This window comes from Pseudomonas sp. Arb-4-2C (assembly GCF_055755015.1).
The window spans coordinates 287,268-402,500 of the sequence record NZ_CM146899.1 but is presented as its reverse complement, the minus strand read 5'-3'; the positions used below and the strand labels follow the sequence as shown (position 1 = coordinate 402,500).

General features: G+C 61.6%; 100 protein-coding genes and 1 pseudogene (1 of these 101 cut by a window edge). 60 read left to right on the top strand and 41 right to left on the bottom strand.

Annotation, left to right across the window (positions count from 1 at the left end):
• Positions 1–28: 28 nt before the first annotated feature.
• Entirely contained in the window at positions 29–1,378 is a 1,350-nt protein-coding gene (gene aptA, locus AC0J41_RS01740; RefSeq protein WP_025111698.1) for an omega-aminotransferase AptA, read from the bottom strand.
• 138 nt (positions 1,379–1,516) lie between these two features.
• Here aptA and AC0J41_RS01735 point away from each other — a divergent pair, with 138 nt between their 5' ends.
• The 7 genes from AC0J41_RS01735 to AC0J41_RS01705 all read left to right on the top strand — a co-directional run bounded on the left by AC0J41_RS01735 (position 1,517) and on the right by AC0J41_RS01705 (position 9,419).
• Positions 1,517–2,437: a LysR family transcriptional regulator gene (locus tag AC0J41_RS01735; protein WP_007968115.1), complete on the top strand. Its 921-nt coding sequence runs from the start codon at positions 1,517–1,519 to the stop codon at positions 2,435–2,437.
• A gap of 120 nt (positions 2,438–2,557) precedes the next feature.
• Positions 2,558–3,946, top strand: coding sequence for a uracil-xanthine permease family protein (locus tag AC0J41_RS01730; protein WP_473014404.1), 1,389 nt, complete (start codon positions 2,558–2,560; stop codon positions 3,944–3,946).
• Positions 3,947–4,033: 87 nt separating this feature from the next.
• A complete protein-coding gene (locus AC0J41_RS01725; RefSeq protein ID WP_025111700.1) occupies positions 4,034–4,684 on the top strand; it encodes a TetR/AcrR family transcriptional regulator in 651 nt (216 codons plus the stop codon).
• An 8-nt stretch (positions 4,685–4,692) separates the two neighbouring features.
• Positions 4,693–5,274, top strand: coding sequence for an IMPACT family protein (locus AC0J41_RS01720; protein ID WP_473014403.1), 582 nt, complete (start codon positions 4,693–4,695; stop codon positions 5,272–5,274).
• Between the two features lie 538 nt (positions 5,275–5,812).
• Entirely contained in the window at positions 5,813–7,372 is a 1,560-nt protein-coding gene (locus tag AC0J41_RS01715) for an ABC transporter ATP-binding protein (RefSeq protein ID WP_473014402.1), read from the top strand.
• Positions 7,373–7,386: 14 nt separating this feature from the next.
• The gene (locus AC0J41_RS01710) at positions 7,387–8,493 is read left to right on the top strand and encodes an ABC transporter permease (RefSeq protein WP_473014401.1); all 1,107 of its coding nucleotides are present in this window, start codon (positions 7,387–7,389) and stop codon (positions 8,491–8,493) included.
• Positions 8,493–9,419 (top strand): ABC transporter permease, encoded by a 927-nt coding sequence (locus AC0J41_RS01705; RefSeq protein WP_473014400.1) that lies wholly within the window; start codon positions 8,493–8,495, stop codon positions 9,417–9,419. Before AC0J41_RS01710 ends, AC0J41_RS01705 begins: the two co-directional genes overlap by 1 nt.
• Positions 9,420–9,488: 69 nt before the next feature.
• Here the strand turns inward: AC0J41_RS01705 and AC0J41_RS01700 are convergent, their stop codons facing one another.
• Complete coding sequence (locus AC0J41_RS01700; protein WP_473015962.1) at positions 9,489–9,902, bottom strand: hypothetical protein; 414 nt, start codon at positions 9,900–9,902, stop codon at positions 9,489–9,491.
• A gap of 82 nt (positions 9,903–9,984) precedes the next feature.
• Here AC0J41_RS01700 and AC0J41_RS01695 point away from each other — a divergent pair, with 82 nt between their 5' ends.
• The 3 genes from AC0J41_RS01695 (at position 9,985) to AC0J41_RS01685 (ending at position 12,661) form a co-directional block, all read left to right on the top strand.
• Positions 9,985–10,341: a MerR family transcriptional regulator gene (locus AC0J41_RS01695; RefSeq protein WP_025111706.1), complete on the top strand. Its 357-nt coding sequence runs from the start codon at positions 9,985–9,987 to the stop codon at positions 10,339–10,341.
• A 17-nt stretch (positions 10,342–10,358) separates the two neighbouring features.
• On the top strand, positions 10,359–11,045 hold the full coding sequence (locus tag AC0J41_RS01690; RefSeq protein ID WP_473014399.1) for an SDR family oxidoreductase: 687 nt from the start codon (positions 10,359–10,361) through the stop codon (positions 11,043–11,045).
• Positions 11,046–11,302: 257 nt separating this feature from the next.
• Positions 11,303–12,661 carry an 8-oxoguanine deaminase gene (locus tag AC0J41_RS01685; RefSeq protein WP_025111708.1) on the top strand — a complete coding sequence of 453 codons (1,359 nt, stop codon included), beginning with the start codon at positions 11,303–11,305 and terminating at the stop codon, positions 12,659–12,661.
• Between the two features lie 126 nt (positions 12,662–12,787).
• On the opposite strand, the gene AC0J41_RS01680 is transcribed toward AC0J41_RS01685, so the two are convergent.
• On the bottom strand, positions 12,788–13,879 hold the full coding sequence (locus AC0J41_RS01680; protein ID WP_473014398.1) for a calcium:cation antiporter: 1,092 nt from the start codon (positions 13,877–13,879) through the stop codon (positions 12,788–12,790).
• A gap of 286 nt (positions 13,880–14,165) precedes the next feature.
• Here AC0J41_RS01680 and AC0J41_RS01675 point away from each other — a divergent pair, with 286 nt between their 5' ends.
• The 3 genes from AC0J41_RS01675 (at position 14,166) to AC0J41_RS01665 (ending at position 17,381) form a co-directional block, all read left to right on the top strand.
• Entirely contained in the window at positions 14,166–15,239 is a 1,074-nt protein-coding gene (locus AC0J41_RS01675; protein ID WP_473014397.1) for a BMP family ABC transporter substrate-binding protein, read from the top strand.
• Between the two features lie 142 nt (positions 15,240–15,381).
• Positions 15,382–16,347 (top strand): 2-oxoglutarate and iron-dependent oxygenase domain-containing protein, encoded by a 966-nt coding sequence (locus tag AC0J41_RS01670; protein WP_473014396.1) that lies wholly within the window; start codon positions 15,382–15,384, stop codon positions 16,345–16,347.
• 80 nt (positions 16,348–16,427) lie between these two features.
• The gene (locus AC0J41_RS01665; protein WP_473014395.1) at positions 16,428–17,381 is read left to right on the top strand and encodes an adenosine deaminase; all 954 of its coding nucleotides are present in this window, start codon (positions 16,428–16,430) and stop codon (positions 17,379–17,381) included.
• Positions 17,382–17,501: 120 nt separating this feature from the next.
• On the opposite strand, the gene AC0J41_RS01660 is transcribed toward AC0J41_RS01665, so the two are convergent.
• The 3 genes from AC0J41_RS01660 to AC0J41_RS01650 form a co-directional block, all read right to left on the bottom strand.
• Positions 17,502–18,884 (bottom strand): MFS transporter, encoded by a 1,383-nt coding sequence (locus tag AC0J41_RS01660; protein ID WP_473014394.1) that lies wholly within the window; start codon positions 18,882–18,884, stop codon positions 17,502–17,504.
• A gap of 130 nt (positions 18,885–19,014) precedes the next feature.
• Entirely contained in the window at positions 19,015–19,746 is a 732-nt protein-coding gene (locus tag AC0J41_RS01655; RefSeq protein WP_473014393.1) for an ArsR/SmtB family transcription factor, read from the bottom strand.
• Between the two features lie 316 nt (positions 19,747–20,062).
• Positions 20,063–20,992 (bottom strand): LysR family transcriptional regulator, encoded by a 930-nt coding sequence (locus tag AC0J41_RS01650; RefSeq protein WP_025111715.1) that lies wholly within the window; start codon positions 20,990–20,992, stop codon positions 20,063–20,065.
• A gap of 120 nt (positions 20,993–21,112) precedes the next feature.
• Here AC0J41_RS01650 and AC0J41_RS01645 point away from each other — a divergent pair, with 120 nt between their 5' ends.
• The 3 genes from AC0J41_RS01645 (at position 21,113) to AC0J41_RS01635 (ending at position 22,779) form a co-directional block, all read left to right on the top strand.
• Entirely contained in the window at positions 21,113–21,406 is a 294-nt protein-coding gene (locus AC0J41_RS01645; RefSeq protein WP_473014392.1) for a putative quinol monooxygenase, read from the top strand.
• Between the two features lie 32 nt (positions 21,407–21,438).
• Positions 21,439–22,452 (top strand): zinc-binding alcohol dehydrogenase family protein, encoded by a 1,014-nt coding sequence (locus tag AC0J41_RS01640; protein ID WP_473014391.1) that lies wholly within the window; start codon positions 21,439–21,441, stop codon positions 22,450–22,452.
• Positions 22,453–22,605: 153 nt separating this feature from the next.
• Positions 22,606–22,779, top strand: a complete 174-nt coding sequence (locus tag AC0J41_RS01635) for a hypothetical protein (RefSeq protein ID WP_007914687.1) — start codon at positions 22,606–22,608, stop codon at positions 22,777–22,779.
• A 5-nt stretch (positions 22,780–22,784) separates the two neighbouring features.
• On the opposite strand, the gene AC0J41_RS01630 is transcribed toward AC0J41_RS01635, so the two are convergent.
• Complete coding sequence (locus AC0J41_RS01630; RefSeq protein WP_473014390.1) at positions 22,785–23,987, bottom strand: multidrug effflux MFS transporter; 1,203 nt, start codon at positions 23,985–23,987, stop codon at positions 22,785–22,787.
• Between the two features lie 90 nt (positions 23,988–24,077).
• A complete protein-coding gene (locus AC0J41_RS01625) occupies positions 24,078–24,275 on the bottom strand; it encodes a cation transporter (protein ID WP_025111719.1) in 198 nt (65 codons plus the stop codon).
• A 148-nt stretch (positions 24,276–24,423) separates the two neighbouring features.
• On the opposite strand from AC0J41_RS01625, the gene AC0J41_RS01620 reads away from it, so the two are divergent.
• From AC0J41_RS01620 to cueR, 3 genes are all read left to right on the top strand, one after another.
• On the top strand, positions 24,424–24,807 hold the full coding sequence (locus AC0J41_RS01620) for a hypothetical protein (protein ID WP_025111720.1): 384 nt from the start codon (positions 24,424–24,426) through the stop codon (positions 24,805–24,807).
• A 195-nt stretch (positions 24,808–25,002) separates the two neighbouring features.
• Positions 25,003–27,396, top strand: a complete 2,394-nt coding sequence (locus AC0J41_RS01615) for a heavy metal translocating P-type ATPase (RefSeq protein ID WP_473014389.1) — start codon at positions 25,003–25,005, stop codon at positions 27,394–27,396.
• On the top strand, positions 27,393–27,806 hold the full coding sequence (cueR, locus tag AC0J41_RS01610) for a Cu(I)-responsive transcriptional regulator (protein ID WP_025111722.1): 414 nt from the start codon (positions 27,393–27,395) through the stop codon (positions 27,804–27,806). Before AC0J41_RS01615 ends, cueR begins: the two co-directional genes overlap by 4 nt.
• On the opposite strand, the gene AC0J41_RS01605 is transcribed toward cueR, so the two are convergent.
• The 3 genes from AC0J41_RS01605 to AC0J41_RS01595 form a co-directional block, all read right to left on the bottom strand.
• Positions 27,760–28,962 carry an MFS transporter gene (locus AC0J41_RS01605; RefSeq protein ID WP_473014388.1) on the bottom strand — a complete coding sequence of 401 codons (1,203 nt, stop codon included), beginning with the start codon at positions 28,960–28,962 and terminating at the stop codon, positions 27,760–27,762. The two genes, cueR and AC0J41_RS01605, sit on opposite strands and share 47 nt — an antisense overlap.
• Positions 28,963–29,190: 228 nt before the next feature.
• Positions 29,191–30,087, bottom strand: coding sequence for a PA4780 family RIO1-like protein kinase (locus tag AC0J41_RS01600; RefSeq protein WP_473014387.1), 897 nt, complete (start codon positions 30,085–30,087; stop codon positions 29,191–29,193).
• A 318-nt stretch (positions 30,088–30,405) separates the two neighbouring features.
• Positions 30,406–31,683 (bottom strand): acetyl-CoA C-acetyltransferase, encoded by a 1,278-nt coding sequence (locus tag AC0J41_RS01595; protein WP_473014386.1) that lies wholly within the window; start codon positions 31,681–31,683, stop codon positions 30,406–30,408.
• 249 nt (positions 31,684–31,932) lie between these two features.
• On the opposite strand from AC0J41_RS01595, the gene AC0J41_RS01590 reads away from it, so the two are divergent.
• The 4 genes from AC0J41_RS01590 to AC0J41_RS01575 all read left to right on the top strand — a co-directional run bounded on the left by AC0J41_RS01590 (position 31,933) and on the right by AC0J41_RS01575 (position 37,927).
• Complete coding sequence (locus AC0J41_RS01590) at positions 31,933–33,285, top strand: 3-oxoacyl-ACP reductase (protein WP_473014385.1); 1,353 nt, start codon at positions 31,933–31,935, stop codon at positions 33,283–33,285.
• 2 nt (positions 33,286–33,287) lie between these two features.
• On the top strand, positions 33,288–34,142 hold the full coding sequence (locus AC0J41_RS01585; RefSeq protein ID WP_473014384.1) for a MaoC family dehydratase: 855 nt from the start codon (positions 33,288–33,290) through the stop codon (positions 34,140–34,142).
• A 326-nt stretch (positions 34,143–34,468) separates the two neighbouring features.
• Positions 34,469–36,121 (top strand): collagen-like triple helix repeat-containing protein, encoded by a 1,653-nt coding sequence (locus tag AC0J41_RS01580; protein WP_473014383.1) that lies wholly within the window; start codon positions 34,469–34,471, stop codon positions 36,119–36,121.
• Positions 36,122–36,256: 135 nt separating this feature from the next.
• The gene (locus tag AC0J41_RS01575; protein WP_025111729.1) at positions 36,257–37,927 is read left to right on the top strand and encodes a ShlB/FhaC/HecB family hemolysin secretion/activation protein; all 1,671 of its coding nucleotides are present in this window, start codon (positions 36,257–36,259) and stop codon (positions 37,925–37,927) included.
• A gap of 67 nt (positions 37,928–37,994) precedes the next feature.
• Here the strand turns inward: AC0J41_RS01575 and AC0J41_RS01570 are convergent, their stop codons facing one another.
• The 8 genes from AC0J41_RS01570 to cpaB are packed head-to-tail and all read right to left on the bottom strand — an operon-like array spanning position 37,995 to position 45,451.
• Positions 37,995–38,267, bottom strand: a complete 273-nt coding sequence (locus AC0J41_RS01570) for a DUF3613 domain-containing protein (RefSeq protein ID WP_025111730.1) — start codon at positions 38,265–38,267, stop codon at positions 37,995–37,997.
• 17 nt (positions 38,268–38,284) lie between these two features.
• Positions 38,285–39,007: a tetratricopeptide repeat protein gene (locus AC0J41_RS01565; protein WP_025111731.1), complete on the bottom strand. Its 723-nt coding sequence runs from the start codon at positions 39,005–39,007 to the stop codon at positions 38,285–38,287.
• A gap of 23 nt (positions 39,008–39,030) precedes the next feature.
• Entirely contained in the window at positions 39,031–39,915 is an 885-nt protein-coding gene (locus AC0J41_RS01560; RefSeq protein ID WP_025111732.1) for a type II secretion system F family protein, read from the bottom strand.
• 1 nt (position 39,916) lies between these two features.
• Positions 39,917–40,801 carry a type II secretion system F family protein gene (locus AC0J41_RS01555; protein WP_025111733.1) on the bottom strand — a complete coding sequence of 295 codons (885 nt, stop codon included), beginning with the start codon at positions 40,799–40,801 and terminating at the stop codon, positions 39,917–39,919.
• 18 nt (positions 40,802–40,819) lie between these two features.
• On the bottom strand, positions 40,820–42,088 hold the full coding sequence (locus AC0J41_RS01550; RefSeq protein WP_025111734.1) for a CpaF family protein: 1,269 nt from the start codon (positions 42,086–42,088) through the stop codon (positions 40,820–40,822).
• A complete protein-coding gene (locus AC0J41_RS01545; protein WP_025111735.1) occupies positions 42,085–43,278 on the bottom strand; it encodes a CpaE/TadZ family protein in 1,194 nt (397 codons plus the stop codon). The genes AC0J41_RS01550 and AC0J41_RS01545 overlap by 4 nt, the downstream gene beginning before the upstream one ends.
• Positions 43,275–44,498, bottom strand: a complete 1,224-nt coding sequence (locus AC0J41_RS01540; protein WP_025111736.1) for a type II and III secretion system protein family protein — start codon at positions 44,496–44,498, stop codon at positions 43,275–43,277. Before AC0J41_RS01540 ends, AC0J41_RS01545 begins: the two co-directional genes overlap by 4 nt.
• A gap of 20 nt (positions 44,499–44,518) precedes the next feature.
• The gene (gene cpaB / locus AC0J41_RS01535) at positions 44,519–45,451 is read right to left on the bottom strand and encodes a Flp pilus assembly protein CpaB (protein WP_473014382.1); all 933 of its coding nucleotides are present in this window, start codon (positions 45,449–45,451) and stop codon (positions 44,519–44,521) included.
• Positions 45,452–45,786: 335 nt separating this feature from the next.
• Here cpaB and AC0J41_RS01530 point away from each other — a divergent pair, with 335 nt between their 5' ends.
• The 3 genes from AC0J41_RS01530 (at position 45,787) to AC0J41_RS01520 (ending at position 46,800) form a co-directional block, all read left to right on the top strand.
• Positions 45,787–45,993: a Flp family type IVb pilin gene (locus AC0J41_RS01530; protein WP_025111738.1), complete on the top strand. Its 207-nt coding sequence runs from the start codon at positions 45,787–45,789 to the stop codon at positions 45,991–45,993.
• 120 nt (positions 45,994–46,113) lie between these two features.
• Complete coding sequence (locus AC0J41_RS01525) at positions 46,114–46,326, top strand: Flp family type IVb pilin (RefSeq protein ID WP_473014381.1); 213 nt, start codon at positions 46,114–46,116, stop codon at positions 46,324–46,326.
• Positions 46,327–46,392: 66 nt separating this feature from the next.
• A complete protein-coding gene (locus AC0J41_RS01520; RefSeq protein WP_025111740.1) occupies positions 46,393–46,800 on the top strand; it encodes a response regulator in 408 nt (135 codons plus the stop codon).
• A gap of 60 nt (positions 46,801–46,860) precedes the next feature.
• Here AC0J41_RS01520 and AC0J41_RS01515 read toward each other — a convergent pair whose 3' ends face one another.
• Positions 46,861–47,646 carry a response regulator transcription factor gene (locus tag AC0J41_RS01515; RefSeq protein WP_025111741.1) on the bottom strand — a complete coding sequence of 262 codons (786 nt, stop codon included), beginning with the start codon at positions 47,644–47,646 and terminating at the stop codon, positions 46,861–46,863.
• A gap of 118 nt (positions 47,647–47,764) precedes the next feature.
• Complete coding sequence (locus tag AC0J41_RS01510) at positions 47,765–48,235, bottom strand: A24 family peptidase (RefSeq protein ID WP_473014380.1); 471 nt, start codon at positions 48,233–48,235, stop codon at positions 47,765–47,767.
• 75 nt (positions 48,236–48,310) lie between these two features.
• Here AC0J41_RS01510 and AC0J41_RS01505 point away from each other — a divergent pair, with 75 nt between their 5' ends.
• Together AC0J41_RS01505 and AC0J41_RS01500 are read left to right on the top strand one after the other, a co-directional pair.
• The gene (locus tag AC0J41_RS01505) at positions 48,311–48,754 is read left to right on the top strand and encodes a TadE/TadG family type IV pilus assembly protein (protein ID WP_025111743.1); all 444 of its coding nucleotides are present in this window, start codon (positions 48,311–48,313) and stop codon (positions 48,752–48,754) included.
• The gene (locus AC0J41_RS01500) at positions 48,751–51,498 is read left to right on the top strand and encodes a PAS domain-containing protein (protein WP_473014379.1); all 2,748 of its coding nucleotides are present in this window, start codon (positions 48,751–48,753) and stop codon (positions 51,496–51,498) included. Before AC0J41_RS01505 ends, AC0J41_RS01500 begins: the two co-directional genes overlap by 4 nt.
• Here AC0J41_RS01500 and AC0J41_RS01495 read toward each other — a convergent pair.
• From AC0J41_RS01495 to AC0J41_RS01475, 5 genes are all read right to left on the bottom strand, one after another.
• Entirely contained in the window at positions 51,495–53,492 is a 1,998-nt protein-coding gene (locus tag AC0J41_RS01495; RefSeq protein WP_025111745.1) for a pilus assembly protein TadG-related protein, read from the bottom strand. The two genes, AC0J41_RS01500 and AC0J41_RS01495, sit on opposite strands and share 4 nt — an antisense overlap.
• A 265-nt stretch (positions 53,493–53,757) precedes the next feature.
• Positions 53,758–54,315 (bottom strand): DUF4136 domain-containing protein, encoded by a 558-nt coding sequence (locus tag AC0J41_RS01490; protein ID WP_025111746.1) that lies wholly within the window; start codon positions 54,313–54,315, stop codon positions 53,758–53,760.
• A 51-nt stretch (positions 54,316–54,366) separates the two neighbouring features.
• Positions 54,367–54,975 (bottom strand): DUF4136 domain-containing protein, encoded by a 609-nt coding sequence (locus AC0J41_RS01485; RefSeq protein ID WP_473014378.1) that lies wholly within the window; start codon positions 54,973–54,975, stop codon positions 54,367–54,369.
• Positions 54,976–54,987: 12 nt separating this feature from the next.
• Positions 54,988–55,737 (bottom strand): methyltransferase, encoded by a 750-nt coding sequence (locus tag AC0J41_RS01480; protein ID WP_473014377.1) that lies wholly within the window; start codon positions 55,735–55,737, stop codon positions 54,988–54,990.
• Positions 55,737–56,039, bottom strand: a complete 303-nt coding sequence (locus tag AC0J41_RS01475; RefSeq protein WP_262159173.1) for a MazG-like family protein — start codon at positions 56,037–56,039, stop codon at positions 55,737–55,739. The genes AC0J41_RS01480 and AC0J41_RS01475 overlap by 1 nt, the downstream gene beginning before the upstream one ends.
• Positions 56,040–56,285: 246 nt before the next feature.
• Between AC0J41_RS01475 and AC0J41_RS01470 the strand changes: the two genes are divergently transcribed.
• Entirely contained in the window at positions 56,286–56,579 is a 294-nt protein-coding gene (locus AC0J41_RS01470) for a hypothetical protein (protein ID WP_007963021.1), read from the top strand.
• A gap of 162 nt (positions 56,580–56,741) precedes the next feature.
• On the top strand, positions 56,742–58,091 hold the full coding sequence (locus tag AC0J41_RS01465) for an MATE family efflux transporter (protein ID WP_473014376.1): 1,350 nt from the start codon (positions 56,742–56,744) through the stop codon (positions 58,089–58,091).
• On the opposite strand, the gene AC0J41_RS01460 is transcribed toward AC0J41_RS01465, so the two are convergent.
• From AC0J41_RS01460 to AC0J41_RS01430, 7 genes are all read right to left on the bottom strand, one after another.
• Complete coding sequence (locus tag AC0J41_RS01460) at positions 58,085–58,960, bottom strand: alpha/beta hydrolase (RefSeq protein WP_473014375.1); 876 nt, start codon at positions 58,958–58,960, stop codon at positions 58,085–58,087. The genes AC0J41_RS01465 and AC0J41_RS01460 overlap by 7 nt on opposite strands.
• 12 nt (positions 58,961–58,972) lie before the next feature.
• The gene (locus AC0J41_RS01455; RefSeq protein WP_473014374.1) at positions 58,973–59,767 is read right to left on the bottom strand and encodes a DUF4123 domain-containing protein; all 795 of its coding nucleotides are present in this window, start codon (positions 59,765–59,767) and stop codon (positions 58,973–58,975) included.
• Positions 59,764–61,104: a contractile injection system protein, VgrG/Pvc8 family gene (locus AC0J41_RS01450; RefSeq protein WP_473014373.1), complete on the bottom strand. Its 1,341-nt coding sequence runs from the start codon at positions 61,102–61,104 to the stop codon at positions 59,764–59,766. Before AC0J41_RS01450 ends, AC0J41_RS01455 begins: the two co-directional genes overlap by 4 nt.
• Before the next feature lie 232 nt (positions 61,105–61,336).
• Entirely contained in the window at positions 61,337–63,250 is a 1,914-nt protein-coding gene (gene speA, locus AC0J41_RS01445; protein WP_025111754.1) for an arginine decarboxylase, read from the bottom strand.
• A gap of 217 nt (positions 63,251–63,467) precedes the next feature.
• A complete protein-coding gene (locus AC0J41_RS01440) occupies positions 63,468–63,839 on the bottom strand; it encodes a translation initiation factor Sui1 (protein WP_007914613.1) in 372 nt (123 codons plus the stop codon).
• A gap of 187 nt (positions 63,840–64,026) precedes the next feature.
• Positions 64,027–64,584 carry an NUDIX hydrolase gene (locus AC0J41_RS01435; protein WP_025111755.1) on the bottom strand — a complete coding sequence of 186 codons (558 nt, stop codon included), beginning with the start codon at positions 64,582–64,584 and terminating at the stop codon, positions 64,027–64,029.
• Positions 64,585–64,587: 3 nt separating this feature from the next.
• Positions 64,588–65,655 (bottom strand): DUF2333 family protein, encoded by a 1,068-nt coding sequence (locus AC0J41_RS01430; protein ID WP_025111756.1) that lies wholly within the window; start codon positions 65,653–65,655, stop codon positions 64,588–64,590.
• Positions 65,656–66,080: 425 nt separating this feature from the next.
• Between AC0J41_RS01430 and gcbA the strand changes: the two genes are divergently transcribed.
• The 12 genes and pseudogenes from gcbA to AC0J41_RS01370 all read left to right on the top strand — a co-directional run bounded on the left by gcbA (position 66,081) and on the right by AC0J41_RS01370 (position 82,330).
• Positions 66,081–67,751, top strand: coding sequence for a diguanylate cyclase GcbA (gene gcbA, locus AC0J41_RS01425; RefSeq protein ID WP_473014372.1), 1,671 nt, complete (start codon positions 66,081–66,083; stop codon positions 67,749–67,751).
• A gap of 1,482 nt (positions 67,752–69,233) precedes the next feature.
• Positions 69,234–69,749 (top strand): annotated as a pseudogene (locus AC0J41_RS01420) (methyl-accepting chemotaxis protein); the annotation flags it as partial.
• Between the two features lie 241 nt (positions 69,750–69,990).
• Entirely contained in the window at positions 69,991–70,443 is a 453-nt protein-coding gene (aroQ, locus tag AC0J41_RS01415) for a type II 3-dehydroquinate dehydratase (RefSeq protein WP_025111759.1), read from the top strand.
• 48 nt (positions 70,444–70,491) lie between these two features.
• Complete coding sequence (gene accB, locus AC0J41_RS01410) at positions 70,492–70,950, top strand: acetyl-CoA carboxylase biotin carboxyl carrier protein (RefSeq protein WP_473014371.1); 459 nt, start codon at positions 70,492–70,494, stop codon at positions 70,948–70,950.
• A gap of 17 nt (positions 70,951–70,967) precedes the next feature.
• Entirely contained in the window at positions 70,968–72,326 is a 1,359-nt protein-coding gene (gene accC / locus AC0J41_RS01405; protein ID WP_025111761.1) for an acetyl-CoA carboxylase biotin carboxylase subunit, read from the top strand.
• 267 nt (positions 72,327–72,593) lie between these two features.
• Entirely contained in the window at positions 72,594–73,472 is an 879-nt protein-coding gene (prmA, locus tag AC0J41_RS01400; RefSeq protein WP_473014370.1) for a 50S ribosomal protein L11 methyltransferase, read from the top strand.
• 30 nt (positions 73,473–73,502) lie between these two features.
• The gene (locus AC0J41_RS01395) at positions 73,503–74,810 is read left to right on the top strand and encodes a DUF3426 domain-containing protein (protein WP_473014369.1); all 1,308 of its coding nucleotides are present in this window, start codon (positions 73,503–73,505) and stop codon (positions 74,808–74,810) included.
• Positions 74,811–74,995: 185 nt separating this feature from the next.
• Positions 74,996–76,006 carry a tRNA dihydrouridine synthase DusB gene (gene dusB, locus AC0J41_RS01390; RefSeq protein ID WP_025111764.1) on the top strand — a complete coding sequence of 337 codons (1,011 nt, stop codon included), beginning with the start codon at positions 74,996–74,998 and terminating at the stop codon, positions 76,004–76,006.
• Positions 76,003–76,323, top strand: a complete 321-nt coding sequence (fis, locus tag AC0J41_RS01385) for a DNA-binding transcriptional regulator Fis (protein WP_002555375.1) — start codon at positions 76,003–76,005, stop codon at positions 76,321–76,323. Before dusB ends, fis begins: the two co-directional genes overlap by 4 nt.
• 82 nt (positions 76,324–76,405) lie before the next feature.
• Positions 76,406–78,013, top strand: a complete 1,608-nt coding sequence (purH, locus tag AC0J41_RS01380; protein WP_473014368.1) for a bifunctional phosphoribosylaminoimidazolecarboxamide formyltransferase/IMP cyclohydrolase — start codon at positions 76,406–76,408, stop codon at positions 78,011–78,013.
• 147 nt (positions 78,014–78,160) lie between these two features.
• A complete protein-coding gene (gene purD, locus AC0J41_RS01375; protein ID WP_025111766.1) occupies positions 78,161–79,456 on the top strand; it encodes a phosphoribosylamine--glycine ligase in 1,296 nt (431 codons plus the stop codon).
• 99 nt (positions 79,457–79,555) lie between these two features.
• A complete protein-coding gene (locus tag AC0J41_RS01370; protein WP_473014367.1) occupies positions 79,556–82,330 on the top strand; it encodes a hybrid sensor histidine kinase/response regulator in 2,775 nt (924 codons plus the stop codon).
• Between the two features lie 30 nt (positions 82,331–82,360).
• Here the strand turns inward: AC0J41_RS01370 and AC0J41_RS01365 are convergent, their stop codons facing one another.
• Together AC0J41_RS01365 and AC0J41_RS01360 are read right to left on the bottom strand one after the other, a co-directional pair.
• Positions 82,361–83,071, bottom strand: coding sequence for a hypothetical protein (locus tag AC0J41_RS01365; protein WP_473014366.1), 711 nt, complete (start codon positions 83,069–83,071; stop codon positions 82,361–82,363).
• A gap of 54 nt (positions 83,072–83,125) precedes the next feature.
• Positions 83,126–83,917 carry a hypothetical protein gene (locus AC0J41_RS01360; RefSeq protein WP_473014365.1) on the bottom strand — a complete coding sequence of 264 codons (792 nt, stop codon included), beginning with the start codon at positions 83,915–83,917 and terminating at the stop codon, positions 83,126–83,128.
• A 256-nt stretch (positions 83,918–84,173) separates the two neighbouring features.
• On the opposite strand from AC0J41_RS01360, the gene AC0J41_RS01355 reads away from it, so the two are divergent.
• The gene (locus AC0J41_RS01355) at positions 84,174–84,770 is read left to right on the top strand and encodes a MarC family protein (RefSeq protein ID WP_025111770.1); all 597 of its coding nucleotides are present in this window, start codon (positions 84,174–84,176) and stop codon (positions 84,768–84,770) included.
• A gap of 91 nt (positions 84,771–84,861) precedes the next feature.
• Here AC0J41_RS01355 and AC0J41_RS01350 read toward each other — a convergent pair whose 3' ends face one another.
• From AC0J41_RS01350 to AC0J41_RS01325, 6 genes are all read right to left on the bottom strand, one after another.
• Entirely contained in the window at positions 84,862–91,974 is a 7,113-nt protein-coding gene (locus AC0J41_RS01350) for a TcdA/TcdB pore-forming domain-containing protein (RefSeq protein ID WP_473014364.1), read from the bottom strand.
• 467 nt (positions 91,975–92,441) lie between these two features.
• Entirely contained in the window at positions 92,442–94,142 is a 1,701-nt protein-coding gene (cobJ, locus tag AC0J41_RS01345; RefSeq protein WP_473014363.1) for a precorrin-3B C(17)-methyltransferase, read from the bottom strand.
• Positions 94,142–94,873 (bottom strand): precorrin-2 C(20)-methyltransferase, encoded by a 732-nt coding sequence (locus tag AC0J41_RS01340; RefSeq protein ID WP_473014362.1) that lies wholly within the window; start codon positions 94,871–94,873, stop codon positions 94,142–94,144. Before AC0J41_RS01340 ends, cobJ begins: the two co-directional genes overlap by 1 nt.
• Positions 94,873–95,499 carry a precorrin-8X methylmutase gene (locus AC0J41_RS01335; protein WP_473014361.1) on the bottom strand — a complete coding sequence of 209 codons (627 nt, stop codon included), beginning with the start codon at positions 95,497–95,499 and terminating at the stop codon, positions 94,873–94,875. The genes AC0J41_RS01340 and AC0J41_RS01335 overlap by 1 nt, the downstream gene beginning before the upstream one ends.
• Positions 95,492–96,790 (bottom strand): precorrin-3B synthase, encoded by a 1,299-nt coding sequence (cobG, locus tag AC0J41_RS01330; protein ID WP_473014360.1) that lies wholly within the window; start codon positions 96,788–96,790, stop codon positions 95,492–95,494. The genes AC0J41_RS01335 and cobG overlap by 8 nt, the downstream gene beginning before the upstream one ends.
• Positions 96,791–96,936: 146 nt before the next feature.
• Entirely contained in the window at positions 96,937–97,593 is a 657-nt protein-coding gene (locus AC0J41_RS01325) for a hypothetical protein (protein WP_473014359.1), read from the bottom strand.
• A gap of 232 nt (positions 97,594–97,825) precedes the next feature.
• Between AC0J41_RS01325 and cbiE the strand changes: the two genes are divergently transcribed.
• The 17 genes from cbiE to urtC form a co-directional block, all read left to right on the top strand.
• Positions 97,826–99,037: a precorrin-6y C5,15-methyltransferase (decarboxylating) subunit CbiE gene (gene cbiE / locus AC0J41_RS01320; RefSeq protein ID WP_473014358.1), complete on the top strand. Its 1,212-nt coding sequence runs from the start codon at positions 97,826–97,828 to the stop codon at positions 99,035–99,037.
• Positions 99,030–100,127: a cobalt-precorrin-5B (C(1))-methyltransferase gene (locus tag AC0J41_RS01315; protein ID WP_473014357.1), complete on the top strand. Its 1,098-nt coding sequence runs from the start codon at positions 99,030–99,032 to the stop codon at positions 100,125–100,127. Before cbiE ends, AC0J41_RS01315 begins: the two co-directional genes overlap by 8 nt.
• On the top strand, positions 100,124–100,849 hold the full coding sequence (locus AC0J41_RS01310) for a cobalt-precorrin-6A reductase (RefSeq protein ID WP_473014356.1): 726 nt from the start codon (positions 100,124–100,126) through the stop codon (positions 100,847–100,849). Before AC0J41_RS01315 ends, AC0J41_RS01310 begins: the two co-directional genes overlap by 4 nt.
• Before the next feature lie 56 nt (positions 100,850–100,905).
• Entirely contained in the window at positions 100,906–101,241 is a 336-nt protein-coding gene (locus AC0J41_RS01305) for a type II toxin-antitoxin system RelE/ParE family toxin (RefSeq protein ID WP_025111780.1), read from the top strand.
• 3 nt (positions 101,242–101,244) lie between these two features.
• The gene (locus AC0J41_RS01300; protein ID WP_025111781.1) at positions 101,245–101,568 is read left to right on the top strand and encodes a helix-turn-helix domain-containing transcriptional regulator; all 324 of its coding nucleotides are present in this window, start codon (positions 101,245–101,247) and stop codon (positions 101,566–101,568) included.
• Positions 101,569–101,680: 112 nt separating this feature from the next.
• A complete protein-coding gene (locus AC0J41_RS01295) occupies positions 101,681–102,079 on the top strand; it encodes a DUF2946 domain-containing protein (RefSeq protein ID WP_025111782.1) in 399 nt (132 codons plus the stop codon).
• 48 nt (positions 102,080–102,127) lie between these two features.
• A complete protein-coding gene (locus tag AC0J41_RS01290) occupies positions 102,128–102,607 on the top strand; it encodes a copper chaperone PCu(A)C (protein WP_473014355.1) in 480 nt (159 codons plus the stop codon).
• Positions 102,608–102,628: 21 nt separating this feature from the next.
• The gene (locus AC0J41_RS01285) at positions 102,629–103,075 is read left to right on the top strand and encodes a DUF2946 domain-containing protein (RefSeq protein WP_473014354.1); all 447 of its coding nucleotides are present in this window, start codon (positions 102,629–102,631) and stop codon (positions 103,073–103,075) included.
• 85 nt (positions 103,076–103,160) lie between these two features.
• A complete protein-coding gene (locus tag AC0J41_RS01280; RefSeq protein ID WP_473014353.1) occupies positions 103,161–105,281 on the top strand; it encodes a TonB-dependent copper receptor in 2,121 nt (706 codons plus the stop codon).
• A gap of 176 nt (positions 105,282–105,457) precedes the next feature.
• Entirely contained in the window at positions 105,458–106,837 is a 1,380-nt protein-coding gene (locus AC0J41_RS01275) for a PepSY-associated TM helix domain-containing protein (RefSeq protein WP_025111786.1), read from the top strand.
• Positions 106,838–106,987: 150 nt separating this feature from the next.
• Positions 106,988–109,111, top strand: a complete 2,124-nt coding sequence (locus AC0J41_RS01270) for a TonB-dependent receptor (protein ID WP_473014352.1) — start codon at positions 106,988–106,990, stop codon at positions 109,109–109,111.
• A gap of 114 nt (positions 109,112–109,225) precedes the next feature.
• Positions 109,226–110,014, top strand: coding sequence for an ABC transporter ATP-binding protein (locus AC0J41_RS01265; RefSeq protein WP_473014351.1), 789 nt, complete (start codon positions 109,226–109,228; stop codon positions 110,012–110,014).
• Complete coding sequence (locus AC0J41_RS01260; RefSeq protein WP_473014350.1) at positions 110,011–110,958, top strand: ABC transporter substrate-binding protein; 948 nt, start codon at positions 110,011–110,013, stop codon at positions 110,956–110,958. The genes AC0J41_RS01265 and AC0J41_RS01260 overlap by 4 nt, the downstream gene beginning before the upstream one ends.
• A complete protein-coding gene (locus AC0J41_RS01255; protein ID WP_473014349.1) occupies positions 110,955–111,965 on the top strand; it encodes a FecCD family ABC transporter permease in 1,011 nt (336 codons plus the stop codon). Before AC0J41_RS01260 ends, AC0J41_RS01255 begins: the two co-directional genes overlap by 4 nt.
• Positions 111,966–112,222: 257 nt before the next feature.
• Entirely contained in the window at positions 112,223–113,488 is a 1,266-nt protein-coding gene (gene urtA / locus AC0J41_RS01250) for an urea ABC transporter substrate-binding protein (protein ID WP_025111791.1), read from the top strand.
• 165 nt (positions 113,489–113,653) lie between these two features.
• A complete protein-coding gene (urtB, locus tag AC0J41_RS01245; RefSeq protein ID WP_473014348.1) occupies positions 113,654–115,156 on the top strand; it encodes an urea ABC transporter permease subunit UrtB in 1,503 nt (500 codons plus the stop codon).
• Positions 115,156–115,233, top strand: the start of a protein-coding gene (gene urtC, locus AC0J41_RS01240; protein WP_473014347.1) for an urea ABC transporter permease subunit UrtC. 1,002 nt of this gene lie beyond the right edge of the window; 78 of the gene's 1,080 nt are visible here — the first part of the coding sequence; it begins with the start codon at positions 115,156–115,158; its stop codon lies beyond the right edge, outside the window. The genes urtB and urtC overlap by 1 nt, the downstream gene beginning before the upstream one ends.

The following is a 115,233-nucleotide window of genomic DNA, read 5'->3' as shown; positions in this document are numbered from 1 at the left end:
TATTCGCAGGTATATATAGAGGGGAAAATCAGTCGAGCTTGTTCAGCACTTCGCCAACCGCATCGAACAGACGATCAAGGTCTTGCGGCTTGCTGTTGAAGGTTGGGCCGAACTGCAGGGTGTCGCCGCCGAAGCGTACGTAGAACCCGGCTTTCCACAGGGCCATACCGGCCTCGAATGGACGCACGATGGCGTCGCCGTCACGGGCCGCGATCTGGATCGCACCGGCCAGGCCGTAGTTACGGATGTCGATGACGTTCTTCGAACCTTTCAGGCCGTGCAGGGCATTTTCGAAATGCGGTGCGACGTCGGCGACGCTCTGCACCAGGTTTTCCTTTTGCAGCAGATCGAGTGCCGCAAGACCTGCGGCGCAAGCCACCGGGTGCGCCGAGTAGGTGTAGCCGTGCGGGAATTCAACTGCGTATTCAGGCGTCGCCTGATTCATGAAGGTCTGGTAGATCTCGGAGCTGGCAATCACCGCGCCCATCGGGATCGCGCCGTTGGTGACTTGCTTGGCGATGCACATCAGGTCCGGCGTCACGCCGAATGTGGTTGCGCCGAACATGGTACCGGTACGACCGAAACCCGTGATCACTTCGTCGAAGACCAGCAGGATGTTGTGCTGATCGCAAATTTCGCGCAGACGCTTCAGATAACCCTGTGGTGGAACCAGTACGCCAGCGGAGCCAGCCAAAGGCTCAACGAAGACCGCCGCGATGTTCGAGGCGTCGTGCAGTTCGATCAGTTTGAGCAGCTCATCGGCCAAGGCGATACCGCCCTGCTCCGGCATGCCACGGGAGAATGCATTGCTGGCCAGCAGGGTGTGCGGCAGGTGATCGACGTCCATCATCGACTGACCGAACAGTTTGCGGTTGCCGTTGACGCCGCCGAGGCTGGTGCCGGCGATGTTCACGCCGTGGTAGCCACGGGCACGGCCGATCATTTTGGTTTTGGTCGACTGGCCTTTCAGGCGCCAGTAGGCACGGACCATTTTCACCGCGGTGTCGGCGCACTCGGAGCCGGAGTCGGTGAAGAACACGTGGTTCAGGTTGCCCGGGGTCAGATCAGTGATCTTTTCCGCCAGCTGGAACGACAGCGGGTGACCGTACTGGAAGCCCGGCGAATAATCGAGGGTGCCCAATTGTCTGGAGACCGCTTCCTGGATTTCCTTGCGGGTGTGCCCGGCGCCACAGGTCCACAGACCGGACAGCGAGTCGTACACCTTGCGCCCCTTGTCGTCGATCAGCCAACTGCCTTCGGCGCCGACGATCAGGCGCGGGTCGCGCTGGAAATTACGGTTGGCGGTGTAGGGCATCCAGTGCGCGTCCAGCTTCAGTTGGCTGGCCAGTGGCGACGACGCGTTTTCAGGCATGTTCATCGGGCAAAACCTCGCAGGGCATAAGCATCAGGGAGATAGAAAGCGTTGTTGCAGCTAAATTGCCACGCGGATAAAGTCGGTGAAATCCAACTTTTCTAACCTTCAGTTAGATCCCTGCTAAACAATGAGAACAACAACATGAGCAGCCGCCGCCCCGATCCGCTGGCCCAGGTCAGTGACTTTGATATTCGCTTGCTGCGGATTTTTCGCAGCGTGGTGGAATGCGGCGGCTTCTCGGCCGCGGAAACCGTGCTCGGCATCGGACGCTCGGCGATCAGCCAGCAGATGAGCGATCTGGAACAGCGCCTCGGCCTGCGCTTGTGCCAGCGCGGCCGTGCCGGGTTCTCGCTGACCGAAGAGGGCCGCGAGGTTTATCAGTCGGCACTGCAACTATTAAGTGCGCTGGAGAGTTTTCGCACCGAGGTCAATGGCCTGCACCAGCACTTGCGCGGTGAATTGATCATCGGCCTGACTGACAACCTCGTCACCCTGCCGCACATGCGCATCACCCATGCTCTCGCCCAGTTGAAGGAGCGCGGGCCGGACGTGCAGATCCAGATCCGCATGATCGCCCCCAATGAAGTCGAACAAGGCGTGCTCGACGGCCGCCTGCATGTCGGCGTGGTGCCGCAGGCCAGTGCGCTGTCGGGACTGGAATATCAGCCGTTGTACAGCGAGCGTTCGCTGCTTTATTGCGCGGTCGGTCATCCGCTGTTCTATGTCGATGACAAGCAACTGGATGACGAACGCCTTAATAGTCAGGACGCGATTGCCCCGACCTTTCGTTTGCCGGCGGAGATTCAGGCGCATTACCAGGCGCTCAATTGCACGGCCAGTGCATCTGACCGTGAGGGCATGGCGTTTTTGATTTTGACCGGGCGCTACATCGGTTACCTGCCGGATCACTACGCCAGCCTGTGGGTGCAGCAAGGTCGATTGCGTGCACTGAAGTCGACAACACGGTTCTATGACCTGAGCCTCGCATCGGTCACGCGCAAGGGCCGGCGCCCCCATTTGGTGCTGGAAAGCTTTCTCGAAAGCCTGGCAGCAACGCGCTGAATTCCAGCAGAGGCCCGACCATGCTGGGCCTGAGTAAATGAATCAAACAATAACCTGAGCAAGTGGACAGCTTTTTGCAGTGCAGGATCAACCCGATCCTTCAACAAGAAGCCCACGCCCATGCAGCCAGATTCCGCACCGTCCAGCGACCTGATCTACGGCCTCGACGACCGCCCCAAACCGCCGGCCGCGATCCTCGCCGCCCTGCAACACGTGCTCGCCAGTTTCGTCGGCATCATCACCCCGCCGCTGGTGATCGGCTCGGCCCTCGGACTGAACGCACACCTGCCCTATCTGATCAGCATGGCGCTGATGGTCTCCGGGGTCGGCACGTTTATTCAGGCGCGCCGCCCGTTCGGTATCGGCGCCGGGATGATCTGTTTGCAGGGCACCAGTTTTGCCTTTCTCGGGACCGTGCTGTCGGCCGGATTTCTGGTCAAGCAGCGCGGGGGCAGTCCGCAGGACATTCTGGCGATGATCTTCGGCGTGTGCTTTTTCGGGGCCTTGGTGCAGATCGTCCTCAGCCGTTTCATCGGCCAGTTGCGCAGAGTCGTCACGCCACTGGTCACCGGGATCGTCATTACCCTGATCGGCATCAGCCTGATCAAGGTCGGCATCACTGATCTGGGTGGCGGCTTCAATGCGCCGGACTTCGGCGCACCAGGCAATCTGGCGCTGGGGTTGATGGTGTTGCTGACGATCATCCTGCTCAATCGCTCGAACACGCCGAGGGTGCGGCTGTCGGCAATCATTATCGGACTGCTGCTCGGCAGCCTGACCGCATGGTTCAGCGGCAAACTGGTTCCGCAGGCATTGCCCGACCTGCCGCTGGTCAGTCTTCCGACACCGTTCAGGTTCGGTTTCAGCTTCGACTGGACTGCGTTCCTGCCCGTCGCGCTGATTTATCTGATCAGCACCATCGAAACCGTCGGCGATCTCACCGCCAATTGCATGATCGCCCGCCAGCCCATCAACGGCCCTTCTTATATAAGCCGTTTGCGCGGCGGTGTACTCGGTGACGGTGTGAGCTGCATGATCGCTGCCACCTTCAGCGCCTTCCCCAACACCACGTTTGCGCAGAACAACGGCGTGATCCAGTTGACCGGCGTCGCCAGTCGCTACGTTGGTTTGTACATCGGCGCGATCCTGTTTTGTCTCGGCCTGTTTCCCATGATCGGCGCGGTACTGCAGCAGATCCCGAAACCGGTACTCGGCGGCGCCACGCTGGTGATGTTCGGCAGCGTCGCGGCGGCCGGGGTACGGATTCTGGCGCAGTCGCCACTGGACCGGCGCAGCATGCTGATCATCGCCACCTCGCTGGGTGTCGGCCTGGGCATCGCCGCGCAACCGAACCTGTTGCACCTGCTGCCGAAGCTGGTGCAGAACCTGTTCGACTCGGCGATCACCAGCGGCGGGCTGACCGCGATCATCCTCTGCCTGTTGCTGCCGGAAGCGCGAACCACGGCCGTCGAGTCCGCCGCATCGATGAACAAGATCGAACAGGCGTAACGGTTTTATTGCATCAGGACTTGTCGGATGCCTGTGGGTGCGCTATCAACGCAACTGGTTGCACCCACAGACAAACCGGAAGTGCCTATGACCTTTGAAGTCCCTGCTCACGGCGGCAAACCCGCCAGCCGCATTCGTCAGAAGAACGAAGAGACCATCCTCAAAGCCGCCGAAGACGAATTCGCCCGTCACGGTTACAAAGGCACCAGCATGAACACCATCGCTCAGAATGCCGGGTTGCCCAAGGCGAACCTGCATTACTACTTCACCAACAAGCTTGGGTTGTACGTGGCGGTGCTGAGCAACATCATCGAACTGTGGGACAGCACCTTCAACACCCTGACCGCCGAAGACGATCCGGCCGAAGCGCTGACTCGCTACATTCGCGCCAAGATGGAATTCTCCCGTCGCCAGCCACAGGCCTCGCGCATTTTCGCCATGGAAGTGATCAGCGGTGGCGAATGCCTGACTGAATACTTCAACCAGGATTACCGCGCCTGGTTCCAGGGCCGTGCGGCTGTGTTTCAGGCGTGGATCAACGCAGGCAAAATGGACCCGGTGGATCCGGTGCATCTGATTTTCCTGCTATGGGGCAGCACCCAGCATTACGCCGACTTCGCCACGCAGATCTGCCGGGTCAGCGGGCGCAGCAAGTTGACCAAGCAAGACATGGAAGATGCCGGCAACAACCTGATCCGCATCATCCTCAAAGGCTGCGGCCTCACCCCCTGCGTATAAGACGTTTTATGCCTTTCACCCTCAGCGGTTTTTGCGAGTACCGCGAAGAGATTCGCAAAAGCCGCTTTATCACCTTCGCCGCGCCGATCAGCAGCCCCGCCGACGCGCAGGCATTCTTCGAGCAACACAGCGACTTGAACGCCTCGCACAACTGCTGGGCGTGGAAGCTCGGTGATCAATACCGCAGCAATGACGATGGCGAACCGGGCGGTACCGCCGGACGGCCGATTCTGGCGGCGATCGAGGCGCAGGATTGCGACCAGGTCGCGGTGATGGTGATCCGCTGGTATGGCGGCATTCAACTGGGCACCGGTGGTTTGGCCCGAGCCTATGGCGGCGGCGCCAACAAGTGCCTGCAAAATGCGGAAAAAATCGAGTTGATCAGCCGGGTGCCGCTGCGCTGTGCCTGCGGCTTTGCCGAGTTGCCACTGGTGAAACTGCGAGTGGCGGATCTGGGTGGTTTGGTGGTTGAGGAAAGCTTCACCGCCAACGGCGTCGAACTGCAGCTGGCAGTCGGCGCGGCGCAGATCGATTTGTTGCAGAGCCAACTGGCCGATCTGAGTCGCGGACGCATTCTGCTGCAGCGCTGACAACCTGCAATCTTTTGGGGCGCCTGGCAAAGGGCTTATTCCAATAACTTGCCCACATCTGCTGTGCACCCGACTGTGGATAACCTGAGCACATCCTGCTGTAACCCTTCTGTCACGTGGCTTTGCGCGATTTGCTCACTTTTCGTCCAATCCACATGAAAAAAGATTAATCCCACGTAAAAACAAACAGTTAGCGCTGTTTATCACCATTAGAAGATAACCGGTCATTGCTTATGCCCGGCTTTTCGGCTTGCGCACAAATACTGTGGAACAACCTGTGGATAACCCGTTCATGGCTGGCGCAGTCGCAGGTTCTGCATAGCTTCGCCCCGACTGCTCGTTTTTTAACCAGTTTGTCACGGTGCAAAAGTGGAGCCTGATCAACGGCTTTGCTCTGAATTGGTGCCCGCCTGCCCAGCGTTTTTCTGCGCGATGCTCTACCTCAGGCGCGCGGCAACCGCCATGGCGAGTGTTCCTGACTCAATGGCCAGGAAATTGCTTTATCCACAGGTACACCGCCAAGCCAGACGAGCCTGTCATGCACACCCTTTCTACGAGCACCGGTCCCATCCCGCGCCTGCAACTGCGCCACATCAGCAAACGCTACCCCGGTTGTCTGGCCAATGACGCCATCGACCTGAGCATCGCCCCCGGAGAAATCCACGCCCTGCTCGGCGAGAACGGCGCGGGGAAAAGTACCCTGATGAAGATCATCTATGGCGTCACCCAGGCCGATGCGGGCGAAATGCTCTGGCAGGGCCGGCGGGTGAATATCCGCAACCCGGCGCAGGCCAGGCAGTTGGGGATCGGCATGGTGTTCCAGCACTTTTCGCTGTTCGAAACCCTCAGCGTGGCGCAGAACATTGCCCTGGCGATGGGCGCCCAGGCCGGCACGCCGAAACAACTGGAGCCGAAAATTCGTGACGTGTCGCGCCGCTACGGCATGGCGCTGGAGCCGGAGCGACTTGTCCACAGCCTGTCGATCGGCGAACGGCAGCGGGTGGAAATCATTCGCTGCCTGATGCAGGACATCCGCCTGCTGATCCTCGACGAGCCGACCTCGGTGCTCACCCCGCAAGAGGCGGACGAGTTGTTCATCACCCTGCGTCGACTGGCGGCCGAGGGCTGCAGCATTCTGTTCATCAGCCACAAACTCGGTGAAGTGCGCGCGTTGTGCCACAGCGCCACGGTGCTGCGTGGCGGACGGGTGGCCGGGCATTGCGTGCCGGTTGAACGCTCGGACCAGCAATTGGCGCAACTGATGGTCGGCGAAGCGGCGGCATTGATTGGCGAGTACCCGAAGGTCAGCGGTGGCGCGGCGTTTTTGCAGGTCAGCGGCTTGAGTTGGCACAACCCCGATCCGTTCGGCTGTTCGCTGGCCGAGATCAACCTGCAGGTGCGCAGCGGGGAAATCGTCGGCATCGCCGGGGTCGCGGGCAATGGCCAGGACGAATTGCTCGCCCTGCTCAGTGGTGAACAACGCCTGCCGCGCGACAACGCTTCAACGATTACTTTTGCTGATCAAGCGGTCGCTGATTTACGCCCGGATGCGCGGCGCAAACTCGGGCTGGCGTTTGTTCCGGCCGAGCGTCTGGGGCATGGCGCGGTGCCGGAATTGAGCCTCGCCGACAACGCCCTGCTCACGGCTTTTCAACAAGGACTGGTGAGCAACGGCTTGATCGAACGCAGCAAAGTCGAAGCCCTCGCCCAACAGATCATTCAGCGCTTTGGCGTGAAAACCCCAAACACGCAAACCGCCGCGCGCAGTCTCTCCGGGGGCAACCTGCAGAAATTCATCCTCGGCCGGGAAATCCTCCAGCAACCGAAACTGCTGATCGCCGCGCACCCGACCTGGGGCGTGGACGTTGGCGCGGCGGCGACCATTCACCGTGCGCTGATTGCCTTGCGCGATGCCGGCGCGGCGATCCTGGTGATTTCCGAAGACCTCGACGAACTGTTCCAGATCAGCGACCGCCTCGGCGCCTTGTGCGCCGGGCGACTGTCACCGCTGCAAAACACCACCGACACCCTGCTGAGCGACGTCGGCGGCTGGATGGCCGGGCAATTCAACGACACGCCTTCATCGGCCACGCTCTGACGGAGTTTCCCCCCATGCTGCTTTCCCTCGAACCCCGTGGCCGACAATCGCGCCTGATGCTGTGGTGCTCGCCGTTGCTGGCGGCGCTGCTGACACTGGGCTGTGGCTCGCTGCTGTTCATTGCCCTCGGCCATGATCCGCTGCAAACCTTGCACACCCTGTTGATTGCGCCGATCAGCGACTTGTATGGCGTCTCCGAATTACTGGTCAAGGCACTGCCGATTCTGCTCTGCGCACTCGGTCTGGCCGTGGCTTATCAAGCGCGGATCTGGAACATCGGCGCCGAAGGTCAATTGCTGCTCGGTGCGCTTGCCGGCAGTGCATTGGCGGTGAACATCATCGACCTGCAAAGTCGCTGGGCGCTGGTACTGATTCTGCTCACCGGCACTTTCGCCGGTGCCGCCTGGGCCGGACTGACGGCGTGGTTGCGCACGCGCTTCAACGCCAATGAAATCCTCACCAGCATCATGCTCAATTACATCGCGCTGAACCTGTTGCTGTTCTGCGTGCACGGCCCGTTGAAGGATCCGGCCGGCTACAACTTCCCCGAGTCGGCAATGTTCGGTGACGCCAGTCGTTTGCCGCTGTTGATGGAAGATGGCCGGGTACACGCCGGGGTGTATTTCGCATTGCTGGCGCTGGTCGCGGTGTGGGTGTTGTTGCAGAAAAGCTTTATCGGTTTCCAGATCAAAGTGCTCGGGCTGGACAAGCGCGCGGCGGGGTTCGTCGGCTTTCGCGAGAAGCGTCTGATCTGGCTCGCGCTGTTGATCAGCGGCGGTTTGGCCGGGCTCGCCGGGGTCTGCGAAGTGACCGGGCCGATCGGCCAACTGGTGCCGCAGGTGTCACCGGGTTACGGCTACGCAGCGATCACCGTGGCGTTCCTCGGCCGGCTCAATCCGCTCGGAATCCTGTTTTCCAGCCTGCTGATGGCGCTGCTGTACATCGGCGGCGAGAGTGCGCAAATGACGCTCAATCTGCCACAAGCCATCACCCAACTGTTTCAGGGAATGATGCTGTTTTTCCTGCTCGCCTGCGATGTGCTGATTCTCTATCGGCCACGTCTGAAACTGCGCTGGGCACGGCGCACCTCGACCACCGCCGTAACCGCCGGAGCGCTGTGATGGATATCGATCTGTTGAGCAATATTTTCTACGCCATGGTGCGTTGCGGCACGCCGCTGCTGTTGGTCGCGCTGGGGGAGTTGATCTGCGAGAAGAGCGGTGTGCTCAACCTCGGCCAGGAAGGGATGATGCTGTTTGGCGCGGTGATCGGTTTTATCGTCGCCCTCAACAGCGGCAACCTGTGGCTCGGCGTGTTGCTGGCGATGCTAGCGGGGATGCTGTTGTCCTCGCTGTTTGCCTTGGTGGCGCTGGTGTTCAACGCCAATCAGGTCGCGACCGGGCTGGCGCTGACGATCTTCGGTGTGGGCCTGTCGACCTTTGTCGGCGCAGCGTGGGTCGGCAAGCCGCTGGCCGGATTCGAGCCGTTGGCGATTCCGTACTTGAGCGAAATTCCGCTGATCGGGCGGATGCTGTTCGCTCAGGATCTGCTGGTGTACCTGTCGTTCGCCCTGTTTGCGCTGGTGGCGTGGGTGATCATCAAGAGTCGTGTCGGGCTGATCATTCAGGCGGTTGGCGAGAACCCGGATGCGGCCAGTGCGATGGGGTTGCCGGTGCTGATCGTGCGTACCCTGGCGGTGCTGTTCGGTGGGGCGATGGCCGGGCTGGCCGGGGCGTATCTGTCGCTGGCGTACACGCCGATGTGGGCCGAAAACATGACCGCCGGGCGCGGCTGGATTGCGCTGGCGCTGGTGGTGTTTGCCAGTTGGCGGGTGTGGCGCCTGCTGCTCGGGGCGTATCTGTTTGGCCTCGCCAGCATCCTGCACCTGGTGGCGCAGGGGTTGGGGCTGGCGATTCCTTCGAGTCTGCTGGCGATGCTGCCGTATGTGGCGACGATTGTGGTGTTGGTGCTGTTGTCGCGGGATGCGATCCGGACTCGGCTGTATGCGCCGGTGTCGTTGGGGCAGCCGTGGCAGTCAGGGCATTAAAGCGGTGACCCTGTTGGCCTCTTCGCGAGCAAGCCCGCTCCCACAGTGTCCGTGTCCTCGTCAAAGACACTAAACCTGTGGGAGCGGGCTTGCTCGCGAAGGCGTCCGAACAGGCAACACCTGAGCAATGCCCCACGCCAGTTCAAGGACCAGAAAACCCACCAGCAATGAACTGGCGCCATGGGCCAAGGCGTACCCCTGCCAGGCCGCAAACAGAAACCGCGCCACCGCGTCATAGCGCCCATGCACCGGTTGCGGATCACGAATCCGCAGCACCGCCCACACGCAAACCACCGAACCCAAAAGATTCGCCATCAACATATGCACAGGCTGAAACGTCGGCAGTTCACCTGGCAAATTCAGCGCTGTCAAAAAACCATGCAACGCGACAAAACTCCACGGCGTGGCAAACGCGCCCGTGACGATCAGGTCATACCAGGCACTGCCGCGCACCACATTGCGATACTGGTTCGAAGTCCACATCATCCTTGCTCCAAAAATTGAGGAGCAACCACGGTAAAGCCTGGAGTATGCTCCAGGGTCAAGACCTCTTTTGAGACCCAGCATGCGCATCGGTGAATTAGCCCAGGCCAGCGCCGTCAGCCGCGATACCTTGCGTTTCTACGAGCAGCGCGGGTTGATCGCGGCGCAGCGCAGTGCCAACGGTTATCGCGACTACCCGCCGGAAATGCTGCAACTGGTGCTCTACATCAAGACCGCGCAGCGTCTGGGTTTTACCCTCGGCGAAATCGGCAACAGCGTCGCCGCGTTGTGGAACGCGCCCGAACCGGACCATGCCGTGGCACAACTGCTGCGCGACAAACTGCAATTGATCGAAACCCGCATGAGCGAGCTCGATGTGTTGCGACGAGAGTTGCAACAACGGCTCGGTCAGGCGTGTCCATTGAATCCTGAACCCTGACTTTCAAGGAACCCATCATGCCCCAGGCAAAACATGCACTGATCATCGGCGCTTCCCGTGGCTTGGGCCTCGGGTTGGTGAAAACCCTGCTGGCCGATGGCTGGCAAGTGACCGCCACCGTGCGCAACCCGCAGAAGGCTGAGGCGCTGCAAGCGCTGGGCAAGGTGCGCATCGAGAAACTCGACATGGACGATCAGCAGGCGGTGATCGCCCTGAGCCAACAGCTCAAGGGCGAAACCTTCGACCTGCTGTTCGTCAACGCCGGGGTCAAAGGTCCGGAGGTGCAGACGCCGGGCGGCGCGACACTGGCTGAAGTCGGCCAACTGTTCTTCACCAACGCCGTGGCACCGATCAATCTGGCGCAACGCTTTGTCGGGCAGATCCGCGACGGCAGCGGCGTGCTGGCGTTCATGAGTTCCGGGCTGGGCAGCGTGACCGTACCTGACGCACCGGAGCTGGCGCTGTACAAGGCAAGCAAGGCCGCGCTGAACTCGATGACCAACAGCTTCGTCACGCAATTGGGCGAGCAGAAACTCACTGTGCTATCGCTGCATCCGGGCTGGGTAAAGACCGACATGGGGGGTGAAGGTGCCGACCTTGATGTAGACACCAGCACCCGCGGGCTGGTTGATCAGGTGAATGCCTATACCGGCAAGGGCGGACATCACTTCATCAACTACAAGGGCGAAACCATTCCCTGGTAAGCACCGAGGATGCAAATGTGGGAGCGGGCTTGCTCGCGAATGCGGTGTGTCTGCGCCAGGTGTTCCAACTGAAACGACGCTTTCGCGAGCAAGCCCGCTGCCACGACGGGATTGTGTGTTGTCCTGTCGGGTCGGGCTTGCCCGATGCAGCAATTTGTTTGACACTGCGCACCTCGTCCTCGCGGCGACCCTGGATCAGCAGACAGGGCATCACTGAGCTGGCAACCCTGAACCCAACTTTCAGAGGAGCCGGCAAAATGCCCGCGACCCGTACCTGGTTAAAAAATCCCCTCGCCATTTTCACAGCCAACGCGCTTGATGCCCGTGGCGGCCTGGTGCTGCAAGACGGCGTCATCGTCGAAGTTCTCGCGGCCGGTCAGCAACCGTCCACGCCGTGCAATGAAGTGTTCGATGCCCGCGAGCATGTGATCCTGCCGGGCCTGATCAACACCCATCACCATTTCTATCAAACCCTGACTCGCGCCTGGGCGCCGGTGGTCAATCAGCCGTTGTTCCCATGGCTGAAAACCCTGTACCCGGTGTGGGCGCGGCTGACACCGGAAAAACTCGCCCTCGCCACCAAGGTCGCGCTGGCTGAACTGCTGCTCTCCGGTTGCACCACCGCAGCTGACCACCATTATCTGTTCCCGGACGGCCTGGAAAATGCCATCGACGTGCAAGTCGACACCGTGCGTGAACTGGGCATGCGCGCCATGCTCACCCGCGGCTCGATGAGCCTCGGCGAGAAGGACGGTGGCCTGCCGCCGCAGCAGACCGTGCAAGAAGGTCAGGTGATTCTCGACGACAGTCAGCGCCTGATACACGAGTACCACGAGCGTGGTGACGGTGCGCAGATTCAGATCGCGCTGGCACCGTGCTCGCCGTTTTCGGTGACCCCGGAAATCATGTCGGCCAGCGCCGAACTGGCGAACAAACTAGACGTGCGCCTGCACACGCACCTGGCGGAAACCCTCGACGAAGAAGATTTCTGCCTGCAGCGCTTCGGCCTGCGCACCGTCGATTATCTGGACAGCGTCGGCTGGCTCGGCCCGCGCACCTGGCTGGCCCACGGCATCCATTTCAACCCGGACGAAATCGCCCGCCTCGGCCAGGCCGGCACCGGTATCTGCCATTGCCCGAGCTCGAACATGCGCCTGGCGTCCGGCATCTGCCCGAGCATCGATCTGACCGATGCCGGCGCGTTGTTCGGTCTGGGCGTGGACGGTTCAGCCTCCAACGACGCATCGAACATGATCCTCGAAGCGCGGCAGGCGCTGTATATCCAGCGCCTGCGTTACGGCGCCGAGAAAATCACTCCTGAGCGCGTGCTGGGTTGGGCAACCAAGGGCTCGGCGAGCCTGTTGGGGCGTACCGACATCGGCGAACTGGCGGTGGGCAAACAGGCGGATCTGGCGTTGTTCAAACTGGATGAACTGCGTTTCTCCGGCAGCCACGATCCGGTTTCGGCGTTGCTGCTGTGCGGCGCCGATAGGGCGGATCGGGTGATGATTGGCGGCAAGTGGCGTGTGGTTGATGGTCAGGTTGAAGGGCTGGATCTCAAAGGCCTGATTGCCGATCACAGCCAGGCGGCTCGCCAGTTGATCGCCGGCACCTGATACACCGCTGATCAAACCTGTGGGAGCGGGCTTGCTCGCGAAGGCGTCTTGTCAGTCAACATTTGAGCTGGTTGACACTCCGCTTTCGCGAGCAAGCCCGCTCCCACATCTGGTTTTGTGGTGGGCTCAAAGACCGAGCAGGGAGAGCATGATGAACGTCGCAAACAGTACAAAGTGGGTCATGCCTTCGATGGCATTGGTCTCGCCGTCATTCAGGTTGATCGCACTGACGATCAGCGTGATGAAAATCATCACCGTCTGCACCGGGGTCATCGCCATTTGAAACGGCTGGCCAGTGTACAGCGCCATCGCTTCCATCACCGGCACGGTCAGAATCACCGTCGACAGTGACGCGCCCATGGCAATGTTGACCACCGACTGCATACGGTTGGCCAACGCAGCCCGCAACGCCGTCAAAATCTCCGGCGCCGCCGAAATCGCCGCCACCAGAATCGCCGTGATCACCGGCGGTGCGCCCGTGCCTTCCAGGCCCAGATCGAGGGTCTTGGACATCACTTCGGCCAGTGCGCCGATCACCACCACCCCAAACACCAGAACGCCGATCGACCACGCCAGGCTCAGCGGTTTTGGTTCATCCTCGACAGGTTCTTTCTTGCGGCGTTTGTCCGGGTAGCTGTAGCTGAAAAAGTAGCTGTGCGGGCCAACCTGCATCCGCAGGAACAACGCATAAAGCACCACCATCGCGCCGATGGTGAACGCCGAATAGACCTTCCAGTTGGCCGCCGGAATGAACTCCGGCACCACCATCGAAACACCCATGGCGGTGAGGATCATCACGCTGTAACTGCGCGCCGAATCGTCGTTGTACGACTGCTCGCCATGCTTGAGCCCGCCCATCAACGCGGCGAGGCCGAGGATGCCGTTGATATCGAGCATCACCGCCGAATAAATCGTGTCACGCACCAGCGTGGCCGACGCTTCGTTGCTCATCATGATCGCCAGGATCACCACTTCCACCAGCACCGCCGCGAGGGTCAGGATCATCGTGCCGTAAGGGTCACCGACTTTTTCCGCGAGCAGTTCGGCCTGATGGGCGACACGCATCGAGGCGGCGACAATGAAGGCGATCAGCACCAGGCCAGAGATCAACGCGACAATCTGGCCGCTGTGCAACATCCAGTGTTCCAGCGGATAAGCGACGCACGCGGCAATCACCGCCAGCAGCAGAAAGCTTTCTTGCTTGAGGATCGTGAGCATGGCGGGCCTTTTGCCGAGAGGTTCGAATGAGCTACTGACTGCGGCGTGGCGCTAACGTTTCGTTACACCTTAGCGCACCAGTGGATGGCAGTTGATTTCAGCCATGCACTTTTATCGTTCCTGCCGGCTTCTTCGCGAGCAAGCCCGCTCCCACATTGGAATGCGATCTCCTGTGGGAGCGGGCTTGCTCGCGAAGGCTGCGACTCGGTTTCGACTTGTTTGTTGTCCTGTTGGTCAGCAATTTGCATTGCCCCCGACCACCCACAACAAAATGGAGTTCGAATTCATGCAAATACGCCCGCTGCACAAACTGCTGTGCGCCGTCATCGGTCTGGGGATCAGCCTGAGCGCCAGCGCTGCCGATCCGCTGAAGGTCGGTTTCGTCTACATCGGCCCGATCGGCGACCACGGCTGGACGTATCAGCATGAACAGGGGCGCAAGGCACTGGTGGAAAAATTCGGCAATCAGATCACCACCAATTACGTCGAGAACGTGGCCGAAGGCGCCGACGCCGAGCGGGTGATCCGCAACATGGCCAAGGACAACTACGACCTGATCTTCACCACGTCCTTCGGCTACATGAACCCGACCCTGAAAGTCGCCAAGCAGTTTCCCAAGGTGACCTTCGAGCACGCCACCGGCTACAAGCAGGACAAGAACCTCGGCACCTACCTGGCCCGCACCTATGAAGGTCGTTATGTCGGCGGTTTCCTCGCGGCGAAGATGACCAAGAGCAAAAAAATCGGCTACGTCGCCTCGTTCCCGATTCCGGAAGTGATCCGCGACATCAACGCCATCCAGCTGGCCCTGAACAAGTACAACCCCGGTACCGAGATCAAGGTGGTGTGGGTCAATTCGTGGTTCGACCCGGGCAAGGAAGCCGATGCTGCCAACGCGCTGATCGATCAGGGCGTGGACGTGCTGTTCCAGCATACCGACAGCCCGGCGCCGATCCAGGCGGCAGAACGGCGTGGCGTGTACGCCGTGGGTTACGCCTCGGACATGGCGCACTTCGGCCCGAAAGCGGTGCTGACCTCTATCGTCAACGACTGGGCCCCGCACTACATTCAGGCCACGCAGAGCGTGCTCGACCACACCTGGAAATCACAGGATTACTGGGGCGGGTTGAAGGAAGGCACGGTTGAATTGCCGATCAGCGACCTGGTACCGGCGCCGGTGAAAGCCGAGGCCGAACAGATCATCGCCGACATCAAGAGCGGCGCGTTGCAGCCGTTCACCGGGCCGATCAAGGATCAGGCCGGGGTCGAGAAAATCCCGGCGGGGGTGAGTGCGACGAATGCGCAACTGGCGTCGATGAACTATTACGTGGAAGGGATGAAGGCCGAGATGCCGAAGTAATCCCGGCCCCACCACCATTCCCTGTGGGAGCGGGCTTGCTCGCGAAAGCGTTACATCAGGCAACTCATGTATCAACTGATACGACGCCTTCGTGAGCAAGCCCACTCCCACAATGGATCTTCAGCGTCTTCAAGGATTGTGTATGAACAGTCTTCCAGTCATCGACATCTCACCGCTCTATAGCGACGACGAAAACGCCTGGCCCGCCGTCGCCGAACAGATCGACCGCGCCTGCCGCGAGTGGGGTTTCTTCTACATCAAGGGCCACCCGATTTGCGCGCTGCGCATCGACTCGCTGCTCGACCACGCGCAGCGCTTCTTTGCGCAACCGGCAGCAGAAAAACTCAAGATCGACATCACCCAGACCCGCCATCACCGTGGTTACGGCGCCATCGCCACCGAACAACTCGACCCGGACAAACCCAGCGATCTGAAAGAGACCTTCGACATGGGCCTGCACCTGTCGGCGGATCATCCCGACGTGCTCGCGCAAAAACCGCTGCGCGGGCCCAATCGCCATCCGGCGCAAGCAGGCTGGGAGGCGTTGATGGAGCAGCATTACCTCGACATGCAGGCGCTGGCGCAAACCCTGCTGCGGGCGATGACGATTGCCTTGGACATCGAGCGCGATTTCTTCGACTCGCGCTTCGTTGAGCCGGTCAGCGTGCTGCGCATGATCCACTACCCGCCGCGCCACACCGCCAGCAGTAACGAGCAGCAAGGTGCCGGCGCGCATACCGATTACGGCTGCATCACTTTGCTCTATCAGGACAGTGCCGGTGGTCTGCAAGTGAAGAGCGTCAACGGCGAATGGATTGACGCGCCGCCCATCGAAGGCACTTTCGTGGTCAACCTCGGCGACATGATGGCGCGCTGGAGCAACGACCGTTATCGCTCGACCCCGCATCGGGTGATCAGCCCGCTGGGGGTGGATCGCTATTCGATGCCGTTCTTCGCCGAGCCACACCCGGACACGCGCATCGAATGCCTGTCCGGATGTCAGGACGCACAGCATCCGGCGAAATATCCGGCCACCACCTGCGCCGAATTCCTGCTCTCGCGCTTCGCCGATACCTACGCCTACCGTCGCGAGCAGGAAGCCGTGTGATGGATCGCTTGGTCAGGTTTTGCCAATTGTTTCGGCGAGCATCTGTAGAATGCCGTCATTGCACCTGATGAGAAAAGAATATGTACGACTGGCTCAACGCCTTGCCCAAGGCTGAACTGCACCTGCATCTGGAAGGCTCGCTGGAGCCCGAGCTGCTGTTCGCTTTGGCCGAGCGCAACAAGATCGCCCTGCCGTGGAACGACGTCGAAACCCTGCGCAAGGCTTACGCCTTCAACAACCTGCAGGAATTCCTCGACCTGTATTACCAGGGCGCTGACGTGTTGCGCACGTCCCAGGATTTCTACGACCTGACCTGGGCCTACCTGCTGCGCTGCAAAGAGCAGAACGTGATTCACACCGAACCGTTCTTCGACCCGCAGACCCACACCGACCGTGGCATCCCGTTCGAAGTGGTGCTCAACGGCATCGCCGCCGCGCTGAAGGATGGCGAGCAGCAACTGGGGATCACCAGCGGTCTGATCCTGAGTTTCCTGCGCCACCTGAGCGAAGACGAAGCACAGAAAACCCTCGACCAGGCGCTGCCGTTCCGTGATGCGTTTGTTGCTGTGGGCCTGGATAGCTCCGAGATGGGCCATCCGCCGAGCAAGTTCCAGCGCGTGTTCGAGCGTGCCCGCCACGAGGGCTTCCTGACCGTCGCCCACGCTGGCGAAGAAGGCCCGCCGGAGTACATCTGGGAAGCCATCGACCTGCTGAAAATCCAGCGCATCGACCATGGCGTGCGCGCCATCGAAGACGAGCGCCTGATGCAGCGGATCATCGACGAACAGATCCCGCTGACCGTGTGCCCGTTGTCGAACACCAAGCTCTGCGTATTCGATCACATGTCGCAGCACAACATTCTCGACATGCTCGAGCGTGGGGTGAAGGTCACGGTGAACTCCGATGACCCGGCGTACTTCGGCGGTTACGTCACCGAGAACTTCCATGCGCTGCACGAACACCTGGGCATGACGCAAGATCAGGCCAGACGCCTGGCGCAGAACAGCCTGGATGCGCGCCTGGTAAAACCGTAAGCAACAGCGCAAAACCTCTGCAGGAGTGAGCCTGCTCGCGATGGCGGAGTGTCAGATACACATGTTTTAACTGACACTCCGCCATCACGAGCAGACTCACTCCTGCAATTGGATGGGTGTTCAGCCTGCGACCTGGGGTTCAGTCAGCTCCTCCAACGTTTTCCCCCGCGTCTCCATCCCGAACAGCCACACCACCCCCGCCGCAATCGCGAAGCACAACGCCCCCAAGGCGAACACCCCGCCCTGCCCGGTAATCGGGAATACCAAGCCGGTCACCAGCGGTCCGAGCAACGAACCGACACGACCGATCGCCGAGGCGAAGCCCGAGCCTGTGGCCCGCGCCGACGTCGGGTACAACTCCGGCGTATAGGTGTAGAGCACCGCCCACATGCCGAACAGGAAGAACTGCATCAACAGCCCGGTGCCGATCAGCAACGCGACGTTGCCGCCGAACACCGCGCTCTGGCCATAAAGAAACGCCATCACCCCACCGCCGAGCAAGGTGACAATGCACACCGGTTTACGCCCCCAGCGCTCCACCAGCCATGCCGCCATCAGAAAACCGGGAATCCCGCCCAGGGAAATCAGCACGGTGTAATACACCGACTGGGTCACGGCAAACCCAGACTGTTGCAGCAATGCACTGAGCCATGAGGTCAGTCCGTAGAAACCGAGCAAGGCGAAGAACCACAGGCTCCAGATCATCGTGGTGCGCTGGCGGTATTGCGCCGACCAGATCTGCTTGAGGGCCGAGAAGAAGTTACCCGGTGGCGTCACCGTTCGTGGCAAGCGCACAGGCTCCGGCAACGTCGCAACACCGAGCGATGCACGCACACGCTGTTCGATTGCACCCAATACCTTGTCTGCCGCGTCATGCCGCCCGGCCTGCTCCAGCCAGCGCGGCGACTCGGGGATAAAGAAACGGATCGCCAACACGAAGACCGCCGGCACTGCCAATACCAGGAAGATGTCGCGCCATCCAATCAACGGCAACAGGAAGTAAGACAACACCCCGGCTGCGACAAAACCCAGTGGCCAGAAACCGTCCATCAACGCGATATAACGCCCCCGTCGCCGGGCCGGAATCAGCTCGGACAGCATCGACTGAGCGATGGGAAACTCCATGCCCATGCCGATCCCCAGCAGAATGCGGAACAGCGTCAGGCTCTCGACCGTTTGCGCGGTCGAACACAGGTAACTGGCTACACCCCACAGAACGATGCTCCACTGGAACACCGGTTTGCGTCCGAAACGGTCGGCGAGCATGCCCGACAGCGATGCGCCCAGCACCATGCCGAAAAAACTCGAACTGGCGAGCAACCCGGCTTGTGCACTGCTCAGGCCAAACTCGCTTTTGATCGAGCCGAGCAGGAACGTCATCATGGCCAGGTCCATGGAGTCGAAAAAGAACGCCAGGGCAATGATGATGAAAATGACGCGGTGATAACCGCTGAGCGGCAGGCGCTCCAGTCGTTCTGCAGCGCTGAAGTTTCGCGTATCCATGGCCCGTCTCCCCATCCGCAATATTTGCCGATCGAGTGTGCGGGATAACGGTTCAGCGCTTTTTCTGGATGCGACCTGTTCACAGTCACAGGCGACGCCAGCGTCGAAGTGGCAGCCGGCGAAAGCTCTATTACGCCATTTCCAGCTCGGTTTCCTTGGCAAAACGATGAATTTCCCGCTGCCCGGCCGGGGTCACCTGCAAGGCACGGGAGTCTTTGGGCAGTACCAGCCAGCCGGACTGCATGAACAGCTGCAACAACGCAGCTCCCAGAGAGCCCCCCATGTGCGGACGCCGTTCGCTCCAGTCCGGGCAGGCGCACGCCACCTGAGCCTTGCGATGGGCCAGCGCCTGGATGAACACGCCCCGGCTGGCCAGCTGGTTCGACCCCTTGAGGGTTACCACGACGCGCTGCTCGGTCTGTTCGATCCAGCCCGCTTCGAGCAGACGTTGATACAGATCGGCGGCCAGCGTGCCACCCAAATGGTCATCGCAAAAACGCGCGCGCAGCAGCGATGACGGTGCGATCTGGGGATTGGTGAGCGGTGTCGAGCGCTTGAATACGTGAGGCACCTCCCGCGGTGCACTGGCGATCGTGGCACTGGCCAGGGCTTCGATGGCGGCAGCGATCTCCGGGGCAGCCAGGCGAAAAAAACGCTTGCGCCCACGGACCTCTACTTTCAACAGACCGCCGGCGGACAAACGCCCCAGATGCGCACTGGCCGACGATGGCGACAACCCTGCCAGCAGCGCCAGCTCCTCGGTCTGGCGGGCCGAGCCATCCATCAACGCCCACATCATCGCGCTGCGCTTGGGGTCGGCCAGCAGCGTGGCGATCTGGCTGATGCAAGGTGCATGTTCCATGTATTCACTCCCTGTTGAATCGTATCGTCTACTGCTCGAAGACATCTTGACCAGTAATGCGTCGTCGGCCAAGACGCGTAAAACGCCATGAACCGGAGCAACGCAGGCCAGTGATGCAGCACCCGTCAATGGAGTGCCCGCGGCGTTTGTGCACTTCTGGTCCACCCCCGGAAAAACCGGCCGGACTCTGCCTTGGCCGGTTGTCGGCGCAGGTTTGAGGCGGTCGCTAGTATAAGCGGGATGCACGCCGCTTCCTGCGCCGTGGCTGACACGAATGGTGATAGTTTCTGAGAGAAATTTCGCTAATTGCCTGCGACTAATGATCAACTTTCGGGAAATGCGGAAATTGACTACTCAATTCGGCGCATCGGCTGGCGAGCATTTCCCTTAAAAGGTTCACCGGCTTACTCAATTGCGCGCGATGGGCGCACAACAGATTCAGTGGTGCACGCTCGCAGAGCAATTCCGGCAACAACACTTTGAGGCGTCCGGCGAGGACATCCGCGCCGACATCGAGCCACGACTTGTAAGCGATGCCCGCCCCTGCCACTGCCCACAACCGCACCACATCGGCGTCATCGCTGAAGCGATCGCCGCTGACCGTCAGACCGACTTCGCGTCTGCCGTCATGAAAACTCCAATGGTCGTGAACCCGGCTGCCGAGCATGTACAGCAGGCAATTGTGCTGAGCCAGTTGTTCGAGTTGCCGCGGTTCGCCGTGGCGCGCCAGGTACGCCGGCGATGCACAGAGCACTCGGCGATTTTCCGCCGCGATGGGCAAGGCGACCAGGCTGGAATCTTCCGGCTCGCCGTAGCGCAAGGCGATGTCCACCGGCTGGCGGAACAGGTCGGCGATGCGATCACCGAGCAGCAGGCGCACGGTCAGCTTCGGGTGCTCGCGCTGAAACTCGTCGAGCCACGGCAGCAACAGGTTGCGACCGAAATCCGACGGCGCCGACAACTGCAGGATTCCGCTGACCTGATCCTGTGCACTGGACAGGTAGCGCCGCCCCTCATCCAGTTGCCCCAGGGCGGCGCGGGCGTATTCAAGAAAGCCTTCGCCCTCGGCGGTCAGGCGCAAGCTGCGCGTCGAGCGGGCCAACAGACGTGCGCCCAGTTGTTGTTCGATGCGCTTGAGCGCCGCACTGGCCACCGCAGCGGACATGTCCATGACCCGCGCCGCCGCCGACAGGCTGCCCAGATCCGCCGCGCGGACGAACAACTGCAAATCATCGAAACGCAGCATTCTCAGCCCCGATTATCAAAAAAATATTGAAAGAGACTGCTCTTTTAGCCGGTTTTATCGCGCCGAGAAATAGCCAATCATCTGCTCCATCGAATTCATCCCGCTGCTTTGGAGCCGAGCATGTCCCAGCCATTCACCGCCATCGCTACCCTGATCGCCAAACCTGGCCAGCAGGACACCCTCGAAAACGCCCTGCGCGAGCTGGTTGCACCCAGCCGCGCCGAACCAGGCTGCGGCCAATACGACCTGCACCGCGACCTGGCCGATCCACTGACCTTTTATGTGATCGAACACTGGGCCGGCGAGGAAATCCTGCTGGCGCACAACGCCAGCGCGCATTTCCTGAACTTCCAGGCGACTGCGGGGCATTGCATCGAACACTTCCAATTGAAACGCCTGGGCGCCATCGCCTGAGCCGTTCTTCTATTACTGTCACGGAGCCAATCATGAAAGCCATCGCCTATTACGCTTCCCTGCCGATCAGCGACGAAAAATCCCTGCAGGACATCGAGCTGCCAGAACCGGTCGCCGGCCCGCGCGACCTGCTGGTGGAAGTCAAAGCCATTTCGGTCAACCCGGTCGACACCAAGGTGCGACAGAACGTGGCGCCGGAAAACGGCGCGGCGAAAGTCCTCGGCTGGGACGTCGCGGGTGTGGTCAAGGCGGTCGGCAGCGAAGTGAGCCTGTTCAAGGCCGGCGATAAAGTGTTCTACGCCGGCTCCATCGCCCGCGCCGGCGGTAACAGCGAGCTGCACGTGGTCGATGAGCGGATTGTCGGCCACATGCCCAAGTCCCTCGGTTTCGCCGAAGCCGCGGCCCTGCCGTTGACCGCCATCACTGCCTGGGAACTGCTGTTCGAACGCCTGCAGGTTCGCGAAGGTAAAACAGATGAGGGACAGAGCCTGCTGATCGTCGGCGCTGCCGGTGGGGTGGGTTCGATCCTGACTCAACTGGCCAGGCAGTTGACCGGCCTGAAGGTGATCGGCACCGCTTCCCGCACGCAGACTCGCGACTGGGTGACTGAGCTGGGCGCCGATCGGGTGATCGATCATAGCCAACCGCTGAGCGAAGAACTCAAGCGCGCCGGGATCGACCACGTGACCCACGTCGCCAGCCTGACCCAGACCGATCATCACCTCGATCAACTGGTCGAGGCCCTGGCACCGCAAGGCAAACTGGCACTGATCGATGACCCGAAGTCGCTGGACGTGACCAAGCTCAAGCGCAAGAGCCTGTCGCTGCACTGGGAGTTCATGTATACCCGCTCGCTGTTCGAAACCCCGGACATGATCGAGCAGCACAAACTGCTCAACCGCGTGGCCGAACTGATTGATGCGGGGACACTGAAGACCACGGTGGGCGAGCATTTCGGCACGATCAATGCAGCGAACCTGCGTCGTGCACATGAGCTGCTGGAAAGTGGCAAAGCCAAGGGCAAAATTGTTTTAGAAAGTTTCTGAGAATCTGAAGGTCATGACCAGCGTCAGCTCCCATAAGGGCTGGCGCTGGTTTTTGCCGTCAGTCAGATGCTTGACCGTTGTCACAAATGCGATCGTATTCAGGTCTACAATCGAAACCTCTGCGATGCATCTTTTACACAAGGGAGGTCAGCAATGAAGATCCTGATAAAAGAAGTGGCAAAGTCTCAATGGCAGGTTCGTCTGGACCAGCACGCCGTGACATTTCGCAGTGAAGCCGAAGCCTTGGCCTTCACCCGCACCCTCGAAGCGCGACTCTGCGCGCCCCATCAGATTCCCGACCGCAGCCAGCAACGCGCGGCTGGCTGAGCCTTTTACGCCTCGGCCTGGGCTTGCGCCAATGCCCGGGCATTCTGCAGGCGGCGGGTGAGCATCGCGACGCTCACGACCAATAAACCGCACAGGCTGATGACCATGGCCATCGGCACGGCGGTGCCGTCGTGCAATACACCCACCAGTGCCGAAGCACCGGCGGCGACGCTGAACTGCATGCAGCCGAGCAACGCCGATGCACTGCCGGCGCGAGCGCCCTGACCATTCATTGCACAGGCGGCTGCGTTGGGGCTGATGCAGCCAAGGCTGGAGACACAGATAAACAACGGAATCAGCAGCGGCCACAAGGCTTCGGTGTGCAGGACACTCACCGCAAGCAGCGCCAGCCCGGCACACAGGTAAACCCAGACCGCCCTCGACAGCAGAAATGCCGGGCCACGCTTGGCCAGCAGTCGCGCATTGACCTGCGCCACCAGAATGAACCCCGCCGCGTTAGTGCCGAACAACCAGCCGAAATGCTCGGCCGGCACGCCGTACAGCTTGATGAAGATGAACGGTGAGCCGGCGATGTAAGCGAACATCCCGGCAATGGCGATACCACCGGTCAGGGCATGACCGAGATAGACCCGATCCTGCAGCAGGCGGCCGTACTGGCGCAGTGCACCGGACAACGACTGACGCGGCATATGTGCCGGCATGCTTTCCGGCAGGCCGAGCGCCACCGCCAGTCCAGCCAGGGCGCTGAACCCGGTGAGGACGAGGAAGATCGATTGCCAGCCCGTGGTGTTGACCAGCAAGCCGCCGAGCATTGGTGCCAGAATCGGTGCCAGGCCCATCACCAGCATCAACTGCGAAAAGACTTTCGCCGACCCCACCGCGTCGCACTTGTCGCTGACCACCGCCCGCGAAATCACCATCCCCGCACAGCCGCCCAACGCCTGGACAAAGCGCGCACCGATCAGCCATTCCAGATTAGGCGCATACGCACAGGCCAGCGACGCCAGCGTGAACAACGCCAGACCGGTGAGCAACGGAATGCGCCGGCCAAAGCGATCCGCCACCGGACCATAAGCCAGTTGGCCAATCGACAACCCGGCGAAATAGGCTGCCAGCGTCATCTGCACGTGCTTCTCATCGGTGCCGAACGCCAGCGCCATGGAAGGAAATGCAGGTAGATAGAAGTCGATCGCCAAGGGCCCGAAGGCGGTCAAGGCACCGAGAATCAGAATGGTACGGAAGTTCATCAGGCATCCAGGTTGGCAAGTCGGCAGCCCGACAGTCTAGCCGCGCCCGGACGCCTTGAACATTCCGATAGCTCGCTAACTATAAAAACATCAGGCGAGTTTGACGGCGTAGCCTTCTTCGCTGATGACCTCAATGACCTGCTCGGCACTCAGCGCACTTTCGACACCAACCTCTTTGGCCGCCAGATCGACGCGCACGCTGGCCGCCGGATCCTTCGCTTGCACGGCGTTGGTGATGGCCTTGACACAATGACCGCAGGACATGCCTTGAACGTTGAACACTTGCATGGATTGACTCCTTTGAGTGAGGTTGCCGGCAGTGTCGAGCTTGCCACCATGGCAAGGTCAAGTTCTGCAAAAAACTGCCGGGCTGGCATTCGGCGTCGCGCTCAGCCAAGCTGCGTGCATCAATGACTCAAATTCAGGAGATTCAGCCATGCGCTGGTCAGCTTTCAGCCTGTTTGGCTTGCTCAGCCTGTTCGCCGCCCTGCCCCAGGCCAACGCGACCGGCGAGGACTACGCCGTTCTGATCATCTCGCGCGAGCGCCTCGAAGTGCCGACCTCCTGCGAGATCGGCGTGTACATCCAGGATCAGTTTGCCGGGCGCCTGCTGCAGGAACAGTCCACCTCGTTCAACCTGCAACATGGCACGTTCTCCATCCGCCTGAAACTTGAGCCGAGCCAGGTGCCCGGTTGCAAACCAGGCATGCTGGCGCCGCCGGCTCAGGAGATCACGCTCAAGGCCGGGGACGTGGTGAAGTACCGGATCGCAACGTCTGCCAAAGGTTTGTACCTGCGACCTGCCGCCCTCGAATACTAAGCACAACCACAAATTGTGGGAGCGAGCCTGCTCGCGAAAGTGGTGTGTCATTCAGCGATGATAGTGACTGACACACCACTTTCGCGAGCAAGCCCGCGCCCACATTGGTTTTGTAATGAGTCAAAGATTGGCGCTTGACCTTGCCCGCATGGCAAGGTTGATCCTTGTAGGCATCTACTACAGGGAGTACGACCGATGTCCGATTCCATTACTTTCGATCTGCCGATCGCTGGCATGACCTGCGCCAGTTGCGCCGGGCGTGTCGAGCGGGCGTTGAGCAAAGTCAGCGGCGCCAGTGCCGTCAGCGTCAATCTCGCCACCGAACAGGCTCGCGTCCAGGCCCCCGGCGACAGCTTGCCGGCGTTGATGGAGGCAGTGGAACGCGCCGGTTACAGCGTGCCGCAGCAAACGATCGAACTGAACATTGAAGGCATGACCTGCGCGTCATGCGCCGGGCGTGTCGAACGCGCCCTGAACAAAGTCCCCGGGGTGAAGAACGTCAGCGTCAACCTCGCCAACGAACGCGCGCACCTCGAGCTGCTCGGTCAGGTCGATCCACAAGCGTTGCTCGACGCCGTGAGCAAGGCTGGTTACTCGGCCAGCGTCTGGCAGGCAGAACACCCACAAACCGATAACCAGCAACAGCGCCTGCAACATGAGCGCTGGGCGCTGATCTGCGCGATCGCTCTGGCATTGCCGCTGGTGTTGCCGATGTTGCTGCAACCGTTCGGCATTCACTGGATGCTCCCGGCCTGGGCGCAATTTGCCCTCGCCACGCCGGTGCAATTCATTTTCGGTGCACGGTTTTATGTGGCCGCGTGGAAAGCCGTGCGCGCCGGGGCCGGCAATATGGACTTGCTGGTGGCCCTCGGCACCAGCGCCGGTTATGGCTTGAGCCTCTACGAATGGGCCACCGCCGCCGGGCGCATGCCGCATCTGTATTTCGAAGCGTCGGCGGTGGTGATCGCCCTGGTGCTGCTCGGCAAATACCTGGAAAGCCGCGCCAAGCGCCAGACCGCCAGCGCCATCCGCGCTCTGGAAGCCTTGCGCCCGGAACGGGCGGTGCAAGTGATCGACGGCCGTGAGCAGGACGTTGCGATCAGCGCTCTGCGCCTGAACGATCAAGTCTTGGTCAAACCCGGCGAACGTTTCCCGGTCGACGGTGAAGTGCTGGAAGGCCAGAGCCACGCCGATGAAGCACTGATCAGCGGCGAAAGCCTGCCGGTGCCGAAACAACCCGGCGACAAGGTCACCGGCGGCGCGATCAACGGTGAAGGTCGTCTGTTGGTGCGCACCACCGCCCTTGGCGCAGAAAGCGTGCTGGCGCGGATCATCCGCCTGGTGGAAGACGCTCAGGCGGCGAAAGCACCGATCCAGAAACTGGTGGATAAAGTCAGCCAGGTGTTCGTGCCCACCGTGTTGCTGATTGCCCTCGCCACGCTGATTGGCTGGTGGCTGTACGGCGCGCCCATGGAAACCGCGTTGATCAATGCCGTCGCCGTGCTGGTGATCGCGTGCCCCTGTGCGCTCGGCCTCGCTACCCCGACGGCGATCATGGCCGGCACCGGGGTGGCGGCGCGTCACGGAATTCTGATCAAGGATGCCGAGGCGCTGGAACGTGCGCATGAAGTCGACAACGTAGTCTTCGACAAGACCGGTACGCTGACTTCCGGTACTCCGCGCATCGCCCATTTCAGTGCGCTGGACGGTGATGAAAATACCCTGCTGACACTGGCCGCGGCCCTGCAACGCGGCAGCGAGCATCCACTGGCCAAAGCAGTGCTGGACGCAGCCGCCGAGCGCGACCTGATTGTGCCTGATGTCAGCGACAGCCAATCGCTGACCGGGCGCGGTATCGCCGGCAATCTTCAGGGTCGGCGCCTGGCGCTGGGCAACCGGAGGTTGCTGGAAGAAAGCGGCCTGAGCGCCGGCAATCTTGCCGAGTCTGCCAAGGCCTGGGAAATCGAAGGCCGGACCTTGTCGTGGCTGATCGAACAAAGCCCGGAGCCACGCGTGCTCGGGCTGTTCGCGTTCGGAGACACACTCAAGACCGGTGCACTGCAAGCGGTGCAGCAACTGGCCGCCCGAGATATCCACAGCCATCTGCTGACGGGCGACAACCGTGGTAGCGCGAAAGTCGTCGCCCAAGCCTTGGGCATCCAGAACGTACACGCCGAAGTGCTGCCCGCCGACAAAGCCGCCACCGTCGCCGAGCTGAAGAAAACCGGCGTGGTGGCAATGGTCGGCGATGGCATCAACGACGCCCCGGCATTGGCCGCAGCGGACATCGGCATTGCCATGGGCGGCGGCACCGACGTGGCGATGCACGCGGCCGGCATCACCCTGATGCGCGGCGACCCACGGCAGGTGCCCGCGGCGCTGGAGATCAGCCGCAAGACCTACGCGAAGATTCGCCAGAACCTGTTCTGGGCGTTCGTCTACAACCTGATCGGCATTCCGTTGGCGGCGTTCGGCTTCCTCAACCCGGTGCTGGCCGGTGCAGCGATGGCACTGTCGAGCGTCAGCGTGGTGAGCAATGCGCTACTGTTGAAAACCTGGAAACCGAAGGATCTGGAGGAGCACCGATGAACATCGGCCAAGCGGCCCGGCACAGTGGCCTGAGCGCGAAGATGATCCGCTATTACGAGTCGATCGGCCTGCTCAAGGCCGCCCATCGCACCGACAGCGGCTACCGGGTTTACGGCGATGATGACCTGCACACACTGGCATTCATCAAGCGCTCGCGGGACTTGGGCTTTTCTCTGGAAGAAGTCGGCAAGCTGCTGACCCTCTGGCAGGATCGCCAACGCGCCAGCGCTGATGTGAAGGCGCTGGCACGTCAGCACATCGACGAGTTGAACCAGAAGATCCGCGAACTCGGCGAGTTGCGCGACACCCTGCAGGATTTGGTCGAGCACTGTAATGGCGACCATCGCCCCGATTGCCCGATCCTCAAGGAACTGGCGTCGGGCTGCTGCGCGCAACCCGCTCGCGCCTGAGCGCCAGCCCTTTCACCGTCAACAACGTACTGAGCGGGATGCCGTGGAACAGCAGCACCACGGCACCCGGTGTCCACCAGCCATAGAACGGCGCGGCAATCAGCATGCCGACGCCGAACCCGGTCATTTGCAGCAAGGTCAGGAAGCTGAAGATTGGCAGGCGCAGATGCTCCGGTTCGCGTTGCAGGCGCGACATCAGGCCGACCTCGGAAAAGCCGTCGCCCAACCCGGCAGGCAGGGAAAACAGCAACAGACCATAGAGGCTGTGCTGCTGGAACATCAGGATGAAGCCACAGGACATCAACGCCACACCGAAGAAAAACCGCCGCTCCAGGTGGCGGTTGTCCGAGCCTTCGAGGCGACTGGCGATCCGCGCGCCGAGCAGTTTGCCGCTGGCCCACACCGCCAGCATCAGGCCCAGCGTGGTGCTGGCCGAGTCCGGTGTCAGCAGTCTGGAAATGATCGGGAAACCGACGTTGTGCGCAGCGCTGCCCAGGGTGTCGGCCATGGTCACGGCAAGCATCGCCGCGATCACCGGGGCACTGCGCAGGCCTTGCCTGAGGGCTGACCATTCGTTGCGTTCGCTGGCCGATTGTTCGTCGATCGCTGACACGGCGAAGCGCAACGGTGCGATCAACAGCGCGGCCAGCAAATAGGTCAGTGCGTTGAGTGCGAACACCGTTTCGAAGCCGAATGCCGCCACCAGCAAACCGGAGACCAGGCTGCCACCCACCATGGCCGCCGATGACGCCGAGGTGATCCAGGCATTGGTTTTCAGCAACTGAGCTGGTTCGATCAGCCGCGGCAACTGGCTGTTGAGGCCGATGGCAAACATCGAGTTGCCAAAGCCCAGGCCGAAGGCGACTACCGGCAACAGCAACGCCTGCTGACTGACCGGCACAATCAACAGCCCGCCGAGCAGCACCGCACGCAACAGATCGAAGGCGATCAACGGCACCCGGCCACTCCAGCACCGATAGAAGCGCGTGCCGATCAGACTGGCAAAAATCCCCCCGCCGACACGGCTGGCGAGGAAGATCCCGACGCTCATGGCGCTGTTGCTCAGCAGGTAGACGTAAGTTGCCAGCGCGACCATGTTGAGGAAAGCGCCGAAGTCGGAGATCAGGCGGGCGGTGATGATCAGGCGGGCGTTCACATTCAATCCTTGAGTGTGCGAGGGCTGACAAGAGTCCCATACACATTTCAAGAACACCATAGAACCTGTGGAAGCGGGCTTGCTCGCGAAGGGGCCGTGTCAGCCGCCATCATTGCTGCCTGACACACAGCCTTCGCGAGCAAGCCCGCTCCCACAGGGGATCTGCGGTGGTTCTGGCAATGGGGGGCAGGCACAAAAAAACCGGCCGAAGCCGGTTTTTTTTAACGCTTACTGCATCCACGGTGGCGGAGGCGGTTCGTCGGACTTGCCTTTCGGCTCGTCATCCGCTGCACGGATCGCCTGCTTGCGCTCTTCATCCAGACGCGCCGCCTCGATCTCGCGCAACACGCCGCCGACGTCAGCCAGATCTTCCGGATCGTCAAATTCGCCGGTCAGTACGCTGTTGGGGTGCAAGGTGCCGGCTTCGTACAGCGCCCACATTTCTTTCGCGTAGCGGGTCTGTTTCAGCTCCGGGGCAAAGCGCCCGAAGTACGAAGCCATGTTGCCCACATCCCGCTCCAGCATGCTGAACGCGTGGTTGTTGCCCGCCGCATCCACGGCCTGCGGCAGGTCGATGATCACAGGGCCTGTCGGCGTCAGCAGCACGTTGAACTCCGAGAGGTCACCGTGCACCAGACCGGTACACAACATCAGCACGATCTGCGAGATCAGGAACGCGTGATACTCACGGGCCTGATCCGGCTCCAGCACCACGTCGTTCAGACGCGGCGCGGCATCGCCGTACTCGTCGGCCACCAGTTCCATCAGCAGCACGCCATCGAGAAAATCGTACGGCTTGGGCACTCGCACGCCGGCACCGGCCAGACGGAACAGCGCCGCGACTTCGGCGTTCTGCCAGGCATCTTCGGTCTCTTTGCGACCGAACTTGGAGCCCTTGGCCATCGCCCGGGCCTGCCGGCTGTTACGCACCTTGCGGCCTTCCTGATACTCGGCCGCCTGGCGGAAACTGCGTTTGTTCGCCTCCTTGTAGACCTTCGCGCAACGTAACTGGTTACCGCAGCGCACCACATAAACAGCTGCTTCTTTACCACTCATGAGTGGGCGCAGCACTTCGTTGACCAGACCGTCTTCGATCAGGGGTTCAATGCGTTTTGGAGTCTTCATCAGCTTTTATTGTGGGTCCTTTATTACCAAACACGCGAATGTCACTCGTTATACGGCAATCCTCGCGCTACGGGGAGGGGTTGCCGACCTGTGAACCCTGTGGATGCACACACTGTGCCGAAATAATCGACCGTTGCCGATCATAGCCGAGCACACCGTGCTTGTAGTTATCGGCCGTCGAGGGCATTTGCGACAGAATCTGACACGGCACAAATCCCCGTGGGAGCGGGCTTGCTCGCGAAGGCTGTGTGTCAGACACAATAACGGCGACTGACACGGCCCCTTCGCGAGCAAGCCCGCTCCCACAGCAAACGATGCTCAGCGTTCGATGATCGCGGTGACGCCCTGGCCGCCCGCGGCGCAGATCGAGATCAGTCCTCGGCCCTTGCCTGCCGCATCCAGCAGTTTCGCCAGGTTGGCGACGATCCGTCCGCCGGTCGCGGCAAACGGATGCCCCGCCGCCAGCGAACTGCCTTTGACGTTCAGCCGGCTGCGGTCGATCGAACCCAGCGGCGCCTCCAGCCCGAGGCGGGTCTTGCAGTATTCCGGGTCTTGCCAGGCCTTGAGCGTGCACAGCACCTGCGCGGCGAACGCTTCGTGAATTTCGTAGTAGTCGAAGTCCTGCAAGGTCAGGCCGTTGCGCGCCAGCAGACGCGGCACCACGTACACCGGGGCCATCAGCAGACCTTCGGCGCCGTTGACGAAGTCCACCGCCGCCGCTTCGCCGTCGCGCAGATACGCAAGGATCGGCAAGCCACGTTCCTTCGCCCATTCCTCACTCGCCAGCAGCACCACCGAAGCACCGTCGGTGAGCGGCGTGGAGTTGCCCGCCGTCAGCGTGCCTTTAGCGCTTTTTTCGAAGGCCGGTTTGAGCGCGGCGAGTTTTTCCAGGGTCAGGTCCGGGCGCAGATTGTTGTCGCGGGTCAGGCCGAGGAACGGCGTCATCAGGTCGTTGTGCCAGCCTTCGCTGTAGGAGGCGGCGAGTTTGTGATGGCTTTCGAGGGCCAGTTGATCCTGCTCTTCACGGGGGATGTTCCAGGTCTGCGCCATCAGCTCGCAGTGTTGCCCCATCGACAGACCGGTGCGCGGCTCGCCGTTGCGCGGGAACTCCGGGATCAGGTGTCGCGGTCGCAGTTGCAGAAAGGTCTTCAGCTTGTCGCCGGTGGTCTTGGCGCGGTTGGCCTGCAGAAGAATTTTGCGCAGGCCTTCGCTGACGCTGATGGGGGCGTCAGAGGTGGTATCGACGCCGCCGGCAATGCCGCAATCGATCTGGCCAAGGGCGATCTTGTTCGCCACCAGCAGCGCCGCTTCCAGCCCGGTGCCGCAGGCTTGCTGGATGTCATAGGCCGGGGTGGTGGGCGACAGTCGTGAGCCGAGCACGCATTCGCGGGTCAGGTTCATATCCCGTGACAATTTAAGCACCGCACCCGCGACCACTTCGCCGATGCGCAGGCCGTGCAGGTTGTAGCGTTCGATCAGGCCTTCGAGGGCAGCGGTGAGCATCACCTGATTGCTGGCAGTGGCGTACGGCCCGTTGGAACGGGCGAAAGGGATACGGTTACCACCGATGATGGCGACGCGGCGCAGCTGACTCATGAAAAGCTCCTTTTCCAAATGGTCGAAATTTGCACAATCCCCTGTGGGAGCGAGCCTGCTCGCGAAGAGGCCGGCATATTCAGGGCCTGCTGCACCGCCTTCGCGAGCAGGCTCGCTGCCACATGAACCGCATTTATCTGCAAGACCTGCTAAACCTCAGTGATCTAGCGTAGGCCTTATTGCGTGGATCGAACGATTGATTGCCGTTGGTAGTCCACACTTTGAACCCCAACTTTTGGAGAGCGTTCCATGTCTGACCGCTATATCGACTTCGCCAACTCATCCATCGGCCACCGTTTGGTCGGGGCTTTGGGCCTGCCGTCGCCGGTGCGGCTGGAACGCTGGCAGGCCGGGCGCCTGCGGCCGGTGGACGGTGCACTGCTGATCGGCGGCGGGCCGCTGGCCGAACGGGTCAATGCGTTCGCCAACCGCCTGACCGATGCGATCTACAGCTATGGCACCGAACCCTCGATGGCCACCGCGTGGATTCCGGGCCACGGCCCGAAACTCAAGGCCGTGGTGTTCGACGCCAGCGACCTGCAGCACACCGACCAGCTCAAACAACTGCGCGAATTCTTCCAGCCGCTGATGAAGAATCTCGAACACAGCGCGCATCTGGTGATTCTCGGGCGCGCCCCGGAAACCCTGCGCGATCCCTTTGCGTCCAGTGCGCAACGGGCGCTCGAAGGTTTCTCGCGCTCGCTGGCCAAGGAGCTGCGCAGTGGCGGCACGCTGCAACTGATCTATGTCGGTGACTGTGCCGAGGAACAACTGGAAGGCCCGCTGCGATTTTTTCTTTCGCCGAAAAGTGCCTTTGTCTCCGGGCAGGTGATTCGCCTGACCGCGTGCGCCACCCCAGTCACCGACTGGACCCGTCCATTGGCCGGACGCAAGGCGCTGGTCACCGGCGCAGCACGCGGCATCGGCGCATCGATTGCCGAGACCCTGGCCCGTGATGGCGCCGAGGTGATCCTGCTCGACGTACCGCCGGCCAAGACTGATCTGGAAGCCCTCGCCGCACGCCTCGGTGGCCGCGCGATCACCCTCGACATCTGCGCCGAAGACGCCGCTACGCAACTGATCGAACACCTGCCGGACGGTCTCGACATTCTGGTGCACAACGCCGGGATCACCCGCGACAAGACCCTGGCCAACATGACCCCGGAATTCTGGGACGCGGTGCTGGCGGTCAACCTCAATGCCCCGCAAGTGCTGACCAAAGCCCTGCTCGACAGCGGCACCCTGCACGACAATGCACGGGTGATTCTGCTGGCCTCGATCAGCGGCATTGCCGGCAACCGTGGGCAGACCAACTACGCGGCCAGCAAGGCCGGGTTGATCGGCCTGGCCCAGGCGTGGGCGCCCACACTGCTCGAACGCGGCATCAGCATCAACGCCGTGGCGCCGGGCTTCATCGAAACCCAGATGACCGCGCACATCCCGTTCGGTCTGCGTGAGGCCGGGCGGCGCATGAGTTCGCTGGGCCAGGGCGGCTTGCCGCAAGACGTCGCCGAAGCCGTTGCGTGGCTGGCACAACCGGGTACCGGCGCGTTCACCGGACAAGCGCTGCGGGTCTGTGGACAAAGTGTTCTGGGGGCGTAGGCATGAGCATTGAATGGCACACCCTCGACCGCGAACCGAGCTTGCCCGGGCTGTATGCGCGGGCCGCGACGCGCCGCAAGATCACCGGCACCCAACTGCCCGACAGTGGCTTGCGCTGCTGGGTCGATGTCGACGCGCAGAAACTGGCGGCCTATCGCAAGGTCTGCGGCTTTGCCGATGACGGCCTGTTGCCGCCGACCTATCCACACATCCTCGCGTTCGCCCTGCAAATGCAATTGCTCACCGCCAAGGACTTTCCGTTCCCTCTGTTGGGGCTTATTCACCTGAGCAACCGTATCCGTGTCTTGCGGCCGATGGGCGGAATCAGTCGCGCGCAAGTCAGTGTCCGGGTGCACAACCTGCAACCGCATCCCAAAGGTGCGACCTTCGATGTGCTGACCACTCTGGATGATCAACTCGGACCGCTGTGGGAAGCCGAAAGCCAGATGCTCTTTCGCGGGGTGAAGCTTGATGGTGAACCTGTCGAGCACAATTGGGAGCCCTCGCAGGTGTTGACGCAAGTGGCGCAATGGAAAGCGCCGGCCGACATCGGTCGGCAATACGCCAAAGTTTCCGGCGACTACAACCCGATCCACCTGAGCGCCGCCAGCGCCAAACTGTTCGGCTTTCCCACCGCGATTGCCCATGGACTGTGGAACAAGGCGCGAACCCTCGCGGCGTTGGCCGATCACTTGCCCAGGGCCAACCTTGAAGTGGCAGTGCACTTTCGCAAACCGGTGCGCTTGCCCAGTGAGGTTTCGCTGCTGGCAAGTGCGCCGGGGTCGAGTGGAGAATTACGCCTGATCGGCGCGGGGGATCTGGAGCACATGGTCGGACAGTGGCAGCCGATTGCCTGAGCCCTCGCCTCGGGTTTTCCATCCACCGGGAGCCCGGCAAGCCTGTAAATTGTGTGTATATCACTTAAGTTTTTCCGCGCCGTGCACCGCGCCCTGAAAAACACCCAGCCTTGATTTTCAAGGCTTTTTTTTGCGCGTTTATATCCTCGGTATTAGTCCTTAGGCGCTGTGCAGCGCCTTATATATAAAGGCGTTAATACCAACTTGAGAATGGCAGGAAGCGGCGGCGCGATCGAGATTGGCACCACGGACGAGGCATTACCGGCAACAGATCGGTGAGCCATCGAAAACGACGAATGTTGTTACAGGTGCAAGGAATCTCAATCATGAAAACTCAAGTGTGGTGCAAATCGGCAACAGCGCTGGCATTGATCCTCTCCCTTGGCCTGGCAGGCTGCAGCAGCGGCGGTGGCGGCCATCACAGCAGCTCCGGCAGCTCTTCGCCAGACAGTGCGGCAGCAGGCAGCGGTGGTACCAGCGGAACCGGCGGAACCGGTGGTTCGGATACCGGAACCGGAGGAACCGCCGGCACAGGCGGAACCGGTGGCACGAGTGGCACAGGAGGCACAGGAGGAACCGGAGGCACGGGCACCGCTGGCACAGGTGGTACGGGCGGTACAGGTGGCACCGGCACTGGAGGCACGGGTGGCACCGGTGGCACTGGAGGAACCGGAGGCACAGGTGGCACAGGCGGAACTGATCCGACGGGCCCGACCACTACCCCATTGGTGACCACGACCCTGGTGCAGGATGTTGGCAAAACGGTCAGCGGCGTCGGCGACGGCGTCGGCCAGGTCGGCGATTCGCTGAGCACCGTTCCGGTCGTCGGTGGCGTCGTGCAAAGCGCGGCCAACACCGCCGGCAATGTGGTCAGCACCTTGGGCAATGGCGTGGCCAACGGTATCGGCAAACTGGGCACGGTCGACAATGGCCTGGGCGTAACCGCCTCCTCGGTGGGCGGCGTGGTGACGGATGTCGGCAACGGCGTCTCGGACCTGAGCGGCAAACTGGCGACCGCCACCGGCAGCGTTCCAGTCGTCGGCGGCGTGGTCACCAAAGTCGCACCGGTGCTCGATGGCGTTGGCGAAAAAGTCACCATGCTCGGCGACACCCTGAGCCTTGCCACGACCACCGGCCCGCTCGGTTCAGTGACCAAGAGCGTCGGCAACGGCCTGGTGCCAGTGATTGCGATGGTTGAAAGCACCACCGACAAAGTAGGCGATGCGACCGGCCTCGGCGCTCCGCTCAATGGCGTGATCGGCCAGGTCGGTGGCGCAGTCAAAAGTCTCGGCGGTCAGGTTACCGGCGCTGGCAGCGGCAATGCCCTGACCAATACCGTCGGCGGCGCCCTGACCAACGTCGGCACCACGGTTGGCAAAGCCGGCGGTCTGGTCGACAACGGCACTGCTTCCGGTGGTGGCCTGGGCGGCGGGCTGGGTGGCGGGCTGGGCGGTACCGGCTTGCTGCAAACCGTTGGCGGCGCCGTGGTCAACGTCGGCAGCGGTCTGAACGCCGGCAACACCAACGGTGCAGTCAGTGCCGGTGGCGTTACCACCGCTTCGCTGGGCAACACCGTTGCTTCGCTCAACACCGCCCTCGGTGGTTCGGGCACACCGATCACTGCCACTACCTCGCCGCTGGCGACAGTCGGTGCCACGGTGGGCGCAGGGCTTAACCCGGTGACCACTGCGGTCACCAGCGTGACCCAACAAGTCGGCGCCTCGACAGGCCTGGGCGCACCGGTCGCCGGCCTCACCGGTCAGGTCGGCGGAGCGGTCAGCACAGTCGGCGCGACCATCGCGTCCACCAACAACCCGGTCACCACCGCGGTCGGTGGTGTGGTCAGCAACGTGGGCGGTACCGTCGCTGCCGTCGGAGGCCTGCTCAACGGCGGCACCAGCACCGGCGGCACCGCAACCGGTGGTCTGGGCGGTGTACTCGGTGGCCTGACTGGCGCTCTGGGAGGCAACAAACGCTAAATTGCACCTGGCCGATTCGACGGCCTCACCTACAGCGCCTACGCTTGGTTGAGGGCGGAAGACTCCCACGAGTCTTCCGCTTTTTTCTTAGGAAAAAATTCCGTCCAGCGCTGTGATCTGACCATGGAGTGTCCTATGCGCGTAATGGCATCTTTGCTGTTCCTCAGTCTCAGTTCCGCCGCCCTCGCCGACACCCTGCCCAGTTTTCTCAACAGCAACGAAACCACCCGCAACCTGCCCGTGCCGAACCTGCCGGCCGATGCCTACCGCCCGGCCGCCGCGCCACTGCAAGTCCCCGAACCTGGCGCGGCCGCCGCGCAGCCGTTGTTGATGGAGACCAAAATCAATCTGAAGACCGTGCAGATCGAAGGCGGAACGATCTACCCGCTCAACGAACTGGCCGAAGTCTACAAACCGCTGATCGGCCATCAGACCAGCCTGGCCGCTCTGATCGAAGCCACCCGCGACATCACCCGGCGCTATCAGAAGGACGGTTATCTGCTGTCCTATGCCTTCCTGCCGCAACAGCGCTTCGACGATGGTGTGGCGCGGGTGGTACTGGTCGAAGGTTATGTGCGCGATGTCCAGGTGCAGGGCGATGTCGGCCGGGTCAAGGGCCTGCTCGACGAACTGGCGGCGAAAATCCAGGCCGAGCGGCCGCTGACCCGCAAGACGTTCGAACGCTACACCACTCTGATGACCCGCATCCCCGGCGTCACCATCCAGGCGCAAGTACCACCACCCGGCACCACCGACGGCGCGACAACGCTGGTTGCCCAGGCCAGTCGCAAACCGTTCACCAGCACCATGAGCACCACCGAAGACAACCGCAACGGCACTCAGGCACTGCTGGGGGTCAGCAGCAACTCGCAGACCGCCATGGGCGAGCAGTTAACCCTCAGCGGACTGTTTCCGCCGGGGGATGATCACGAACATTACTACCGCCTGGACTACAACCAGTTCCTCAACAGTGAAGGTACGCAACTGAGCCTGTTTGCGTCGCGCTACCGGGCCGACCCGGGCACCAACGTGCTCACCAGCGACGGTTTCGAACTCAAGCCGCACAAGGAAGACGACCGTTATTCCATCGGTGTCAGCCACCCGTTCATTGCGGCATCAAACGAGTTGCTCAACGCCGGTGCGCGGCTGTATGCGGTGGATGACAAAAACCGTTATGACGTGGTCGGCTACCCGATCAGCATCGAAGAGCGCACCAACGTGCGCGCCCTCGCGTTCGAGGGCGACTGGCGCAAGACCGATGCCCGGCAACTGCGGATTCTCAGCGGTGGTCTGTACCAAGGCCTCGACAGCATGGGTGCGCACTCCAACAACCCGGCGCTGGACCTGAACTTCCTGCGTCTGCGACTCTCCGGGGTGCAGAGCGACAAGTTCTTCGACAACTGGCAAGGCGTGCTTTCGGCGGCGCTGTACTGGAGTGACGACACCCTGCCCGACAGTGAACGCGCGGTGTTTGGCGGACAGAATTTCGGCCGTGGCTACCCGGATGACCAGGCCTCGGGCGACAAGGGCTGGGGCGCGGCTTACGAGGTCAACTACAGCTTCAATCGCGACGGTAACTGGGTACGCATTCTGCAACCGTACGTGGTGCTGGACCGTTCGAAAACCTGGTTCAACAAACTGCAGGTGCAGAGCAACGACCTGTCATCGGCAGCGGTGGGCCTGCGTTTTGGCGATGCCAAGTACTACAACATTGCGCTGGAGGCGGCCAAGCCAATGTCCGATGAGGCGCTGGATACGTTCAATCGTCGGGCGCGCTACAGCATCAGTTTCAGCTATCAGCTTTAGGCCATCAGCCAGACCGTCATCGCCGGCAAGCCGGCGATGACGGTCTGGCTCGGGTGTCGCAAGCAAGCTAGTTTTTAGTCTCGATCTTGCCGCCGGCATCCGGGTCATAGAAGTCCGGAATCTCGTACTTGTACTTCTTCAACCAGCGTTGCATCGCCAGTTCCCGTTCGGCTGCCGTGGCGGTTTGCGGTTTGGGCGAAGCGGCGTGATTGCGGCTTTGCAACACCAGCCAGCCTTCGGTTTCCTGTTGCTGCGCCGAAGCCGGTCCGGCGTCGATCGCCTGAGCCGCGAGCGGCAGGCCGAGCAGGGTCAGGCAGCACACACGGTGCAAGAGGTTCATGGCGTTCTCCCTGAAAGTCACTTGATCGTCGACGGTTGTGGGTCAGCCACCACCGCCACCTGATTGCCGGCCGCCGTCGGGGCCTTGGCCGGAACCTTGAGCTTTTCCGCACGGCTCTGGGCTTCGGAGAATTGCTCCGGCGTCAGGTGCGCACGGCTGACAATTTCAGCGGCTTGCTGCCAGTTGTTCTGGTACAGCAGCAAGGTCACCAGATTCAGTGGCGCCAGTTGATCGCTCTGCTTGAGTTCAATGGCGGTGAGGAACTCGAAGCGGGCGTCTTCAAGGCGCAGCTGATTGAGGTAGACCACGCCCAGGTCGTTGCGAATCTTGTCATTGGTTGGCGCCAGACGTACCGCGCGCTGCAAGTGCGCCTGCGCCTGGCCGTTGTCGCCACGGGCCGCATAGAGCTGGCCCAGGCCATGTTCGGCATCCGCCGTCAGGCAAGTACCGAGCAGGCCACGGTACAGCGGCTCGGCTTCGTTGCGCCCGAGCAACCGATAGACCCTGGCCTTGCGCAGGCGCACTTCAGCCAGGTTGTCGGGCAGGCTTTGCAGGTTGGCCAGGCTGGCGTGCAGCTTGCCGTCGTTGGCCAGATCGTCCGCCAGGTTCAAGGCCAGTTCCTGCTCGGAATCGAGCTTGCTGCAACTGGTCGGCGCCAGCATTGCCGACCACGGCGCCTGGCCGTCGGTGGCACAGCCACCGAGCATCAACAGACTTGCCACGACAATCAGTGCTTTCATCAAACGCTCTCCATGAGCCAACGTCAGTTTGCAAACGCCCGGGTAATCGCGGTGAACCCCGGGCCGGCCAATACGATCAGCAAGGCAGGAAACAGAAACAGCATCATCACCACCGACATCTTCGCCGACATCTTCGAGATGTATTCCTGCAGTCGTGTCAGGCGTCGATCATCGAGCAATTGCTTGAGCGCCAGCAGCGATTTCATCGCCCCGCCGCCCTGCTGAATCAGTTGCTGCAGGATCACGCAGGTGTCAGTGAATTCATCGACCGCGAGCATCACCGAGGCCTTGTTCAGTTCCTGTCCCAGCTCAAGCCCCGAGTCGACCCGCGCCAGAATCAGGCGCAGTTCGCGGGTCAGTTCCGGTAGCAGTTTTTGCCCTTCCAGGCTGAGCACGCGCAAGGCTTGTTCGACCGCCATGCCGGACTCGAACAGGATGCGCAGCAGCGGAATGAACGTGGAAATCTCCACGGCGATGGTTTTCTGCCGACGCCCGGCGGCATACGCCAACAGCCGCTTGGGTAACAGGTACCCGCCACCTGCGGCGAACATGGGCACCAGCCAGCCGTTGGCCGCGTGGGGGAAAAATACTTCCTGCAGAAAGATCGCCAGTCCCAGCGCCAGCAACGGCGTGCCGATCTGGCAGGCGGCGTACAGCGAGCGCTCACTGGCGCGGCGCCAGCCGAGGCGGCTGAGCAAGGTCTGGGTTTCGCTGTCGATGCTCACCGAACGCTGGCCGAACCGGCTGCTGCCCAAGGCGCGCAGCCAATGGCCGAAACGGTTCTCGCGCACCAGATGGCCCTGCAACCGCTGGTTGACCTGGCGTACCCGGCGCCGCTCCGTCAGCAAGTGATTGACCACCAGCAACAGGGCACCGAGCAGCAGCATCAAGGCAGCGAGATAGACCATTTCAAACACTCCGCAACATGCGCCACAGCGCCAGGCAGCCGGTCACTTGCAACACCACGGCGATGATCAACATGGTCTGGCCACCGGAGTCATGCCACATACCCAACATGTAGCCGGGGTTGGTCAGCATGAAATAGCTCACCAGGATCACCGGCAGCGAACCCAGCACCCACGCCGTCATGCGCGTCTCGCCAGTGAGCGCGCGCAATTGCCGGGCGCCCTGATCTCGCTCGCGGATCAGCTTGATCAGGTTCTCCAGCAACTCGCTGGCGTTGCCGCCGTAGCGATGGTTGACCTTCAGCCCGAGAGCGAACATGCGCAGTTCGTCCTGCTCATAAAGCTCGGCAAAGTCACTGACCGCATCCGGCAGGTTGACGCCCAATTGCACGTTGCGCTGCACCCGGCCCATGGCTTTTTTCAGCGGATCGTCACTCGCCTCAATGCTGCCCATGACCGCATCACTCAAGGTGCGTCCGGACTTGAGGCTGCGCACGGTGTGGTCGAGCAGCTGCGGCAACTGCTCGATCATGCGCCTGATCCGCCGGTGGTACAGCCAGGAAATGTACAGACGCAAGACCAGTGGCGGCGCCAGCAGCATCGTCAGCAAACCGATCCAGCTCGCCAGCAGATAACCGAGAGCCATCGCCACGCCCCACAAGGTCAGCCACAGGCCGAAGCGTTCGGTGGGACGGCCCAGCCCGGCACGCAGAAACATCCGTTCAAGCCCGACCCAGGTCGGCTTTGGCGCGACCAGTTGTGGCTGTCCTGCCGCGAGGCGGTTGAGCACACGCTCGTTGCTGGTCTTGTGCACACCGTGCAGGAACAGCCAGATCGACAGCCCGAGCAGGATCAGGCAAAGCAGGATGAGAATGGCCGGTCCGATCATGATGTGCGTCCCATGCTGTCAGCCCAGGTTCGTCTCGTGCCGCAACTTGTCGCCAGCCGGGTTGACCGCTTCGCGCAGGAAGCCGAAACCGGTACGCCGATCCAGACGAAACAGGGTGTTGGTGACGTAGACGTCTTCACGAATGCCGACCACTTCCACCACCTCGCTGACGCAGCGCCGGCCGTCAGGCATGCGGGTCAGCTGGATGATCACGTCGAGGGCGGCGCAGATCATCTGGCGCAAGGTGCGCTCGGCGATGGAACGGCCGGTCAGGCCCACCAATGTCTCAAGACGCAACAACGCATCCTGCGCATTGTTGGCGTGCACGGTGCTCATCGAACCGTCGTGGCCGGTGTTCATCGCTGTCAGCACATCGACCACTTCGACGCCGCGAATCTCGCCGAGGATGATCCGGTCGGGACGCATCCGCAGGGCGTTACGAATCAGGTCGCTGGCTTTGACCTCCCCGTGACCCTCGGCATTCGGCGGACGGGTTTCCAGGCGTACCACGTGCGGGTGGCCGAGTTGCAGTTCGGCGACGTCTTCGATGGTCACCAGCCGTTCGTGCGGGTTGATCAACTGGCTGAGAATGTTCAGCAGCGTGGTCTTGCCGGTGCCGGTGCCGCCGCTGATGAGCACGTTGCAGCGCTTGCCCACCGCCTCTTGAAGGAATTCGAAAATCGCCAGATCGATGGTCTGCATCGCCATCAGGTCACTGCTCTTGAGCATGTCCTTGCGAAATTTGCGGATCGACAGGCACGGGCCGTCGAGGGCAATCGGCGGAATGATCGCGTTGACCCGACTGCCATCCGGCAGACGCGCATCGACCATCGGCGAGGACTCGTCGAGGCGGCGCCCGAGTGGCGCAAGAATTCGTTGCATGACCCGCTCGACGTGATGCGCATCGATAAAACGCAGGTCACTTTGGTGCAGCACGCCGTCGCGCTCGATGAATACCCGGTGCGGGCCGTTGACCAGAATCTCGGTCACCGACTGATCGCGCAGCAACACTTCCAGTGGACCGAAGCCGGTAAGCTCGTCGACGATCTCTTCGGCCAGCCGCTCCATCTCGTAACGGGAAATCGCCAGGTGCAGACGGGCGATGTATTCGGCAACCTTGTCGGTGACAAACTGCGCCAGCAACTGACGCGAACCTTCCAGCAGGTTTTTCCCCGACTCCTCGATGGCATCGATGATGTAGCGGTGCAGGACCAGCTTCAGGCCTTCGTGATCGGAGTTGCCGGCCGGGCCATGTTGCACCGCGCCGAACAGTTTTTCCGCGCTCATGAGGTGCCTCGCAAGCGATCGAACCAGGTGACGGCCTTGGGTTTGCTCAGTCCTTCGGAGCGTTTGGCCAGGCGCTCGCCGAGGGTGCGCAGGCTCTGCGTGAGTTTTTCCCGGGGGGCCAGTTCGAACAGGCTGACGCCCTGGTTCTTGGCGTTCAGGCGTACTTCAGCGTTGGCCGCCAGCACCGCGATCACTTCCAGGTTGAAGGTTTTGCCCAGGGTCTCGGCATCCGGTGCAACGCTGCCCAGATAGCCGTCCACCAGCAAACGCGCGTGGTCGAGTTTCATGCCTTTCTCACGCCACAGATTGAGCACAGCGAGGTTGCGGCGGCAGTTGATCACGTTCTGATCGGTGTACCACAGCAGCTTGTCGCAATGGCTGACAAACGTGCGCAAGGCTTCGCTGTCGGACTGCCCGGTGAGGTTCACGACGATGTGCTGGAAGTGCTGGCGCAAGGCGCTGAGCAGCATGTACAGCTCGGCGGCGCTGGTGCTTTCCAGCGGCTCGTCGTTGCTGGCATACGCCAGTATTCGCAGGCCCCCGTCCGTGCTGGTGAAGGCGCTGTCGATCAGGGTGGTGTCGAGCCTGCGCAAATGGCGCAAGGCATCGCCGAAGTGAAACGAACTCTCGAGCCCGAGCAGCGCCAGGCTGTCGCCACGGGGCAGGCCCAGATCCAGCAGCAGGGTTTGCTGGCCGCTTTTCTGTACCACCTGCGCCATGTGGTTGCTCAGCAGTGCGCCGTCAGAATTGCTTTGTGTGCCGTACAACACCGTGAGGCCACCGAGCTGGGTGTTGGTGGCCACCGGTGGCAGGCGTTTGTTCAAGCGGCGCACCAGCCCGGCGACTTCACTGGCCCGCGAACCGTATGCCACGAAATCCCGGGCACCGGCGCGCATGGCATTGAGCACCAGTTGATTGTCCATGCCATCGCCAAGCGCAACGATGGCGAGCATCGGCTTGGCTTCCAGCGCACCCTCGATCAATGCACTCTGCGCCACCACATGGTCACGGTCCAGGCCCACGAACACCAGGCTGGCGAAGGTGACATCCACCAGCGCCAGCAACTCATCCAGGCTTCCGGCCCCGGCACTCACTACTTGCCCCAGCGGTGCGAGAGCGCCTTGCAGCCACTCCAGATCAGTGCTGTTGCGGGTGATCGCAAGAAACGTCTGGCTCAGGTTCTGGTTCATTGGGACAACCCACTGCGCTTGTCGAAGTTACCGTTTTCAAGGAAGAACATGCGGTAGAAATTCGGGTCGTAGTTGCGCAGTTTCTCGCCCGGCAGCGACGGCAGTTGCGCATCTGCCGCGAGTGGCTGCACCAGGTGCGGAGTGACGATCATCAACAGTTCGCGCTCTTCGCGCTTGATCTGCGAGTCACGGAAAAACGCGCCAATCACCGGGATGTCGCCCAACCCCGGAAACTTGTTCACCTGCGAGGTGTTCGAGGTGCTGATCAAGCCACTGATGACAAAACTTTCGCCGTCGGCCAGCGACACGCTGGTATCGGTACGCCGTACGGTCAGGGCCGGCACCGGGGTGCCGGCGATGGTGATCGCATTGGCGTAATCCAGTTCGCTGACTTCCGGGGCGACCTTCAGCGTCACGCGGTTGCGGTCGATCACGGTCGGGGTCAGGGTCAGGCGGATGCCAAACTCCTTGTACTCGATGGTCACCGTGTCGCTGCCGGAGCTGGGCACCGGAATCGGGATTTCACCACCGGCAAGGAAACTTGCGCTCTGCCCGCTCAGCGCCACCAGGCTCGGCCGCGCCAGGGTGTAGGCGAAGCCACTGCCTTCCAGCGCATTGATGATCGCCATGGTCTTGCCGCCGATCCACGAGAAGTTGAACTGACCGTTGTCCACCGGCAACTTCGGCGTCGGTACGCCGCCGACGTTCGGCAGCGTGTTCGGTGAGCCAAACAGGAAGTTGCCGCGGACACCGATCAGCGAGGCCGTGGCTTCCTTGAGTTTGGTGCGGCTGACTTCGACGAAACGAATGTCGGTCTGCACTTGCGAGGGCAACGTCGGATCATCCGAAGGCATTCTGCTGGCGCTGGTCAATGCCGCGGTGGCGCTGCCTTTAACGAACACCATGCTCTGACGCGGCTCACTGGAGCACGAGGTCCAGACCATCAGACTGGTGGCGCCGGGAGCCACACCGGTCAGCAAAAACGAAGCGCTGCCAGTGTCATGCACATCGGCGATTTTCGGGTCGCCGATGGCCACGCGGGTGATTGCCACCGGCGACTGGATATCCTGCTGGAACCCTTCTCCGATCTCGATCACCGCCGGCATACGGCCCAGCGCCGAGCAATTGCCCGTGGCCGCGATGGCCGCGTTCATCGACAGTCCCATCAGTATCAAGGCCCGGACTACAGGTTTTACTATCGGCCTGAATCGACTCTGCATGCACGTGGATCCTTGCTCAGTCATGGGGCTTGTTGGGAAACCTGATTGCCGCGGATCACTTCCATCGGCGTGCGCGCATGGCCGCCAGTGGACGGCGCTTTCGGCGCGGCGCCCAGGGCCAGTTGCGTGAACTGAAAGAGTTGGCTGTTGGCGTTGTCCAGATGAGCCGGCGCCTGCTTTTCTCCGGCCCAGTATTTGGCCAGGCGCTGCTCCTCGCTGCTGCGCACGGCCAGGCGCAATGTGCCGACCTGGGTGGCGAGCATCATCCGGCTCAGCAATTGCTCAGGCACCGCCAGCACCACGGTGCGCGCGGCGATCCGGCGTTGATCCTGTTTGAGTTTGTCGTCTGCACTCAGGGCCGGACTGGCAGGCTGGCCGTCGTTGGTCAGCCCGTATTGTTCACCGACGCCGAGCACGCGCATGGCCGGCACGACGATCTGCGCCGATTGCTGCAGGTTGCTCGCGTCCTGGCGCAGATAGAGCAGGACGTCGACGTAGTCACCGGGAATCAGTTGCCCGGCAGCGCCGATCACCTCATCCACCGCCACGGTCAGAGCGCGCTCGTCGCTGTGGATCATCCGCGCCAGCGATCCACCGGCCTCAAAGCTTTCATCGTTGAGCCAAGTGCCGGCGCTCAGGTGCCGCCAAGGGGTACGGCCCACTGCTTGATCGACGCTGGACAGGCTGCCGCCCGGGGCACTGCGCAGCTTTTCCAGCGCCACATCGGCAGCCGTCAACGGGGTAAAAGGCGGGACATCGTGCAACAGCACGACCACCGGCTGGCGGGTCTGGTCTTCGGCGGCGGCGACGGTTTTTTCCACGACGACTGCCGGAGCGGCAGGCGCCTGGGCAACGGGCGCCGGCTGCCGACTGAGGACCAGGCCCCAGTAACCGACGATGATTGCTCCCAGCAGCAGCACTGCTGCAAGGGCCATGGTGACGCGACTGTTCATGACGGATCTCCCTTTCCTGCTGCACCGACAGCCTGTACTTCCTGATGAGAGAATTTTTCGCGATCAGGCAGCTATGAACATGCAACTATTTCGCTATTTCCAAGCTAGCTGATCCGAGCCAAAACGCCATTACTGACAGGAAAATAACTCACTAAAGTATGAGTCTTGGCCAATTAACTGTAGGGACAGGGTCGACTAACGATCCGGTTAATCCTTTGTGATTAATTCGTTCTTACAGTTGTTGACCGGGGGTTTGTTGACAATGCTCTGATAGCACGGTGAAAACATGCCGCTGTAGCGTAGGATCGGCGCCAGAGGCGCAAAGGAGTGGACGTATGATTCTCGAATATCTGTTGGCCAGAGCCCGCGTATTTCTCAAAAGCGAGGAAGGGGCATCGGCAATCGAGTACGCAATCGTGGTGGCAATGGTAGCCGTGGTCGTCGTGGTGTTTGTGACACCTGTCGGCAATAAGGTACTGGCGATTTTCAACGCAGTCCTGACCAGTCTCGGCGGCACGGCACAGGTCCGGCCTACGCCTTGATCGCTCCCCCTCCCTTCCCTTTCAGTGCCTGTGCGCGAATGAGTAATAGCGCGCCCGGGCATTGACGAGGCCCCTGAATTTCCAGCGCCCGGTCACAGGCCGGGGCAAAGGAGAATGTTCATGGCTCTTGAATATCTGCTGATGCGTGCCCGGGCGTTCCTGGCAAGTACTGAAGCGGCCTCGGCCATCGAGTATGCGATTGTGGTGGCCATGGTAGCGGTGGTGGTCGTGGTGTTCGTGACACCGGTGGGGGCCAAGGTGCTGGCGATTTTCAACAGCGTACTGCTGTCCCTCGGCGGTACTGCGCAGACAGCTCCGGTGCAGACGCCCTGATGTAAGTCGCGTCCGGCGAATGTCGCGCTACACTCGATTGCACTTTCAGCTTCTCAGGGATTGCCCATGACTGCTTCCTCATTACCCCGCCAACAGTTGCTTCTGGTTGACGATGAAGAGGACGCGTTGCTTGAGCTGGCCGAGTTACTGGAGGGCGAAGGCTTTGTCTGCCACACCGCGACATCGGTGAAACTCGCCCTGCATCACCTCACCCGGCATCCGGATATCGCCCTGGTGATCACCGATCTGCGCATGCCGGAGGAGTCTGGCATGTCGCTGATCAAACGCCTGCGCGAACACACTTCGCGCCAGCATCTGCCGGTCATCGTCACGTCCGGGCACGCCGACATGGAGGACGTCAGCGACATGCTGCGCCTGCAGGTGCTGGACCTGTTTCGCAAGCCGATCTACCACGTGCGCCTGCTGGAAACCCTGGACAATCTGTTCCCCAAACCGAAGACGCAGGCCGGGTAATTCAGGCGAAGTGTTTTTGGAAGAATTGACTGCCTGCCCGCGATGGACAGGCAATCGGGATCAGTGTGCGGTTACACGCTGACGAGCCGCCGAAGCGCTGGGGGAAAGCGCCAATGCCAACTGCGTGCGGTTGTGCATGTGGGTCAGGCGCAACACCTGCGAGACATACAGCTTCACGGTGTTTTCAGTGATGCCCAACTCACAGGCGATCTGATAGTTGGTCTGCCCTTTGCCCACCAGACGCGCCACATCCAGTTGCCGTGGCGACAACTGATTGAAGATCGCCGGGATCTCCTGTTCCGCCTCGTGAGCATCGCCGCCGAGCATATCGCTGACCACCGCCGCCGGACTGCGTCGAACCTTGTCCAGGTCCTGGTAGAGATCGTCGATGGACTCGGAAAGAAATTGCAGCTTCTGGTTCAGGTGGCCCAACTGCACATTCTTGTGCCGCTCCTGCAGGGCCGCTTCCTGACGCTTCACGCCTTCGAGCAGTTCATCCAGATCGATCGGCTTCTGGTAGTAATCGGCGATGCCTGCGCGCAGGGCCTTGATCACATCCTGTTTATCGGCGCGACCGGTGAGCATGATTGCTTCGAACACCCGATGTTTGCCGCTGATACGTTGCAGCGCCTGCACCAACTGGATGCCGTCCATGTCCGGCATATGCAGATCGCTCAGCACCAGGCCGATTTCGGCGTCTTCGCTGAAACGCTCGATCGCCTGCTGGCTGGATTCACACGGCACACAGCGGTAGCCGCTGCTTTCGAGAAACTCGCACAGCTCTTCGACGATCAGCGGTTGATCATCGACCACGAGCACCTTTACCGCAGACGTAAGCTTGTTCACGAACTACTCCATTGCTCGGGCCAAAGCTGACTTTTTCTACACTTTGGCGGTGTAACGACTTCATTTGAAAGTAGACGCACTTTCCGACTATGTACATAGGACTAGTGGCAACTGGCGACTAATGGATCCAATGGATCGAAACCAATACACCCATCAGCACGAACGGTGCAAATGGCAGCTTTTTTGACGCTCCAGGCTCTAAATATCGAAGATGTTGCCTAAGTCCTTGACTCATATGAAGCCAGACTCTTGGCGCAACGAGCAGCCACAAGAGACTGGCGACGCCAGTGCCGATAAACGCACAAAGAATGAACAAACCGTTCGTCGCAAGACCCATGGCTGTCATTAATTTCACATCCCCGGCGCCCATTCGCCCCATCAAATAGCCCGGTACGGTCAGCAGCAGGGCGATCACGCCAGCCCAGAGTCCCGCCTGCACATCGGCCCCGAGCCAGGTCGTGCCGGTCACCCACAGATAAATCAGCGCCAGCGCTCCCGCACCTAATGTCAGCACATTGGAGATACGCCGTTGACGGGCATCCTGGGTTGCGCACAGCGCTAGCCAGATCAGGAGAACTAAACTCTGCATCCGGTTAAATCCGTCCGATTTTGCTGAATGATTCTATGCTGATACTACGCAGTGCACGTCAGGGTAGACGCAGTCATGAAAACCGGCTTCGCAAAATCACAGGCAGGCGCAGTGGCGATCGAGTTCGCCCTGGTATTCGTGATTTTTTTCGCAGTGTTCTACGCGCTGGTCAGCTACAGCCTGCCGTTTCTATTGATGCAGAGCTTCAATGAGGCGACGTCCGAAGCGGTGCGCCGCAGCGTCGCGGTCGACCCCAATACTCCCGGCTATGCCTCCGTGGTGGTGAGCACCGCCAACGCCGCGTTGACCCAGCAATTGCAATGGACATCAACGCTGAACCTGGTAGTGGGCGTCGATACCTCAGCGGTGTATGACGCCACTCAGGGCACACTGACGGTCAGCGTCAACTACCCCACCAGCAAGCTCAATCAGATCATCCCGTTTCTGGTGTTGCCGGGCGTGGGCGCCGTACCCAGCCTGCCCGCCAACCTCACCGCCACGTCGAGCCTGAAATTTTGACCTCCGGCGATAATCTGTTCGGGCGCCTGCTCAAACGCGCGCCAGCACCTGCCAATGAACTGCCCGACCACCTCGGCTCTGCGCCGCTGGGTTTGCACCTGCATCTGGATAACGACGGCGGCGTATTGCAGATGGCCGGACCGTTGCGCCACCAGTTGGCGCAACAGCCGCCCCACGAATCACCGTTGCCGCTATCGGCTTATTTACTGGCGCACAGCACGTTGGCGATTGAAGGCCGCCCTCGGGACTGGCAGGGACAAATGCTTGATCTGGACTTCCCTGGCCTCAGCGATCAGACCTTGCACCTGCGCGGCTGGGTGCAGCCTTTGGCCGAGGGCTGGGTATTGCAACTGCTGGACATCGCCGACCTGCTGCAGGAACGTCAGCAATCGCGTCACCGCGAATCCTGTCAGGCCCTCGCCGGGCAGATCAGCGAACACCTGCGCGCCTGCAGCCTGGCGCGTCTGCCGGTGGTAGTCAGCGAGCAATTGCAGGCCATCGCCCAGCGCTGGCATATCCCGTGTCTGGCCATCGCCCTGCTCGACGAACAGGAACAGGGCTGGCAGATCTTCGAGCAATATCGCGCCCACGATGCGCCGCTGCTGTGGCAGGACGGCCAGCGCCTGGGCACGCCGCTCGACAGCCTCAACGGCAGTGCGCCGCAGCGTCTCGGTGCGCATCATGGTCTGTACGAGCACGCGCGGGTGGAAGCCACGTTCGGCAACGCCGATGGTTTCGCCGTGCCTTACAGCGATGATCGCGGGGTGATGGCGTGGCTGCTCTGCGGCTTCTACACCGTGGACACCGCCGCGCCGTACCTGAGCGACCGCGACTGGATGGCACTGACCAGCGCCCTCGCCGGCCCGTTGCTCAGCCGCCTGCGTGACCAGCAACATCATCAATACACCGAGCGCCTCGAATCGCTGCAAACCCTGCTCGACACCGGTTGGTGGGAAATGCTTGGCGACGACGTGCTGCTGGCACCGTCGCTGCTTGATGTGTTGCCTGCCGAGCGTGCCCGAATCTCGCAGCAGGAGTGGCTGGCGCTGATTCATCCGGCCGACCGCGAAGAACTGCGCAGCCGCCTGCACGCCCTGCAACTGCACGGCGAGGCCCTGACCCTGAACGTTCGTCTGCACCGTCCCGGCTCCGGACAGACATCGCTGTGGTATCGCGTACAGGGACAGGTTGCCGGTACCGGTGAACAGCGCCGGTTGGTCGGGTTCATGCTCGATATCAGCGACATCCAGAATCAGCAGCAACGCGCCGAAGCCGCCCATGCGCGACTGGACAACCTGATCGCCAGCTCGCCAGCGGTGATCTATGTCCAGCGCTACGTCGAAGGCGCGCTGATCCCGACTTTTTTCAGCGCCAGCCTGGAACCCCTGCTGGGCTGGACGCTGGAAGATTGCAACGCCACCGACTGGGCGCAACGCATTCATCCCGAAGACCGCGAGCTGTATTTCGCCCGCACCCGACAGCTGTTGCGCGAAGGTTCGGTGCGCGCGCGTTATCGCTTGCGCGACGCGCGCGGCGATTACCACTGGCTGCTCGACGAAGCCAAGCTGCTGCGCAATGACCTTGGCCTGCCGGTCGAAGCCGTCGGCCTGTGGCTGGACGTCACCGAAGCGACCCTCGCAGCCGAACAGGTCAAACACAGCGAAGAGCGCTATCGGATTCTGGTGGAAGACTCGCCGGCGATGATCTGCCGCTATCGCCCGGACCTGACGCTGACCTTCGGCAACCGGCCGCTGGCGACCTATCTGGAATGCACGCCGGAGCAATTGCCGGGCGTCGATCTGGGCAGCTGGATGTCCGACGAACAACGCGCAGCGTTCGTGCAACGCCTGGCGCTGCTGACCCCGGAGCAGCCAGTGAGCACCGCCGAAATCAGCCTGCAGCTGCCCGGGCGCGAACATGCGTGGTGGGTGTGGTCTGATCGCGGGGTGTTCGATGAACGCGGGCACCTGCTCGAAGTGCAGGCCGTGGGACGCGATAACACCGAGGTGCGGCGCTCGCAGCAGCAGCTCACGCAAAGCGCAAAAATGGCCACCCTCGGCGAAATGGCCACCGGCCTCGCTCACGAAATCAACCAGCCGCTGAACGTGATGCGCATGGCCATCGTCAACGTGCTCAAGCGCTTGGGTAACGGCGATGTGCAGATCGACTACCTCACCGACAAACTCAACCGCATCGACGCCCAGGTGCAGCGCGCGGCAAAAGTGGTCGATCACATGCGCGTGTTCGGTCGTCGCTCGGAGGTCGAGCAGCAACTGTTCAACCCGGCTTCGGCCATCGAAGGCACGCTGTCGTTGCTGGCCGAGGGCATGCGCGGCAAGGGCGTGGACCTGCGCATCAGCGAAACCGGTTTTAGCGTGCAGGTACGCGGTTATGTCGATCAGCTGGAACAGGTGCTGATCAACCTGATGGTCAACGCCCGCGATGCCTTGCTCAGCAAACGCGAGAAGGATTCAACGTTCAAGCCATGGATCTCGATCTATGCCGAGCGTGATGAGCACAAGGTGCGGCTGTGGGTCGAGGATAACGGCGGCGGCATCGACCCGCGCTTGCTGGAGCGGATTTTCGAACCGTTCTTCACCACCAAACCGGTGGGCGTCGGCACCGGGCTGGGCTTGTCGGTGAGTTACGGCATCATCGAAAACATGGGCGGCCATCTCAGCGTGCGCAACTCGGTGGAAGGCGCACGCTTCTGCATTGAGCTGCCAGTGGCACCGGAGGTCTAGATCACCAGATAGGCCTTGCCGGTCTGGCCGCAGGTCATGTTGGCGCCGACATCGACGTCCATCAGGTTGATGCCCAGGGCTTTGAGCAAATTGTTCAGCAGCGGATCGAGCAACGGACTGAGCAGGTTGGTAATCAGCGGTTGCAGGATGGTCGTGACATCGCTGATCAGGCTGGCCACGCCAGTCACGATGGCCCCCAGCGGGTTGCTGCCCTGCGGCTTGTAAACGATCAGATTGATCCCCGCCAGAGTGTTCGCAAGGCTATTGACGATGTTGCTCGACGGCGCTGCGGAAATCACGCTCGGCGCCAGTTTGAGGTTGGCCGGAGTGGCGAACGGCGTGCCGCTGGAATACACCAGGTCCTGAGTATTTTGCGCGACGCTGGTGTTGACCATGATCGCGATGCCGCCCGCCCCGTACTGGACGTGGGTGCTCTCGTCGCAACTGCCAATGCCGAGAATCTTGTGACAGGTGACGGTGCCGAGATCGACCAGTGGCAACGGTGTGACCGTCGGTTCGGCAAGCGAGGAAAAGGCGTTGGTCGGGTCGATCTTGCCGACCTTGAGGTCCGCGATCGAGGTGATGGTGTGAGCGGTCAGGCTTTTGGTGCCCGTGGTGCCGACCGGGCAGCTGTAGTCGGTGACGTAGCTGATCGCGCCGCCGGCATCCAGGGCAATGTCGATTTCCGGCGACGGCAACAGCTGCGGATCCAGCTGTTGGCAACCGGCGCCGAGCAGACACCCGACCGAATTGAGCGTCGCCACCAGATTCAGGCTCAACAGGGCATTGAGGGTCGGGGTCAACGTTCCAACCAGCCCCAATACCGCATTGAGCAGCCCGGTCACCCCGGACAGCACCGGCAGATTCACCGAGAGCAGCGTGCGGATCTGCGCCGTGCGCACATAAATCCGGTCCGCCCCCAACGGGTTGGCCTTGGCCCGCGCCGGGTCGCCAATCGCCGAAAACTGCGGCGGCTCGATCACCTTGACCCGTACCGTGACGTTCGCCAGCCCCAGCACGCTGATCGGCAAGGTCGCGGCCACCGCGCTTTTGCTGTTGGCCAGTTGCACCACGCCCTGAATCAATTGCAGCAGTTGCAGGTTGGCGTCCAGCCCGGCCGCCGTGGTGCCGGTCTGCAACTGCAGGATGTCGCCGAGTTTGACCGGTGCGGCGTTGATCGCCGCAACCTGCAATTGCCCCAGCGCGGTGATCACCGTGGCGGTCGCGCCGTTGAGCTGTACCACCGTCGCCGCTGCCTGAATCAGTTGGGTGACCGTCGCCTGGGTATTGAGCAGTTGCGTGTAGTTGCCGGCGGCCACGTTGAGGTTGATCGCCAGTTGATTGAGGTAGCTGAGCAGGTTGATGTCGGTATTGAGCAGCCCGTCCCAACCCAGTGCGGTAAGGTTGACGTTGCCGCCGAGCAGCCCGGAAAACAATGGATTGAGAATGCTCGACTGGGCGGTGTTGATGCTCGCCAGCGTGCTGCGAATGTTCAGTTGTGCCACCGTCGGGATCGGCAAGGCGGCAACGGCCGAGGCATTGAGCGTGGTGTTCAGGCTGACGGGAGAGCCTGTGAACAACGCTTGTACGCCACCGGCAAAACTGGTGGTCACCGTGCGGCTGGCGGCGACCTTGATCGCGCTCGACTGAGTCGCATCGACAGTGAATGCGCGCAGTCCGCTGGCCGCCGTCTGCACGCTGCCGCAAGTGGTCGCCAGGGTGTTGTTGGCATCGACGGTGTAGCCATTGCGCACGGCGCTTTGCCCGGCGTAAGCCGCTGCGGTCAGGCCCGACTGACAATTGCCGCCACGACTGACGGCTTCCAGCGCGGCGCTGTCGACCACCCGCTGCAACTTGCGTTGCTCCATGTACAGCCGCCCCGTATCGACCACCAATAGCATCAATACCAATGCCAGGCTGAGGGTGGCAGCCGCCATCAACCCGATCGCCCCGTGTTGCCGGGCCGGGCCGTTGAACTGCGAACGAGGCGACATGGCGCACTCCTTTGCCGGCGCATTGCCGAGCGCTACCTCCGATGGTGGATTTGAGTGTAGACGGCGCTGAGCGAGACTGCTGGCAACGCGCCACTTCGCAATGATGAAGATCCGCTGTGGGAGCGGGCTTGCTCGCGAAGACGTCGTGTCATTCACATTGGAGGTGACTGACACGACGCCTTCGCGAGCAAGCCCGCTCCCACAGGGGATTTGTGGTGGGCAAAAAAAACGGGAGCCGCTGGGGCTCCCGTTTTTTTTAAGCGGTCTAGCGCGGTGGGTAGTTGGCCAGAATCCGGCCCACCGTCTCGCGAATCGCATTGCTGCGATCCTGCGGATTGGGCGTGCTGCTGAGCATTTGCTCATCGCTGCCGCGCCACACCAGTTTGCCGTCCTTGCCGTCGAGGAGGTCGATCTGGATCGTCGCTACCTTGTAGGTGATGTTGCGAGTTTCGTTGTACATCGGCGCCCCCCAGTAACCGTTCCACGGGCCGCCCCAACCACCGCCGTAGTTGGTGGTCACTTGCTGCTGACGATCCTCGACGATCAGATAGGTCTGCACGCTCAGGTCGCCCTTGGCCCCCGCTGCGGCGGGACGCAAACCGCGCTGATCAAGTTGATCGCTGACGGCCTGGCGAATCCGTTGTTCGGTCAGGTCGCTTTTGATCCGGGGATCATCCGGGCGATATTGCAGCGCGGGTTCTTTCCAGCTCCAGCTGCGATACGCAGCAAAGTCGCGGCTGGCGTCGAAGTCATGGTTGACCTGGTTGGCGGCGCAGGCGCTGAGCAGCGCGGCCATGGCCAGTAAAGCGAGACGGCGGAACATGGTTTTTCTCCGGTTGAAGGCATGAACCTGCGAAGCGTTCTCACCTGGAGTTTAGCTGGGCGGATAAGCCGACATGGCTTTTTCCAAAGCCTCGCGAATGGCGTCGGTGCGCACGAGTTGGCTGCCCTGGTTGGCCGTTTCGGCGCTGGCGCTCCACACCGGTTGACCGGTGCCGGCGTCGAACAGATTGACCTGCACCACGACAACCTGCTCCTGATAAGTGCGAACGATCGGCACGCTGTTGTACATGCCGTAACCACGCCCGTATCGATCATAGCCACTGTATCCGCCGTAACCATAATCGTCCTGCACCTGACGCAGGCGGGTTTCCAGACGCAGATTGGCACTGACCAACAGGTCGGCCGGACGATTGTCGTGCAACGGGCGCAAGCCACGCTGGTCGAGGGCGTTGCTGACCGCCTCAGCCACTTGCGCTGAATCGGCCCACGCCGTGCCCGGCGGCAACTGGCCGTTGAGCCAGGCCCAACTGCGGTAGCGCCCGTAATCGCGCGGCGGTGCCGGATACGCACTGCGGTCGAACGTGGTGGCGGCTTGCGGCGGCGCCGGCGGCAAAGGCCGCGACTGCGCCACGTAGGGGTTGCTGCCCTGGCAGGCGGCCAACCCCAGACAGATCAGCAATAACCCCGATTGTGCTTTCATGTAGTGCTCCGATCAGATCGGCCGGCAGATCCAGTGCAAGTAACGCCCAAGCCCGGCGAAGCTTGGGTGACGACGGTGCGCCAGTTCCATTTCCAGCAAGTCCGCCAGTTCGACGCGGGCCTGGAATTCCACCGGCATGTAGTCGTGGAAAACCCGCACCCCGCTCTGGGTTTCGACCTGCCACAAGCCTTCGAGTTGCGTCGCCAATTCCCGTGGATCAAGCGGCTGCTGCGGGGTCAGGCTCTGCTTTTCGCCGGCCATGACGTTCTTGCGCATTTTCTTGAAATGGCCCTTGAGCAGGTTGCGATAAATCAGCGCATCACGGTTGTAGAACGCCAGCGACAGCCAGCCCCCGGGCGTGGTCAATTGATGCAGCACCGGCAGGATCGCGTGGGGTTCGGCCAGCCATTCGAGCACCGCGTGGCAGATCACCAGATCGTACGGCTCGGTGAGCTGACCGAGCAGTTCCTGCCACGGCGCCTGAATGAATGTCGCGGTTTGCCTGGCATCGGCGAAGCGCTGACGAGCGCCTTCGAGCATCGGCTCGGCCGGTTCGGTGAAGGTCACCTCATGGCCACGCTCGGCCAGCCACAACGACATGTGGCCCAGGCCGCCACCGATGTCCAGCACCCGCAACGGCCGGTCCGGCAGCGCTTCGGCGAGGTCGGCCTGCAGCACCGCGAGGCGAATCGCACCTTTGGCACCGCCGTAGATTTTTTCGGCGAAGCGGGTCGCCAACTGATCGAAATGCCGGTCGCTCATCAGCTGAACCGCCGTTCGCTGTCGGCGAGCTTGCTGCGCACCACTTCATTCATGTCCAGCCCCAACTCGCTGCACAGCAGCAACAGATACAGCACGATGTCGCCGACTTCCTGCCCGGCATGTGCCAGTTTGTCCGCCGGCAACTGGCGCGACTGGTCTTCGGTCAGCCACTGGAAAATCTCCACCAGTTCGGACATCTCGACGCTGGCGGCCATGGCCAGGTTTTTCGGGCTGTGAAATTGCCGCCAGTCATTGCGATCGCGAATGGTGTGCAGGCGTTCGGTCAGTTCAACAAGGTTCATCGGGCTCTCCTGAAGGCGTATAGCTTCGGGGGGATGCCAAGCGAAGGCAAGGGGCACGCTGTGCTTTTGGTGGGAGCGGGCTTGCTCGCGAATGCGGTGGGTCAAATGACTGATGAGTTGAATGACACACCGTCTTCGCGAGTCAGCCCGCTCCCACACAAGCTCGGTGCAAACCCTCTATAGTTGCAGGGAACTCGGCCACCTGCGTTGTGGCCCAAGGCTCAGCTCTTTCATCAGGATGCACACATGCAGGTAGAAAGCTTTTTCGAATGGCTCGGCCAGGCACTCGGCTCGATCATCCGCTTCATCGTCGATGGGCTCAGCGGCCTGTTCAACATTCTGAGCAACGCCGGTGGCAACTTTGTCGACGGCCTGGCCAAGACGCTGGGCATGGACACCTCGATCATCAGCATCCTCGCGCTGATCGTCGGTTTGATGCTGTTGTGGTCGGCGATCCGCGCGTTCATGAATGCGTCGATCATTGCCGGGATCATCTGGTTGCTGCTGGGGTTGTGGCTGCTGAGCTGGATCATCCACTGACACCGGTGCCTCCCGATGGGAGCGAGCCTGCTCGCGAAGGCGATGTGTCATTCAGCACTGCTTTGACAGACCTGACGCTTTCGCGAGCAGGCTCGCTCCCACAATGGATCGCACTGCGAACCCGATGAATCGCTACAATCCCCGCTCCCCCAAGGAGCCCGCATGTCCAACCTGATTGCCGACTGGCGCGACCGCCCGACTCACCGCAAGGTCTGGGCGCTTGCCGCGCCGATGATTCTTTCGAATATTTCCGTGCCGCTGGTGGCGCTGGTCGACAGCACCGTCATCGGCCACCTGCCCCACGCCCATCAGTTGGGCGCCGTGGCGGTCGGCGCCAGTCTCTACACCTTTCTCGCCTGGGCCATGGGCTTTCTGCGCATGGGCACCACCGGGTTTGCCGCGCAGGCCGCCGGGCGCAGCGACGGCGCGGCGTTGCGGCAGATTCTGTTGCAAGGCTTGCTGCTGGCTCTGGGGCTGGCGATCGTGCTCGGCACATTGGGCGTGCCGTTGAGCGGCGTGGCCCTGCATTTCATGCAGCCTTCGGCGGAACTCGACCAACTGACCCGCGAGTTCTTCCACACCCGGTTGTTCGGGCTGCCGGCAGCGCTGGCCAGTTACGCACTGGTCGGCTGGTTCCTCGGTACCCAGAACGCCCGGGCGCCGCTGGCGATTCTGCTGAGCACCAACCTGATCAACATTGCCCTCAACCTGTGGTTCGTCATTGGCCTGGAGTGGGGCGTGGTCGGTTCGGCCCGGGCCTCGGTCATCGCCGAGTGGAGCGGCGCCCTGCTCGGCCTGTGGTTGACCCGCGGCGCATTGCGCGCCTATCCCGGGCACATCGCCTGGGCGGCGTTGAAGGTGTGGCAGAGCTGGCGCCCGCTGCTGGCGGTCAATCGCGACATTTTCATTCGCAGCCTGGCGCTGCAATCGGTGTTTTTCCTGATCACCGTGCAAGGCGCGCGACTCGGCGATGCCACCGTGGCAGCCAATGCCCTGCTGCTCAACGGCCTGCTGTTGACCGCCCACGCACTGGACGGTCTGGCGCATGCGGTCGAAGCCTTGTGCGGACACGCCATCGGCGCCCGCGATCGCCTCGCCCTGCGCCGCTCATTGGTGGTGGCCGGGGGGTGGTCGCTGTTGGCCAGCCTCGGTTTCGCCGCGCTGTTTCTGTTCGCCGGGCATCTGTTCATCGAAATGCAGACCGATATCCAGAGCGTGCGCGACACCGCGTTCATCTATCTGCCCTATCTGGCCGTGCTGCCGTTGATTGCAGTCTGGAGCTATTTGCTCGACGGCCTGTTCATCGGCGCCACCCGCGCCCGGGAAATGCGCAACGGCATGCTGCTGACCGTCGCGCTGCTGTTGCCGTTTGCCTGGGCGCTGCAGGGGTTGGGCAATCACGGGTTGTGGATAACTTTTCTGTTGTTCATGGTATTGCGCAGCCTGACCCTCGGCGCACTGGCCCTGTGGCTGCGCCGCAATGATGGCTGGTTCAGCGGCACGGCTCACTGAGCCGGCGTGTGTCTGACGAACGCAACCACCTGATCCAGCACCGGCGCCAGGCTTCGAAGCGGCCGCGACAGGGTCGCCACCAGCGTCACATGACTGGGGCGCGCGTAGTACAAATCCTGCACCGGTACGCCCGCCTCGCGCAGTTTGCGCGCGAGGCCTGCGGTGTTGCGCGTCGGGTTGACCAGATTGTCCCTGGTCGCGGCGATCAGCAGCGCCGGGGGAGCGCCGCGACTGACGTGATTGATCGGCTGCGATTGCGGCGGTGAGTTCGGCCAGAAAAACACCGGGCGCACGTCGGCGTTCTTGATCGGCAGAAAATCATACGGCCCGGCCAGGCCGATCCAGCCGCTGAGGTCTTTTGACGACATGCCTACCGCGCCAAGCAGGTCAGGATCGAGCGCCAGCATCGCCGCGTTGTACGCGCCGGAACTGTGGCCCATCAGGTACAGGCGCTGCGGGTTGCCGGCGAACTCGCGGATATGGGCCCGGGTCCAGGCCACTGCCCGCGCCGAATCCTCAAGAAACAGTGGATAGCGCACTTGCGGGTACAGCCGATAATCCGCCAGCACCGCGACAATCCCGCGCGACGCCAGCGCCTCGCCGACAAAAGCGTAATCGCCGCGATCACCGCTGTTCCAGCTGCCACCGTAAAAAAACACTACCACCGGTGCATCTTCCAGCGGCTGCCGTGGCACATAGACGTCGAGTTTCTGTCGGGGATCATCGCCATAAGCAATGCCAGCGGTCCTCTGGAACGTGTCATCGGGTGTCAGCGCATTGAGCACCTTGACCGGAGAACACCCCGAAAGCACCAGCAGCAAGAACCCGCCGAGGATTGCGCCGAACCGTTGCCACAGAGTGTTTGCCATCGGTGCCGCACCTCAAAATTGATCTGTCTGCCAGCGTCGTCGCACATGGTTGAGCCGTTCCTGCTGGGTCAGCCCGTCCGGCACGCCAGGCAGTTCCGCCCGGGGATGCTGCAAGCGTAGCCACAACCAGCCATCCAGCACCGTCCGGTCTCTGAAACCCAGGGTCAACCCCTCCTGCACATGGGAGACCATCCGCGCGTAATCGGTTCCCAGGGATTGGCACCAGCGCCAGATGTGCTGCTCCAGCAGGCAGCTTTGCAAGCGCTCACGCTGGCGACGGGTGAGGCTTTCATCAATCCCCAGCGGTTCCACCGCCCACCGCGGATTACGCAGTTGCTGCCAGCCCTGACTGCCAATGGCAAAGTCGGCCCAGGTGCCACCGAACCAGCGCAACAGGTCGATCGGCCCAAGCCAGCGGCTCAAGTCACTGGCGTCACAGGCATCGAAGAAGTAACTGGCCGTGTGGCGGTTGTAGTACCCGAGCAAGGCACGGTGGCTGGGCCCGAAGGAAACCGTCAGCATCCGGCGCAGGTGGCTCAACAAGATCGGCTCAGAGGTCTCACTGGCCAGCAACAGACCACGCCAGGTTTGCGGGTCGCGGTGACACAGCGCGACCAATGCCGGGCAATCGTGCAAATTGACCAGCAGCGGCCCGTACTCGCTCACGGCGGCAAACTCGGTGGTATCGAACAACCGCGAGCAACGTACCCCGGCAAATCCCTGACGCAGTGTCGCCAGAGCCTGCTGCGCATCGGTGCCATCAAGCAACAGCCAATTCGCCTGCCGGGCAAACCCCGCGCCGCTCAAGTGGCATCGCCCTGATCCAGCGACGCGAGCAACCGGCAACTGCAGATTGACGCCGTGCAGTGGTTGTAACTGCCACCCCCGGGGATCAGACACAACAGCAGCATGGGTTCGCCGCCGGCGAGCCATTGTGTCAGGCCCGCGCTGGGCAACACGTCCGGCAGCACGGGAGGCAAAAGCTCATGGTCGTCTTCGAGCGCTGCCGATTTCTGCAGGAAACCACTGATTACCGGCTGATCCGGATCCCCCTCCAGAAAGCTCACCACCACTTCGACACCTTCGCGCAACGACGCCGGCGACGTATCGCTCAATGCCGGCGCCAGGGGCAGCCAACAGTGGCTGGCGGCAGCGCCCTCCCCCTGATAAAGCCAGTCAAACTGAACCGCCACCGACCGCAGTTGATCCGGTTGTGGCTCGTCGACCATCACCACCCAGGCCCGTTGCAGGCTGTGCATGCGCGGCCTCGCACAAATGCTCACGGGTGCAGGGAGTGGCGCCTCGGCTGCGGCGAACAGCCGATTGCTGTAAGACGGCTCGCAGGCAGGATCACCGCGATGCTCGATACGGCTCAGCAACCAGCGACGGTTGCACTCGGCCAACGGATGCCCGGCCAGCGCCAGCCAGTGGGCACTGCGCACGGTCGGCAGGTCGCTGCGGCCTTCGGCCCTGCGGGTTCCGGCAGCAGGCTCGTGCACACCCGGTGCCTGCACTTGCACCTGCCAGCGACGCACCGCCGGCTCGGCGCCATTGTCCACAGACGCCCCATCAGCCACGGGCAGATGCGCGGGATCATCGGCGAACACCAGACAATGTGCCTCAGGCCTGTGCTCGAAGTAGTAGTGGATCCGCGCCTGCGCACACAGGCGCTGCACAAATTGCAGGTCCGATTCGCGGTACTGGGTGCAAAAGGTCCACACCGGGTATTCGCGGTGCAGATCAAAGCGTCGTTGCGTACCGACAATTCCATGTTCCTTGAGCACCTGCGCAAGGATCTGCGGCACGCTCTGGCTGCTGAAAATCCGCTGGCTGAAACGCAGTTCCAGACAACCGAGCTTCGGCGCCAGTTTCACCCGACACAACCGTGAACCTGCGCCATGCTCATGCTGGACGACACTCTGCAACTGGCCATTGAGGCCATTGTGCATGGGGCCGAACTGCAGAAACGCCGAACGAAAAAGCAGGCTGGCAAGGTCCAGTTGCGCGTCATCGATCAACAGATCGATGTCAAAGGCAAAGGGTTCGCTGATCCCCTCACTTCCGGTAAAGGCCAGCACCTCGAAGGGGTCGGAAAGCCCCGCAACATCGAGACGAAACGACGGCTCGTTGACTGAATCGAACATGGGCGGATCTCTACAGGAGGGACGGCCGGGGATTCTCGCCGAGAGCCATGGCCGAGTAGAGAGCTGAAGTACAACTTAGGAAATGACCTACGCGAAAAGCAGACCGGATGACTTTTCTGATGCAGTTAGCCAAACATTTCGCGAGGATTTTGGGAGATATCCCACCGGGTTATCCGAGTTTTCCGCAGTTTGCGGAAAAACTTCAGACAACCCGACGGGAGCGCACCTGTTCTCAGGAAGACAGGTAGGAGGAACGGGTCAGGCCCAGACGCAAGGCATCAAGGAACTGCGTACGCTCGCTGGCACTGATGCGGGCACTGGCGCACTTGTCGCGGTAGTGGGTCATCAGTTCTTCCGGCGACAAGTGCACGTAACGCAGCATGTCTTCGATGGTGTCGTGGGTTTCGATACCGGCGTGGTACACGCTGCCATCGGCGTTCTGGTAGATGTTCACCGAGTCGGTGTCACCGAACAGGTTGTGCATGTCGCCGAGGATTTCCTGATAGGCGCCGACCAGGAACACACCCAGCAGGTAGTCTTCGCCCTCGTTCAAACCGTGTACCGGCAGGCTGGTTTCGATGCTCTGCTCGTCGACGTACTGGTTGATCTTGCCGTCGGAGTCGCAGGTCAGGTCTTGCAGCACGGCACGGCGCAGTGGCTCTTCGTCCAGACGGTGCAGCGGGATGATCGGCAGTACCTGATCGATCGCCCAGGTGTCCGGCAGGCTCTGGAACACCGAGAAGTTGCAGATGTACTTGTCGGCCAGCTTGTCGTTGAGTTCGTCGAGCACCTGACGGTGAGAACGCTGACGTGCCTTCAGCGAGTTGTGCAGGCGGCGGCACACGGCGAAGTAGCACTGTTCGGCCAGGGCTTTTTCGGCCAGGGTCAGCTTGCCATCGGCGTACTGCGAAGCCACGTCGCTCATGTAGTGCGTGGCGCGCCAGTAGGTCTCGGTGACCATTTCGATGTCGGTCGGGCCGAGCAGGTCAACCAGCCACTGCACGGTTTCCGGCAGCGCTTCCTTGTTTTCGATCTGCGGGATTTCGTCGTTGTGTTTTTCGACGTCGGTCACCTGCACCACCAGCATCGCGTGGTGAGCGGTCAGCGAGCGACCGCTTTCGGAGAAGATGTGCGGGTGCGGCAGGCTCTGCGCATCGCAGAACTCCTTGAGCATCCCGACCACGACACCGGCATAGTCGTCCATGTCATAGTTGATCGAACTGGCGTTGCGCGAGTGAGTACCGTCGTAGTCGACACCCAGTCCGCCACCAACGTCGATGTGATCGACCGGCAGGCCAAGGTTGCGCAGCTCGCCGTAGTAACGGATCGCTTCCTTGAAGCCATGCTGGTAGTCCGCGAGGTTGGCGATCTGCGACCCCATGTGGAAGTGCAGCAGGCGAATGCCCTGATCCAGGCCGGCGGCGCGGAAGCGCTCGACCACCGACAGCAGTTGCGCCGCCGACAGGCCGAACTTGGATTTCTCGCCACCGGTGTCCGCCCACTTCGACGAAGCCAGCGACGACAGGCGCACGCGCAGGCCGACCTGTGGCTTGACCTTGAGCGAGGCTGCTTCTTCGATCACCAGACCGACTTCGGATTCTTTCTCGATCACGATGAACACGTTGTGGCCGAGTTTCTGGCCCATCAGCGCCAGACGGATGAACTCGCGGTCCTTGTAACCGTTGCAGACGATGGTACCGCCCTTCGGCGCCAGCGCCAACACCGCCAGCAGTTCAGGCTTGGAGCCGGCTTCCAGACCGATGGAAACGTTCTGGGTAGCGATGATGTTCTCGATCACCGCTTCTTGCTGGTTGACCTTGATCGGGTACAGCGCGGTGTATTTGCTCTGGTATTCCAGGCGCTCGATGTTCGAGTCGAAAGCACCGGTCAGCTGACGGACGCGGTCTTGCAGGATGTCGGGGAAACGCACCAGCAACGGCAAGGACAAGCCGCTCTTGCGCAGTTGGTCGACTTGTTCGAACAGGTCGATAGGCGAGCTGCTCGGGCCGTTCGGACGAACTTCGACGCGACCGGCGTCATTGATCGCGAAATATCCGGCCCCCCAATGGCGAATCCCGTAAACACTGCGGCTGTCCGCAACTGTCCATTGGCTGCCATCGTCTTTGCGTGTGCGTCGTACGGACATCGAAGTCCCCTATAAAGAAGTCATAGTGCGTCGCCTGATCTCAGGCCGGCGCAGTCTAAAGAATGAAAATGACGGTTCGTCAGCGCCGCGGTAGACCGCGCTGACAGCGTGTAGTTTAGAAACCGGTATGAACAGGCTCTGTGAAAACCATGGAGACGACGCCGGCGCTGAGCATGTCAGCACCGGATCAAGCCGCGGGTGGTTTTCACAGAGGCTGCTAGCCGCCGGACTTCTTCGCCTTGAAACCGTGCTTGATCAGCTCTGCCAAGAGTAGCTCGACATGATCGCCCTGGATTTCGATGATCCCGTCCTTCAACGCCCCACCGGTGCCGCAACGTTTCTTCAACGTTGTCGCCAGCTCCTTGAGGGCGTCTTCGGCCAGCGGCACACCGGTGATGGTGGTCACCGTCTTGCCGCCACGGCCCTTGCTCTCGCGGCGCACGCGGGCAATGCCGTCGCCCGCCGGGATCACGGTTTGTTTGCAGATACAGGCGTCCACCGGCTTACTGCATTCCGGGCAATGACGACCTGCGTCGGTGGAAAATACCAGGCCACCAAGGGCGGCGAAGGATGCGGCTTTTTTGGCCACCGGCAATCCTCTTGGGAGGACAAAGACTGATCGCAACCTTGGGCAAGGTTATCGACCGCGAAGCCCCACTCAGGCAGGGGCAGCGCTACTGCACCGGATCTCCTGCAAAAGCAGGCCGGCACAGCTTGAAAAGGTCGCGCAGTGTAACGGCAAAAAGCGCAATTGCTAAGAGCCAATCGGCGCCAATTCATGTGTTCTTTGCGACGTCGCTTTGCTGAGCCTTCAGATAACGCTTCAACGCTGCCAAGGAGTCCGGGCAGTAAGGCTTTTGCTCGATTTCCAGGAGCACCTGCGCGACCGGAATGAAGCGTGCTTCCAGGACTTCTTCCGGCTGCAGTTTCAGCGGCCCGTCCCACACCGCGGAAAACGCCGAACACCACAGGCGGTTGTCGGTGTCTTCGAAGAAGAAATGATCGTGGGCGGTCAGTTCCACCCCGCCCACGCCCAGCTCCTCTTCCAGTTCACGGGCTGCCGACTCGGCGTAGGTCTCGTGCGCCTGCACCATGCCGCCGGCCGCCACGTCCCAGTAACCGGGATAGATGGCCTTGCTCAAGGTGCGCCGGTGCACACAGAGTTCACCGGCAGAGTTGAACAGCATGATGTAGGTACCGCGACCGATCAGCCCGCGCTCACGCAAATCGGCCCGCACCAGGGCGCCGAGCAGGTTGTCCTGCTCGTCGACCCAGGCGATCTGTTCGGCATCGGAGGCGGCGCGGTGGGCCGCCTCTTTGGCGCTATCGACCATGACTCAGCCCTGATTGAGCAGTTGACGCAGATCGATCACTGCGGCGTTGGCCCGGGAAATGTAGTTGGCCATGACCAGCGAGTGGTTGGCCAATACGCCGAAGCCGCTGCCGTTGAGGATCATCGGGCTCCAGACCGGCTCCTGCGACGCTTCCAGTTCACGGATGATCTGGCGCACGCTGACGGTGGCGTTCTTCTTCGCCAGCACATCGGCGAAATCGACTTCGATGGCGCGCAGCAAGTGCGACAGCGCCCAGGCCTGACCGCGAGCCTCGTAGAACACGTTGTCGATCTGCATCCACGGGGTCTCGACGACCTCCTCGTCCACCTGCGGCACTTCACCAACGGCCGGGACTTCGGTTTTCAGCGCGGTGTTGAGCTTGACCCGGCCAACACTGGCCGACAGGCGTTGCGACAGCGAGCCCAGACGGGTGCCGACATCGCCCAGCCAGTTGTTCAGGTTGTCGGCGCGGGCGTAGAACAGCGCGTTTTTCTGCGAAGGGTCGGACAGACGCGCCTGATAACGGCTCAGGGAGTTGATGCCTTCCTGATACTCAGATTCGCTCGACGGCAGGATCCAGCTCTTGTTATCGAAGTTGAAACGCGGCTCGGCCTTGGCCAGATCGGCGTCTTCAGCCGACTGTGACTGTGAGCGGGCGAAGTCTTTACGCAGGGCGCGGGTCAGGTCACGCACCTGCACCAGCACGCCGTATTCCCAGCTCGGCATGTTGTCCATCCACAGGCCCGGCGGGAAACGGTCGTTGGAAATGTAGCCGCCCGGCTTGTTCAGCAAAGTGCCGGCGACGGTCTTCAGGGTCTCGACCGTGGTGTAGCCGACGACCATCTGCTTGCCTTCTTTCTCGGCCGCGACCTGGGCGTTCTGCGCCACCGGAAACAGCGCCGGCTCCTCGCTCCAGTACCAGCCAAGGCCGATGGTGACCAGCAGATAAATGCCGATCAGCGTGGCCAGCGCGCGGCTGAACAACAGCCCGCCCACATAGCTGCGGGCGGCCGACTTCGGCTCAGCGGCACGTTCAGGCGCGCTGCCCGCGCGGTTCTTCCAGTCCAGCATGGCGATATCCTTTCAATCACTTGGGTTCAACGGTTCGACCACAACCATACAACAACGTGCCGAGGCCGGCACCCGCCATTGAATAGAAGCAGAAAATCCACAGAAGGCGCGACACTGACCGGCTATTTTCTAAGGGTTTCCCTGATGCAGCGTCAGCAGCAAAGGTCCGGATGCAGCAATTGCAGATTAATGTGCAAGTGTGTCAGCGTGTTGCCCGCACAGGCTTTTTCGCCCGCTGATCGGCACCATGTGCCCGGTTTGCGGGGAGCCTGACGACGAACAGGTCCAATCCGACACCCTCCGGTCAGAAACTGAATTGTGCAGCACCGCAGATTATTGACGCACGACACTCATATAAGGGAAAAGAGGTGCTAGCATAGAGCCACCAGTCGATCTCAGCATGCACCCTAACTAGTAGTCAGGATATGACCGAGCCAGAAGACCCCAGCCGTGAGCGCCTCAAGCACCACTTTGCCCAGCGGGTAATTCATCAGGCACGTCAGATTCTTGAGATATGGCAACGCCTGCAACGCAATGAGTGGTCCACTGCCGACCTCGCCGAACTGAGCGAGGCCAACCTGCGCCTGCTGCGTTTTGCCGAGCGCTTCGAGCAGCCCGAGCACACGCAACTGGCCCACCACATCAGCCAATCGCTGAACGCCGTCGATGCCAATCGCGGCCGCCTGAGCAGTGGCCTGATCACCGATCTCAATCGCTTGATGCAACGCCTGTCGCGTACCGGCCTGCGTCATGGCGATCAACTTGATCAGACATTTCTGCCGCCGCTGCGCAAACCGATCTATGTGTTGCTGCAGGATCACGACCGCGCCGAACGCCTGGCCAAGCAACTGGAATTTTTCGGGCTGACCGCGCAGGCGCTGGACAGTGTGTCGGCGTTTCGCTCCTCGATGGTCGAGCGTTTGCCGGCCGCGATCGTCATGGACGTGGACTTCAGCGGCGCCGGTGTCGGCCTGCAACTCGCCGCCGAAGCCCAAGTGGGCCTGGAAGAACCGTTGCCGCTGCTGTTCTTCAGCCTGCACGAAACCGACACTCCGACCCGCCTCGCGGCAGTACGCGCCGGTGGCCAGGAGTTTCTCACCGGCACCCTCGAAGCATCGAGCCTGCTGGAGAAGATTGAAGTCCTGACCTGCGTTGCGCAGTACGAACCTTATAAAGTGCTGATCATCGACGACTCCCGCGCGCAGGCCTTGCACACCGAACGCCTGCTCAACAGCGCCGGGATCGTCACCCGCACCTTGATCGAACCGATCCAGGCGATGGCCGAGCTGGCGGATTTCCAGCCGGATCTGATCATCCTCGACATGTACATGCCGGCCTGCACCGGCACCGAGCTGGCCAAGGTCATCCGCCACAACGACCGCTACGTCAGTGTGCCGATCATCTATCTGTCCGCCGAGGACGATCTGGACAAACAGCTCGACGCGATGAGTGAAGGCGGCGACGACTTTCTGACCAAGCCGATCAAGCCACGGCACCTGATCACTACCGTGCGCAACCGTGCCGCCCGCGCGCGCAATCTGAAAGCACGGATGGTCCGCGACAGCCTCACCGGCCTGTACAACCACACGCACATCCTGCAATTGCTCGAAGACTGCTCGTTCCGCGCCCGCCGCGAGAGCAAGCCGCTGAGCTTTGCCATGCTCGACATCGACCATTTCAAGCGGGTCAACGACAGCCACGGTCACCCGATGGGCGACCGGGTAATCAAAAGCCTGGCGCTGTTCCTCAAGCAACGCCTGCGCAAGACCGATTTCATCGGCCGTTACGGCGGCGAAGAGTTCGCCATCGTCATGCCCGACACCGACATAGAAGCGGCGCACAAAGTGCTCGACGAGATCCGTCAGCGCTTCGCCGAGATCCACTACCCGGCCCAGCCGCAGGATTTGTGGTGCACCTTCAGCGCTGGCGTGGTGGAAATGCGCGAGGACTCTGACAGCCTGATGATGGCCAGCCAGGCCGATGAAGCGCTGTACCGCGCCAAGGGTGCCGGACGCAATCGCGTGCAGACCGCGCGCGACTCAAAGCAAAGTGCCACTTTTTCATCGGATTCCACCGATTCGGTCATAACCCTGTAACAGAACCGCAATAAATTCAGGCGCTTACCATTTCCGCCGTTGGTAGCCGTCATGCGCCTGAAGTTGCTCACCAATCTCAACACTCTGCTGCTGGTCGCCGTCTGCGTGGCCCTCGGCGCGACGCTGTGGTGGTCGCAAAAAGCCCTGGAGCGTCCGTATCTGTTGATGGAACGCTACCTGGGGCTGTCGCAGCAATTTCAGAATGACGTGGCACGCAATGTCGAGGACTACCTCGGCAGCGGCGATGCCTTGCGCCTGAGCAGCGCCAGTCAGGCCATCGACGGTTTGCACAAAGAACTTGGCGAACTGCCGCCGGCGCTGGCCGAGACCCTGCGCCCGAGCCTGTCGAGCCTTGAAGAATTCAGCAAGACCGACCTGCTCGCGGCCGGCAAACTGGCCGGCGATCCACAAGCGCTGCTGTTGCAGGCCGAACGCGAACTGAGCGCCAGCCTCGACCAGTTGAACACCTATGCCAACGGCAATGCGATGTACCTGACGCCGCTGCTCGCAGCTTCCCAGCATCTGGGCAAGCTGTCGCTGGCTCGCGACAAACTGGTGAGCAGTGGCCGCAGTGAACTGGCCGCCGACGTCGAACGTGAAGTCGCCAACATCCGCACCCAGGCGCAGGCCATCGATGCCCTGCCCCTGCTTGGCGTGGTCGCCAAGAACGAATCCGGCAGTGATGATTTCGCCGCGATGATGGGCATTGCAAGCACTGAAAAAGCCGCTGCCGAAGACGCCGGCGTCGGCCTCAAGCGCGAACTCAACAGCCTGCTGGGGCGTTACCCCGCAGAGCTGGAACGCACCCGCGAGCTGATCCAGAAACGCACCGACCTGAGTACCGCGACGCACCTGAAGATCGCCGCCGTGCAGCAGGCCATTGCCGGCCTCGAGCCGGTGGTGCGCGCTCAGCATGGGCAGATCCAGGGCGAAGTGCGGTTGATGCAAGGCGTGATGATCGGCCTGATCCTGCTGATCGCGCTGCTGATCGACACCTTGCAGCGGCGCCTGGCCCGCACCCTGACCAACCTGGCCCCGGCGCTGTCGACCTGGGCCGAGGGTGATTTCAGTCGCGATATCCATCTGGGCAAAACCAACCGCGAACTGCACGACATCCAAGCGTCGCTCAATCGACTGCGTGCGTACCTGGTGGATCTGGTCGGCACGATTCGCGGCAACGCCGAACAGGTCGCCGGTAGCAGCCGCACGCTGGCCGAGCTGAGTAACGACTTGCACACAGGCGCCGAGCATCAGGCCGGGGACACCGCGCTGATTCGCGATTCTCTGGGCGAACTGGAAGCCACGATTCAGCAAGTCGCCGGCGATGCGCGTCAGGCCGCGGACGCCAGTCGTCATGCCGGGCTAGCCGTCGAGCACGGGCAAACCGTGATCGGCCAAAGCCTCACCGGCCTGCATGCGCTGGTCGGCGAAGTCCAAGGCAACGCGCAGATGATCGAGCACCTCGCCGAAGAGTCGGCGACCATTGGCGGCGTGCTGACGGTGATCCGCTCGATCGCCGACCAGACCAACCTGCTGGCGCTCAACGCGGCCATTGAAGCGGCACGGGCCGGGGAAATGGGCCGCGGTTTTGCCGTGGTGGCCGAGGAAGTGCGCTCACTGGCACAGCGCACGGCGGGCGCCACGGCGCAAATCCAGACCCTGATCGCCGGCCTGCAAACCGCCGCCCGACAATCGGTCGAAGGCATGCGCGCGCAGGTCGAACACGCCGAAGCCACGGCCAATCAAGCGCAAGCGGCGGACGGCGCGCTGGATAAAATTGTCGGTGCGATCCAGACCATTTCCGACACGGCGATCCGCATCGCCGACGTCACTGCGCAGCAAAGTGGCGCAGTCAGCGAGATCCGCGACCACAGTGAGCGGATCCATCAGTTGGGTGGGGCTAACCTGCTGCGCATCGGCGAAGGTCGGGAACAGGGCGAGAACCTGCTGGTATTGGGCGGGCAATTGCATACCGCCGTGCAGGCATTCCGCGTCTGATAAACCGCCATCGCGAGCAGGCTCGCTCCCACACTGGAATATGTACCCCTGTGGGAGCGAGCCTGCTCGCGAAGGCGGCAGCACAATCACTACAAGTGACCGGATCTAATCACTCGGTCACAAATTTCGCGCAAACATCGGTCATCGTGCTGGCTATTGCAGAGAACTGGACAGTCACAAAGCCTTTGCGGCATAGTCGCCGGGTTCTGACGACTGCTCATTCATAACAAGGAACATGCAGATGGCAACCCTACTGGTGCTGCACGGCCCCAACCTGAACCTGCTCGGCACCCGCGAACCCGGCACTTACGGTTCAACGACCCTGGCGCAGATCAATCAGGATCTGGAGCGTCGCGCCCGTGAAGCCGGCCATCACCTGCTGCATCTGCAAAGCAACGCCGAGTACGAATTGATCGACCGCATCCACGCCGCCCGCGGCGAAGGTGTGGATTTCATCCTGATCAATCCAGCAGCTTTTACACACACAAGTGTCGCATTACGTGACGCGCTGCTGGGAGTGAGCATCCCATTCATCGAAGTGCATTTGTCCAACGTGCACAAACGCGAACCTTTCCGCCATCACTCTTACTTCTCCGATGTAGCGGTGGGAGTGATCTGCGGCCTTGGCGCCAGCGGTTACCGACTGGCCCTGGAGGCTGCACTAGAACAGCTTGAAACACAGGCAACGACTTGAACTACAAGCGTTAAACGCCCCTGACCGACCCTTGGGAGTTGATGATTCATGGATATCCGTAAAGTTAAGAAACTGATCGAATTGCTGGAAGAGTCCGGCATCGACGAGCTCGAGATCAAGGAAGGCGAAGAGTCCGTACGCATCAGCCGTCACAGCAAGACCCCGGCTCAGCAGTACTACGCTCCGGCTCCGATGCAAGCACCGGCTGCCGCACCTGCCGCTGCTCCGGTGGCTGCTGCAGCCCCGGCTGTCGCTGCTGCGCCAGCGCTGAACGGCACCGTTGCCCGTTCGCCGATGGTCGGTACCTTCTATCGCAAATCTTCGCCAACCTCGCCGTCCTTCGTTGAAGTCGGCCAGACCGTGAAGAAAGGCGACACTCTGTGCATCGTCGAAGCCATGAAGATGATGAACCACATCGAAGCTGAAACCAGCGGTGTGATCGAGTCCATCCTCGTCGAAGACGGCCAGCCGGTTGAGTACGACCAACCGCTGTTCACCATCGTTTGAACTGCGGAGAGCCTTTGATGACTGCGAAGTTGGAAAAAGTTCTGATCGCTAACCGCGGTGAGATCGCCCTGCGGATTCTGCGTGCCTGCAAAGAGATGGGCATCAAGACCGTCGCCGTTTACTCCAAGGCCGACAAAGAGCTGATGCACCTGGGTCTGGCAGACGAGTCCGTCTGCATCGGCCCGGCTTCTGCCGCGCACTCTTACCTGCACATCCCGGCAATCATCGCGGCCGCTGAAGTGACTGGCGCTACCGCCATTCACCCAGGCTACGGTTTCCTCGCGGAAAACGCCGACTTTGCCGAGCAGGTCGAGAACTCCGGCTTCGCCTTCATCGGCCCGAAAGCCGAAACCATTCGCCTGATGGGCGACAAGGTGTCGGCCAAGCACGCGATGATCGAAGCGGGCGTACCGACCGTTCCCGGTTCTGACGGCCCACTGCCGGAAGACGAAGAAACGGCACTGCGCATCGGCCGTGAAGTCGGCTACCCGGTGATCATCAAGGCCGCTGGCGGCGGTGGTGGTCGCGGCATGCGCGTGGTGCACAAGGAAGAAGACCTGATCGCCTTCGCCAAACTGACCCGCACCGAAGCAGGCGCAGCGTTCGGCAATCCGATGGTCTATCTGGAAAAATTCCTGACCAACCCGCGCCACGTCGAAGTGCAAGTGCTGTCCGACGGCCAGGGTCACGCCATCCATCTGGGCGACCGCGATTGCTCGCTGCAACGCCGTCACCAGAAAGTTCTCGAAGAAGCGCCGGCACCGGGCATCGACGAGAAGGCGCGCCAGGAAGTTCTGGCTCGCTGCGTCAAGGCATGCATCGATATCGGCTACCGCGGCGCCGGCACTTTCGAGTTCCTGTACGAGAACGGTCGTTTCTACTTCATCGAAATGAACACTCGTGTTCAGGTGGAGCACCCGGTTTCGGAAATGGTCACCGGTATCGACATCGTCAAGGAGATGCTCAGCATCGCTGCGGGCAACAAGCTGTCGTTCACTCAGGATGACGTGGTTATCCGCGGTCACTCGCTGGAGTGCCGGATCAACGCTGAAGACCCGAAAACCTTCATGCCGAGCCCGGGCACGGTCAAGCATTTCCACGCCCCGGGCGGCAACGGCGTTCGCGTCGATTCGCACCTGTACAGCGGTTATGCGGTTCCACCGAACTACGACTCGCTGATCGGCAAGCTGATCACTTACGGCGCCACCCGCGACGAAGCCATGGCACGCATGCGCAATGCCCTGGACGAAATCGTGGTCGACGGGATCAAGACCAACATCCCGCTGCACCGTGATCTGGTTCGTGACGAAGGCTTCTGCAAAGGGGGCGTGAACATTCACTACCTCGAGCACAAGCTGGCTGGCGAAAAGCACTAAGCTTCAGCCCGCACCCAACAAGGCCGCCTTCGGGCGGCTTTGTTGTTTCTGCAGATTACATAAACCCCCTGTAGGAGTGAGCCTGCTCGCGATGAGGCCGGCACATCCAGTATATGTGTCGACAGCACCATCGCCATCGCGAGCAGGCTCACTCCTACAAGGGAATGGCGTTTCAAGTCTCTCCCACAAACCGCCTGCGCTCGCGTAAACTTGCGCGCTTCTCGCTGGCCGCTAGGCTGCAATCATATTTTTTCAAAGGTGCCCGCCATGCCTTGGCTGCAAGTACGTCTCGCCATCAGCCCGGAACAAGCCGAAACCTACGAAGACGCTTTCCTTGAAGTCGGCGCCGTTTCGGTGACCTTCATGGACGCCGAAGATCAGCCGATCTTCGAGCCGGAACTCAACACCACCCCGCTGTGGGCGCACACTCATCTGCTGGCCCTGTTCGAGGGTGGCACCGAAGCTGCGCCGGTATTGGCACACCTGGAACTGCTGACCGGCAGTCCGCTGCCGGAGCATCACAGCGAAGTCATCGAAGACCAGGACTGGGAACGCAGCTGGATGGACGGTTTCCAGCCAATGCGTTTCGGTCAGCGCCTGTGGATCGTGCCGAGCTGGCACGCCGCGCCCGAGCCTGAAGCGGTCAACCTGCTGCTGGATCCGGGCCTGGCGTTCGGCACCGGCACCCACCCGACCACCGCTCTGTGCCTGGAATGGCTCGACGGTCAGGACCTGAAAGACTGCAACGTGCTGGATTTCGGCTGCGGCTCGGGGATTCTGGCGATTGCCGCCCTGCTGCTCGGCGCGAAAGAAGCCGTCGGCACCGACATCGACGTACAGGCGCTGGAAGCCTCGCGCGACAACGCCGGGCGCAACAACATTGCCGACGAACTGTTCCCGCTGTACCTGCCGGAAGATCTGCCGCAGGTCAAAGCCGACGTGCTGGTGGCCAATATTCTGGCCGGCCCGCTGGTTTCGCTGGCGCCGCAACTGTCCAGCCTGGTCAAGTCCGGCGGTCGCCTGGCGCTGTCGGGCATCCTCGCCGAACAGGGCGAAGAAGTGGCTGCGGCCTATGCTCAGGACTTCGATCTGGACCCGATCGCCAATCGCGATGGCTGGGTGCGTATCACCGGCCGTCGGCGCTAGAATGATCGCCTGCATAAACCGGATCGCCGCATGACCGACAGTTTCGTCACCCAGTGCCCGCATTGCCAAACCAGCTTCCGCGTCAGCCATGCTCAATTGAGCGTGGCCCGCGGGGTGGTTCGCTGTGGCTCCTGCCTGCAAGTGTTCAACGCCGCCAAACAGCTGCTGGAGCAACACGCGAGCAAGGAAGCGGTGACGCCAGTGGCACCGGCCATCGTGCAGCCGCCTCAGGCCAGACCTGAAGTCAGCGCGCCGCCGACCCGCGTACAACCGCCGGTGGTCGAAACACCGGTCAGTGCCGAACCGCCTGCGCCGCGCGCCATCAGCCAAAAGCAATGGAGCGCCAGCGAGCTGGACCTGGACAGCCTGGATCTGGACGAAGAACTGGCCCGCCTCGAACAACGGGAAATCCAGCCGACCACCGAATTCGGTCGTCAGCGCGAAGAATCCCTGAGTGCCCGGCGTGACAGCCCAGAAGCCGATGAAACGGTGTGGCGCGACAGCCTGTTCAGCGCGCGCGACGATGAGCGCCTGCCCGAGCCCGAAGATGAAATCGAACCCGAGATCGTCGAGCCGGAACCGGTAAAAACCGCCCGCACCGAGCCTTCGTTGTCGCTCGAACCGGTGGATCTGGATGACGAACCACCGATTCCGCAACTGCGCCTGCACGATCCAATCGACCCGAATGCCCGCCGCGAACGCCTGTCGGCCAGCGCGGAACCCGATGACGATGACCTGCCGTCGATCGAACCGCTGCGCAAAAAACGCGATCGGGCGGAGCCCGGTGTACGCGCAGAAGTGCTGCAAGACCTGACCGACGACCCGCTGCAACTCGACTGGCAAAAACGCCGCTCGCCCTGGGGCCGACGCCTGCTCTGGACCTTGCTGGTGCTGCTGGCCGCTGCAGGCCTTGCCGGTCAGTACATCGCCTATCATTTCGACGAACTGGCGCGCCAGGATCAGTACCGCCCGTGGTTCCAGCAGTTCTGCCCGCAGATGGGTTGCACGGTGCCGTCCAAGGTCGACATTGGCAAAATCAAAAGCAGTAACCTGGTGGTGCGCAGCCATCCCGAGTTCAGCGGTGCGCTGGTGGTGGATGCAATCATCTATAACCGCGCGACGTTCTCTCAGCCCTTCCCGCTGCTGGAGCTGCGCTTCGCCGATCTCAATGGCCATCTGATCGCCAGTCGTCGCTTCAAACCCGGCGAATACCTCAACGGCGACCTTGAAGGCTTGGCGGAAATGCCACCGCAGACGCCGATCCACATCGCGCTGGATATCCTCGATCCAGGCCCTAAAGCAGTGAATTACAGCCTGAGTTTCCACTCACCCGAGTGAACCGTTGCAGCGCTTCAGGTTTGACGGCGGTTTTCTGACTGGGCGCACGCCAACCAAACCGCTGGCAATAACAGAATAACTGTTCAGATTTTGTTCAATTCAGCCTTTATCCAGTCATCGAGAGCGGGTATCATGCCAACCCTTTTTCGAACTCTCATGATCCGGCCCCACTTCAGGGAAGTCCTATGTCGGCGGTACGCATCGGCCCATATACATTGCAGAACGGTTTGATTCTCGCCCCGATGGCGGGGGTCACCGACCAGCCCTTTCGTCAGCTGTGCAAGCGTTTGGGCGCAGGGCTTGTAGTCTCGGAAATGGTCACCAGTGACATGAGCCTGTGGAATACCCGCAAGTCGCGCATGCGCATGATCCACGAAGGCGATCCCGAGCCACGCTCGGTGCAGATTGCCGGTGGCGACGCGCAGATGCTGGCGGATGCGGCCCGGGCCAACGTCGAACTGGGCGCACAGATTATTGATATCAACATGGGTTGCCCGGCAAAGAAGGTCTGCAACAAGGCCGCCGGTTCCGCATTGTTGAAAGACGAAGCACTGGTTACCGAGATCCTGCAGGCCGTCGTCGCTGCAGTGGATGTGCCGGTGACCTTGAAGATCCGCACCGGATGGGATCGCGACAACAAGAACGGCCTGACCGTGGCGAAGATCGCCGAGCAGGCCGGCATTACGGCGTTGGCAGTGCATGGTCGCACGCGCGCCGATCTGTACACCGGTGTTGCCGAGTACGACACGATTGCCGCGATCAAGCAGGCGGTGTCGATTCCGGTGTTTGCCAATGGCGATATCGATTCGCCGGAGAAGGCCCGTTACGTGCTCGACGCGACCGGTGCCGATGGCCTGCTGATAGGTCGGGCTGCCCAAGGGCGGCCATGGATTTTTCGTGAGATCGAACACTTCCTGCGTACCGGCGAGAAATTGCCGGCGCCGGAGCTGATCGAAGTGGAACGCATCCTGCTGGAGCATCTGGCCGCACTTCACGCCTTTTATGGGGATGTGATGGGCGTACGTATTGCCCGCAAGCATGTGGGCTGGTATCTCGCAACCTTGCCGGGCGCCAGGGAGTTTCGCGCCCACTTCAATCGTTTGGATGGTACGGAAACACAATGCGCCAACGTTCGGGAGTTCTTCGCCGAGCGTTACAAGAGCCTGACAGGGGACGAAGAAGGGGTGGCCGCATGACGATGATGACCGAGACTTTAGTGAGTGGAACAACACCCGTGAGCGACAACGTGAATTTGAAACAGCACCTCAATACCCCGAGCGAAGAAGGTCAGACCCTTCGCGGGAGTGTCGAGAAGGCGCTGCACAATTATTTCGCCCACCTTGAGGGCGCGTCCGTCACGGATGTGTACAACCTGGTGCTCTCCGAAGTCGAGGCTCCCCTGCTCGAAAGCGTGATGAACTACGTCAAGGGCAACCAGACCAAGGCCAGTGAGCTGCTGGGACTCAACCGCGGCACGCTGCGCAAGAAACTCAAGCAGTACGATCTGCTGTAAGCATTCAATCAAACCAGAAAGGCGCCCGCGTAAAACCGGTCGCCTTTTTTGCTGACTTCCCTTGCTTTTGATGGAAATTGAGATGACCGACCAGACTACCCGCCTGCCGATCCGCCGCGCCTTGATCAGCGTTTCCGACAAGACCGGGATCCTCGAATTCGCCAAGGAGCTCGAAGCCCTGGGCGTCGAGATCCTCTCCACCGGCGGGACGTTCAAGCTGCTGCGCGACAACGGTGTTGCTGCAGTGGAAGTCGCGGATTACACCGGTTTCGCGGAAATGATGGACGGTCGGGTGAAGACCCTGCACCCGAAAATCCACGGCGGGATCCTCGGTCGTCGCGGTATCGACGACGCCATCATGAACGAGCACGGCATCAAGCCGATCGACCTGGTGGCAGTCAACCTGTACCCGTTCGAAGCCACCATCAACAAGCCAGGCTGCGACCTGCCGACCGCGATCGAAAACATCGACATCGGCGGCCCGACCATGGTCCGTTCGGCGGCGAAAAACCATAAAGACGTGGCGATCGTGGTCAACGCCAGCGATTACGCCAACGTCCTGGAAAACCTCAAGGCCGGTGGCCTGACCTACGCCCAGCGTTTCGACCTGATGCTCAAGGCCTTCGAACACACCGCGGCCTATGACGGCATGATCGCCAACTACATGGGCACCGTGAACCAGGCTGCCGAGACCCTGAGCACCGAAGGTCGCAGCGAATTCCCGCGCACCTTCAACAGCCAGTTCATCAAGGCCCAGGAAATGCGCTACGGCGAGAACCCGCACCAGAGCGCGGCGTTCTACGTTGAGGCCAAGCCTGCCGAAGTCGGCATCGCCACCGCGACCCAACTGCAAGGCAAAGAGCTGTCGTACAACAACGTGGCCGACACCGACGCCGCGCTGGAATGCGTGAAGAGCTTCATCAAACCGGCTTGCGTGATCGTCAAGCACGCCAACCCGTGCGGCGTGGCCGTGAGCCCGGACGCCGAAGGCGGCATCCGTCAGGCCTACGAACTGGCCTACGCCACCGACACTGAATCGGCGTTCGGCGGCATCATTGCCTTCAACCGTGAACTGGATGCCGAGACCGCCAAGGCGATCGTCGAGCGCCAGTTCGTTGAAGTGATCATCGCCCCAAGCCTGAGCGAAGAAGCCCGCGCCATCGTCGCCGCCAAAGCCAATGTGCGCCTGCTGGCCTGCGGCGAGTGGTCGGCAGACCGCGCAGCAGCCTGGGATTACAAGCGCGTCAACGGTGGCCTGCTGGTGCAGAGCCGCGACATCGGCATGATCGGCGCCGACGACCTGAAAGTGGTGACCAAGCGCGCACCGACCGAACAGGAAATCAACGACCTGATCTTCGCCTGGAAAGTCGCCAAGTACGTTAAATCCAACGCCATCGTCTATGCCAAGAACCGTCAGACCATCGGCGTCGGCGCCGGTCAGATGAGCCGCGTAAACTCTGCGCGTATCGCTGCGATAAAGGCTGAGCACGCGGGCCTGCAAGTTGCCGGTTCGGTGATGGCATCGGACGCGTTCTTCCCGTTCCGCGACGGTCTGGACAACGCCGCCAAGGTCGGCATCACGGCGGTGATCCAGCCAGGTGGCTCGATGCGTGATGCTGAAGTGATTGCTGCCGCCGATGAAGCCGGCATCGCCATGGTTTTCACCGGCATGCGCCACTTCCGTCACTGATACACCGGTTCAAATGTGGGAGCGAGCCTGCTCGCGAATGCAATCTGTCAGTCACAGCTGTTTTGACTGACACACCGCTTTCGCGAGCAGGCTCGCTCCCACATAAAGCGCTCCAGCAGCGCCTGACAGATTTTTGAGGTTTTTGAAATGAATGTTTTGATCATTGGCAGCGGTGGCCGTGAACACGCCCTGGCCTGGAAAGTGGCTCAGGATCCGCGTGTGCAGAAGGTTTTCGTCGCGCCGGGCAATGCCGGCACTGCGATTGAAGCCAAGTGCGAGAACGTTGCCATCGACGTGCTGGCCCTTGAGCAACTGGCCGATTTTGCCGAGAAAAACGTTTCCCTGACCATCGTCGGCCCGGAAGTGCCGCTGGTGGCTGGCGTGGTCGACCTGTTCCGCTCCCGTGGCCTGGACTGCTTCGGTCCGACCGCAGGCGCTGCGCAACTGGAAGGCTCGAAAGCGTTCACCAAGGACTTCCTGGCCCGTCACAAGATCCCGACCGCCGACTACCAGAACTTCACCGAGATCGAGCCAGCCCTGGCTTATCTGCGTGAAAAAGGCGCACCGATCGTGATCAAGGCCGATGGCCTGGCGGCCGGTAAAGGCGTGATCGTCGCGATGACCCTGGCTGAAGCCGAAGAGGCCGTGCGCGACATGCTCGCCGGCAACGCTTTCGGTGACGCCGGTTCGCGCGTGGTGATCGAAGAATTCCTCGACGGTGAAGAAGCGTCGTTCATCGTTATGGTCGACGGCAAGAACGTCCTGCCGATGGCGACCAGCCAGGATCACAAACGCGTTGGCGACGGCGACAGCGGCCCGAACACCGGCGGCATGGGTGCCTACTCCCCTGCCCCGGTGGTCACCGCCGACGTGCACCAGCGCGTGATGGATCTGGTGATCTGGCCGACCGTGCGCGGCATGGCCGAAGAAGGTAACGTCTACACCGGTTTCCTGTATGCCGGTCTGATGATCGACAAGGCCGGCAATCCGAAGGTCATCGAGTTCAACTGCCGCTTCGGCGACCCGGAGACCCAACCGGTGATGCTGCGTCTGCAGTCGAGCCTGGTGCTGCTGGTCGAAGCCGCCCTGGCGCAAGCGCTGGACAAGGTTGAAGCGCAGTGGGATCCGCGCCCGAGCGTCGGTATCGTATTGGCCGCTGGCGGCTACCCGGGCGACTACGCCAAAGGCGCAGCGATCAACGGCCTGGACACGGCGGCAAGCCTGGAAGGCAAAGTCTTCCACGCCGGCACCGCGCTCAAAGATGGCACCGTAGTGACTGCCGGTGGTCGCGTACTTTGCGCCACTGCCATGGGCGCCAGCGTGAGCGAAGCCCAGCAACAAGCCTACAAGCTGGCCGCCGCCATCGACTGGGAAGGTTGCTTCTACCGCAAGGACATTGGCTACCGCGCCATTGCCCGTGAACGTGGCGAAACCCAGGAATAAGCTGTCCTTCAAGTCCGGCGCGGGATGCAGTCCCTCGCCGGGCTGTTCCGCCGCCGCGCATCGTTATATTCTGGCATCAACCTACGAAGGGATTTCGCCGTGCGCTGGCTCAGGATTGCCATAAGTTTCACCGTCACGCTGTTGACCTTGCTCTGCATGCCTCCGGCCCAGGCCGCGCAAGGCAGTGGCTGGTCGGTATTGCTTGACGATCAGGGCAATCTGCAACTGAGCGACATCCGCTCGGCTCGCTACACCAATCAATTCAGCCCCATCGAACTCGACCGCCTCACGGCCGCCGAACCCGATGGCGCATTGTGGCTGCGCTTCAAACTGGCGCCGGGCAAGCACGAGCAAGTGCTGCGAATCTTCGCCCCCGACCTGTCCAACCTCAGTCTCTACGTGCTGGACGGCGACAAGCTGATCGAGCAACGAATCTCCGGCACCCAGCAGCCGCAGGTCGAACGGCCGCTGCCGAGCAGCGATTTCCTGCTGCCGCTGCCGCAAAGCGACAAGTCCCTCGATGTCTATCTGCGGATGGTTTCCGACCATCAGTTGCGCCCGCACATCACCCTGCAATCGGCGGTGATGAGTGCCGCCAACCAGAACCAGACCCTGATCTTCGGCCTGCTGTTCGGCTGCCTCGGCATGTTGCTGCTGCACAACCTCGTGCGCTACGCCTACTCGCGCTCGCGCAGCAGCCTGTGGCTCGCCGTCTGCGAAGGCCTGCTGGGCCTGAGTCTGTTGCTGCTGCTCAATCTCGCCGGCCCTTGGCTGCCGAACTGGCACGCGATCCAGACTCCCGGCGCCTATCTGGCCCTGCTGCTGACCGCCCCGGCCGGGTTGATGTTCGCCCTGCGCTTCTTCGCCCCGCTCGGCGCGCACCCGCTGAACAAACTGTTGCTGGGCGACATTCTGTTCATCGTGATCTGCAGCCTGCTGCTGTTATTCGTCAACACCCTGCCGCTGAACATCATCACTTACGCGCTGGTGGCTTTGGCCGGTCTGAGCATGCTGCTGGTGGGCTTCTACCACTGGCAAAAGGGTTACCGCCCAGCACGGCTGTTCGTAGCCGGGATGGTGGTTTTCAACATTGGCACCCTGATCATCCTGCCGGCATTGCTGGGGCTGACCCTGGTCGCGCCGCAAGGCCTGATCATGACCCTGATGGCGTTCATCTGCGTCAGCGGCCTGCTGATGAGCATCGCCTTGGGTGAGCGCCAGCGCAGCATCACCGAAAGCCGCTTCAGCATCAGCCGCGATCTCGCTGCGAGCAACGCCGAGATCAACGCCAAGGCCGAATTCCTCGCCAAGATCAGCCACGAAATCCGCACCCCGATGAACGGCGTGCTGGGCATGACCGAGCTGCTGCTGGGCACGCCATTGTCGGTCAAGCAACGCGACTACGTGCAGACCATCCACAGCGCCGGCAACGAACTGCTGACACTGATCAACGAGATCCTCGACATCTCCAAGCTCGAATCCGGGCAGATCGAACTGGACGACGTGCAGTTCGACCTCAATGCCCTGATCGACGATTGCCTGAGCATCTACCGGGCCAAGGCCGAACAGCAGAACGTCGAGCTGATCAGCTTCATCCAGCCGCAGGTACCGCGCGTGATCAGCGGTGACCCGACTCGCCTGCGTCAGACCCTGCTGAGCCTGCTGGAAAACGCCCTGAAGAAAACCGACGAAGGCGAAGTGCTGATCGTCGTCGCCCTCGACGAGCGCAGCGTCAAACCACGCCTGCGCATTGCCGTGCAGGACAGCGGGCAGCCGATGGATGCGGAAGAGCGCGACGCGCTGATGCACGCCGAACTGCACAGCAAGCACTTCCTCTCGGCCAATCGTCTGGGTGGCAATCTCGGGCTGGTGATCGCCCGGCAACTGATCCGTCTCATGCACGGTGAATTCGGAATCAAGAGTGGCGCCAGCCAGGGCAGCACGTTGTGGCTGACCCTGCCGCTGGACCCCGACCGTCTCGAACACCCGACTTCCGACCTCGACGGCCCGCTACAGGGTGCACGCGTGCTGGTGGTGGACGACAACGACACTTGCCGCAAGGTGCTGGTGCAGCAGTGCAGCGCCTGGGGCCTGAACGTCAGCGCCGTGCCCTCGGGCAAGGAAGCGCTGGCGCTGCTGCGCACCAAGGCGCACCTGCGTGACTACTTCGATGTGGTGTTGCTGGACCAGAACATGCCCGGCATGACCGGCATGCAACTGGCGGCCAAGATCAAGGAAGATCCGAGCCTGAACCACGACATCCTGTTGATCATGCTCACCGGCATCAGCAACGCGCCGAGCAAGATCATCGCGCGCAACTCCGGGATCAAGCGCATCCTCGCCAAACCGGTGGCCGGCTATACGCTCAAGACCACGCTCGCCGATGAGTTGAACCAGCGTAACAAGGGCCAGGTGGTGTTCCAGCCGCAAGTCGTCACGCCCGCCACGGCAGCCAAGGTGCCGAGCGACTTCCGCATTCTCGTCGCTGAAGACAACACGATTTCGACCAAAGTGATTCGCGGCATGCTCGGCAAGCTCAACCTGCAACCGGACACCGCCAGCAACGGCGAAGAAGCCCTGCAGGCGATGAAGGCCCAGCGTTACGACCTGGTGCTGATGGACTGCGAAATGCCGATCCTCGACGGTTTCTCGGCAACCCAGCAACTGCGCGCGTGGGAAGTCAGCAACCAGCGTATCCGCACGCCGATCGTGGCGTTGACCGCGCATATCCTCGCCGAGCACAAGGAACGCGCACGCCAGGCCGGAATGGACGGACACATGGCCAAACCGGTGGAGTTGTCGCAGTTACGTGAGTTGATCGAGCACTGGGTGGCGCAGCGTGATCAGCAGAACCGCACGGCCTCGACCTTTTGAGCAGGCGCATCGCGCCTGTCCGGCCGTGCCTCAATCGTCTGCAACGCGTTCTTCATCGGGCAATGTCAACATCGCAACGTTGTCATCCAGCCTGTCCCTGATTTTCAGGGCAATGGCTTCGCGTACCGGCGCGTAGAGGGTTTCGGACAACGAGGCCGCGGCATAACGCATGCACACGCTGCCGCGCACCTCCCCGGCCTGAAACAGCTCAGCCAAAGGGTTGCAGCCCAGGATCCGGTCGGTCTCGAGTTCGAGGTAGACACTTGTCACCGACGTCGGCGAGTTCGCGACGGCTACCAGCAGGCGCACAGCCCTGGCGGACGCACGCGCCTCATCCGGTTCAGGCGGGGAGACTTTCTGCACATGCTGTCGCAGCAACACCAATGCCGGCTCAGTGCCGGACAGAAGCGTCAGACGCTGCAGCACCAATGCCGCAGCGCTTTTGTCAGCCCCGGGGTCCTTGAACAACGCCGCGACGGTCCAGTCTTCGACCGACTCGATATTATCGTTTGCGATAGACAGATCCTGGCGTTCTCTTGAATGGCGCAACCAATAGTTGTCCAGAAATCCCACATACACGTCATACCAGTTGACGCCCGGTGTTTTTTCGATCTTCTTGTTGGCTGCCAGTTGCGCCAGCAACATGGAGTTGATCAAATCCTTATAGTGTTTTGAATCATCCGCAGACGGAATCACTACAACAACCACTCCGACGATCAACACAGAATAGTCGCAACTCATATCAACGCCCCTGACAAAAAAGGCAGCCAATAATCAGCTGCCTTTTTCAATCGTTTAGATTTCAATATCGATGATCTGGTTCTTGTGAGGAATCAGTTTGCTCTTGATCGATTCACGAACACCTTCAGCCACCAATGTATTCTTGGCAAATACCGTTTCGCCGCGATACAGATTCACATTTCGTACATCGACGTCCACGAACATGACTTGGGTAGAACTGTTCTTGCGCTGGAAACGCACCGCACCCACGGCCATCATGGCCTCGCCTTCAACTTCGACGCACGCACCGGCCGAAATGCCGCCAACGCCATGTTCCAGCAGATTGCGCTCATAGACAGTCAGCGCAGCAGTATCACGCTTCTGCAGGGCCGCAATCGCATCCCCCGCCACCTTGATCATCAATGCGCTAGCCGGGCCGGGCAGAGCAACGCCGGCAACCACCGAGCCGAGAATCTCCAATACCAGCTTGTCCATTCGCACGCTGGTGCCAGCCACGCCCAGATCACTGTAGTACTTGCTGATCGGCGTCCAGCCGGCCAGGGTCATGACTTCGCGAAAGCGCAAATACCATTCTTTACCCTGATGTTCTGCGGGGTACATTTTATTCGCAGCACGGGTTGCGAAGAGAAAGGCGTTTTCGGCATCCGAACGGTTTTCGGCAGTGAGTTTTCCGGCAAAACCCAGCGTACCTTCACCCACAACAGAGCCTTTCGAAGGTGCTTCGATAGTGTCCCCAGCCGCCATCAGGCCACGCGAACGAATAACGATCGGCTGGTCAATCTCACACGCCTCAATCGCTTTCACACAGGCAGAAATATAACCATCGAGAATAACTTGATCATGCATCAGAATTTCCTTATTAAGTACTAGCAAGCTCTTCATGAACTTGCCAGAAAGACCATAACCAAACATTCACACAGCCACAAACCAAAACCTGTAACACCATATACAAGCAACAAAATAAAACCAACAAACAACAATAAACCAACTAACCAGATGCCATTGCGAACAGCCGTTGCCGCACGCATTAACTTTTGCACACACAAGCAACTAACCGACTGATAGACTCGCTGCCATCACTCTCCGGATGCGAGCCGACCTCATGCTCCACGTGTTATTCAGCGTTTACCTGAAGATGCTGGTGCTCTACAGCCCGTTCTTCGTGTTGTCCTGCTTCATCAGCCTGACCCGGGGATATTCGCGCAAGGAGCAACGGCGCCTGGCCTGGAAAGTGGCGGTGGCCACCCTGGTTTCCAGCGTCCTGCTGTATCTGTTCGGGCGAGTGATTTTCGATGTGTTCGGGATCACCGTCGACGCGTTCCGCATCGGCGCCGGCAGTGTGCTGTTCATCTCGGCGCTGGGCATGGCCCAAGGCAAGCCGGCCGTGCAGGCGGACAACGTGCAACAGGACGTGACCATCGTGCCGCTGACCATTCCTCTCACGGTCGGCCCCGGCACCATCGGTGCCCTGCTGGTCATGGGTGTCAGCCAGCCACACTGGGACGACAAACTCACCGCCATCATGAGCATCGCCCTGGCCAGTTTCACAGTCGGCGTGGTGCTGTATCTGTCGAACCGGATCGAGCGGATTCTGGGCGATCAGGGATTGCAGATCGTCAGTCGACTGATGGGGCTGTTTGTCTGTGCATTGGCAGCGCAGATCATCTTCACCGGCGTCAAGGGCTATCTGGTGCCCTGACTTGATCACCGCAAAGGCCGCGAGCACATCTGCTCGTGGCCTTTGCCTGCCGGGCACACCGATTCAGATCGGCTTCAGACCTTCAGGATGACTACGCAACGGCGACGGCCAGCAACTCCTCCATCGTAGCCATCGTGGCACTCGCCTGACGCCCGCGCATTTTTTGCACCAGGCGCGACACCGGCAGCGAAAACTGTCCGTCAAAGCCGAGGAACACTTCACCACACAGCGCCGAATCGGTGCTGAACACATCCCGCAAGATCAGACTGTGCTCAGTATCCGGATCGATAATGACCAGGTGTTCGCCGACGATCTCCAGTTGCAGCTTTTGCGGGCTTTGCAGCGCCCAGTTCAGTTTGCCCGGGAGCGTGATGGTCTCGCTTGCCGCGTGGCGGCAGTCGACGATGACGGACTGCAGCCTGAGCCACAGCGCTCTGGACAGATGGAACAGCGCCCCCTGTCCCAATCGCAGAACCAGCGTGTCAACTCCGTCCGGCAGCAACGGCAGCAAATCACCGATCCTCATCTGCCCCTCGACCACCAGCACCCTGACATTTCGCTGCAGGTAATCGAACGGTCCGAGACGCTGCCGAGCGGGGTAGCTCTGCACGATTCCGTCGCCGCGCTGATGCAGCAGCACCTGAGCCTGACGCCGCGTACCCAACAGGTCGAAGTCGGCGGGCAGATCTGCATCAGCAATCTGGATCAGCCTGGCGCGCTGCACGTCATACCATTGCAAGCGGCCAGGTCCTGACTCCACCGAGACAAAGGCCTCGTGCTCGAACGCTTCCAGCAACGTTTGCAGACGCTCGACCAGGTGCTCGCCTTGCGCTGCGACCCAAGCGTTGTTGACCCCGGTGATCCGTTCGCCATGATCGAACGTGAGCGTCAGCATTACGCCTTCAACCGAAACACCCCGCAGGCCGCTACCGTCGAGACTCACATCGGCAAACGTCCAGTCTTCCCATTCCTGTTGCGATGGCGGCAACACATCATCGTGCAACAACTGCACACCATCACCGAATGCCCGTGTGAATTGCCGGGGATCGATGAACGTCTGACGGCTGATCTCCCCAGTCGCCGGTTCGAACAGCCAGACGTGTCGTTTGTCCGGGGTAACGCCCAGAAGACGGGTGTCGCCTCGGCTTGCCGGCTCGGTGAGCAACAGGCGTTGATCCACATACCAGGCGCACAGAGGCGCATCGACCTGGGTGTTGCGCAAACCGAGAATCGCAAAATCCTCGACCGGGTATTGCGCCAGCACCGCATCCAGTGCCTGCCACCAGTGCGCACGCCCCTTGAGCCATTGCTCGGTGACGCCGCCAAACTGCACCTCGCCCTGCCGGTTCAGATTGAAGAACAAGCCATCTTCGGTAACAGCCTGATAGGCATCCCCGACAGCCACAACCTGCTGGAGACCGTTCGGTTCCACCCACGCATGCGACCAGTTGGACTTGCCTTCGGACACTGTCCGCTCGAGCCGGCAAAGCCGCTGCCTGGGCCGATCGTAGACGACGAACAGGTCACTGTCCTGCGCCAGGGTCAGCAGCATCAGATCGTTCAGGTTCTTGATCGAGTCAGGCCAACCGCGCGCGCGCTTCGGGCGCGGCACCGGATGAATCAACAAACGGTCGCGACCGCGAATCCAGACCATGTCCCGCACATTGGGCTCGAACATCCAGCACACCGACACGTAAGACGCCGGCTCCCAGTCAATCGTGGTTGCTCCGTCCTGCTCAGGCGCCGGCAATTGCGGCAGATAGTCACCCACCACCTGCTGCCATCGCGTCAGCGTGTCGACGCCAGACAGTTCGACCGACAGCCGCCGATTCATATCGTGGGTGATGGAGCTCAACAGCAACTGCCCCTGATGAATCAGGAACCTGTACTGCAGCGTCTCGTGCCTCTCCTGAACAAGCGTCTGCACAACATGAATCACCCCATGTTCATCCGCCTCGATGCTGAGCACCGAACTTTTACCCGGCATCTGCAACAGCCGATAGCGGTGTTTGAGCAACCCGCTGACGGCGTCGACTTGCCAGATAAACGCATTCTCCGGTTCATGGAAGTACGCGAACCCGTCGACCACCGCGCCCAACAATGCCTTGTCGGCCTGCACCTGTTCATTGCGGATATACAGGAAACGGTCTTCGCCGGCGTCATACCAGGCCGTGGTGTAGCGCGGTTTTTGTGGCGATTCGAAGGGGATCAGGTAATGGTGAACCGGCGTATAAGGCAGCGCCAGACGGTGCTCCCGAGCGAGCGTCTTGTAGTGTTGGAGCAATGCCGACTCATCGAGACCTGGCGGCGCGGTGTCCTCCAGCAGCTCGAACGTCAGCGCTGCGCGATCGAGCCTGAACAGGCGCTGATCGGCCAGCCTGACCAGCACTTCATGACGCCCTTTGCCTGAGCACGTCACCTCGACACCGCCGACAGACAACGCGCCATATCGTCCCAGGAGCACATCGCTCTGCGTGGCCCAGGTTGCCACCAGTACCCAGCGGCAATGATCGCTGATACCCGGCGCCTGCAGTTCGACCTTGATCCCGCGGGTCAGGCTCAACGAGCACGAAGCCCCGGCCCCCGTCAGTTCATACGACACCTTGCCCTGCCAAGCCTGCGGCAGATCCGGCACGACCAGCTCCCGATCGGCCGCATCCAGCAGCACCCGGATCAGCGTATCCCGGTAGGACGGCAGCAACCGCTGAACAATGTAGTGGGACGGAAAAGAGTAAAACGTGAACAGAAACTGCCACTGCCCGTCCCGATCCTTTTTCTCAAGCTGACGTGCCGTATCGAAACCGGTGTCGTGTCGCCACGAGGCGAAGGGCAGCGCCTTGTACTCATAACCGTAATACGCCTGCGGCGTGCACGGCAGGATGATGCGTTGCCCAGCAGGCAGCTCGCGCCTGATCTGCCCCCGCAACCCCAACTGCTGGCGGATATCGATTGCCTTGGCATCATCAGGATCGCAGTCCGGCACGCCGAAATGGTCGCGCAGCCTGAGCAGTTTCGGACGCCCCAACAGCAGTCGCCCAGCCTTCAGATCCAGGCATTCGATACTCAGGGAAGAAGGCTGCACCACCCACGATTGCAAGGCCTCGTCAAAGCGATAGCCGACGCCATAGGCACTGCGCTTGAGGGCATCGAAAAACAACCCGACTGCTTGCGCGTCCCGGGCGATGCTGGCAAACCCTTGGGCCAGTGCGGCCACACCGACGGCCAAACCACCGAACATGACGCCAACGCCGCCCAGCACCGCCGCCGCTGTCGCAGCTCCCGTAGCGGCCGCCGCCAGGCCGGCACCGGTCAACGCCAGACCCGTTGAGTCAAACGCCAGCTGCGTGCCGAACTGCGCCTTGTCCACATCGTTTTTGGCGGTTGCCAATTGATAGATATCGAAGCCTACGTTGGCCAGTCCCAACAATGCGCCAACGCCTTCATTGGCCACATGCCCGAGGGCTTCACCAACCACGGGGGCGCAAGTGCGGGCAATAGCCTTCTCTTCGCTCAGCGCGGTCTGGACCAGTTTGACCACGCCGGCGACATCCATGAACGTGCCATGGGCCAGTTGCGCATAGTTGACGTAGGCGTGCAGGCGCACAGCCAGGGTCAGCGTCCGATCGTCCCCCTCGCGTTTACGCAGGGCATTCATCAAGGCCTGGATGGTGAACCCGGCATTGAGCGTGTGCACGCTGGCTACCTCGAACGGATCCGGCAGCCCGCCGGGGCCTCCGGGTTTTCGCCCCAATGTCGCAAACTGCTCCGTCAGGTAATCCTTGATGCGCAGCAGGCGAGGTTCATCGCTGATCACCTGCGTCACAAACTGCCCGTTCGATGGATCGAACAGGCTCATCCGATATCGGCCCTCGGCGGTGATCTCCAGCGTTTCAAACACGGGCACCAATGTTTTGGGCACGTCATGCAGATCCTGCAGGCCTGCCGTCACATGGGCGATCTGCTGCCCCCACCAGCGACTGTCCAGTTCCAGCAGGCTGCGACCCAGATGGGCATTCTCCACGAGCGATTGACCATGGGCGCTGGCCAGACGTCGACGAATCGGACGCAACGAGGATTGCTGGGGCAAGGCGTCTGACTCCAGCAACTGCCCGACGGAGAACCCGCCGGACACTTGCAGGGCGGCCACTTGTTGTCCATGCACCTCAATCAGATCGAACTCCGGAGCGGCGGGCTCGCCATAGGCGCCGTAGTACCCGGACATGCCCTGCTTGAGGAAAAAGTCCGCCAGTCCCTGCTTGAACATTGCGGGGCTGGCGTACTTGAACAGCCCGAAGTTGGGATCATAGAAATGGAAGTTGGCCTGCCCGGCTTCTACGGTTTTCGCCACGAGCATGGCGTGGTTATCGGAGTTGAGCATAAAGGTGCCGTGGCCGGAATAACGCTCAAGGCGGGTGGTCACCTCAGCCAGGTTGACCCGTCCAAGCGCCTGCCCCACATCCCTGAGCTGAACATCGCGCAATTGCTCCAGTGCATCGAGAAACGCCAGCGAATCACTCTGTTCAGGGGCGACGACCGCCAGATAGAAGCGCTCGCGCAAGCGGCCGAAAGCCTGCTCACCACGGGTCAGCGCGGCGCTCACAACCAGCGCCAACGGATAACAGCGCCCCCCGACGGCTTCACCTGCGCTGTGCAGCAACAGATCCTGTGGCACCGGTTTGAAGTGTGTGCCGTTGAACTCCTCGAGCACCTGTTCCGTGCGCTCAACGATATGTTCCTGGTGTTCCAGGGTCGCCCGCTGCCGGATACGCGCCACCTGGCGGCCCCACTGAAACGGCGTATGGGCCTGAGACAGTGCGACGTCCTTGAGCGCCAGCGCACTCCCGGGCGCCGGCATTGGTTCATCGAACACGCTGGCCATTCCCGCCATGAACGCCGGTGTCCGGCGCTTGTACAACTGCCGCTCGATGGCCGCATAGCGATTGGAAGCGCCCAACTCAACCACGCTGTTGGCGAGGTTATCCAGCTCCTCGCCGAGCAACGCGAAGCGTCGGTTGTCCAAGGTCTGCGCACCGAGCAGCATGCCAAGCGTCAGGCGCTGCAACGGGCTGGCATGCGCCAGATGCAAGGTGCCTTTGGCCATTGCGCTGAGCAGTTCATCGAGGCCCAGGAGCTGGGTTTTCGGGTCGCTCAATGACCCCGGCGCCAATACCTCGACAGGCTGGGCCTTGATCGCTTGGCGGTCGTCGAAACTCAGCGGCAGCGGGGTTTCAAAAGTAATCGGTCCGTTGTGACTGCGCCGCATTGCTCGAATGAACGGCTCACCCAAGGTGTCGACCAGCTTTTGCAGAATGTCGCTCAGCAGCACCGGACGCCCTTCGAGCAGCGGCCAGCCGTTGTCGAATTCGATCGTTGAATGCTTGAGCAACTGCGCGACATCACCCAGGTAGCGGGTTGGGTATTGTCCTGCCTGCCAGCGGGCCTGCTCATCGGCCAACCATTTCTGCGGGTCGGTTTCGTTGTCTTTCCAGGAATGGTCCTGCTCTTCTTCTGTCGCACGATTGATCATTGCCAACGGTGCAATGCCAAGCTGCTCGCGAGCCGCTTGCGCCCCGGCGGCAGTGAAATGCTGCCTTTCGTAATCCGCCATGCCACTGCGCATGGCCCCGGGACCGGTCAGGTAGATAGTCCACTCACTCTGCAGACGAATCCCATCGCTGAAATATCCAGCGGCAGCACTGGCCAGCAAATTGGCGGAAATGTCTTGCTCCATCGACAACCGGTCGAGCGGTCCGTAGGTGCGCTCGAGCACCTCGCGCGCCAGTTGGATCATGCCATCAAAATCAATCCGCGCAACGCCGCGCTTGACCGCCAGATACGTCGCTTCGTCGATCACTTCATAGTTGAAGCGCATTCGCTCGATCACCGATTCGAGCATCGCGGCGCGAGGATGAGCCAGCAGAAATGCGTTGCTCAGCGACGAACCATCGACCACCGCGCGCAACTCGTGAACACGCGCCATCCCCGGCACCGGAACCTCAAAAACCTGGCCCAATGTGGGGCCGGCCTTGGCAAATGCCTCCAACTGCGCGCGGTGCTGCACAGGAATGGAGTCGAAATAATCGGTGTAGCGACTGCGCAATGCCTGACGCCCGGGCATCCAGTGGGGGTTGTGATCGAGCAGCAGTTGCAACGCTCCCATGCGCGCATCCCCGCCCCATTCGCTGATATCGGTGGTGCCCAGCCGCTGCGCCAGCGCTGGCAGATTATCCACATCTGCGTACCCTCCCCCTTCATTGAACAGAGCTTCGACCCGCACGATATCGGAGGCCGCCGCCAGATTGCCGCGCAAACGAGTTTCACGCAGGTAAATGTCCTGTAACTGCATCGGTTTTCCCGCGTCACCCACATCGCGCAGATTCAGGTCATCACCGGCCAGCGCCATCAGGCTGTGACGATTGCGCTCCAGCAGCGCTTCCAACGCCCCCGCTTCCTGGCCATAGGCCCGGGTCAGCAGGTCGATTCTGGCGTCATCAGCCGATTGCCCGGCGGCGACGGCCGTGTTGATGTGCTCGAACATCTGTTGCTTGAGCACCATCGCGCGCTCTTCGTACAGCGTCGCCAGTTCGTCCTCGGTGATGGTTCTATCCCCGACCTGAAGCAATGCATCAGCCTTGGCCGCCTCAACAATCAGCTTGTTGGTCTGATGCGCCAGAAGCGCATCACTGTCGTACCACAGGTTGAGGGAATAGCCCTGCCCCGCCAGTACCTGCCGCCACACATTGAGATAATCGCGCTGGATCTCGCCAATGCCACCGCCGAGCCAGACAAAGTGCATGGCCTTCGGCACCGCCGTGGGAGGTGTTTTCATTTGCTCGATACCAAAGCGCAGGCGCGTTTCGAACCCTTCGATCTTTTCGCAGATCTGTGGAAGGTCCGCTGCGGCCGGCGCTTGCACATCGCTCGCTCGCGGTACCCGGACCGGTCCGCGCAACAACTCCAGCGTCTGTTTGAGCAAGGCCAACGGTTCCATCAACTCTGGTGACTCGAGTTTGCCCACGCAGGCAAAGTAATAACGCAATACCGAATCGTAATGTTGACTGCCTTTATGCGATGACAACGCTTGCTCAAGGTCTTTCAACTTGAAGAGATCGACAAACTTAACAAACTGTTCTCTGTTCTGATCTATTGATTGCATTGAACCCAACATCCTTATTGATTGCGCGCGATAACCCGGCTGTAACATTCGGAAAGTTCGGACACGACAGTGCGCTTAAGGCCTACAGGTAACGTCCCGAGGCCCCATGCAGCAGCTGAACAGCAGATTCCGATGCGGCAAAACTACCGGGCAATAACAACGCGCTCAAACGGGAAAACATTCAGCAAGTTTCAGAAAACAGCAAAAAAGCCATAACCAATAAAGAATGTAACGTCCAATACCTGTCACCGGACATGTCATTGACGTACACGCCGTAAATGCGCCTCGAACAAACAAAGACATTGAGACGTCAATAAGGCGTCATCTACTGACTAATGAGATAAGACAGAACGTAAGTAACAAGAATTCGCTGACGAGCGACGGTCAGATGTCGGACGGATACCAGTGAACAATCCGACACGGTCAAATCCGGAAACAATCGCGAATGACGCCGTTCGCTGCAACGATCTGACAGCGGCGAAAAAGACCGCAGCCCCGAAGGGCTGCGCAGGGACTCAGGACAGCGGCTTTTCGCCGTACCAGCGGGGCGTGTAGACCCAGTCGCCACCTTCGGCGCGGGGGAACGTGCAGGTCGTGGACGAGCCAATCAGCACCATGGTGCGCATGTCCACCTGATCCGGGGTCAATGCGCCCAGTGTGGTGGTGCGCAGGGTCTGGCCTGGCCGGCCGATGTCCCGCCCCAGCACCACAGGCGTCTCAGGCGTGCGGTGTTGCGCGACGATTTCCAGCGCGCGGCCCAATTGCCACGGACGGGCGCGGGAGATCGGATTATAGAAAGCCAGCGCCAGATCGGCTTCAGCGGCCAGGTCCAGGCGCTTCTCGATGATCGACCACGGCTTGAGGTTGTCCGACAGCGACATCACGCAGAAGTCATGCCCCAGCGGCGCACCGGCCTGCGCGGCGGTAGCCAGAGAGGCCGAGACGCCCGGCAGGATTTGCAGATCGACGCTGTGCCAGGCCGGATCATCCGACTCGTGCAACGCTTCGAGCACTGCCGCCGCCATGGCGAACACCCCCGGATCGCCGGACGACACCACGATCACCGAACGCCCCTGCGCGGCCAGCCGGAAGGCGTGGCGGGCGCGCTGCATTTCTTCACGGTTGTCGGTGCAGTGCTGCACTTGATCGTTGCGAAACGGCCCGGCCATGCGCACATAAGTTTCGTAGCCGAGCACATCGGTAGCGCGCGCCAGTTCGGCTTTGACGGCGGGCACCATCAGCTCTGCCGCACCGGGCCCCAGGCCAATCACCGCCAGACGTCCTCGTGGGCGCCCGATTTGCGCGATGTCCAGCGGCTGTTCGGCAACAGCGATCGCCAGCCCGTTCACCTCAGTGACCCTGGCCCCTGGCAGTGCACTGCGCGCCACTGCTGCGGTGCCGTTTTGCGCCGCCACAAAACGCAGCGGCACACCCAGTACCAAAGCCGCTTCACGCAAATCCGCCGAGGCCATTTCGCTGTCAGCCGCCACCAGGCAGGCCAACGCTTGCACTGCGACGTTCGCTTGCTGCAACGCCGCGCGCACGGCATTCGGCAGATCGCCGACAGCGCCTGTCACCGCCGCCGCAACGCTGCGCGGGTAGATCAACAATTCATGGGCGCTCGCGGCACGCTCGGCACTGCTGATGTGGATCGAGCGCTGCGCCTGCGGATTTTCCGGTAACTGCGCCTGTTCCAGCCACGGCGCCGCGCCTTCGATACGCACGCTGTGCCCGGCCAGCAGATCCGAGACAAACCGCTTGCCCAGCTCCAGGTCCGCCAAGGCATAGCCGCTCGGCGGATTGAGCAGGCAGGTGCCGAAGCGCAACTCGCCACTGGTGGTGATCGCCGGGGCCACTTGCAGCCCGGCCGCAATCTCGCGGGCCATGACGTTCACCCCGCCGAGGCCGCCAAGCAGCGGCACCACGGCGCTGCCGTCTTCCGCAACGGCGAGCACCGCAGGCTCGGCGCCCTTCTCCAGCAGCAGCGGCGCCAGGGTGCGGATGACGATGCCGGCCGCGCACAGGGCAATGATCGGTGTGTCCTGCTGATACAACTCACGCAGGGTTGAGCCGAACTCCTGATAGGTGCGATCGGCGCCCTCGACCCGCCCGGCCAGGCCGTGGATCTGCGCGGCGGGATAGACCTGCTGGATGCGCAGGGCAGTGGCCAGGCTGCCCTGACCGAGGATAACGATGGCGGGTGTTGAAGGATTCATCAGCCTTGCCACCGTTCGCCCGGGACGATGATCAGCGAGAAGTACGGCGAGGACATGGGCTCGACCTGATCCAGCGGCACGATCTTCTGATTGGCCATGGTCGCGCGCTCGACGTACAGCGCCCGCTCGGCCAGACCGAGCTCTTCGAGCACCTGTCGGACTTTCGGAAAGTTGCGCCCCAGCTTCATGATCACTGCTGCGTCGGCGTCGGCAAGACGACGCTTCAGATCATCATGCGGCAGCACGCCGGACAGCACCGACAGGCTCTGGTTGCGATACACCAGCGGCGCACCGAGCACCGAAGCGCCGCCGAGCATCGAACACACGCCCGGCACCACTTCGACTTCGTAACGCGTAGACAGACGGTCATGCAGATACATGTAGGAGCCGTAGAAGAACGGATCGCCTTCGCAGATCACCGCCACATCGCGACCGGCATCCAGATGCGCGGCCACCGTCTCGGCGGCTTCGTCGTAGAAATCGCTGATCACTTGCTCGTACGACAGCGGTGCCGGCAACACTTCAGTGGTCACCGGGTACACCAGCGGCAGCAGATTCTGCGCGTCTTGCAGGTGCGCCTCGATGATGCCGAAGGCGTTGCCTTTCTTGCCCTTGGCGACGAAGTACGCCACCACCGGCGATTCGCGCAACAGACGCAAGGCTTTCACGGTGATCAACTCCGGATCACCCGGACCGACGCCCAGACCGATCAAACGTCCTTTGGCCTGCATTATTCGATCTCCGTGGCGAGAGCATTCACCGCTGCGGCGGCCATGGCGCTGCCGCCCAGGCGGCCCTGCATGATCACGAACGGTACACCGCGACTGTCAGCCGCGAGCGCCGCTTTCGATTCCGCCGCACCAACGAAACCCACCGGGAAGCCGAGGATCAATGCTGGTTTCGGCGCACCGGCGTCGAGCATTTCCAGCAGATAGAACAGTGCGGTCGGCGCGTTGCCAATCACCACCACACTGCCTTCCAGGTGTGGACGCCAGAGTTCCAGCGCTGCGGCGGAACGGGTGTTGCCCAGCTCAAGAGCCAGCGCCGGGACGCTGTCGTCGCGCAGGGTGCAGATCACTGGGTTGTTGGCCGGCAGGCGGGCACGGGTCACGCCTTCGGAGACCATCCGTGCATCACACAGGATCGGCGCACCGGCCGCCAGCGCATCGCGCCCGGCCTTGCCTGCGCCTTCGGAGAACTGCAGACCATCGACGGCCTCGACCATGCCGCAGGCGTGGATCACCCGCACTGCAAGTTTTTCCAGGTCGGCCGGGATGCGCGCCAGATTGGCCTCGCTGCGTATGATCGCGAAGGAGTTGCGATAGATTTCCTGACCGTCGCGGATGTAATCAAGCATCAAGGGGGCTCCGTGAGCGGGCGTCGAGCAGGGTCGCGGCCGCTTCAATAGTAAGGTTGCGTGCGTGCAGCGTGCCGAAACCCGGCCGTGCTGCATCGCGAAAATAAAGGTCGTAATGACCGCTGCCGACCGCCAGCAACGTCGCCGGAGCAGCGTGCGCAGCGGCGCAGGAACGCGGACAGCCGGACAGGTGCACATCAAGCGCTCGCGGCAACAACGTCGCCAGCAGATGGGCATCGTGCTTGGTATCGGCCAGACCTTTGCCGCAGCCGCTGGATCCCGTGCAGGCGATCAGGCGCGACAAGGGCTCGCTGGCCCGGGTCAACAGGTTGAGTTGCTCCAGACTGTGGAGCACGTGCGCAGCGTCACTCGCCTTGACGTTGGGCAACAACAGGCTTTGCCACGGTGTGAAGCGCAGGCTGCCATCGCCGCAGTCGCGGGCCAGTTGTGCGGCGCCGCGCAGCATGCCCGGGTCGAGACGACCGAGCGCCGGCACCGCGCCTACGTATGTCAGGTCGCTGTTGTGCTGCGAATGAGCGCCGATGTGCAGGGCGGCGGCGGCCGGCATGCGTTGCCAGTCGCCGATCGCCTTGATCGGCAAGCGTGCAGCGAGCTGTTCGACAAATACCGACAGCGGCAACTCTTCGAGCAAGTGCCGCATGCGCGTCTGCTCTGGCCGTGCCCGTTCAAGGAACAGCTCCAGCACCGAGACCACCAGCGCATGGCCGTTTTCCAGCGCCACGGCGCCGACCGCACGATCTGTCGGGCACCCGGCCAGACCGAACGCCAGCAGCGTTTTGCCCTCGCGCTCGAACGCCGCCAGCCACAGGTCATGTGGATGCTCGAGCATCGCCAGCGCTTCACCACCGTCCAGTTGCACGGCGAACTTGGCACTCAACTCGTGGAAGCGCGGATGGCTTTGCAGGGTGTCGAGGATCTGCCCGGCGAGGGCGCGCGTATCCAGACACATCTGCCGGTCGATCCCGGCGGCGGGGCTGAGCATCAGGTTGCGCACGTCGTCGCCGGCAGCGGTTCGCGGCCCGAGACCGGCGTCCAGCAAGCTGTCGATCAATGCCGCAGACTGCCCGCCGATGCCGCGAATCTGCAGATTGGCGCGGTTGGTCGCCTCGATCGCGCTGCTGGCGAAACGCTCGGCGGCATCGGCCACTGCATCAGCCTGATCGGCGCTGATCGAACCGCCATTGAGCTTGATCCGGCAGATACCGCCGTCCAGTGCCTGGACAATACGCAACAACCCCGGACAAGCCGAGGGGCGTAGAGCGGTGGACATTGGGCGTTCGTTCAAGGGATGACCGACTGGCTGGCAGCGCTGTGAGGGGCGAAAGGTCGCCATTATGCCTGCTTTGCCCAAGCGCATGAAAATGCCTGCCGGTCGGAATCCTCGCCCTGACGATAAATACCTGAGCCCGCCAGCTCTCAGAGCTCGTGTTCCTCCAGCTTGAACGGAATGTCACGAATGGCCAGCGCCAGCCTTTCACGATTGGCGTCCATTGCCCGACGGTTGATCACCAGTCTTCTGGCGCGGATATCCAGTTGAGACATTGGCTGATGGATCTGCCAGAAGAGATACGTTGTGCGCATGACCGTTTTGATAAACCTGATCTGACTGAGCACCACCACCAGCTCACCATTGGCGCCATAGCGCACCGGCATGATGTGGGACTTATGTGTCTTGCCACTCGAGCCTGCGAACTTGGCCAGCAACAGTGCATCTTTTTCGAGTGCAGCGTGTGCCGTCTCAACCTGTGCCAGCTGAGACCGCGTAACCAGACGTGCGGCCGACATCATCCAGGCTTGCTGTACGCTCCCGGAAAACTGCGGCTGAACAAACTCGACAGGCTCCTCATCAAAACTCCAGCCATACGACCAGAGTACGCCGACATAGTAGTCGAACCATTCACCTGTATTCTTATCACTGTCATAAAGCTTATTCGCCTTGAAGGAGGCGAGAAATATGCAGTTATTGAAAAAGTTTCTGTCGACTACCGCCTGCGTTTCAAAGCCGGTCACCAACGTATCGTTCATTACTACTGCATGCCAACTGCCCGCTTCCGTGCGCAACTCAGTATCCATACTGTTTATTTCTCTATTAAATAAAATAAAACACACCGAAAGCCCAAGAGCATTCAGAACTTCAAAATCTCAACCAAGGCAAACTAACAAAGTTGCCGCCTCGAATAATTGATTTTTATAAACCTCATGTATCTGGTGCGTTCCTCCCGTCACCACCGATAGACCTGAGTCAGATCAAAGCCACCGCGCTATCATGTCGACCTTCAAGATGTACTCGGAACAGAGGAACGGCATGACACCCTGGCTGACGGTTGTGGGAATCGGTGAGGACGGCTTCAAGGGCCTGGGCAAAAACGCCCGGCGTGCCCTGCTGGGCGCCGCGCGGATCATTGGCGGCCAGCGACAGCTGGACTTGCTGCCAGTGTGCATTCGCGGCGCACGCGAATTGTGGCCGAGCCCGTTTTCCCTCGCGCCGGCATTGGCGCGCCGTGGCGAAGCGGTCTGCGTGCTCGCCAGCGGTGATCCGATGTTCTATGGCGTCGGCGCGAGCCTGGCGCGGCAGGTGCCGAGCGACGAGATGCTGATCCTGCCTGCGCCGTCTTCCTGTGCGCTGGCAGCGGCTCGCCTCGGCTGGCCGCTGCAAGAAGTCGTAACGCTGTCGCTGGTGGCCCGGCCATTGGCCGCGCTGAATGCACAGTTGTCCAGCGGTGTGCGCCTGTTGTTGCTGAGCAATGACGGACTGAGCCCGGCAGCGGTCGCGGCATTGTTGCGCGAGCGCGGTTTTGGCGGCAGTCGCATCAGCGTTCTGGAGCATCTGGGCGGCGATGCCGAACGGCGCACCGACGGCATCGCCAATGACTGGAGCGACCCGCCGATTGCCGATCTGAATGTGATCGCCATCGAATGCCTGGCCGACGCCGAGGCTCCACGGCTGTCGCGACTCGCGGGCCTGCCCGACTCGGCCTTCCGCCACGACGGCCAACTGACCAAGCGTGACGTGCGCGCGATCACCCTCGCCCGCCTCGCCCCGACGCCCGGTGAACTGCTCTGGGACGTCGGCGCCGGCAGTGGCTCGATCGGCATTGAATGGATGCGCACGCATCCGAGTTGCCGGGCGCTGGCCGTCGAGGCCGATGACGGTCGTCAGCAACTGATCGAACACAATCGCGATGCGCTGGGCGTGCCGGGGCTGCAGCTGATTCGCGGTAAGGCACCGCAGGCCCTCGCCGGGCTGGAGCGCCCCGACGCGATCTTCATCGGCGGCGGCGTGACCCGCGAAGGGGTCTTCGAGACCTGTTGGGAACAGCTCAAACCCGGTGGCCGGCTGGTCGCCAACGCCGTGACCTTGCAAAGTGAACTCGCCCTGATGAACTGGCGCGAGCGCCATGGCGGCGAATTGACCCGCATCCACGTTGCCCAGGCACAGCCGCTTGGCGAGTTCGACACCTGGCGCCAGGCGCTGCCGATCACCTTGCTCGATCTGGTCAAACCTCTCGATGCGTGACGAAACCGCCGAACAACCCGCGCCCCTGCGCAGCGGCCTGACCACCGGCAGCTGTGCCACCGCCACCAGCCTGGCCGCCGCACGCCTGCTGCTCGGCGGTGTCTCGGCGGACGCGGTGCAGATCGTCCTGCCCAAAGGCAAGCAGGTGCAGATGCGCCTGGAATTCTGTCGGTTGACCGAGGACGGCGCCGAAGCCGGAACGATCAAGGATGCCGGCGACGACCCGGACGTGACCCACGGCGCGTTGCTCTATTCACACGTGCGGCTGCTGGCCGAACCGGGGGTTCGCTTCATCGCCGGCGCAGGCGTCGGCACCGTGACCCGGCCGGGGCTGGTGCTCGGCGTCGGTGAACCGGCGATCAATCCGGTGCCGCGCAAGATGATCGGCGATCACCTGAACCTGCTTGCCGCCCAAAGCGGTTACGCTGGCGGCTTCGAGGTCACGGTCAACGTCGAGGGCGGTGAAGCGCTGGCGCTGAAAACCATGAATCCGCGTCTGGGCATCCTCGGCGGCCTGTCGATTCTCGGCACCAGCGGCATCGTCCGGCCGTTCTCCTGCGCGGCGTACATCGCCTCGATCCATCAGGGCATCGACGTCGCCAAAACCAACGGCTTCCTGCACATCGCCGCCTGCACCGGCAACGCCAGCGAAGACACCATGCGCCGGGTCTACGACCTGCCGGAAATCGCCCTGATCGAAATGGGCGACTTTGTCGGCGCGGTGCTCAAGCATCTGCGCAAAGTACCTGTGGATAAACTCAGCCTGTGCGGCGGCTTCGGCAAGATCAGCAAACTGGCGGCCGGGCACATGGACCTGCACTCGCGGCATTCGAGCATCGACTTGCCGCAACTGGCCGAGTGGGCGGCGGCGATCGGCGCCGATGAGGTTTTGCAGCAAGGCATCCGTGCGGCAAACACCAGCCAGCAGGCCTTGGCGATGGCCAGTGCGGCGGGCATCGCGCTGGGGGATGAAGTCTGTCGCCACGCGCTGAATTTCGCCCGCAGCGTGGTGCCGGCGCAGGTGCAGATCGAGGTGTTTGCAATTGATCGTCAGGGCGGCATCGTCGGCCACGCCGGAGGTTTTGCATGAAGCGGATTTTGTTGCTCGGCGGCGTCACCGAAGCGCTGGCCATCGCCCGCACGCTGGGGCCGCCCCACATTTACAGCCTGGCCGGCGTGGGCCGGGTGCCGACTGATCTGACCTGCCAGGTGCGGGTTGGCGGCTACGGCGGTGCAACAGGCCTGGCGCAGTTCATTCGCGCTGAAGGCATCGACCTGCTGCTGGACGCCACCCACCCGTACGCCGCGCAAATTAGCCACAATGCCGCCAGCGCTGCGCAACTGGCCGGCATCCCCTGCTGGGCCCTGCGCCGCCCGGCGTGGCAGCCGCAACCGGGCGACGACTGGCGAGAGGTCAGCGACTGGGCCGAGCTGATCCGCGCACTCAAACCGTTCCGCCGCCCGCTGTTTACCCTCGGCCGCGAACCGCTGCAGCACCTCGACGAAATCCCCGCCGAACAGTTCTGGACCCTGCGCGCCCTCGATGTCTACCCTGGTAACGAGCGCTGTGAAGTGATCGGCGCCCGTGGCCCGTTTCTGCTTGCAGAGGAGCGAGCCTTGTTCGAGCGACGGCAGATCGATGTGCTGATCAGCAAGAACAGCGGTAGCACGGCAACCGAGCCGAAGCTGGAAGTGGCGCGAGAATTGAGGGTGCCGGTGCTGGTGTTGAAGCGGCCGGTGTTGCCGGCGGTTGGTCGGGAGTTTCTGTCGCTTCAGGAAACACTTGTTGCATTGGAGGATATCGCCTTATGAGGCAGTATCCACGACTTGCATGATAAGTAACCTATTTGTTACCTTCAGGGCCGGCCGTGATCACACTCGAAGAATATCTGGAAGAAGACCAATCAAGCCCGTTTGGCCAGTGGATTTCCACTCTGGGTGTACAGGCTGCACTCAAGGTTTCGACTGCCCTGATTCGATTGGAAATGGGCAACACTTCCAATATCAAGTGGTTCGATGGTCTAGGCGAATACAAAATCAATTGGGGCCCAGGGTACAGAATCTACCTGATACAAGAAGGAAAACGGCTGATCATCTTGTTCGGTGGAGGGGATAAATCCACACAGAAAAAAGACATCAAACAGGCGAAGGTATTGATTGCCGAATTTCGATCTCGAAAAAAAGCTGAACAGGACCGGAGGTAATTTATGGTTCTCACTCGAAGCTACAAACATTCAATAGCAGAACGTGCCCAACGTGATCCGGAGTTTGCTCAAGCACTGCTGGATGAGGCCGCGACGCTGTTCCTGAATGGCGAACCAGAAATGGCGAGAATAATTTTGCGGGATCTTGTCAATGCGACTGTAGGCTTCGAAGAGCTTGCAAGGGAGACCGAAAAGCCCAGTAAAAGCCTGCATCGAATGCTGTCAGCCAAAGGCAACCCGAGCATGGACAACCTGGCCAAAATATTTTCGGTAATCCGCGCTACGCTTGGTGTGGATATGCAGGTTCATGCCGTACCTGTGAATTGACCAAGTCATTGAAAAAACCCGTGCGACACCATACCGCACGACGTCTTTTTACTTATCGGCCCTGATCAGGCTAAATAGCCGCGCCTGATCGCCCACCCAACGGATCTGTCCCATGAACCGACACCGGCTAGCCATTGCCTGGATCGCCTGCTTTGCAGTGCTGTTCAACATGCTCGCCATGCCGATGACCGGAGCGATGGCGCAGGCGGCCAATTCACCGGCCGAACAATTGCTGTGGAGCAGTTTCTGCACCGGCAGCGGGACGAAGATGGTGGCGATCAACATCGGCACCCCGGAGCAGAAAGCCCCGTCCAATGACACCCATTCCAACATGCAGCATTGCTGGTGCTGCTCGGGCTCAGCGCCATTGGTGGCGTTGCCGGGTCATACACCGCAGCTGTATTTCGCCCGCTATGCAAGCAATCGCAGCGTGGCGCCGCCCTCGTTGCAAACACCGACACCGCGCCAGCAATGGCCGAGCCTCAATCCCCGCGCCTCGCCTCTGGTTTGATTTGTTCTCGCAATTGACCTGCGTATCAAATCGTTCTGGAGAACTGCCATGTTGAACAAATTCATCGTCATCGCTGCGCTGTTGCTGCCGGCGTGCTTCGCCCATGCCCACGAATACAAGGCGGGCGAGCTGGAAATCGCTCACCCGTGGTCGCAAGAACTACCGCCCAACGCGCCGACCGTCGCCGCTTACTTCGTGATCAGCAATCCCGGCAAGACAGACGACCGTCTGCTCAGCGTTGATTCGCCGATCACCGACGAGGCGCAACTGCACGAGCATGTGATGCAGGGCGATCTGATGAAGATGCAGCAGGTGCCCAATGTCGTGATCCCGGCCGGCGGCAAGGTGACGTTCGCGCCAATGGCTTATCACGTGATGCTGCTCAACCCGAAAGACCGCAACCTGCTCAGCGACGGCAAACGCTTCCCGCTGACCCTGCATTTCGAGAAAGCCGGTGACGTGACGGTCGAGGTCGCGGTGCAGAAGAAGCCGCCGCAAGAAACCCAGGCGCACGATCACGCCCAGTAACCGATCCGGCTGACCACGCCCGTGCGCCCGCAACGCGCCGGGGCGTCCAGCATGCACCGCCAGAGCCAGACTCTGACCCGCGGTAGCTGGATCGCCCTGTTCGCCATGTTGATGATCTTCATCGGCCCGCTGATTTCTCAGTCGATGCCGATGGATCAGCACGCCTCGACTTCCATGCCAATGAGCATGGACATGTCGATGGACATGCCCGGCATGGACCATTCCGCGCACGGTGCACAACCGGCTGCCGAACACTGTCCGCCGCAATCCTCGCACCACGCCCTGTGGGAAAAGTGCGGTTATTGCAGCCTGCTGTTCAACTGCCCGGCGCTGACCGGTGGCGGCAGCTTCGCGACGTTCAGCATCGCTCACGTCAACACCTTCACCCCGTCCTCCCCGCGCCTGGGCCATGCCCGGCAAACCTTCTTCCCCGGCGCCCGCACCCGCGCTCCGCCCATCGTCGCGTAAACACCGCACCTTTGATTGCACACGGTTGAGAAGACAGCTTCAGGCTGCCGGCCGTGTCGTTTACGACTGTTTGATGGAAATTGTCATGTCCAGGTTTTCCGCTGTTCCACGCTTGAGCGCAGCTCAGGCGTCCTTCGCCTTGAACGAATCGCGCATTCGTTTCTCGCACGCTACCGCCGTCCTTTGCGGCGTCCTGCTGTCCCCGCTGGTGCTGGCCGATGACCACGCCGGGCACAACGAAGAACTCAGCCCGACGGTGATCACCGCAATCGCTCCCAGCTCGCCGCTGACCATCGTTACCAACCCCAAGGACCCGCGCCAGCCGGTACCCGCCAGCGACGGCGGCGATTACCTGAAGACCATTCCGGGCTTTGCCCTGGTGCGCAATGGCGGTACCAACGGCGATCCGGTACTGCGCGGCATGTTCGGTTCGCGCCTGAATATCCTCACCAACGGCAGCATGCTGCTCGGTGCCTGCCCCGGCCGCATGGATGCACCGACCTCGTACATCTCGCCGGAAACCTACGACAAACTCACGGTGATCAAAGGCCCGCAAACCGTGCTCTGGGGCCCGGGCGCATCGGCCGGCACGGTGCTCTTCGACCGTGAACCGGAAAGCTTCGGCGAACTCGGCACCCGGGTGAACGCGAGCGTGCTGGCCGGCTCCAACGGGCGCTTCGACAAAGTGGTTGATGCTGCCGCCGGCGGGCCGTTGGGCTACGTGCGGGTGATCGGCAACACCGCGCACTCCGACGACTATCGCGACGGCAACAACGACACCGTGCCGTCGCGCTATGACAAGTGGAACGGTGACATCGCCGTCGGCTGGACCCCGGACGCCGACACCCTGATCGAACTCACCGCCGGCAAAGGCGACGGCGAAGCGCGTTACGCCGGACGCGGCATGGACGGTTCGCAGTTCCTGCGTGAAAGCCTCGGGCTGCGCTTCGAGAAATCCAACATCACTGACGTGCTGGAGAAGCTCGAAGCGCAGGTCTACTACAACTACGCCGACCACGTGATGGACAACTACACCCTGCGCACGCCGTCCGGCACCGGGATGATGGCCGGGCCGATGGCGTCCAACGTCGACCGCCGCACCCTCGGCGCGCGGATCAAGGCGACCTGGCGCTGGGCCGATATCCAGTTGATCACCGGTCTCGATGCGCAGACCAACGAACACCGCCAGCGCAGCGGCATGGGCATCGACACCTACAAGGATCAGCCGTACACCAAGGACGCCGATTTCCATAACTACGGCGTGTTCAGCGAAATGACCTGGTACGCCGCTGACCGTGATCGCCTGATCACTGGTGCCCGTGTCGACCGCGCCTCGGCCAAGGATTACCGACAGAGCATTGGCTCCGGGATGATGAGCCGCCCGAACCCGACCGCCGACGACACCCGCGCCGACACCCTGCCCAGCGGCTTCGTGCGTTACGAGCATGACCTGGCTGACAGCCCGACCACGCTCTATGCGGGCCTCGGCCACGCGCAGCGCTTCCCGGATTACTGGGAGCTGTTTTCGCCCAAGTCAGGCCCGGCCGGTTCGGTGAACGCTTTCGATTCGATCAAACCGGAAAAAACCACCCAGTTCGACTTCGGCGTGAACTACAAGAGTGCCGACCTTGAGGCCTGGGCCTCGGGCTACATCGGCGTGGTGCGCGACTACATCCTGTTCGACTACACGCCGACGATGATGGGCATGAGCACCTCCCGCGCACAAAACATCGACGCACGGATCATGGGCGGCGAACTCGGCGCTGCGTACAAGCTCACCGACAACTGGAAAGCCGACGCGACCCTGGCCTACGCCTGGGGCAAAAACAGCAGCGACGGCAAAGCCCTGCCGCAAATGCCGCCGCTGGATGCGCGTTTCGGCCTCACCTACAGCGAAGACAACTGGAGCGCCGGCGCGCTGTGGCGCGTGGTCGCGGCGCAAAACCGCATCGACCAGAACAAGGGCAACGTAGTCGGCAAGGACTACGACAAGAGCGGCGGCTTTGGCGTGTTCTCGCTCAACGGCGCCTACCGGATCAACAAGAACTGGAAGGTCAGCACCGGCGTCGACAACCTGTTCGGCAAGGCTTACGCCGAACACCTGAACCTGGCGGGCAACGCCGGTTTCGGCTACCCGGCCAACGACCCGCAAGCGATCAATGAACCGGGGCGCACGCTCTGGACCAAGGTCGACATGAGTTTCTGACAAAGAGGCACACCCTGCCTTTGCAGGAGCGGGCTTGCTCGCGAAGCGGTGTATCAGGCGCCAACAATGTTGAGCGTGCCGCCGTCTTCGCGAGCAAACCCGCTCCCACAGGAGTGCAGCGGTGACTTTACCGATACAGAACAACTAAAAGATCCAAGCCAAGCGGAGCACACGTGATGCAAAAGCCCAAAGCGAATTTCTACAACCTGGCCTGGCGTTGGCATTTTTACGCTGGGCTATTCGTCGCCCCTTTCATGGTGATGCTGGCCCTGACCGGCATCATCTACCTGTTCAAACCGCAACTCGATTCACTGATGTACAGCAGCTTGCTCAAAGTACCGGCCGGGCATCACACGGTGCCGGCCGATGACCTGCTGCAACGGGTGAAAAGCGCTTATCCACAGGGCCAGATCACCCAGTACCTGCCGCCAGCGAATGCCGAACGCAGCGCGCAATTCGTGGTGAAAAACGAAGGTCACGAACTCAACGTTTTCATCGATCCGTACCACGGCGATATCCTCGGCGAGCAGGATGCCAGGCAGAACCTGCAGGCCATCGCCCGTGCGATTCACGGCGAACTGATGATCGGCACCGTCGGTGACCGCTTGATCGAACTCGCCGCCGGTTGGGGCGTAGTGCTGGTGGTGTCGGGGGTGTTTCTGTGGTGGCCGCGAGGTCAGTCCGCCGGGATTCTGTGGCCGCGACTGAACAGCCGCGGGCGCGTGCTATGGCGTGATCTGCATGCGGTCACCGGGTTCTGGGGCGCGGCGTTGTTGCTGGTGATGCTGCTCAGCGGCATGACCTGGACCGGGTTCTGGGGCAAGCAGTACGCCCAGGTGTGGAACGTGTTCCCGGCCGCCATGTGGAACAACGTGCCAACCTCCGACGTCGAGGCCGGCAGCCTCAACAACGCCGCGCGCCAGACCGTGCCGTGGGCGATGGAAAACACGCCGATGCCGATGTCCGGCGACCATGCCGAGCACATGGCCCACGGCGGCATGCAGCACGGCCCTGCCGCGCCCGCCATCAGCCTGCAAGCGGTGCAGGACATCGCAATTGAACGCAAGGTCGAGCCGGGCTACAGCATCACCCTGCCGACCACCGCCACCGGGGTGTTCACCATCGCCGTATTCGCCGACGATCCGCGCAACGACGCCACCCTGCATGTCGATCAGTACACCGGCAAGGTCCTCGCCGATGTGCGTTTCGAGCAGTACGGCGCGGTGGCGCGGGCCACGGAAATCGGCGTAATGCTGCACGAAGGCAAGATGTTCGGCACCTTCAACCAGATCGTCGTGTTGCTGATCTGCCTGATGATTCTGCTCAGCGCCGTCAGCGGTGTGGTGATCTGGTGGAAGCGCCGCCCGCAGGGCAAGTTCGGCGTGCCGCCGCTACGTCATGACCTGCCGAAATGGAAAACCGGCGTGGCAATCATGCTGGTGCTGGCGGTGATTTTTCCGCTGGTGGGGGCTTCGCTGGTGGCGGTCTGGTTGCTGGATCGAGTGCTGCTGTCGCGTCTTGGGCGCCAACCTGAATCTGCCTCAACTTCATCATGAAACAGGCGAGATGCGCATTTTAGACAGTTCTTTAAACTGCCGGCTCTTATAAGCCGGCATTTTTTAGTGTTACTGTATAACCCATATTTGCCACTCTGCCCGCGGCCAAAAGCTGCGGGCTTTCTTTTGAAGAAGTGATTCACCACCCCGATGAACAAGTACCTCTTGTCCAGCCTCTGCCTGTTCGCCCTGAACCACGCCAATGCCGACAGCCAACCGCTGACGCTGCCCACCGGCACCATCAGCGCACCGGCCATTGACGACGAAAGCGTCAGCCTGACCACGCCGACCACCGCCGGTTCACGCCTGAACCTCAGCGCCATGGAAACCCCGGCCAGCGTCGAAAGCCTCAGTGGCGAACAAGTGCGTGCCCGTGGCGATCGCAGCGTGCAAGACGCCGTGTCGCGCAGCACCGGCATCAGTCGCACCGGTACCCCAGGCGATGGCGGCACCTCGTTGCAGGCACGCGGTTTTACCGGGCAGAGTTCGGTGATGCAGTTGTATGACGGCAACCGCATGTACACCGGCATGGGCACCGCGACCTTCCCGGTCGACACCTGGTCGGTGGAGCGCGTCGATGTGCTGCGCGGCCCGGCCTCGGTGCTGTACGGCGAAGGCGCGACCGGTGCGGTGGTCAACGTGATTGCGAAAAAACCGTTCAGCGGCGAAATCGAAAACCATCTGCGCGTCGGCTACGGCTCATATGATCGTCAGCAGCAGGCGTTCGACAGCGGTGGTTCGCTGACCGATACCCTGAGCTATCGCCTCAATCTCAATCGCCTGCGCAGTAACGGCTGGATCGATCGCGGCGACTCCTCCAGCGACTTCATCAGCGCCGCCCTGCGCTGGCAGGCTACCGATGATCTGGCTTTCACCCTCGCCCATGACTACGGGGACCAGCGGCCACAAAACTACTTCGGCACACCACTGATCAACGGCCGGCTGCAGGACAGCCTGCGCAACAAGAACTACAACGTGCGCGACGACAAGCAGCACTACAACGACCAATGGACGCGCCTGACCACTGACTGGCAGATCAACGATGCGCTCAGCGCCAGCAACGAACTGTATTACCTCAAGGCCCAACGCCGCTGGCAGAACGCCGAGAACTACAACTTCGACACCACCACGCAACAACTCAGTCGCAGCGGTTACTTCGGTATCGGCCACCAACAGGAGCAGGTCGGGGACCGCCAGACCTTCACCTTCAAGCACTCGCTGTTCGGCCTCGACAGCCAGACCGTGACCGGCGTCGATTACAACCGCATCCGCTTCCAGCTCAACAGCAACTCACCGTTCAACGACGTGTTGCCGAACGGCCAGGCGCTGGACCTGTATCACCCGCAACCGGGCAACTTCGAAAGCGCCAACCCGTACCGTGATCAGTTCGACAGCACCACGAAACAGATGTCGCTGTTCGCCGAAAACCGCACGCAACTCAGCGAGCGCTGGTCGCTGGTGACCGGTGTACGCCGCGATTACGTGCACGTTGATCGCAACAATCTGGTGGACGGCAGCCAGAGCGACAAGACCCTGACCGGCAACAACTGGAAGGCCGGACTGGTGTTTGCGCTGACGCCCGAGACCTCGTTTTACGCTCAGGTCGCGACCAGCACCGACGGTATCGGCGGCCTGATATCCCTGAGCCCCAGCCAGCAGCAGTACGACCTGTCGACCGCACGACAGACCGAGATCGGCATGAAGCAGTTGTTCTGGGATCAGCGCGGCGAGTTCACCCTGGCGGCCTATCGCATCGTCAAAAAGAAGCTGCTGACGGACGATCCGGGCAACCCGACGCTCAAGCAGCAAGTCGGCCAGCAATCCTCCAATGGCCTGGAAGCCAGCCTCGACCTGCAATTGCCCCACGCCTGGCAACTGCAGGCCAACGCTGCAGTCGTCAAAGCCAAGTACGATGACTTCTCCGAAGTGGTGAATGGGCAAACCCTGTCGTATAACGGCAACCGCCCGGTGGACGTGCCACGGCGCACCGCCAATCTGTGGCTGAACAAAAAACTCAGCGATGACCTGAGGGCCGGTGCCGGCGTGCGTTACGTCGATGCGCGCTACGCCGACATGGCCAACCGCAACGAGCTGCCGAGCTACACCGTGGTCGATGCCACGCTGTCGTGGCAAGCCTTGCGCAACACCACGCTGGGCCTGCAGGTGAACAATCTGTTTGACCGCCAATACGCGCAAAGCCAATACAATGAGGGCCAGCAATGGATTCTCGGCGAGCCGAGATCGTTCTTCGTCACCGCGGATTACACCTTTTGATGTACCGGCGCCTTCGCGAGCAGGCTCGCTCCCACATTGAAATGCACTCCATTGTGGGGGCGGGCCTGCTCGCGAAGGCGCCATCAGCAACACCGAATATTTCAGAGTAGACGCATGACCTCACTGACCCTCGCCAACCTCGCCTGGACACCTCTGGGCCACGGCCACTGCCATCACCAGTTCCAGCTGCGTGACGCCTCGTTGCAGGTGGCTGCCGGTGAGTTTGTCGGTTTGATCGGCCCCAACGGCAGCGGCAAGACCAGCCTGTTGCGCTGCGCCTATCGCTTCAGCCAGCCGGAAAACGGTGAGGTCAGACTCGATCACCACAATGTGTGGAAACAGTCCTCACGCTGGTGTGCACAACGCATCGCCGTGGTCCTGCAGGAATTCCCCGATGCCTTCGGTCTGACCGTCGAGGAGGTCGTCGCCATGGGCCGCACACCGCACAAAGGCCTGTTCGATGGCGATACGCTGGAAGACCGGAATCTTGCGACTCAAGCGCTCAAATCGGTCGGCCTCGACGGCTTCGAAGACCACGCTTTCGCCACGCTTTCCGGTGGTGAAAAACAGCGCGTGATCCTCGCCCGCGCCCTGACCCAGCAACCGCAACTGCTGATCCTCGACGAGCCGACCAACCACCTCGACCCGCGCTATCAGCTCGAACTGCTGCAACTGGTCAAGCGCCTGCAGATCGGCACACTCGCCAGCATCCACGACCTGAACCTGGCCGCCGCCTTCTGTGACCGTCTGTACGTGATCAATCACGGGCGCATCGTCGCCAGCGGCACGCCGCAAGAAGTCCTCACCGTCGAACTGCTGCGCGAGGTCTTCGGCGTCGAAGCGCTGATCGATTCCCATCCCCTCCACGGCTACCCGCGAATCACCTGGATAACCCGACCATGACTGTGCGTTCCCTGCTTTGCGTCGCTCTTTTGTTGTGCAGTGCTCAAGCCCTGGCCGAGGCCACGAAGTACCCGCTGACCGTTCACAGCTGCAACCGCGAAGTGACCTTCAAGCAAGCGCCAGGGCATGCGGTCAGCCACGACATCAACATGACCCAGATGATGCTCGCGCTCGGCCTCAAATCGCGCATGGCCGGGTACAGCGGTGTCAGTGGCTGGAAGTCGGTGACGCCCCAGATGCAGTCGCTGCTCGACGGTTTGCCGGAGCTGGCCGCGAAGTACCCGTCGGTGGAAACCCTGCTCAACGCCAACGTCGACTTTTTCTTCGCCGGCTGGGATTACGGCATGCGTGTCGGGGGTGATCTCACTCCGCAGACCCTGCAACCGCTGGGCATCAACGTCTATGAGCTGACCGAATCCTGCGCCTTCGTGATGAAGCGCCCGGCGGCGACACTGGAGGACACCTACAACGACCTGCGCAACCTCGGCAAAATCTTCGACGTGCAGGATCGCGCCAACGCCCTGATCGCCGACATGCAGCAGCAGGTCGCCGAGATCCGCAAAGACCTGCCCGCCAGCCAGCCGCGCGTGTTCCTCTACGACAGCGGCGAAGACCGCGCCATGACCTCCGGCCGACTGGGCATGCCGCAGGCGCTGATCGATGCCGCGGGCGGGCGCAACATTCTCGATGACGTCGAGGCGAGCTGGACCCGGGTCAACTGGGAGACCGTGGTCGAACGCAATCCGCAGGTGATCGTGATCGTCGACTACAGCGAAATCACCGCCGATCAGAAGATCGAATTTCTGCTGAAGAACCCGGCGCTGCAATCGGTTGACGCGATCAAGAACCAGCGCTTCATCGTCATCCCTTACGTGCAGGCCACGCCGGGGATCGATAACGTGCTGGCGGTGGAAACCCTGGCCAAAGGGTTCCACGGCGAATGATCGACCGTCGCTACGCCCTGTTGCTGATCGCCCTCGGCGCCGTGTTGCTGGTGTCGTGCGTGGTCTCGCTTGGCTTCGGTCCCGCCCGGGTGCCGGTGGAGGTGGTGTGGCGGATTCTGCTGCACAAGGCCTTCGGTCTCGGCGACGTGAGCTGGAGCGCCGGACAGGAACACATCGTCTGGCTGATCCGTGTGCCGCGCATGTTGCTTGGGGCGTTGGTGGGTGCCGGTCTGGCGTTGATCGGCGCGGTGCTGCAAGCGGTGACGCGCAATCCACTGGCAGATCCGCACCTGCTCGGCGTCACCTCCGGCGCAACGTTGGGCGCCGTGATCGTGGTGTTGCACATCGGTGAAATCGTCGGCCTGCTGACCTTGCCGATTGCTGCGTTCATCGGTGCGTTGCTGAGCATGTTTCTGGTGCTGGGCATTGCCAATCGTCAAGGCCGGCTCGACAGCGACCGGTTGCTGCTGTGCGGTGTGGCGGTGTCGTTCGTGATGATGGCGATCGCCAACCTGCTGCTGTTCATGGGCGACCACCGCGCCAGCTCGGCGGTGATGTTCTGGATGCTCGGCGGTCTTGGACTGGCGCGCTGGGAATTGCTGGCGGTGCCGGCCCTGAGCGTGCTGCTCGGTCTCGGTTTGCTGTTGGGCATGGCCCGACCGCTGAACGCACTGATGGCCGGCGAGCAGACCGCCGTGACCCTCGGCCTGAACGCCCGGTCGGTGCGTTTGCGGGTGTTTGTGATCGCCTCGCTGATGACCGGCGTGCTGGTGTCGATCAGCGGCTCGATCGGTTTTGTCGGGCTGATGGTGCCGCACATTGCCCGGCGTCTGGTCGGCGCCGAACATCGCCGCCTGCTGCCGGCCTGTGTGTTGCTCGGCAGCCTGTTTCTGGTCTGGGTCGATGTCGCCGCCCGGACCCTGATCGCGCCGGAAGACCTGCCCATCGGCGTCGCCACCGCAGCCATCGGCGGCGTCTTCTTCATCGGCCTCATGCGCCGCCGCTAATCCAACACAGAACAACGTGGGAGCAAGCTCGCTCCCACAGTGGACGGCGTCGTTCGTGAAACCTGCGCCCTAATCTGGCGCATTCGAGCGCACCGTCACACGCGCCTCGTTCCTTCATGGTGCACCCCACCAACACGCAACCGCTCTAAACCGACATTTTCCTGCCCGATCCCGACCGGGCACAGCCCTTGCAAAACACACCTTCAGTCGTCCGCATCTGCCAACCAGAAAAATTAAACGTTCATGGAGATCGCACAATGAAGCGTCGCAGTTTGATCAAGGCTTTCACACTCACGGCAAGCATTGCCGCGATGGGCATGACCTGGACTGTCCAGGCTGCCGAGACCATCAAGGTCGGGATTCTACATTCGTTGTCCGGCACCATGGCGATCTCCGAAACGTCGCTCAAAGACATGGCGCTGATGACTATCGACGAGATCAATGCCAAGGGCGGGGTGAACGGCAAGATGCTCGAACCGGTGGTGGTCGACCCGGCGTCGAACTGGCCGTTGTTCGCGGAAAAGGGCCGGCAGTTGCTGACCCAGGACAAGGTCGCGGTCGTATTCGGTTGCTGGACCTCGGTGTCACGCAAATCGGTACTGCCGGTGTTCGAAGAACTTAACGGCCTGCTGTTCTACCCGGTGCAATACGAAGGCGAAGAAATGTCGCCGAACGTGTTCTACACCGGCGCTGCACCGAACCAGCAAGCGATCCCGGCGGTTGAATACCTGATGAGCGAGGAAGGCGGCAGCGCCAAGCGCTTCTTCCTGCTCGGCACCGACTACGTCTACCCGCGCACCACCAACAAGATCCTGCGCTCGTTCCTGCACTCCAAAGGCGTGGCCGACAAGGACATCGAAGAGGTCTACACCCCATTCGGTCACAGCGACTACCAAACCATCGTCGCCAACATCAAGAAATTCTCCGCTGGCGGCAAGACTGCGGTCATCTCCACGGTCAACGGCGACTCCAACGTGCCGTTCTACAAAGAGCTGGCCAACCAGGGCCTGAAGGCAACCGATGTTCCGGTAGTGGCGTTCTCGGTAGGCGAAGAAGAACTGCGCGGCATCGACACCAAACCGCTGGTGGGCAACCTCGCGGCGTGGAACTACTTCGAGTCGGTCGAGAACCCGGTGAACAAGAAGTTCGTCGCTGACTGGAAGGCCTACGCGAAGAAACACAACCTGCCGGGCGCGGATAAAGCCGTGACCAACGACCCGATGGAAGCTACTTACGTCGGCATCCACATGTGGGCGCAAGCGGTCGAAAAAGCCAAGTCCACCGACGTCGACAAGGTCCGCGAAGCGCTCGCCGGCCAGACCTTCGCCGCGCCGTCGGGCTACACCCTGACCATGGACAAGACCAACCACCACCTGCACAAGCCGGTGATGATCGGCGAGATCCAGGGCGACGGTCAGTTCAACGTGGTGTGGCAGACCGAAGGCCCGATCCGCGCGCAACCGTGGAGTCCGTTTATCGATGGCAACGACAAGAAGCCCGATTATGCGGTGAAGAGCAACTGAGTCATTGGGTGTCAGCCTTGCGCTTGGCGTGAGGCCGGCACAGTCCCCCCTGTGGGAGCGGGCTTGCTCGCGAAAGCGGTGTGTCAGACGACTGACGTGTTGAACGTGAGTCCGCTTTCGCGAGCGAGCCCGCTCCCACCCATAGTCCGCGCAAGGCGACTCTTTATGCCGACTACCCTTTACCGTTTCATTCTTGCCATCGCACTGTTGTTGCCGATGACCGCCTTTGCCGGCGAAGCCGAAGACTTCGTCGCCGCCAACCCCGTGCAGCAAGCGAAACTGCTGGAAGCCTGGGCTGAGCAACCCGATCCGGCCCGCATCGCGCTGATCAACGCCCTGCAACAAGGCGAATTGACCATCGACGGCCAAGCCAAAACCCTGCGCCTGAACAATCGCCTGCGGGGTCTGATCGACACCGCACTGGCCAGCCACCAATTGCTCGCCGCCGACGCCAAAACCCGTCTGAGCGCTGCGCAGCAATTGCAGAAAAGCGCCAAACCCGCGCAGCTGAAATTCCTCGACCAGCAACTGGCTGGCGAAAAAGACGAAAGCGTCCACGCCGCCCTGAGCCTGGCCCTGGCCAACCTGCAACTGGTGGATGCCGACTCGGCGGTGCGTCTGGCCGCCGTGCGCCTGCTCGGTGAAACCGGCGACCCACTGGCCCGCACTCGCCTCGAAGGCTTGCTCGAACCCGGCGTCGAAAGCGATACCGGCGTGCGCACCGCCGCCGAAACCAGCCTCGCTCAGGTCAAGCGCAAACTGCTGATCGGTGAAGTGTTGGGCCAGGCGTTCAGCGGCATGTCCCTCGGTTCGATTCTGCTGCTCGCGGCACTCGGGCTGGCGATCACCTTCGGTCTGCTGGGGGTGATCAACATGGCTCACGGCGAGATGCTGATGCTCGGTGCCTACTCGACCTACGTGGTGCAGTTGATGTTCCAGCGCTACACCCCGCAAGCCATCGAGTTTTATCCGTTGATCGCGCTGCCGGTGGCGTTCCTGGTCACGGCGGCAATCGGCATGGCGCTGGAGCGCACGGTGATTCGTCACCTCTACGGCCGGCCTCTGGAAACCTTGCTCGCCACCTGGGGCATCAGCCTGATGCTGATCCAGTTGGTGCGCCTGCTGTTCGGTGCGCAGAACGTTGAAGTGGCGAATCCGGCCTGGCTGTCCGGCGGCATTCAAGTGCTGCCGAATCTGGTACTGCCGTACAACCGCATCGTGATCATCGCCTTCGCCTTGTTCGTGGTGGTGCTGACCTGGCTGCTGCTGAACAAGACCCGCCTGGGCCTCAACGTGCGTGCGGTCACGCAGAACCGCAACATGGCCGCCTGCTGCGGCGTGCCCACCGGACGCGTCGACATGCTCGCCTTCGGCCTCGGCTCGGGCATCGCCGGCCTCGGTGGCGTGGCGCTGAGCCAGATCGGCAACGTCGGCCCGGACCTCGGCCAGAGCTACATCATCGATTCATTCCTGGTGGTGGTGCTGGGCGGTGTCGGGCAACTGGCCGGCAGCGTGCTCGCGGCGTTCGGTCTGGGCATCGCGAACAAGATTCTTGAGCCGCAGATCGGTGCGGTACTGGGCAAAATCCTGATCCTCGCGTTGATCATTCTGTTTATCCAGAAACGTCCGCAAGGCCTCTTCGCACTGAAAGGACGGGTGATCGACTGATGAACCAGCCTCTATTAGTCACCGCCACACAGAAGGCCGGGCCGAAAGTCACGATCGCAGTCGGGGCGCTGATCCTC

What these genes read in the sequence shown, in the direction of transcription:
- AC0J41_RS01690 (WP_473014399.1), top strand. Translation starts at nt 10,359, where the DNA reads ATGCCCCAGGCAAAACATGCACTGATCATCGGCGCTTCCCGTGGCTTG.
- AC0J41_RS01710 (WP_473014401.1), top strand. Translation starts at nt 7,387, where the DNA reads ATGCTGCTTTCCCTCGAACCCCGTGGCCGACAATCGCGCCTGATGCTG.
- AC0J41_RS01520 (WP_025111740.1), top strand. Translation starts at nt 46,393, where the DNA reads ATGACTGCTTCCTCATTACCCCGCCAACAGTTGCTTCTGGTTGACGAT.
- AC0J41_RS01570 (WP_025111730.1), bottom strand. Translation starts at nt 38,267, where the DNA reads ATGAACCTCTTGCACCGTGTGTGCTGCCTGACCCTGCTCGGCCTGCCG.
- AC0J41_RS01300 (WP_025111781.1), top strand. Translation starts at nt 101,245, where the DNA reads ATGGTTCTCACTCGAAGCTACAAACATTCAATAGCAGAACGTGCCCAA.
- AC0J41_RS01575 (WP_025111729.1), top strand. Translation starts at nt 36,257, where the DNA reads ATGCGCGTAATGGCATCTTTGCTGTTCCTCAGTCTCAGTTCCGCCGCC.
- AC0J41_RS01525 (WP_473014381.1), top strand. Translation starts at nt 46,114, where the DNA reads ATGGCTCTTGAATATCTGCTGATGCGTGCCCGGGCGTTCCTGGCAAGT.
- AC0J41_RS01350 (WP_473014364.1), bottom strand. Translation starts at nt 91,974, where the DNA reads ATGTTACAGCCGGGTTATCGCGCGCAATCAATAAGGATGTTGGGTTCA.
- AC0J41_RS01545 (WP_025111735.1), bottom strand. Translation starts at nt 43,278, where the DNA reads ATGAACCAGAACCTGAGCCAGACGTTTCTTGCGATCACCCGCAACAGC.
- AC0J41_RS01640 (WP_473014391.1), top strand. Translation starts at nt 21,439, where the DNA reads ATGAAAGCCATCGCCTATTACGCTTCCCTGCCGATCAGCGACGAAAAA.
- AC0J41_RS01635 (WP_007914687.1), top strand. Translation starts at nt 22,606, where the DNA reads ATGAAGATCCTGATAAAAGAAGTGGCAAAGTCTCAATGGCAGGTTCGT.
- AC0J41_RS01685 (WP_025111708.1), top strand. Translation starts at nt 11,303, where the DNA reads ATGCCCGCGACCCGTACCTGGTTAAAAAATCCCCTCGCCATTTTCACA.
- AC0J41_RS01585 (WP_473014384.1), top strand. Translation starts at nt 33,288, where the DNA reads ATGAGCATTGAATGGCACACCCTCGACCGCGAACCGAGCTTGCCCGGG.
- AC0J41_RS01625 (WP_025111719.1), bottom strand. Translation starts at nt 24,275, where the DNA reads ATGCAAGTGTTCAACGTTCAAGGCATGTCCTGCGGTCATTGTGTCAAG.
- AC0J41_RS01560 (WP_025111732.1), bottom strand. Translation starts at nt 39,915, where the DNA reads ATGGTCTATCTCGCTGCCTTGATGCTGCTGCTCGGTGCCCTGTTGCTG.
- AC0J41_RS01735 (WP_007968115.1), top strand. Translation starts at nt 1,517, where the DNA reads ATGAGCAGCCGCCGCCCCGATCCGCTGGCCCAGGTCAGTGACTTTGAT.
- AC0J41_RS01315 (WP_473014357.1), top strand. Translation starts at nt 99,030, where the DNA reads ATGCGTGACGAAACCGCCGAACAACCCGCGCCCCTGCGCAGCGGCCTG.
- accC (WP_025111761.1), top strand. Translation starts at nt 70,968, where the DNA reads ATGACTGCGAAGTTGGAAAAAGTTCTGATCGCTAACCGCGGTGAGATC.
- cpaB (WP_473014382.1), bottom strand. Translation starts at nt 45,451, where the DNA reads ATGAACAGTCGCGTCACCATGGCCCTTGCAGCAGTGCTGCTGCTGGGA.
- AC0J41_RS01665 (WP_473014395.1), top strand. Translation starts at nt 16,428, where the DNA reads ATGTACGACTGGCTCAACGCCTTGCCCAAGGCTGAACTGCACCTGCAT.
- gcbA (WP_473014372.1), top strand. Translation starts at nt 66,081, where the DNA reads ATGACCGAGCCAGAAGACCCCAGCCGTGAGCGCCTCAAGCACCACTTT.
- AC0J41_RS01550 (WP_025111734.1), bottom strand. Translation starts at nt 42,088, where the DNA reads ATGAGCGCGGAAAAACTGTTCGGCGCGGTGCAACATGGCCCGGCCGGC.
- AC0J41_RS01430 (WP_025111756.1), bottom strand. Translation starts at nt 65,655, where the DNA reads ATGCTGGACTGGAAGAACCGCGCGGGCAGCGCGCCTGAACGTGCCGCT.
- cueR (WP_025111722.1), top strand. Translation starts at nt 27,393, where the DNA reads ATGAACATCGGCCAAGCGGCCCGGCACAGTGGCCTGAGCGCGAAGATG.
- AC0J41_RS01265 (WP_473014351.1), top strand. Translation starts at nt 109,226, where the DNA reads ATGACCTCACTGACCCTCGCCAACCTCGCCTGGACACCTCTGGGCCAC.
- AC0J41_RS01490 (WP_025111746.1), bottom strand. Translation starts at nt 54,315, where the DNA reads ATGTTCCGCCGTCTCGCTTTACTGGCCATGGCCGCGCTGCTCAGCGCC.
- AC0J41_RS01260 (WP_473014350.1), top strand. Translation starts at nt 110,011, where the DNA reads ATGACTGTGCGTTCCCTGCTTTGCGTCGCTCTTTTGTTGTGCAGTGCT.
- aroQ (WP_025111759.1), top strand. Translation starts at nt 69,991, where the DNA reads ATGGCAACCCTACTGGTGCTGCACGGCCCCAACCTGAACCTGCTCGGC.
- AC0J41_RS01555 (WP_025111733.1), bottom strand. Translation starts at nt 40,801, where the DNA reads ATGATCGGACCGGCCATTCTCATCCTGCTTTGCCTGATCCTGCTCGGG.
- purD (WP_025111766.1), top strand. Translation starts at nt 78,161, where the DNA reads ATGAATGTTTTGATCATTGGCAGCGGTGGCCGTGAACACGCCCTGGCC.
- AC0J41_RS01580 (WP_473014383.1), top strand. Translation starts at nt 34,469, where the DNA reads ATGAAAACTCAAGTGTGGTGCAAATCGGCAACAGCGCTGGCATTGATC.
- AC0J41_RS01600 (WP_473014387.1), bottom strand. Translation starts at nt 30,087, where the DNA reads ATGAAGACTCCAAAACGCATTGAACCCCTGATCGAAGACGGTCTGGTC.
- AC0J41_RS01720 (WP_473014403.1), top strand. Translation starts at nt 4,693, where the DNA reads ATGCCTTTCACCCTCAGCGGTTTTTGCGAGTACCGCGAAGAGATTCGC.
- AC0J41_RS01620 (WP_025111720.1), top strand. Translation starts at nt 24,424, where the DNA reads ATGCGCTGGTCAGCTTTCAGCCTGTTTGGCTTGCTCAGCCTGTTCGCC.
- dusB (WP_025111764.1), top strand. Translation starts at nt 74,996, where the DNA reads ATGTCGGCGGTACGCATCGGCCCATATACATTGCAGAACGGTTTGATT.
- AC0J41_RS01310 (WP_473014356.1), top strand. Translation starts at nt 100,124, where the DNA reads ATGAAGCGGATTTTGTTGCTCGGCGGCGTCACCGAAGCGCTGGCCATC.
- AC0J41_RS01485 (WP_473014378.1), bottom strand. Translation starts at nt 54,975, where the DNA reads ATGAAAGCACAATCGGGGTTATTGCTGATCTGTCTGGGGTTGGCCGCC.
- speA (WP_025111754.1), bottom strand. Translation starts at nt 63,250, where the DNA reads ATGTCCGTACGACGCACACGCAAAGACGATGGCAGCCAATGGACAGTT.
- AC0J41_RS01615 (WP_473014389.1), top strand. Translation starts at nt 25,003, where the DNA reads ATGTCCGATTCCATTACTTTCGATCTGCCGATCGCTGGCATGACCTGC.
- AC0J41_RS01360 (WP_473014365.1), bottom strand. Translation starts at nt 83,917, where the DNA reads ATGCATGATCAAGTTATTCTCGATGGTTATATTTCTGCCTGTGTGAAA.
- AC0J41_RS01275 (WP_025111786.1), top strand. Translation starts at nt 105,458, where the DNA reads ATGCAAAAGCCCAAAGCGAATTTCTACAACCTGGCCTGGCGTTGGCAT.
- AC0J41_RS01675 (WP_473014397.1), top strand. Translation starts at nt 14,166, where the DNA reads ATGCAAATACGCCCGCTGCACAAACTGCTGTGCGCCGTCATCGGTCTG.
- AC0J41_RS01630 (WP_473014390.1), bottom strand. Translation starts at nt 23,987, where the DNA reads ATGAACTTCCGTACCATTCTGATTCTCGGTGCCTTGACCGCCTTCGGG.
- AC0J41_RS01395 (WP_473014369.1), top strand. Translation starts at nt 73,503, where the DNA reads ATGACCGACAGTTTCGTCACCCAGTGCCCGCATTGCCAAACCAGCTTC.
- cobJ (WP_473014363.1), bottom strand. Translation starts at nt 94,142, where the DNA reads ATGAATCCTTCAACACCCGCCATCGTTATCCTCGGTCAGGGCAGCCTG.
- aptA (WP_025111698.1), bottom strand. Translation starts at nt 1,378, where the DNA reads ATGAACATGCCTGAAAACGCGTCGTCGCCACTGGCCAGCCAACTGAAG.
- AC0J41_RS01680 (WP_473014398.1), bottom strand. Translation starts at nt 13,879, where the DNA reads ATGCTCACGATCCTCAAGCAAGAAAGCTTTCTGCTGCTGGCGGTGATT.
- cbiE (WP_473014358.1), top strand. Translation starts at nt 97,826, where the DNA reads ATGACACCCTGGCTGACGGTTGTGGGAATCGGTGAGGACGGCTTCAAG.
- AC0J41_RS01340 (WP_473014362.1), bottom strand. Translation starts at nt 94,873, where the DNA reads ATGCAGGCCAAAGGACGTTTGATCGGTCTGGGCGTCGGTCCGGGTGAT.
- AC0J41_RS01715 (WP_473014402.1), top strand. Translation starts at nt 5,813, where the DNA reads ATGCACACCCTTTCTACGAGCACCGGTCCCATCCCGCGCCTGCAACTG.
- AC0J41_RS01700 (WP_473015962.1), bottom strand. Translation starts at nt 9,902, where the DNA reads ATGTGGACTTCGAACCAGTATCGCAATGTGGTGCGCGGCAGTGCCTGG.
- AC0J41_RS01670 (WP_473014396.1), top strand. Translation starts at nt 15,382, where the DNA reads ATGAACAGTCTTCCAGTCATCGACATCTCACCGCTCTATAGCGACGAC.
- AC0J41_RS01355 (WP_025111770.1), top strand. Translation starts at nt 84,174, where the DNA reads ATGCTCCACGTGTTATTCAGCGTTTACCTGAAGATGCTGGTGCTCTAC.
- AC0J41_RS01650 (WP_025111715.1), bottom strand. Translation starts at nt 20,992, where the DNA reads ATGCTGCGTTTCGATGATTTGCAGTTGTTCGTCCGCGCGGCGGATCTG.
- AC0J41_RS01335 (WP_473014361.1), bottom strand. Translation starts at nt 95,499, where the DNA reads ATGCTTGATTACATCCGCGACGGTCAGGAAATCTATCGCAACTCCTTC.
- AC0J41_RS01695 (WP_025111706.1), top strand. Translation starts at nt 9,985, where the DNA reads ATGCGCATCGGTGAATTAGCCCAGGCCAGCGCCGTCAGCCGCGATACC.
- AC0J41_RS01660 (WP_473014394.1), bottom strand. Translation starts at nt 18,884, where the DNA reads ATGGATACGCGAAACTTCAGCGCTGCAGAACGACTGGAGCGCCTGCCG.
- AC0J41_RS01325 (WP_473014359.1), bottom strand. Translation starts at nt 97,593, where the DNA reads ATGGATACTGAGTTGCGCACGGAAGCGGGCAGTTGGCATGCAGTAGTA.
- AC0J41_RS01480 (WP_473014377.1), bottom strand. Translation starts at nt 55,737, where the DNA reads ATGAGCGACCGGCATTTCGATCAGTTGGCGACCCGCTTCGCCGAAAAA.
- accB (WP_473014371.1), top strand. Translation starts at nt 70,492, where the DNA reads ATGGATATCCGTAAAGTTAAGAAACTGATCGAATTGCTGGAAGAGTCC.
- AC0J41_RS01645 (WP_473014392.1), top strand. Translation starts at nt 21,113, where the DNA reads ATGTCCCAGCCATTCACCGCCATCGCTACCCTGATCGCCAAACCTGGC.
- AC0J41_RS01475 (WP_262159173.1), bottom strand. Translation starts at nt 56,039, where the DNA reads ATGAACCTTGTTGAACTGACCGAACGCCTGCACACCATTCGCGATCGC.
- AC0J41_RS01460 (WP_473014375.1), bottom strand. Translation starts at nt 58,960, where the DNA reads ATGGCAAACACTCTGTGGCAACGGTTCGGCGCAATCCTCGGCGGGTTC.
- AC0J41_RS01255 (WP_473014349.1), top strand. Translation starts at nt 110,955, where the DNA reads ATGATCGACCGTCGCTACGCCCTGTTGCTGATCGCCCTCGGCGCCGTG.
- AC0J41_RS01505 (WP_025111743.1), top strand. Translation starts at nt 48,311, where the DNA reads ATGAAAACCGGCTTCGCAAAATCACAGGCAGGCGCAGTGGCGATCGAG.
- AC0J41_RS01465 (WP_473014376.1), top strand. Translation starts at nt 56,742, where the DNA reads ATGTCCAACCTGATTGCCGACTGGCGCGACCGCCCGACTCACCGCAAG.
- AC0J41_RS01510 (WP_473014380.1), bottom strand. Translation starts at nt 48,235, where the DNA reads ATGCAGAGTTTAGTTCTCCTGATCTGGCTAGCGCTGTGCGCAACCCAG.
- AC0J41_RS01435 (WP_025111755.1), bottom strand. Translation starts at nt 64,584, where the DNA reads ATGGTCGATAGCGCCAAAGAGGCGGCCCACCGCGCCGCCTCCGATGCC.
- fis (WP_002555375.1), top strand. Translation starts at nt 76,003, where the DNA reads ATGACGATGATGACCGAGACTTTAGTGAGTGGAACAACACCCGTGAGC.
- AC0J41_RS01565 (WP_025111731.1), bottom strand. Translation starts at nt 39,007, where the DNA reads ATGAAAGCACTGATTGTCGTGGCAAGTCTGTTGATGCTCGGTGGCTGT.
- AC0J41_RS01450 (WP_473014373.1), bottom strand. Translation starts at nt 61,104, where the DNA reads ATGTTCGATTCAGTCAACGAGCCGTCGTTTCGTCTCGATGTTGCGGGG.
- AC0J41_RS01725 (WP_025111700.1), top strand. Translation starts at nt 4,034, where the DNA reads ATGACCTTTGAAGTCCCTGCTCACGGCGGCAAACCCGCCAGCCGCATT.
- AC0J41_RS01595 (WP_473014386.1), bottom strand. Translation starts at nt 31,683, where the DNA reads ATGAGTCAGCTGCGCCGCGTCGCCATCATCGGTGGTAACCGTATCCCT.
- AC0J41_RS01495 (WP_025111745.1), bottom strand. Translation starts at nt 53,492, where the DNA reads ATGTCGCCTCGTTCGCAGTTCAACGGCCCGGCCCGGCAACACGGGGCG.
- AC0J41_RS01655 (WP_473014393.1), bottom strand. Translation starts at nt 19,746, where the DNA reads ATGGAACATGCACCTTGCATCAGCCAGATCGCCACGCTGCTGGCCGAC.
- urtB (WP_473014348.1), top strand. Translation starts at nt 113,654, where the DNA reads ATGCCGACTACCCTTTACCGTTTCATTCTTGCCATCGCACTGTTGTTG.
- AC0J41_RS01530 (WP_025111738.1), top strand. Translation starts at nt 45,787, where the DNA reads ATGATTCTCGAATATCTGTTGGCCAGAGCCCGCGTATTTCTCAAAAGC.
- AC0J41_RS01540 (WP_025111736.1), bottom strand. Translation starts at nt 44,498, where the DNA reads ATGCAGAGTCGATTCAGGCCGATAGTAAAACCTGTAGTCCGGGCCTTG.
- cobG (WP_473014360.1), bottom strand. Translation starts at nt 96,790, where the DNA reads ATGTCCACCGCTCTACGCCCCTCGGCTTGTCCGGGGTTGTTGCGTATT.
- AC0J41_RS01290 (WP_473014355.1), top strand. Translation starts at nt 102,128, where the DNA reads ATGTTGAACAAATTCATCGTCATCGCTGCGCTGTTGCTGCCGGCGTGC.
- prmA (WP_473014370.1), top strand. Translation starts at nt 72,594, where the DNA reads ATGCCTTGGCTGCAAGTACGTCTCGCCATCAGCCCGGAACAAGCCGAA.
- AC0J41_RS01730 (WP_473014404.1), top strand. Translation starts at nt 2,558, where the DNA reads ATGCAGCCAGATTCCGCACCGTCCAGCGACCTGATCTACGGCCTCGAC.
- purH (WP_473014368.1), top strand. Translation starts at nt 76,406, where the DNA reads ATGACCGACCAGACTACCCGCCTGCCGATCCGCCGCGCCTTGATCAGC.
- AC0J41_RS01470 (WP_007963021.1), top strand. Translation starts at nt 56,286, where the DNA reads ATGCAGGTAGAAAGCTTTTTCGAATGGCTCGGCCAGGCACTCGGCTCG.
- AC0J41_RS01590 (WP_473014385.1), top strand. Translation starts at nt 31,933, where the DNA reads ATGTCTGACCGCTATATCGACTTCGCCAACTCATCCATCGGCCACCGT.
- AC0J41_RS01365 (WP_473014366.1), bottom strand. Translation starts at nt 83,071, where the DNA reads ATGAGTTGCGACTATTCTGTGTTGATCGTCGGAGTGGTTGTTGTAGTG.
- urtA (WP_025111791.1), top strand. Translation starts at nt 112,223, where the DNA reads ATGAAGCGTCGCAGTTTGATCAAGGCTTTCACACTCACGGCAAGCATT.
- AC0J41_RS01705 (WP_473014400.1), top strand. Translation starts at nt 8,493, where the DNA reads ATGGATATCGATCTGTTGAGCAATATTTTCTACGCCATGGTGCGTTGC.
- AC0J41_RS01280 (WP_473014353.1), top strand. Translation starts at nt 103,161, where the DNA reads ATGTCCAGGTTTTCCGCTGTTCCACGCTTGAGCGCAGCTCAGGCGTCC.
- AC0J41_RS01295 (WP_025111782.1), top strand. Translation starts at nt 101,681, where the DNA reads ATGAACCGACACCGGCTAGCCATTGCCTGGATCGCCTGCTTTGCAGTG.
- AC0J41_RS01270 (WP_473014352.1), top strand. Translation starts at nt 106,988, where the DNA reads ATGAACAAGTACCTCTTGTCCAGCCTCTGCCTGTTCGCCCTGAACCAC.